Source organism: Streptomyces ziwulingensis (assembly GCF_039542605.1).
GTDB classification, from domain to species: Bacteria; Actinomycetota; Actinomycetes; order Streptomycetales; family Streptomycetaceae; genus Streptomyces; species Streptomyces ziwulingensis.
In genome coordinates, this window is record NZ_BAABIG010000033.1 from 113,545 (window position 1) to 228,887 (window position 115,343).

Here is a 115,343-nt window from a genome sequence, read left to right on the forward strand (position 1 = left end):
CAGCAGCGCCTCCATGCCGGCGGGCACTTCGAGTCCGCGGGAGGCCCGCATGGTGAGCAGCATGCGGCTGTCCACGGTGGTCCGTTCCTCCCGTACGGCGTCCAGCGCGGTACGGACGCCGCCGGCCGGCACCTCGGTCAGGAAGCCGACCCGGCCGAGGTCCACGCCCAGTACCAGCGCGTCGTCCACGGCGGCCAGCCGCGCCCCCCGCAGAAAGGTTCCGTCACCGCCGAGGGTGACGATCAGGTCCGGGCTGCCGGCCTCGGCGACCTCGTCGTGCGCGCCGCGGCGGCCGCCGTCGCGCCATACGTCGATGTCCGCGCACGGCAGCGCGTGCTCGGCGCACCACGCGCGCACCGTGTCCGCGGCGGCCAGGGCCTCCGCGCGCCCGCCGTGCACGACCAGACCGACACGATTCACCGCCACGTTCGCTCCCGCACGCTCATCTCGGGCTCGGCTCAGGAAACTCGGGGGACTCGGACTCCCCTCATCCTCGCCGCTCGCGGGCCGGTCCGCGAGCGGCGCGGCGGGAGCGTCAGAAGGTCAGGCTCCAGCGGTCGAGGTGACCTGGGTCGACGAGGAAGATGCCCGGGGTGTTGTCCTTGACGCGCAGCTTCCACGTTCCGTCGGCGGGGACCGCGGAGGCGTCCACCGTGAAGGTGGCGTGGAGTTCGTCGCCCTCGTCCCAGACGAAGCCCTTGACCGGGATCAGGGTGCCGTCCCCGGCCACCAGGTCGATGATCTGGCCGCCGATGAACGGGTGGGACAGGTCGACGGTGACCTTCAGGTCGGCGGGCGCGTTCCCGGTACGGCCGGTGACCCGCAGGGGTGACTCGACGGTCTGCCAGTTGGGGATGTCGTACCGGTCGGGGTTGACGAAGTGGTCGCCGCCGGAGGCCAGGACCGTCCAGGTGTAGGGCAGGGCGCGCTGCTCCGCCGCGGAGTTGGTGACGGTGACGGTGACCTCGAAGGTGCCGGCACGGGTGGGGGTGCCGGTGATGCGCCCGTCGGCCTGGTCCACCGTGAGGCCGTCGGGCAGTCCGGTCGCCTTGTAGGAGAGCGCGCCGGGCCGGGTGGAGGTGGCGGTGACCTGGCGGCTGACCGGCTGGCCGACGGCCGCGTCACGGGCGGAGGGAGTGTCGGCGGCGATGTGGTTGACGTAACCGGGTCCGACGTTGACGGCGGCCCAGGCGTTGCCGACCGTCTCGTAGGCGTCGCTGGTGGTGCCGAAGAGGTCGGCGGCGGCCCGGAGGGTGGCGGTGCGGGCGCCGGCGTAGTCGGTGGTGCTGGTCATGTAGCGGGTCAGCGCCCGGTACCAGACGTTGGTGGCGTTCGCGAGACCGAGGGCCGCGACGGGCCTGCCGTCGTAGGTGGGACTGTCGTAGGCGATCCCGTTGACGGTGGACCGGCCGCTGCCCTGGGCCAGCAGGTAGAAGAAGTGGTTGCCGACGCCTGAGCTGAAGTGCGGGTCGAGCTTCTTGGTGCCGGTGGTCCAGTAGTCCTGCGAGGTGCCCTTCGCGGAGGCGTCCTTGGACGGCTGGTCCAGGTAGCGCAGCGGCTTGCCGGTGCCGCGGACGTCCGCCAGTTCACCGAGGAGGAAATCGGGTGTGTCCTCGGCGTTGCCGGCGAAGAACTCCACCGCGGTGCCCATGATGTCGCTGGTGGCCTCGTTGAGTCCGCCGGACTCCCCGGTGTAGATCAGACCGGCGGTGGCGGAGGTGACGCCGTGGGTCATCTCGTGGGCGGCTATGTCCAGTTCGGTCAGCGGGTGCTCGCCGTCGGCGCCGTCGCCGTAGGTCATGCAGAAGCACAGGTCGTCCCAGAACGCGTTGGCGTATCCGGTGCCGTAGTGGACGTTGGAGACGGCGCCCACGCCGTCGTCGGCTATGCCGTTGCGGCCGAAGCGGTCGTGGTAGAAGTCCCAGGTCCGCTGTGCTCCGTAGGCGGCGTCGACCGCCGCCGTCTGCGGGGTGGCCGGGTCGCCGTCGCCCCACACGTCGTCGGCGTCGGTCAGCAGGGTGCGGACACCGCCGGTGACGTCGTAGGTCCGGTGGTTGCCGCGCTGGGGGTCGGCCAGCCGGAAGGCGTCGCCGTCGCGCACGGACGCCAGCGGCACCGTCCCGCTGTACTGGCTGTGGCCCTCGCCGGCCCGGATGTCGTCGTACGAGGTGAGCCGGGCTCCGGTGACGGCGTCGGTGACGAGGTGCAGGCGGCTCGGGGTGCCGTCCGTGCGCACGCCGACGACAACGTTGTCCCAGGCGAGTCGCGGGGTGCCGTCCGCCGCCCAGACCACCTGCCGGGAGGTGGCCCGGCGCCGGGAGGTGAGCGAACTGTCCTCACCGGCCGCCGCCAGCGCCGCCTTCTTCGCCTCGGTGGCGGTGACCTCGGCCTCGGTCGTGGGCAGGGTGAGTGCCCGTGCCGAGGTGCGGGTGACGCTCCGCGCACCGGCTCTCTCGTGCACCACCAGGTCGCCGCCGATGACGGGGAGTCCGTCGTAGGTGCGGGAGTAGCGGGTGTGCACGGTGCCGTCGGCGTCCTTCACGACGTCCTCGACGGCCAGTTCCTCCGCGCCGCCCAGCCGGAGGTCGCGGGCCGTGGCGTCGGCGGACTCGGCGGCGCGGTCGAGCAGTCGGTCCCGCTGCGTGTGGGTGAGGGGCACCTCGCGCGCCCCGGGTCTGGGCTGCACGTCGAGGTGCCGGGGCGCCGGTGACCCGGAGCCGGCCTGCGGGGCCGGTGCCGACCAGGCCGCCGGGGCGGTGAGCGCGAGCACCGCCAAGGCGGCGGCGAGCGCGGTGACCGCGCGGCCGCGGCGCGGTCCTCCGTGCGGAGCGGCGAGTGAACGCCCCTTGGGCATGGCTGAGTTGGGCATGAGGACAGCTCCTCTCGCCGGCTGTCGGCGGACAGCGGCGGGGACAGGGGGGACCGCCGGCCGACGGCCTGCGGTGGGGGTACCGGGGGGAAGCGGGGGGTGGGGGGTGCGGCGGGCGGCGTTCGAGCGTGGAGTGATCGTTTCAGCGCGCCCGGGCGTTGTCATCACTGCGGAGATCAATGTCCGAAAGCCGGTCGGCCGGACGACTCGACGCGGTGATCGTTCCGGGGGGCGTCACATGTGGCTTTACGCTGCGGAAATACGGCGACGACCAGCGAGGTTGGCCATATCCCACCGCCCCGCCGGCTCCGGCGCGGGCACTCGGCGAGGCGGAGCGCACGAACGCCGGGGAAGCCGCCCGGTCCTCCTCGGGTGGCTTCCCCGGCGGGTGCGGGGTCAGTCGGAGGCGGCCCTCTCGGGGTCGTCGGCCGGGGTGCCGACGCGCAGCCACCGGTACCCGTAGGCGGGCAGTTCGACGGTGAGCCGGCCGTCCTCGGGAACGGTGAGTCCGGCGTGTCCCTCGTCGAGCAGATCGGTCAGCCGTCCGCCGGGCCCCGCCTCGGAGAGCCGCAGCTTCGCGGTGGCCGGCCGGCCCGCGAAGTTGTGCAGGGCGAGGACCCTTCCGTCGGTGGTGCGTCCGACGTGGGCGAGCACCGAGCGCTCCCCGCTCTCGACCAGCCGGTACTCACCCCAGGCCAGTTCGGGGGCCTCCCGGTAGCGCTCGGTGAACAGCCGTATGCGGCTCAGCAGGGAGCCCGGATCGCGGCTCTGCTCGTACACGTTGACCTGCTGCGGTGCGAACGCGCCGGCCGCCAGCGGGTTGGGGAAGGTGTCGGGCGCGCCGGTGGAGAACCCGGCACCTTCCTCCGGGGTCCACTGCATGGGCGTGCGGACGGCCTGCCGGCCCTCGGCGGCCAGGTTCTCGCCCATGCCGATCTCCTCCCCGTAGAAGAGCACGGGGGTGCCCGGCAGGGTGAACAGCAGGCTGTAGGCGAGTTCGACGCGGCGGCGGTCGCCGCCCACCATGGGCGGCAGCCTGCGGCGCAGCCCCCGGTCGTAGAGCTGCATGTCCTTGTCCGGGCCGAAGGCCGCGAACACCTCGGCACGTTCGTCGTCGCTCAGCTTGTCGAGGGTCAGCTCGTCGTGGTTGCGTACGAACGTGGCCCAGTGGGCGTCCCTCGGGGCCGGGGGCCGCTCCCGCAGCGCGGCGGCGAGCGGGCCCGCGTCCTCGCGGGCCATCGACAGGTACATCTGCTGCATGCCGACGAAGTCGAAGCACATGGTCAGCTCGTCGCCCCGGGTGGAGTCGGGGTCCCCGAAGAACCGGGTGAGGCCGTCGTACGGCAGGTTGACCTCGCCGAGCAGCACCGACTCGCCGTTGCGGCGGCCCAGGAAGGCCCGCAGGTCGGCGAGGTACTCGTGCGGGTCGGGCAGTTCGCCGGCGTCGTCCTGCCCGTCCGTCTCCAGCAGGAAGGGCACGGCGTCGACCCGGAACCCGGAGAGTCCGAGCTGCGTCCAGAAGCCCATGACGCGGGCTATCTCGTCGCGCACCTCGGGGTTGGCGACGTTGAGGTCGGGCTGCTGCTTGTAGAAGCGGTGCAGGTAGTACTGGCCGCTGCCCTCGTCGTACTCCCACAGGCTGTCCTCCGCGTCGGGGAAGACCACGCCCTCGGGCCCGTCCTCGGGGGGCTCGTCCTGCCAGACGTACCAGTCGCGGTGGGCGGAGTCCCGGCCGGAGCGGGCGTCCTTGAACCACGGGTGGTCCTCGGAGGTGTGGTTGACGACGAGGTCGGCGATCACGCGGATGCCGCGGTCCCGGGCGGTGCGGACGAACTCGGTGAAGTCGCCGAGCGTTCCCAGGCGCGGGTCGACACCGTAGAAGTCCGTGATGTCGTAGCCGTCGTCGCGTTCCCGTGTCGGATAGAACGGCATCAGCCACACGCAGGTCACACCGAGGCGCACCAGGTGGTCGATGCGCTGGGTGAGGCCCGCGAAGTCGCCGATGCCGTCGCCGTCGCTGTCCTGGTACGTCTCGACGTCCAGGCAGTACACCACCGCGTTCTTCCACCACAGGTCGGAGGTGCGGGTCAGACGCATCGGAACTCCTTCGCCGTGGCGGGCAACGGGCGGGTGACGTCGAGGCGCGGCAGCACCTCGGCGCCGAACGCGTCGATGAACGCGCCCTGTTCCCGGCCGACGTGGTGCAGCATCACCGCGTCGAAGCCGAGGTCGGCGTACTCCTGGAGCCAGGCGGTGTGCCGGCCGAGGTCGGCGGAGATGTTCACCGTGCCCGCCACCTGCTCGGGCGTGACGTGCTCGCTGACGATGTCGAAGAGCTCCGGGGAGTCCAGGTCCCAACTGACCGGCGGCGTGTGTACGTTGGTGCGCCACTGGTCGTGCGCCAGCGCGCGTGCCTCGTCCTCGTCGGGCGCCCAGCTCAGGTGCACCTGGAGGTGCAGCGGCCCGCGCCCGCCCGCCTCGCGGTACGCGCCGACGATCTCGCGCAGCCGCTCCCGGGGGGCGTTGACCGTGATCAGACCGTCCGCCCACTGGGCGCACCAGGCCGCGGTGGCCGTGCTGCACGCGGCGCCGATCAGCGGTGGCACGGCGGGCGGCAGCGTCCAGAGCCTCGCCCGGTCCACGGTGACCAGCCCGTCGTGGCTGACCTCCTCGCCGCTCAGCAGCGCGCGGATGACGTCGACGCACTCGCGCAGCCGCGCGTTGCGGATGTCCTTGCGGGGCCAACCGGTGCCCGTGATGTGCTCGTTGGACGCCTCGCCGCTGCCGAGCGCCACCCAGAACCGGCCCGGGTACATGGCGGCGAGACTGGCGACCGCCTGCGCGACGATCGCCGGGTGGTAGCGCTGGCCGGGGGCGTTCACCACACCGAACGGCAGGTGCTCGGTGGCCTGGAGGGCGGCGCCGAGCCAGGACCAGGCGAAGCCGGACTCCCCTTGGCGGACGCTCCACGGCGAGAAGTGGTCCGAGCACATGGCGGCGGTGAATCCCGCCCGTTCCGCGTGGACCACGGCGTCGAGCAGGTCCGCGGGCGGGATCTGTTCATGCGAGGCGTGCAGCCCGTAGACAGTCATGCCGAGGGGGTACCCCGGGGATCCGTCCTCAGCGGAGCCGGGTCCGAAAACCCGGAAACCCGTTGCGCGAGGGCACAGTTGGGGCGAAAGCGGGGGGTGTGGCGGGTCGGCGGTCCCCTCGGTGGCTGTCCACGGCCCCGCGGTGGCTGTCTACGGCCCCGGGACGGTTGCCGACGGCCCCGGGACGGTTGCCGACGGGTCCGCGGTGGTCACGGGATCGGGAATTCCAGCTCGGGCCGGTCCCAGGCGACCGCGGGCGGGTTCGCGGCGGCGGTGCCGGTGGGCAGCGCGCCCACGCTGCGGTAGAAGCCCTCGGACGGAGGGTGTGACACCACGTGGACACGGTCCAGTCCCGCCGCGCGCGCCTCGGACTTCATGTGCGCGACGAGCAGCCGCCCGACGCCCCGGCCCTGCGTCCCGTCGGCGACGAAGAGGAGGTCCAGCTCCGGCGGCGTGAGGACCAGCGAGTAGAAACCGACCACCGGGTGCGCGGGGTCACCGGTGTCGACGGCCACGAAGACCCGGTGGGCCTCGATGTAGTCGGGGCCTACGCGGTAGCCCGCGACCATCGCCGCGTACTGGCCCTGGTAGGCGCGCGAGCCCCGGACGAGTCGCGTGAGCCGCTTGGCGTCCCGGGCGACGGCCCGCCGTACGGCGATCGCGCCGCGCGCGGGCGTAACACTCGGCTTCATGGGGAGAGTATTACGCATCCGGGAGGGCGTCCGCGCGACGGGTTCCCGCGCCGGTCCGGTACGAAAGCCGCCGGTCGGGTGCCGGGGCGCCGGTCCGGTACGAAGCCGCCGGTCCGGTACGGAGTCGTAGTCGCCGGCAGGTCTCGGTTTCGCCGGTCGCTTGTGGATTCGCCGGTCCGGTGATGATCAGGTGTGGCAGAGTCCTGCGGGTGGATGAGCTGCGACCGCAGGACCCCGCTCGGATAGGCGCGTGGCGCATTCTCGCCCGGCTCGGCGCCGGCGGCATGGGCCAGGTGTATCTGGGGCGGTCACCGGGCGGACGGCTGGTGGCGGTGAAGGTGATCCGCGACGAGATCAGCGATCACCCCGAGATCCTGGCCAGGTTCCGCCGGGAGGCCGCGACGGTCGAGGCGGTCCGCAGCGCCTACACCGCGCGGCTGATCGAGGCGTCGCTCGACGCGCCCCCGTTCTGGCTGGCCACGGAGTACGTGCCGGGGCCCACGTTGCGCGAGGCCGTACGGGAGAGCGGCCCGTTCCCGCCCGGGAGCGCGCTGCGGCTGTTCGCCGCGCTGGCCGAGGGACTGGCCGCGGTCCATGTGCACGGGGTCACGCACCGGGACCTGAAGCCGCAGAACGTCATCCTCGCGCCGCAGGGACCGCAGTTGATCGACTTCGGGATCGCCCGGGGCGTCGACCAGACGCTGCTCACGCGGGACGGCATGGCGCCGGGCACACCGGGCTACACGGCGCCGGAGGTACTGCTGCGCAACGAGGTCGGTCCGGCGGCGGACGTCTTCGCGCTGGGAGCGACGCTCGCCCACACGGCGACCGGCCGTCCTCCGTTCGGCGCGGGGGACGCGGCGGCGGTGAGCTACCGGACGGTGCACGAGGACATCGACCTGGCGGGCGTGGCGCCCGAACTGGCCCGCCTGATCCGCCGGTGCGTGGCCAAGGACCCCGCCGAGCGGCCGGAGCTGTCCGCCGTCATCGCCGCGTGCGCCGTGGACTCGGCGCTGGCCGCGGACCCCCACTACCGCTCGGTGGCCCGCGACGGCGAACCCGGACCCGGCGGCGCCCACCAGCGCCCGGTGCCCGGCGACAGCGCACCGGCGGGCGCGACGCCGCACGCGTCCGGCGCGCGGGTGGGGCCGGAGCCGGTGGCCGCGCCCGCGGCCGGCCGCACGACCCCGCTGCCGCCCGCGGCGGCGGCGCGGCGGGCCGTCGCGGAACCGGCCGCGACCGCACCGTACGACGCGGGGGCACGGCGGCGGTCCGCCCGCGCCGCCCGGCGCACGGGGTGGCTCGCGGGCGCGGTCGTCCTCGTCGTGCCGGCGGCGATATGGCTGAACTCACAGGACGGCGGGGAGGACGATCCCGGGGCGGCGCCCACGGCAGGGGTCACCGCGTCCCGGCCGGCCGCCTCGAAGAGCCCGGCCGGCGGACCGCCGGACCACATCGTCGGCGACCGGGTCTCGCAGGACCGTTGGGCGCTGTCGGACGATCCGACGCAGGCGGCCCAGGGCATCGGCGACTGCGACCTGGCCGATCCCGGCGATTCGTCGCCGCCGGCGGGCCTGCAGTCCTCGGTGTCCCACACCACCGGTTCGGACACCGCCCTGCTGTCACTGCGCCCCGAGGGCGCCGGGCAGGGCGAGCGGCCGGCGCCGTACTACGTGTCGGTGGGTGTGCGGCCTCCGCACGAGACCGACCGGACCACGGGCCGGCCGCTGCGGTCCGTCGCCAAGGGCATCGGCTTCACCAGCAAGCCGGTGGACCTCTACTCCCGGTGGTCCTCGGGCGGGACCGTGAAGCTCAACTATCCCGACGACTTCCGGGCCCATTTCGAGCACGGCGCCGTCGACGCGATCCCGATCGGTGACGACCGGGGTGACTGGACCGTGGTGCTGTACCACGTCGAGGGCGGACCCACGGAGTACACCTCCATCGTGTGCAACGGCTTCCACGCCTGAAGCCCGTCGCCGCAGGTCCGCGGGGTGTCCGACGGGTGCGTCCGGCCGCGTCCGGCGGCCGTTCGGCCGCTCTGCCGCGAGACGGACATCCGCCGCACGCCGGTTCTTCAGGGCGGCTTCACCCTGCCGTCCCTGAGTCCGGGCATCGTCCGGCAGGTGAGCGACGCGAGAGCGGCCCGGCGGGTGGGCGCCGGACCGCACGTGGGCGGCACCCCGGTCACCGGTCCGCGCGGGCCGGCCACGCCTGACGACGGCCGCCCGGTGCAGCCGACCGGCCGCGTGGCGTGCGCCGACACCGACCGTCGCCGTCCGGACAGCGCTGTCCGCCGCCGCCCGCCCGGCGCGTTCCCCACCCCGGCACGCAGCACCGGGCATGGGCCCGGCACGCACGCGCTCCGCGGACGCCCGCCCACCCCACTTCAGCACCGCCCGCCCCACTTCAGCACCGCACTCAGCACTCAGCACCAGAGGACGTCATGACCGAGCAGCAGTTGCCCGTCTGGGCCGACCCGTCCGTCTCCCCCGTCGGGCTCGACGCACAGGGCATCTCCCGTCGCCGGCTCCTGCGGCGCGCCGGTCTGTTCGGCGCCGCGTTCGCCCTCGCGCCCGCCGCGCCGGCCCTGGCCGTCGGCGGCGGACGGGACCGGCTCGGCGGTGAGGACCCGCGCCTAGCCTACCTGGTCGGCGACCACCACGTCCACTCCGTCTACAGCCACGACGCCAAGTACACGTTCTCCCAGTTGGCCGCGGCGGGCGCCCGGTACGGGCTGGACTGGACGGTGTTCACCGAGCACTCCAACGTCGGCCACGCCGAGTTCGGGGCGGCGCTGGAGCACCGCGAGATCGTCAGGGCGCGGGCCGAGAACCCGCGCCAGTTGATCTTCCAGGGGCTGGAGTGGTACATCCCGGCCGCCGAGCACGCCACCGTCTTCGCCGCCCCGGGCCGCCACGAGGTCGACCTGCTCACCCGGTTCGAGCAGGCCTACGACGGCAAGCTGCTCGGCTACGACAAGGGCGGCGCCGCCGACGCCGACACCGCCCGCAACGAGGCGCACGCCGTCGCGGCGCTGAAGTGGCTGGCCCGGCAGCGCCGCTCCGGCTACGTCGACGACGTGCTGGTGCTCGCCAACCACCCGCTGCGCCTGGGCATCGACTCCCCGCACGAGCTGCGCGCCTGGCGGGACGCCGCCTCGGAGATCATGATCGGTATGGAGGGGGCGCCCGGCGCCCAGGGCGCGGCGATACCGGGCTGGCGCGGGGCGGCCTCGGTGCGCGGCGAGTACGAGAACAAGCCGTCGGCGCAGTCCTGGCCCGGCTATCCGGCGAACGCCTATGTCACCTACGGCGGTTTCGACTGGGCGACGGCGACCGTCGGCGGCCTGTGGGACTCGATGCTGGCCGAGGGCCGGATGTTCTCGGTCACCAGCAACTCCGACGCCCACCGCGTCGTCCGGGACACGCTGCGCAACGGCGACTGGGCGCCCGGCCGGAACTTCGACAACACCGGGAAGCTGCCCGACCCGGTCGAGACGGGCACCCCGCAGGCGGGCAGCGACTTCTGGCCGGGCCAGTTCAGCCGCACCCATGTCGGGGTCACCCGGTACGGGTACCGGTCGGTGATGGCGGGGCTGCGAGCCGGGCGGGTCTGGGTCGATCACGGGCACCTGCTGGACGGGCTCGACGTGCGGCTGCGGCGCGCCGGCGACCACGGCCGGGGCGTGACGCTGGGCGGCCGGCTGCGGGTCCGGCGCGGTGAGCGCCTCACCCTCGACATCACCGTGACGAGCGCCTCGCGCCCCAACCCCAACGGGGTGCTGCCCGAGCTCGCGCACGTGGACGTCGTCCGGGGTGCGGTGCGCGGTCCGGTCGCCGACCGGGACGCCTGGCGGGCGCCCGACACCCGGGTGGTGCGCACCGAGGACGTCACCGGCCGCAAGGGCACGTACACCCTGCGTGTCCCGCTGACCGCCGGTACGGAGTCGTTCTACGTCCGGCTGCGCGGCAGCGACGGCAACCGGCACGGGGCCGGACCGCTCGGCGCCTCCGTCGACCCGCACGGCCCCGTCGCGCACGAGCCGGGCAACGGCGACCCGTGGGCCGACACCTGGTTCTACTCCAACCCGGTCTTCGTGGACGTGGTGCGTTCCTGACGCGGCGCCGCCGTACGGGGCCCGGGGGTCAGCGCGGGTCGAGGGCGAGGGCGGCGAAGGTGGCCAGCCAGTGGTCGGTGGTGAAGTCGCCGCGTGCCACCGCGGGCAGTCCGGCCGCGAGGTGGGCCTCGGCCGCCTCGCCCAGGCGGGTCCGGACGGGGCCGTCGGGCAGCGCGTCCGCGAGGGAGCGCAGCGCGGCGGCACGGCTGAGGGTCAGGCCGAGCAGGTGGCCGATCTGCGGGTCGGCGTGGTCGGAGACCACGGGGACGTCGAGCGGCGGGCAGGGGCCGCCGGAGCGCAACGCGGGCAGGAAGCGGTCGAGCCAGGGCGCGAACCGCTCCGCCGGGAGCACCCGGCGCATCGCGTCGGCCTCGCTCAGCGCCGGCGAGAGGAAGTCCTGTCCCGAGGGCTCCCAGTGCGCGGGCGCGTCGTGGTCGTCGCCGAACCAGGCCAGCAGGCGTTCCCGTACGGCCTGGTCGGTCTCGGCGGACAGGGTGCCCGAGTCGAGTACCAGTCCGAGCGCGAAGGCGCTGTTGGGGTGGTTTCCGTGGCGTACGGGATACGTGGCCTTGGGAAGCCAGGCGGTGAGCAGGTCCTCGACGGCGGCGACGGCGGGTGCCAGCGCGCCGGTCCAGCGGGCGCCGCGCTCGCCGCCGTGGGCCCGGCACTCGGCGGCGAGCGCGAGCAGCCACGCCCAGCCGTAGGGCCGCTCGAAGGAGGGGTGCTCGCGGAGGTAGGCGGCCTCGGCGGCGAGGTGGGCGGGGGTGAGATGCCGGTCGAGTACGTCGACGGCCGCCGCGGTGTCCGGCAGCGCGGGTGTGCCGCCGTGGCGGCGGAGCACCCGGACCAGCAGCCAGTGCATGTGGACCGAGGAGTGCCAGTCGTAGGCGCCGTAGAAGGCGGGGTGCAGGGCGCGGGGGGAGCCGGGCTCGTCGGGCGAGGTGATCAGGTGGGCGGGGAAGTTCGGGTACTCGCGGGTGAGGTTGGCGACGGCGAGCGCGGCGAACGGTGCGGCGTGGGTGCTCAGCGGCATCAGTGGGTGGCTCCTTCGGTGACCTTCAGGTCCTGCCGGGCCGGGGTGCGGGCGGCGGCGGTCAGCAGGGCGCGCAGGCCGTGGGCGACGGTGGCGGGCGGCAGCGACGGGGCCTGGCCGTCGGTGACCTGTTCCGGCGCCCAGGGCACGTGCACGAAACCGCCGCGGACCCGCGGGAACTCGGTGGCGATGAGGTGCCCGAGGCCGTAGGCCACGTGGTTGCAGACGAAGGTGCCGGCCGTGTTCGACAGGGCGGCCGGGACACCGGCCTCGCGCAGCGCGGCGACGCACGCCTTGACGGGGAGGGTGGAGAAGTAGGCGGCGGGACCGTCCGGGATCACCGGTTCGTCCAGGGGCCGGCGGCCCGCGTTGTCGGGGATGCGGGCGTCGTCGACGTTGATGCCGAGGCGTTCGACGGTGACGCCGGGTCGGCCGCCCGCCTGGCCCAGGCAGAGCACCAGGTCGGGGGCGGTCGCCCGGACGGCGTCGCGCAGGGTTTCGAGGGCCTCGCCGAAGACGCAGGGCAGCTCGGCGGCGACGACCTCGATTCCGGCGGGTGGTTCGGCGGCCACCAGGGAGGCCGCCTGCCAGGACGGGTTCACGCGCTCGCCGCCGAAGGGGGCGAAGCCGGTGATGAGGACGCGGGTCACAGCACTTCCTTACGGGGATCCGCCCGGCGTCCGGCCGGGGGGCGGGCTCAGAAGGCGAAGAACGCCATGATCAGGGTGCAGCAGCCGAGGAGTGCGACGCCCGTCGGGAGCTGGGCTTTGATCGGTCCGTACTGGTCCTTCAGTTCGAGCAGGGTGGCCGGGACGATGTTGAAGTTGGCGGCCATCGGGGTGCAGAGCGTGCCGGCGAATCCGGCCAGCATGCCGAGGGCGAGGACGGCCGGTTCGTTTCCGTGCATCTGCTGGATCAGCACCGGCCAGCCGATCGCCGCGGTCATCACCGGGAAGGCGGCGAAGGCGTTGCCCATGATGACGGTGAACAGGAACATGCCGACGCAGTACGCGATCACGGCGAGGTACTTGGAGCCGTCCGGCAGGACGTCGTTCACGATGCCGCCGACCTCGGTGCCGACGCCGGCGGCGGCGAAGATCGAGCCGAGCACGGCCAGGAGCTGGGGCAGCAGCAGGGCGGAGCCCATCGCCTCCAGCATGGAGCGGCCGGAGTGGACCGGGACGGAGAGCTTCTTCTCGCCGGTGACGAGCATGCCGACGACGAGCGCGACGACGCAGCCGAGGCCGAGCCCGAGGAGGGTGGCCTTGCCCGACTCGAACAGGCCGGACTCGTCCAGGACGGAGGCGCAGACGATGGCGACGACCGGGATCGTCAGGGCGGGGATGAAGATCTTGTTGCCCAGCCGGGCGGCGGACGCCTCGCGCTGCTCACCGGTGGTGGTGACCGGGACGCCCTTGCCGAGGAAGTTGAATCCGGCGAGCACGATCAGGGCGAGGACCGCGACGCCGAGCGGTTCGGCGGGCAGGGTCCAGCCGCCGTTCTTCGCGGTGGCGTCGGCGACGCCGGTGCCGTAGGGGAAGGTGAGTCCGAGCAGGCCCCAGAACGCGGCGGAGGTCCACCGTCTGGGGTTGCTGCGGTCGGCGGCCATCTGCGCGGCCATGACGACGAAGACGGCGCCTATCAGCCAGTAGAGCCATTCGACCTTGATCACTTGTCGGCCCCCTCGGGAAACGGCAGGTCGTGCTCGGCCGCGGCGAGTGCCATCTCGCGCTCCAGTCGCCGGTCCAGGAGCAGCAGCCTGGCGCCGTGGATGACGAAGGCGCAGACGGCGAGCGGGATCGCCCACAGGGCGAGCTGGGTGGGTTCGATGTCCTGCTGGTAGGTGGAGTTCACGAAGCCGGTGATCAGCAGGATGGAGCCGATCGCGATGAAGCAGTCCTCGCCGAAGAAGACGCCCACGGTGTCGGCCGACGCGGAGTAGGAGCGCACCTTCTCCCGCAGGTGGTCGGGGAGCCTGGCCCCCGCGGTGCGCTCGGCGGCGGCCTCGGCCATGGGTGCCACCAGCGGGCGTACGGTCTGCGCCGGGCCGCCGATGCTGTTCAGGCCGAAGGCCGCGGTGACCTGCCGGACCAGCAGGTAGACGGTGAGGAAGCGGCCGGCGCTGAGCCGGCCCAGCCGGCCGATGAGGTTGCGGGCCTGTTCGCGCAGGCCGTAGCGCTCCAGCAGGCCGATCACCGGGAGCACGATGGCGTAGACGGTGACCGAGCGGCTGTCGGCGAAGGACCGGCCGAAGGCCGCGAGGACCTCCAGCGGGTCCATCTTGCCGAGCAGGCCGGTGACGATACCGGCGACGCCCACCACGAGGACGGGGTTGCGGCGCGTGACGAATCCGAGGATCACCACGACCACACCGAGCAGAACGATCATGCGGGGGCCTTCTTCAGGCGGGAGGGGGCAGAGCACGTACCGGAGACCTCAGCAGTCCCAGAAATCCCGGAAGTCCCGAAAGCCTCAGAAGCTTGGGGGGAACTTCGGCGGTCCTGGGACCATAGCCCCGAATACGTGGCGGATGCACGGACCCTAAGCGATCGTTGAACGATCTAACAAGGGGTGAATTTCTCACCCCTCCCGCAGAGGGCTGCCCAGCCGCTCCTCCCGAACTCTTGTCGGATTGTTCAACGATCCGCTAGGTTCATGGCGTGATCGACCTCAACGCAGATCTCGGTGAGGGCTTCGGCCGCTGGACCCTCACCGACGACGACGCCCTGCTCTCCGTCGTCACCAGCGCCAACGTCGCCTGCGGCTTCCACGCGGGCGACCCTTCGGTGATGCGCCGCGTCTGCGACCTCGCCGCCGAGCGCGGGGTGCGGATCGGCGCCCAGGTGTCCTACCGCGACCTGGCCGGCTTCGGCCGGCGCGCCATGGACGTGCCCCCCGACGAACTCGCGGCGGAGGTGGCGTACCAGATCGGCGCCCTGCGGGTCTTCGCCGAGGCGGCCGGCGCCGAGGTGGCGTACGTCAAACCGCACGGCGCGCTCTACAACCGCACCGTGCACGACGACGGGCAGGCCCGTGCCGTGGTCGCGGGCGTCCGGCTCGCGGGCGGGGCGCTGCCCGTGCTCGGACTGCCCGGCTCGCGGCTGCTGGCCGCGGTCGCGGACGCGGGGCTCACCGGTGTGCCCGAGGCGTTCGCGGACCGCGCCTACACCCCCGAGGGCACCCTCGTCCCGCGCCGTGAGCCGGACTCCGTGGTGACGGACGGGGACACGGTGGTCCGGCGGGCGCTGGCGTTCGCGGTGGACGGCGGGGTCGAGGCCGTGGACGGGTCCCGGGTGGCGGTCGCCGCCCGTTCGCTGTGCCTGCACGGCGACACGCCGGGCGCCGCCCGGCTCGCGGTACGGGTGCGCGAGGCACTGGAGACGGCCGGGGTCGAGGTCGGGGCGTTCGCATGACGGCCGGACCGCTCCGCACGACGCGCCGGGCCGGCCGGCACGCGCTCCTGGTCGAACTGCCCGACGCCGAGCACACCGCCGCCTTCCACGCCGAACTGCTGCGGCGGCGCGCCGCGGGGACGCTGCCGCCGGTGGAGGAGATCGTGCCGGGCGCGCGGACCGTCCTGCTGGACGGGGTGCCGGACCCCGAGGCGCTGGCCCGCCGGGTCGCGCGCTGGGACGTGCCGCCGGAGGCCGCCGGCGTCGGCGACGTCGTGGAGATCCCGGTGCGCTACGACGGGCCGGACCTGGCCGAGGTGGCGGCCTTGTGGGGAGTCGCCCCCGAGAAGGCCGCCGCCCGCCACGCCGCTGCCGTGTACCGGGTGGCGTTCTGCGGTTTCGCCCCCGGCTTCGGCTACCTCACCGGACTGCCGCCCGAACTGCACGTGCCGCGACGCGCCACGCCCAGGACCCGGGTCCCGGCCGGAGCGGTCGCGCTCGCCGGGCCGTACAGCGCGGTCTACCCCCGGGCCACCCCGGGCGGCTGGCAACTGATCGGCACCATGCCGGACCCGACGCCCCTGTGGGACCCCGCACGGGAGCGGGCGGCGCTCCTCACCCCCGGCACGCGGGTGCGCTTCCGCGCGGTGGCCGGCGGCCCGGCGGAGGCCACGGCGTGACCATCAAGCTGACGGTGGTCCGGGCGGGCGCCCTCACCACGGTGCAGGACGCCGGCCGGCGCGGCCACGCCCACCTCGGGGTGCCCCGCTCCGGCGCGCTGGACGCGCCCGCGATGCGGCTGGCCAACCGACTGCTCGGCAACGACCCCGACACGGCCGTCCTGGAGACCACCCTGACCGGCTGCGCCCTGCGGACCGCCCACGCCGTCCGGGTCGTGGTGGGCGGCGCGCCCTGCCCGGTGACGGTGGACGGGCTGCCCGCGGCCTGGGGGGCTCCGGTGCGGGTCCCGGCGGGCGCGGTCCTGGAACTGGGCCCGGTGACCGCGGGCGTGCGCGCCTACCTGGCGGTCGCCGGCGGCATCGCCGCCGAGGCCGTCCTCGGCAGCCGTTCGACCGACCTCCTCTCCGGGCTCGGCCCGGCGCCGCTGCGCGACGGCGACACCGTCCCGGTGGGCACCCCCGCGCGGCAGGCGGCGGGACCGGCGGTCGCCCCCTGGCCGGGGCCGCCCGCCGAGCTGGTCCTGCCGGTACGTCCCGGTCCGCGGGCGGACTGGTTCACCCCGGCCGCGCTGCACACCTTCACCTCGGCGACGTACCGGGTCTCCGCGCACAGCAACCGCATCGGCCTGCGCACCGAGGGGCCGGCGCTGGAGCGGGCATCGACGGGCGAACTGCCCAGCGAGGGCATGGTCCTCGGCGCCGTCCAGGTCCCGCCGGACGGCCGTCCCGTGGTCTTCCTGCACGACCACCCGACGACCGGTGGCTACCCGGTGATCGCGGTCGTCGCCGAATTCGCCCTCGCGGCGGCGGCCCAGGCTGCGGCCGGAACACCGGTGCGTTTCACGCTCGGCTGACGAGGGGTTACGGATCCGATACCGGGGCGGCGTTTTCCCGATCGCAATTCCCTGCTTTCGCAGCCCCTTCGCCTTGTCCGCCATGCCCCTTGCTCCACCCGCAAAGGGCAGCTCTGCCGACGGTCTTCCCCACCGGCCGGTGCGGTGTGCGGTGAGGCCCGGAACCCCCCGCTGAGCTGGGCCGATCCGCACATGTGCCGGTGTCTGCCGACAGGTGGGGCAGTCCCGCATCTACGTGAGGGCACTACGGAAAGTCAAGTGTTGACAGGCGCTCGGGCCGTGACTGATCATCACCAATGCCTCACGAAGTTTCCCGGCGAGCCGCGAACCCACCGTCTTTTCTCCTAAGCGCGGATCGCCAGGCAGTATTTCTTTCGTCGTATCTCCCCGGACGCCCGCTCAACGACGAGCCGATGCGGTACCACCCCTCCCCCCCACCCCCTCCTCGCTCCCGCGCGCACCCGCCTCCCCCGATACCGGTCGCGCGCATCCTTTCGGCCTTCGGCCGTCCGGTGATCCCGGACCGCCGTGCCCCTCCCCTGCCCCAGTCCCCTCTGCCGGGAAGACCAGGTAAGCCGGTGCAGCACACCCCCGCCTCCGTCCCCGCGCCTCGCCCGGGCGCGGACCCCACCGAGAACCACGCCGAGGACACCCCCCGCCTCCGGCCGGCCTCCTTCGCCCAGCAACGCCTGTGGTTCCTGGCACAGTTGCCCGGGGCGAACACCGCGTACAACGAGACCGTGGCGCTCTCCCTCACCGGCCCGCTCGACCGTCCGGCCCTGGTCAGGGCCCTGGACGCGCTCAGCGACCGCCACGAGACACTGCGCACCCGGCTGGTCTCGAAGGACGGCGGCGTCCACCAGCTCATCGAGCCGCCCGGCACCGGTTTCCCGCTCGCCGCGGAGGACCTCGGCGAACTCGCCGACCCCGACGCCCAGGTCGTCGCGCTGCAACGCCGCGAGGCGGAGCGGGAGTTCGATCTGGCGGCCGGTCCGCTCGGGCGTGGCCGCCTGCTGACGCTGGCCCCCGAGCGCCACGCACTGCTGCTGACGCTCCACCACAGCATCTACGACGGCGCGTCGATGAACGTCATGATGCGGGAGATCGGTCTGCTGTACCGGGCCTTCCGCGCGCACGGCCCGGACGCCCTGCCGCCGGACGCCCTGGCGCCGGACTCTCCGCCACCGGCCCCCCTGCCTCCGCTCCCCAAGCAGTACGCCGACCACGCGCGGGAGCAGCGCGAAGCGGTCGAGGGCGGTGCTCTGGCGGACCAGGAACGCTACTGGAAGCAGGCGTTGCTGGACGCGCCGCCCGTTCTCGATCTGCCGACCGACCGGCCGCGTCCGGTGGAACAGCGGTACGAGGGAGGCCGGGTCGAGTTCGAGCTGGCCCCGGACGTCGTCTCGGCGCTGCGTACGCTGGCTCGGGCGCACCGGGCGACACCGTTCGTGGCCGTGCTGACCGGCTGGAGCATCCTGCTCTCCCGGCTGTCGGGCCAGGACGACATCGTTGTCGGAAGCCCGGTCGCGAACCGGCGCGGCCCCGGTGCGGCCGGCCTCATCGGCTTCCTGGTCAACTCGCTGCCGCTGCGCGTCGATCTCTCCGGTGCGCCGACCGCCGCCGAGGCGCTCGTCCGTACCCGTGCCGTCGTCCGGGAGGGACTGGCCCACCAGGACCTGCCCTTCGAACGCGTCGTCGAGCTGGTCAATCCGCCGCGCAGCGCTTCTCGCACCCCGCTGTTCCAGACCATGCTGGCCTGGGTGCCGGACCGGCGGAACCTGCTGGATCTGCCGGGCGTCGAGGCGCGGCCGCTGCCGATCGCCGATGCCCCGGCCAAGTTCGATCTCGCGCTGTCGCTGACCGAGTCCGAGGGGCGCCTCCTCGGTCATCTCGACTACGCGACCGCCCTGTTCGACGACGCCACGGCGCGGCGCTGGGCGGAGTATCTGCGGCGGCTGCTGACCGACATGGCCCGCCGTCCCGACCGCGACATCCGGGACCTGGAACTGATGGACCCGCAGGAGTCGCGGCGGCTGGTCCGCGAAGGCGACGCCACGGGGTCGGGAGACGCCCTGCCGCTGCCGGGGTACGCCGCGCCGCCGGGAGACGCCCAGGCATCGGACGCCTCCGAGGGAACGGGAGACGTCAAGGGTGCGGGAGGCTTCGAGGGTGCGGGAGACCTCAAGGGTGCGGGAGGCTTCGAGGGTGCGGGCGAAGGGGGTCCGGAGGGCGATCCGGTGGCTCTCGCGCTGCGGTCGGCCTCGGGGATCGCCGCGCTCTTCGAGGCCCGGGCGCGTGAGCACGGTGAGCGGACCGCGGTGGTCGACGGTGAGCGGGAGCTGGACTACGCGACCGTGGACCGCCGCGCCAACCGGCTGGCGCACGCCCTCGTCGCCCGGTCCGTGCGCCCCGGTGACGTGGTGGGCCTGCACGCCGGGCGCTCGTGCGATCTCGTCGTCGGCATCCTGGGCATCCTCAAGGCCGGCGCCGTCTACCTGCCGCTCGACCCCGGGCAGCCCCGCGACCGGCTGGCCGGCATGGTCGAGGACGCCGCCTGTCCCGTCGTACTGAGCGACCGTTACGACGACACCGGCCGCCCCGACGGATGGCTCGATCTCGCCGGTGTGGAGGCCGAGGGGACCGAGAGCGAGCGGCCGCCGTCCGGCACGGACCGCGGGCCGGACCGCCTGGCGTACGTGATCTTCACCTCCGGGTCCACGGGCCGTCCCAAGGGCGTCGCGGTGGAGCACCGCAGCGTCCTCAACCTCTTCGCCACCTGGCACGCCCGCATGGGCACGGCCCCCGGTGAGGCCGGTTCGGCCTGGTCCAGCATCGGCTTCGACGCCTCGATCCACGAACTGCTGCTGCCCCTGACCACCGGCGGTGTGCTGCACCTGGTCCCCGAGTCGCTGCGCGGCGACCCGGAGGCCCTGCTGGCGTGGCTGCGGGAGCGGCGGGTGACCCAGGCGTTCCTGCCGCCGGCCTACGTCAAGTGGATCGACGAGGACCCGGCCGTACGGCTGCGCGGGCTGGCGCTGCGCAAGCTGCTCACCGGCGTGGAGTCGCTCACCGAGGCCGCCCTGCACCGCATGACCCGGCACCTGCCCGGCCTGCGGATCTGCTTCGGCTACGGGCCCACCGAGGCGACCCTGTACAGCACCGCCTACTACGAGCCGCGGCCGCTGGAGCGCCCCTGCCCCATCGGCCGCCCGCTTCCCGGCACCCGCCTCTACCTGCTCGACGACCGTATGCGGCCGGTGCCGCCGGGCGTGGTCGGGGAGGTCTACCTCGGCGGGGCGTCCCTCGCCCGCGGCTACCTCAACCGTCCCGACCTCACCGAGGAGCGTTTCCTGCCCGACCCGTTCGTGCCCGGCGAGCGGATCTACCGCACCGGTGATCTGGCCCGGCGGCAGCCGGACGGCGAGGCGGCCTACGTGGGGCGCGCGGACGACCAGGTCAAGCTCCGCGGGTTCCGGATCGAACCCGCGGAGATAGAGGCGGCGTTCATGGCACTGCCCGGCGTCCGGGAGGCCGTGGTCCTCGCCGACCGCGACGCCGCGGGACAGCCGCGGCTGGTCGCCGGTGTCGGTCGCGGTACGGCGCCGGCGCGCACCTCCGGCGACTGGCGGGCCGCGCTCTCCCGCCGCCTGCCCGACTACATGGTCCCCGCCGTCGTGGTCGACCTCGACACCCTGCCGCTCAACCGCAGCGGCAAGGCCGACCGCGCCGCCCTGCTGGCGCTCGCCCGCGAGCGCACCTCCACCCAGGTCAACACCGCCAGCCCGCGCGACCACGTCGAGCACGCCCTGTACCGGATATGGCGGAGCGTGCTGCTCCACCCGGACATAGGCGTCGGCGACGACTTCTTCGAGATCGGCGGTACTTCCCTGTCCGCCATCAAGATGGCCCACGCCGTGACCGAGTCCTTCGGGCGGCACCTGCCGGTGGCCGAGGTCATGACGCGGCCCACGATAGAGGCGCTCGCCGCGCTGCTCCGCGAGGACGGCACGGACTCCGCCCCGGGCAGCCTGATCGAGTTCCGGCGCGGCGAAGGCCCCCGGGTGGTCTGCGTCCACCCCGCCGGCGGCACCGCGTTCTGCTACCTGCCGCTGGCCGAGCACCTGCCCGCCGATGCCGGGCTCTACGGCATCCAGTCCCCGGGGGTGAACCCCGGCGAGGACGTCCTGCCCACGGTGGAGGCCATGGCGGAGGAGTACCTGCGCCTGCTCGGCCCGATGGACGACGGCCCCGTGGTGCTGACCGGCCTGTCCTACGGCGGTCTCGTCGCCCACCGGATGGGGGAGATCCTCGGCCGCGCCGGGCGCCGTGACGTCAGTGTCGTCCTCCTCGACACGCAGGCCACCGACGACGCCGCGGCCCGCGCGGCGATCACCGCCGTCGACGAGGCGGAGTTCCGCGACAAGCTTGTGAGGTTCAACGGGATGTATCCCGGCATGGACGACGCGCAGATCGAGCGCTACTTCCGGCTGTACAACCACAACCGGTCGACGGCCCGGGAGTACCTGCCCGCCGCCTCCCCGACCCGCCTGGTCCTCGCCCAGGCCGTGCCGGACGGTGCCGACACGCCCTTCCACGCCGAGGTCCGTGCCTTCTGGCAGCGGCGGGCCCGGGGTGACTTCGAGGTCGAGACCCTCGCCTGCGACCACTGGGAGATCCTCGAAGGCGCCGAGGCGGTGCGGGTGGGCGCCCTGCTGACGGCGGAGCTGGCCCGCCACGGACACCGGTCCGCCCCGGCGGCCACCGCCGCCTCCTCGAAGGTGGGGGCACGATGAGCACCGACGTCACCTCCGTTTCCGGCTCCGCCGCGCGCCGGCCCGCCTCGGCTCTCGCCGACGCCGTGCTCGCCCGGTCGCGGCGCACGCCGTCCGCCGTCGTCGTCGAGGACGGCACGCACCTGCTCGACCACGCCGGGCTCGACCGCCTCAGTGGCCTGGTGGCCGCGCGGCTGCGCGACCTCGGGGTCGGCCCCGGGCAGGCCGTCGCCGTCTGCCTGCCGCGCTCCTGGCGGCTGGTGTGCGTGCTGCTCGGCGTGCGCCGCGCCGGTGCCACCGTCGTCCCCCTCGACCGGCTCAGTCCGCCCGACCGGCGGCGGCACATCCTCGACGACTCGGGCGCCGTCGCCGTCGTCCACGACGGTCTTCCCCCGGTCACCGGAGAGTTCCTCGCCCTCGACGCCGGCCTGCTCCTGCGCGACGGGACCGATCAGGACGACGGAGACGACCGGGACGGCCAGGCCGACCGAGACACCGGAAGAGGCGGAGGAGGCGGCGCCCGGCAGGAGGTACCGGCGGCGGTGCCGTCGCGGGCCACCGGCGACACCGGGACGGGGTTCGTCTTCTACACCTCCGGCAGCACGGGCCGTCCCAAGGGCGTCGAGGTCACCGACGCGGGAGTCCTGCGGCTGGCCGAGCCCGGCTACATCGGTCTGCGGCCCGGTGCCCGGTACGCCTGTCTGTCCAACCCCGCCTTCGACGCCCTCAGCTTCGAGGTCTGGGTACCGCTGTTGACCGGCGGCGTCTGCGTGATCCTCGACGACGAGCAGGTGCACAGCCCGCACCGGCTGGCCGCCGCGCTGACGGACCGGGGCATCGACACGCTCTTCATCACGGCCGCCCTGTTCAACGCGGTCGTCGAGAGGGTGCCCGACTGCTTCGGCACCGTCTCCCAGGTCCTCGTCGGCGGCGAGCAGCTCGACGCACGGCTGATCCGCCGGTGGTACGACGCCAACCCCGCCGCGCGGACGGTCCTGCACAACGCGTACGGGCCGACGGAGGCGACCACGTTCGCCCTGTGCCATCCGATCCCCCGGGACTTCGCGGGCGCCACCGTGCCCATCGGCACCCCGCTGCCCGGCACCCGCACACTGCTGCGCACCGAGGACGGACGCACCGCCGAGCCGGACGAGACGGCCGAACTGCTGCTCGCCGGGCCCGCGCTGGCCCGGGGCTACCGCAATCTGCCCGAGCAGACCGAGCGGAGCTTCATCGTGCTGCCGGGCACGGAGGGCGGCGAGGGCGGCGAGGGCGGCGAGGAGCGCTGGTACCGCACGGGCGATCTGGTACGCCGGGACACCGAGGGCCGGGTGACCTACGTGGGCCGGGCCGACCGCCAGGTGAAGGTGCGCGGATTCCGTATCGAGCCCGGCGAGGTGGAGCGACGCGTCCTCGCGCACCCGGCGGTGCGCCAGGCGTACGTGTGCACCCGCCGCGACGAGGCCGGCCGGAGCGAACTGCTCGCCTTCGTCGTCCTGGGCGGCGATCTCGCCTTCGACGCCTACGACCGGCACCTCACCACCGGGCTGCCGCCGTACATGCGGCCCCACCACACCCATCTCGTACCGGAACTGCCGCTCACCGCCAACGGCAAGGTCGACCGGGACGCGCTGCTGCGCGACGCCCCGGCCCCGTGGCGACGCCCGTACGAGGGCGACACGCCGGTCAGTGACGAGCAGCGGCCCGTGCTCGGCCTCGCCGAGGACATCCTCGGTGTGCCCGGGCTGCGCCCCGACGACCGGTGGATACCCCACGGCGGCGACTCCCTGAAGGCGTTGCGGTTCCGCTTCGAGGTCATGCGGCGTTTCGGCGTCGACCTGCCGCAGAGCCTGGTGCTCACGGCCGACCTCGCCGCGCTCGCCGCGGCCGTGCACGCCCCGGACGCGGCGGGGGGCGAACACCCGCCGGTGCCCGCCGCCTCCGGCGAGCCCACCGCGCCGGCCACCAGGGAGCAGGAACGCCTCTGGTTCCTGCACCAGCGGGACCCGGAGGACCGCGCCTACGACGTGCCGCTCGTCTTCCGTCTGCGGGGCGCCGTCGACCGCGCGGCCCTGCGCGCGGCCGTACTCGGGCTGGTGGAGCGGCACGCGGCGCTACGGACGCGGCTGGTCCCCACCCCGCAGGGGCTGCGCCAGCGCGCGGGCGACCCCTACGACCCCTGGGAGCGGCTCGACGCCGACGAGGGCACGCGGTGGCGGGACCTGGCCGACCGGTTCTTCGATCACCGCTTCGACCTCACGGACCCGCGCATGCTGCGCGCCGCCTGGGCGGGCGGCCCGGACACGGGGGTGCTCCTGCTGCACCTGCACCATGTCGCCGTGGACGGCTGGTCGCTCAGCCTCCTCTTCCGCGACCTCGCCGACGCCTACTCCGCCGCGCTGCGCGGCGAGTCCGGCGGTCCCGCCGCGCCGGCCGCGATCACGCCGCTGGACTACGCGCGCTGGCAGCGGCAGTGGCAGGAGAGCGCCGCGTACGGGCGCCGGCGGGCCCGGCTCGGCGAGCGCTACGGCCGCCACGGCGAGCTGTCACCCACCCTGCCCGGCTCCGGGACGGCGGCCGCCCGGCCCCGGGCGCGGCTGCTGCGGACCTCCCTCGACCTGGTCCGCCGGTCCGCCCTGGACCGGCTCGCCACCGAACGCGGCCTGACCCGCTTCCAGTTGCTGGTGTCCGCGTTCGCCGCGAGCGTGTACGGCGTCACCGGCCAGGACCGTCCCCTGGTCGCCACGCCGGTCGCGGGCCGGCCGCGGCCCGAGTTCGCGGACGCCGTCGGCATGTTCGCCAACACGGTCCTGCTGGAGCTTCCGCTCCGCCCCCACGAGGGCCTCGCCACCCATCTCGCCTCGCACGCCGACGCCGTCCGGGACGTCCTGGAGGACCAGGAGGTCGCCCTGGCCGATCTCCTGGCCGATCCGGCGCTGCGCGAGCGCACCCCTCTCTTCGACTATCTGTTCGTCCTGGAGAACACCGACTTCTCCGCGCTGCGCCTGGACCACTGCGAGGTGCGGCCCGCCTGGCCCGAGCCGCTCGGCGCCAAGTGCGCGCTCACCCTGTCCGTGGTCGAGCACGAGTCCGGCTTCGACTGCCTGTGGGAGTACCGCGACGACCTCGGCGCCGAGCGCGCCGAGGCGGCGGCGCGGCTGTTCCGCCGGTGCCTGGACCACCTGACCGGCGACGACGACGGCGTCACCCTGCACGAACTGATCGCCGACCACCGCCGCGGCCTGCCCGACACCGGCCGGGGCGAGACGCTCGCGCCCGACTTCGCGACCGTCGCCGACGGCTTCGCCCGGCAGGTGGCCGCCACCCCGCACGCCCCGGCCCTCACCGACGGCGAGACGACCCTGACGTACGCCGAACTGGACGCGCAGGCGAACGAGCTGGCGGCCGGTTTGCGCGCACGTCATCCGCTGCCGGCCGATCCCGCCGCGCCGGCCTGCGTCGCGCTCTACCTCCAGCCGTCCGCCGAACACCTCGTGGCGCTGCTGGCCGCCGCCCGGCTGGGGGTGACCGTCGTCCCCCTCGACCCCGCCTATCCGCCGTCCCTGCTGCGGCACGTACTCGACCAGGCGGACCCCCTGTGCGTGCTGGTGGCACAGCGGGACCTCGACGTCCTGGACACCCTCGCGCCGGCCTCGCTCCCCCGCCACCCGGTCGCTCTCGCCGACGCGCCCACCGCGGCGCCGGTGCCGTCCGCGCACCAGGGGCTGCGCCCGCTGTACACGCTGTTCACGTCCGGCTCGACCGGCGTCCCCAAGGGCGTCCAGGTGCCCGACCGGACCCTGTGCAACCTGCTGACCTGGCAGCGCGCCGCGGGCGGTCTGGGCCGGCCGGCCCGCACCCAGCAGTTCTCGATGCTCTCCTTCGACGTCTCCTTCCAGGAGATCTTCACCACGCTGTGCTCCGGGGGGCTGCTGCACCTGGTCGATCCCGCCTGGCGGCACGACGTCCCGGCCCTGCTGCGGCAGTTGGAGTCGGCGGCGGTGGAACGGATCTTCCTGCCGTACGTGGCACTGCAGTTGCTCGCCGAGCACGGGGTGCGCACCGGGCGGTATCCGTCGCGGCTGCGCGAGGTCGTCACGGCGGGCGAGCAGTTGGTGTGCACCGACGCGATCCGCCGCTGGTTCGCCGGTCTGCCGGGCGCCCGTCTCTTCAACCACTACGGTCCCACCGAGACCCATGTCGTCAGCGCCCTGTGCCTGGAGGGCGACCCGGCCGGCTGGCCGCTGCGGCCCGCCATCGGGCGGCCCGTGGCGGGCGCCGTCCTGCGGGTGGTGGACGGCAGCGGGCACCCGGTCGCGCCGCAGGCCACCGGGGAGCTGCTGATCGGCGGGGTGATGGCGCGCCGCTGCTACCTCGGTGACCAGGCCGCGCACCGGGAGCGCTTCACCGACGACCCCGAGCTGGGCGTGCTGTACCGGACCGGCGACCTCGCCCGCTTCGACGCACAGGGACTGCTCCACTACGCGGGGCGGGACGACGCGCAGATCAAGCTCGCCGGTCACCGGCTGGAGCTGGGGCAGGTCGAGGCGGCGCTCCTGCAGTACCCGGGCGTGGTCAACGCGGTCGCCGCCGTGGCGGACGGCCACCTGGTCGCCGCCCTGGAGTGCCGGGGCGGCGACCCTGATCCGGTCGCGCTCGCGGAGCACCTGTCGGCGCTGCTGCCCGCCCATGCGCGCATCGCCCGCTTCCGTCGCGTGAGCGCGCTGCCGCGCACACCGAGCGGCAAGCTGGACCGGCGCGCCACGCTCACCGCGTCCGGTCACGACCTGAGCCGGACGGACCCGGCCGCCACCGGCCTGTCACCGCTGGAGGAGCGCCTGACGGCAGTGTTCGAGGACGTGACGGGCAAGCGGATCGGCGTGCGTCAGCGGTACTTCGACGCCGGCGCCACCAGCCTGGACCTCATGCGTTTCCAGCTCGCCTGCGACGGCGAGGACGGGCTCTCCTTCTCCGTACCGGACCTGTTCGAGCACGTCACCCTCCGCGCCCTGGCCGGTCACCTGGCCGGGCGGCACGGTGCGGGGACCGACGGGGCGGGCCACGCGGTGCCACGGACGGGCCGGGCCGCGGGGGCCGGGCCGGACCGGGAGGCCGGCGACGAGCCCGTCGCCGTCATCGGCATGGCCGTACGGCTGCCCGGCGCGCCCGACCTGGCCGCCTTCTGGGACCTGGTGACCTCCGGCCGCCGGGGTATCGAACACTTCCCCGCCGCGGACGGCCGGGTCGGCGCCCGCAGCCAGATGGACGGGCTCCTCGCCTTCGACCCGGGGCGCTTCACCCTCAGCCCGGGCGAGGCCCGGCTCATGGACCCGCAACAGCGTCACCTGCTGATGAGCTGCGTCGAGGCGCTCGCCCACGCCGGTATCGGCGACCCGGCCGGCCGGGGGGTGGGGCTGATCGCCGCCTGCGGGGAGAACACCTACTTCCAGCACATGCTGCGCGAGGGCGACCCGGACGCGCTGCCCGACACCTTCCGGCTCGCCCTGCACCACGAGAAGGACTTCCTCGCCACCAAGGCGGCCTACCACCTGGGGCTGACCGGTCCCGCCTTCACCGTGCAGTCGGCGTGCTCCAGTTCGCTGGTCGGCGTGCACCTCGCGGCGGCGCTGCTGCGCCAGGGCGACGCCGACGTCATGCTCGTCGGTGGTGTCCTCGTCGACACCGGACTCACCGACGGCTACACCTACCGGCCGCAGCACATCTTCTCCCCCGACGGGCACTGCCGGCCGTTCAGCGCGGACGCCGCCGGCACCGTGGGAGGCAGCGGCACCGGTGTGGTCGTACTGAAACCCCTCGCCGCCGCCCGCCGCGACGGCGACACGGTGTACGCCGTCGTCACCGGCTCCGGCATCAACAACGACGGTGCGGACAAGCTCAGTTACAGCGCACCGGCCCGTTCCGGCCAGCGGGCGGCGATCCGTGCCGCCCTGCACCGCAGCGGCCGCGGCGGCACCGACCTCGGCTATGTGGAGGCGCACGGCACCGGCACCGCGCTGGGCGACCCGGTGGAGGCCGCGGCGCTGCGCGAGGCGTACGGCCTGGCGGACGACGCGGGCGTGGCCCTGTCCTCGGTCAAGAGCCAGATCGGGCACCTGGGCGCCGCCGCGGGCGTCGTCGGCATGGTCCGTGCCGTGCTCGCCGTCCACCACGGGGTGGTCCCGCCCACGGCGGACTTCGACCGGCTCAACCCGGAGATCGACGCGGGTCCGTTCCGGGTGCCGGTGACGGCCGAACCCTGGCCCCGGGACGTGCCCCGGGTCGCCGCCGTCAGCAGTTTCGGGATCGGCGGGACCAACGCCCACCTGCTGCTGGAGCACCCCTCCCACCGGCCGGCCGGGCCGGCGCCCGATGCCGGTGTGCCCGCCGGCCTGCCCGCCGCGGTGCCCTGTGTGGTGCTCTCCGCCGCCAGTGCGGCCGCCCTGCGCGCGGACGGCCGCCGCATAGCCGACTATCTGGACGCGCACCCCGGCTCCTATCCGCAGGTGCTGCGGCATCTCCAGGCCGGGCGTCCCGCGCTCGGTCACCGGGCGGCGGCGGTGTGCCCGGACGCCGCGTCGGCCGCGGCCTGGCTGCGCGCGCCCGCCCCGGTCGCCGTACCGGCCGTCCGGGAGGAGGCGCCGGCGCGGAGCGACGACCCGCGGTTCCTCGCCGAGGCCTGGACGGCCGGTCGCGGCGTCGCCTGGCCCGAGGGACCGGCCTGGGCGCCGTGGGACTTCCCGCCGCCCGCGTTCGACACGTCCGAGTACGACTTCCCGCGCGCCCCCGGGCGGGCCGCGTCCGCGCCCGCGCCTGTGCCCACGCCTGTGCCCGGGCCGGAGGAGGCCGCCCTGCCGCCACGGCGGCTGCCCGCCGGCCAGTGGCTGCACCAGCCGCAGTGGACACGGCTGCGCCGGGCCCGTTCCGGTGTTCCCTCGGGACCTGGCGCGGTTCCCGCCGCCCTGCCCGCAGGACGCGCCCCCGGGGCGCCGGTGGACGGCCCGGCGGAGGCCGGTCCGGTGCGGCGGACCGCCGTCGTCGTCACCCCGGACGCCGGCGGCGCCACCGGCGCGGACACCTGGCGGTTCCTGGAGGAGCACTACGCCCGGGTGGTGCGGGTGCGGCCCGCGACGGCCCTCGACCGGCTCGCCGACGACCGTTACGAGGCCGACCCCTGTGACGCGGGCCAGCTCGCGGCGCTGCTCGCCCTCGTCGACGACGGCGGCGGGTCCGGTGTCGACTGGCTGCACGCGCTGCCCCTGGCTCTGGACGGTCGCGTCGACGAGCGTGCGCTGGAGGACGCCCAGCGGGTCTGTCTCGACGCGGTGGCCGCGCTGAGCAAGGCCCTGGGCGGCCTGCCCGCCGCCCGGAGGCCCCGGGTCTGGCTGCTGTCGCACCAGGCGCAGCCCGTCACCGGCACCGTCGCCACGCCCCTGGCCGGGCTCCTCGCGGCGGGCGTCGAGACACCTCGCCAGGAACTGGGGGTGGTCCCCCGCTGGATCGACCTGCCCGGCCCCGACCCGGTGGACTGGGCACCGTACCTGCCGGCCCTGCTGTGCGACGCCGCGCCGGCCCCGCGCGTGGTCGCCCTGCGCGACGGCTACTGGTGGCACCGCCCCGTCCAGCCGGTCCCCGCACCCGAACTCCCCGCCGACGGCGTCCGGGTGGCCGAGCCGGGCACCCATCTGATCCTCGGCGGGACCGGCGGAATCGGCGTCACCTTGGCCACCCGGCTCCTGGCGGACCCCGCCAACCGCGTGGTCCTGCTGGCCCGCGGCACCGGGACACCGGCGGGGCTGCGGCCGTACAAGGACCGTGTGACGCTGGTCGGCGCCGACCTCGCCACGGAGGACCTGGACGCGCTCGCCGACCGGCTCGCCCCGCACCTCGACGGTCTCGCCGGCGTCGTGCACGCCGCGGGCACGGCCGCGGGCGGGCTCCTCGCCGGACGGGTGGCCACGACGGCCCGCCGCGCCACCGCGGCCAAACTGCGCGGTGCCCTGCTCGTCGAACGGCTGGCGGCCCGGCACACCCCCGCGTACGTGGCGTACTGCTCGTCGATGGCGGCCCAGCACGGCGGTGTCGGCCAGTTCGACTACGCGGCGGCCAACGCCTGCCTGGACGCCTTCGCCCACTACACGCCCCCGCCGAGCCGTCCTGCCTCCGGCGGTGGCGGCGCGGTGACCGACCGGCTGAGCATCGGCTGGGACATCTGGCGCGAGGTCGGCATGGCCCGGCAGGCGCTGAGCGGCGACCGCCGCCACCAGGAGCACCTGAGGGTCGCGCTCACGCCCGAGGACGGCGCGGCGGTCTTCGCGCACGCCCTGCGCCTGCGGCTGCCGCACCTGATGGTCAGCACGACCCCCCTGCCGGAAGCGCGGTTCTTCTACGAGGCGGCGCCCGCCGCCCGTCAGGAGCCGTCGGCCCAGGAGCCGTTCACTCGGGAGGACCGGCCGGGCGACCCGGCGGCCGAACTCACCGAGGTCCTGTGCGAACTGCTCGGCGTGGACACCGTCGCCCCCGACGCACCCCTGTACGACCTGGGGGCCGACTCGCTGACCCTGCTGGAACTGCTGGAGGAGGTGAAACGCCGCTACGGCACCGACATCGACCTCGCCGCCCTCGGCCACCGGGTGAGCCTCACGGAGATCCTGGGCAAGCTGGGCGGCGACCCCCGCCGGCCCGCCGTACCGGGTGCCGGAGCGCAGGTCTGGCAGGAAGGGCCGGCACAGGCCGAGGCGGAGGTCGAGGTCTGGCAGCGCGGCACCGGCGAGGACGTCCTGTGCCTGGTCCATCCGGTCGGCGGCGACATCCAGGCGTACCGGCCGCTGGTCTCGGCCCTGCCCGGCGAGCTGACGGTCTGTCTGATACCCGACCCGGCGCTGCGCGATCCGCGGTTGCCGGCCCGGTCGATCGCCGACCGCGCCGCCGACTACCTGCGGGCCGTGCGGGCCGCCTTCCCCGACGCGGGCCCCCGGCTACGGCTCGCGGGCTGGTCGTTCGGCGCCTGGACCGCCTTGTCGATGGCGGCCCTCGCCGAACGGGACGAGCGGCCGGTCGCGGGCCTGTACCTGCTCGACCCTCCGCCGCCCGGCGCCGGAACGGAGTTCGCCGCGTACGACAAGGCGCAGGTGGACGAGGTCTTCGCCCGGGAACTGGGCGGCAGCCGGGCGGGCGGCCTGACCGATCCGGGCCGCGCGTACGCCGAGCGCCTCGCCCGCTGCTGCCGGGCCAACCTGGCGGCCATGGCCGAGCACCGGCTGCCGCGGATCACCGCTACGGCCACCACGGTGTGGCTCGCCGAACGCCCGGTGGACGCCCCCTCGCTCGCCCCGCGGCCGACGCCGCCGGGCGCCTGGGACGCGCACCTGCCCCGGACCTCGCGGGTGCACCGGGTCGACGCCGACCACTACGGCCTCGTCGCCGCGCCCCACGCGCGGGACGTCGCCGCCGTACTCGCGGCGGACCCCGGCCGCTCCGTCCGGCAGCCCTGAGGAGGCACACCCCATGGCACCACACCCCTATACGAGCCTGCCGGCGCGCTCCTTCTGGCGCAGCGCGGTCGCCGAACGGGACCCGCTGGACGTGGCCGACCTGTGGACGCCGAAGTTCCCCATCGGCCAGGACGCGCCCGTCATCACCGCGGGGTCCTGCTTCGCCGGCCACATCGGACGGGCCCTGCTGGAGGAGGGCATGCACTGGTACGACGCCGAGCTGCCGCCGCCGGGGCTGACCGCCCAGCAGCGGGCGGACCGCGGCTACCGCCGGTTCTCCTTCCGCACGGGCAACATCTACACCGCCGCCGGGCTGCGCCAGTGGATCGCGTGGGCGCTCGGCGTCCGCACACCCCCGCGGGAGGTCTGGGAGGAGGACGGGCGCCGGCACGACCCGTACCGGCCCACGGTGGAGCCGGAGGGGTTCGCCTCGCCCGGTGAACTGCTGCGCTCCCGCGAGGTCACCCTCGGCGCGCTGCGCACCGCGCTGGCCGAGGCGGAGGTCTTCGTCTTCACCCTCGGTCTGACCGAGGCGTGGCACGACACGGAGCTGGACACCGTGCTGCCGATGTGCCCCGGGACCGTCCGCGGGACCTTCGACGCCGACCGGTACGTCCTGCGCAACCACACGGTGGCGCGGGTGCACGAGGACCTGGCGGAGGCGCTGGCCATGGCCCGGGGCGTCAACCCCGGTCTGCGGACGGTCCTCACGGTCTCCCCGGTGCCGTTGACGGCCACCGCCACCGGACGGCACGCCCTGGTCGCGACCACCTTCTCGAAGTCGGTGCTGCGCGCGGCGGCCGGGCAGCTCGCGGACGAGGACGACCACGTCGACTACTTCCCGTCGTACGAGATCGTCACGGGACTTCCGGCCCCGCCGGCGCTCCCGGGCGCGCCGGGTGCCCCGGGCCGGCCGGGCTTCTTCGAGGCCAACCTGCGTACCGTCCGTCCCGAGGGCGTGGCCTTCGTGATGAGCCACTTCTTCCGGGCCCTGCGGGGCGAACCGTCCCGCACCCCCGGCACTCCCCCGCAGCCCCTGCCCGTCGCCGGCGGAGAGGACCACTCCTGTGACGACGCCCTGCTCGACTACTACGGCCCCCGCCCGGTTCCTCCTGCTCGGTGACTCCCACGCGGCCTGCGTGGGACAGGCCGCGGCGGCCGCCGGACTTCCCTTCGCGGGCGGGCCGGTGGGTTCGGGCCGGGACTTCCTGGGCCCCTTCTTCGACACCGACGGCACCGAGGTGGTCTTCCGCGCGGCCGAAGGGCAGCGGCTGTACCGGGAGTTCCTCGACGCCCTCGGCGCCGAAGGACTCGCCGGACTGCCGGTGCCGCTGGTGTGCACCTTCGGGTTCAGCGCGCACACGGTGGCCACCCGGCAGAACTGGGACGTCCACCGCGACCGCCGGGGCGGCTTCCCGGATGCCTTCCTGCGCGGCGCGCTCTTCGCGGACCTGGTGAAGGCCATGGTCCGCGGCGCGCTCGCCTTCTACGACCACACGGCGGCGCTCGGTCTGCGGGTACTGGCGCCGATGCCGCCGCAGCGCGTCCCCGGCATGGCGGACGCGAGGGTGTTCCACGCCGCGCAGGACATCGTCCGGGACGAGGCCGCCGCGCGCGGCGTCGAGATCGTCGACCTGCGCGCCCGGGTGACCGACCGCTCGGGAGCGCAGCGCCCCGTCTTCAGCCGGCCGGACGACACGATCCACGGCAACCTCGCCTTCGGCCGCCTCGTGGTCGCCGAACTCCTCGACCGCGGACTGTGAACCGCCCGCACCCCCCGTCCCCACCCCGGCCCCAGCCCCGTACCACCCCGATCCAACCCCGGAGGACCCCCATGGAGCAGTACGCCCTTCAGGCCGTCGAACGGCTGACCACCCGGCCCGCAGAGCCGTACGAGACCCTCTCGGTCAGCCCCCTCACCCCGCTGCTGGGCGCGGAGGTCTCGGGCCTCGACCTGTCCCAGGAATTGACGCCGCGGCAGGAGAAGGAGATCAAGCACGCCTTCCGGACCCACCACGTCCTGGCCTTCCGCGACCAGGACCTCACCCCCGAGCAGCACAAGCGGTTCGCGGGCGTCTTCGGTGAACTGCACCCGGTCACCCTCCCCGTGGAGGGTTCCGACCCGTACATCCTGGAGATCAGCGCGGACAAGGACTCCCGGGCGGTGGCCGGCAACGGCTGGCACTCCGACGGCACGGCCGACCCGGCGCCCTCCCTCGGGTCGCTGCTGTACCTCACGACGGTTCCCGAGGGGGGCAGCGGCGGCGACACCCTGTTCGCGAACATGCACCTCGCCTACGAACTGCTCTCCCCCGCGATGAAGGAGTTCCTCGGCGGGCTGACCGCCCTGCACGACGGCGCCCTGCCGTGGACCGCCGCCGGACAGACCCCTCCGGCCGAGTACGACGTACCGCGCACCGAGCACCCCGTCGTCGTCCGGCACCCGGAGACCGGCCGCGAGCTGCTCTTCGTGAACGCCCCCTACACCTCGCACATCACCCAGCTCTCCCGTACCGAGAGCGACACCCTGCTGGGCATGCTGTACGCGCACATAGCGGGCACCCCGCTGCTGCACTGCCGGGTGCGGTGGCAGGCGGGCACCCTGGTGCTGTGGGACAACCGCAGCGTGCAGCACCACGCCGTGTGGGACTACTACCCCCTCACCCGGCTCGGCCGCCGGGTCGCCGTCGAGGGCACCCCCCTGCACCGCTGATCCGGCCGGCTCAGCTCGTCGATCCCCTCGGGAAAGGAGGGCGGTTGCGTATGACATCCACGGCCGACGGGGCGGTGGGGTTCCTCGCCGCGCTGAGGTCCCCGGACGCCGGGCCCCGGTCCGGTGCGGCCTTCCCCGCGTGGGTGTGGCCCCTCGCGGCCGCCCTGCACGACGAGTTGCCGCCCGGTGACCGCGACGACTGGGCTCTCCGGCTGCACGCGCTGCTCCTGGAGGGGTGCGGGGAGGCCCAGGAGAAGTGCGCGGAGAGCCGGGAGGGGTGCCAGGAGGGGTGCCGCGAAGGCCGGGAGCACGGGGTCGCCGGTCTGTCCGTGGTCCACGACTGGCACCGCCGTACGGTCCTGCCGCTCCTCGCCGGGACGGCGCCCGCCGCGCAGCGGGTGCCGTTCGCCCCCCTCGTCCGCCTGCACACCGAGGCGGCCGCGGGACGGCCGGCCGGCCCGGACGCCTGGCGGGCCGCGCTGCACCCGGTCCTGCTCCATGTGCACGCCGCCGCCTACGACCGGAGGACCGCCTACGCCGAGGGCCACGCGGGAGCCCGTGACTACGCCCTGTCCCTCGGCCGGTCCCCGGCCGAGGCCGACGCCTACGGCCACGAGTACGCCGAACTGAGCTGTACCGCCAACGCGCGCGCCTTCGCCGAGGCCCACGCACTGGCGCTGAGCGACGCGCTGGCGCACGCCTACGCCGGCGACGGGTGCGGGGCCTACGTGGACACGTTCCCCGGCTCGTACGTGCGGGCGGTGGTCCGTGCCTGTGCGCGGGCCGGGCCGCGCGCAGCGGCCGGGGACCCGTCCCCGCGCCTTGCCGAGGGGCTCCTCACGGCGCTGGCCGCGACGCGCCCGGCCAGGCGCGTCCGGTTGCCTCAGGGGTGATTCCGGCGTCCGTCGCAGGCGGGTCGACCGCACTGGCGGCCGTGGTCACTCCTCGCGGCGTCCGGGACGGCCGAGGGCCAGGGTGACGAGCCGGCGCCAGTCCAGCGGCGGCTTCGGCGGTACGGCACCCGGCCGGTCCCGGGGCACCAGGACGCGCAGGGCACCCGGCCGGACGGTGCAGACCACGGGGGTGGGCAGCAGCAGCGCCTCGCCGTCGACGGCCACCGGGATGCTCGCGGCGCCGGCGGTGACCTCGACCCGCCGGGACGTCAGGAGGGTCAGGGCCGACGAGAGCGAGCCGCGTACGGCGAGGTCGGCCGCCTGCACGGCACCGTCCACCCGGACGCCGAGCACGCCGAGCACGCCTCCGTCCAGCCGGGGCCTGCGCCCCACCTCGCGCGGATCGGTCGAGGTGTAGGGGTTGTTGCTGACGAGCAGGGCCTGCTGCCCGTCGAGCGGCCGGTCGTCGGCGCGGGCGTCGAGGCGCTCACCGGCGCCGCCCGCCAGCAGATCGGGCAGCGCGTCGAGCGCCGTACCGGTCTTGGCGTCGCGGTACTCGGGGCGCCGCACGATCTCCGCGTACACCCCGAAGGAGACCGTGTTGACGAACGCCCGGCCCGCCACCTCGCCCAGGTCCACCCTGAACTCCACCCCGTCGGTGAGGGCGTCCAGGCACCGGGTCGGATCGGCGCGGTCCAGGCCGAGGTCCATGGCGAGGTGGTTGCGGGTCCCGGCGGAGATCACCAGGAACGGCAGGTCGTGTTCGGCGGCGACCGCGGCGACCAGCGCCTGGGTGCCGTCCCCGCCCGCGACGCCGAGCAGGTCGGCGCCCTGGGCGACGGCATCGCGGGCCAGTCGGGCGACGTCGGTGTGGGTGCCCGGTTCGAGGAGGAGCACCCGGGCGCCGAGGGCCTCGGCCCGCTCGACGAGCCCGAACCGCCCCACCTTCCCGCCGCCCGACGCCGGGTTCATGATGAGGACCGCCTGCCGGTGCGGACCGGCCGGCCGGACGGCCTGCCGTGTCGCGCCGTCCGGGCGGTGCCCCACCCGCAGGGCGCTGCGGGCGCAGGCCAGGGCCACGGCCCAGAGCAGGATCGCGGCCAGCGCCGTGAACCACATGCCGCCGTTCAGGAACAGCACGAAGACGGTCACCGGAGCCGCCACGGCGAGCACCGCGCCGAGCACCCGCAGCACCCCGCGGTGGGCCAGGAACCACCAGGCGCCCACCGCGCACACCGCGAGGCCCGCTCCGAGCAGGAGGATCAGGGAACTGCCGTCGAGCGACAGCAGGGAGACGAGCATCGCCAGCACGGCCGCGAGCAGCGCGCAGCGCGCCGACGTCCGCTCCCGGTCCGACGGTTCGGCCTTGCTCACCCACGCGCTCCCCACTGCTCCGAGGCTCCGGACGACCGGGAGCCGCCGGGCAGCCTACGGCCTCCCGGCGGGCCGGCGGCGCCGTCCGGTCCGCGGCCGCCCGACGCTGCCCTTCGACGTGCCCGTCCGGACCACCACCGCTGCCCTCCCGCACGTTCGTTCCCCCACCGGCCCGGCCGGTCCCGGGTGGCCGACGGGCACCGCTCGCGGTCCGGTTCGCCGACACCGGGCAGGGAGAGGCTCGTGCGGGCGGCCCCGTCCGCACGGGGACCGACGGTGGTACGGTCCCCGCGGGCCGGGGGCTTCGGGGCGGGAAGGGGCAGGGCACATGGCGGTGTTCCTCGCGAGTGACGGCACGGAGATCGCGTACGAGGTCTGGGAACGGGACTCGGAGCTGCCGCTGGTGCTGCTGCACCACGGTTTCATCGCCTCGGGGCAGTCGAACTGGGAGGCGCCGGGCATCGTCGCGGCGCTGACCGGTGCCGGGCGGCGCGTCGCCACCCTCGACGCCCGCGGGCACGGCGCGTCGGGCAAGCCCCACGACCCCGCCGCCTACGGTGAGGCCCGGATGGCGCGGGACGTGTCGGCGCTGCTCGATCTGCTGGGCGAGGAACAGGTCGACCTGGTCGGCTACTCGATGGGGGCGATCGTCGCCCTGCTCACCGCGGTCCGGGACCGGCGGGTACGCCGCCTCGTCGTCGGCGGGGTCGGCGCCGGGGTGCCGGAATGCGGGGGCGTGGACTCCAGGGTGATCGGGGGCCCGGCGCTCCAGCACGCCCTGCGCACCGACGACCCCGGGTCGATCACCGACCCGACCGCGGCCGGTTTCCGGGCCTTCGTCGACGCCGTCGGCGGTGACCGCGCGGCGCTCGCCGCCCAGGCCGCGTCGGCGCACGCCGAACCGATCCCGCTGGACCGGATCGAGGCCCCCACCCTCGTCCTCGCCGGACGCGACGACCCGCTCGCCGCCCGCCCGGAGGTGCTCGCCGCGGCCGTCCCCGGCGCGACCCTGCGCACGGTCGCGGGCGACCATTTCGGGGCGCTGCGCGACCCGGACTTCGTCGGCCACCTCCTCGGCTTCCTCGACCACGCCCCGGCCCCGGCGTCCACGCCCGACCCCGCTTGAGCCGACCGGCAAGCCCGTACTCGGTCGCCGGCCCGCAGGCCAGGGCCGGTACACCGGCGGCACAGGTGACCGGCACAGCCATCCAGGCTGCCAAGATCATTGTGAGTGGCCCCAAAAAGGCTCGATATGGCCGGAGGGAACGATTCCTTACGGCTGTCCGACCTCGTACAGTTGTGGCCCCGGTACAGGAGATGGCACAGAAGAGGGGCAGTATGGACCCGATCGTGTCAACGGCCGGGACAGCGCTGGTCAGTGCGATGGAAGAGCACCTCGCTGCGGCGCTGCCCCCGGACGGGCAACACGGCATCCGGTCCATTGTCATGAAAGCCGGGGCCCAAGTTCACCCGCGGGCGTACCCGGCCGGTCACGACCGGCGTCTCACCGACGCATGACCACCCCGGCCGGGAGGGGCGAGGACGCGACGGCACGGTTGCGGGCCGATGTGAACGCCCACGGCGACGCGCAGGTGTACGTGGCCGGGGAGAACCAGTACATCAGCATCACCCAGGAGGCGCCCGCGCCCGCGCCGGTGACCGCATTGCGGACCCTGCCACGGGACGTGGCCTCGTTCACCGGTCGGCAGGTGGAGGTGGACCAGATACTGACTGGCGCCCGGCCTTCCCGGGTGGTGGCCATCCACACCATCGACGGTATGCCCGGGGCCGGCAAAACCGCCCTGGCTGTGCACGCCGCCCGTCAGCTCACCGATCAGTACCCGGACGGGCAGTTGTTCGTGCGGCTGAACGCCCACACTCCCGGTCACCGCCCCGTCGATCCGGCCGACGCCCTCGCCGCCCTTCTGCTCAGCCTCGGCATCGACCCCCGCAGCATCCCCGACGGCCTCGAAGCGCGTGCCGGCCTGTGGCGCGACCGGCTCACCGGCCGGCGGGTACTTCTGGTGCTGGACGACGCCGTTGACCACGCCCAGGTCGAGCCACTCCTACCGGGCTCGGAAGGCTGCCTCGTCCTGGTCACCAGCCGCCACCGCCTCACCGCCCTGGACGGGGCCGCCCCACTGCCCCTGGGCATCCTTCCCGCCCAGGACGCATCCCTGCTGTTCACCCGCCTCGCCCACCGCAAGCCCACCACCGTCTCCGAGAGCGAGGCCCTCCGCCGGATCGTAGAACTCTGCGGCTTCCTCCCCCTGGCCATCGCCCTGCTCGCAGGCCGCTTCGCTCACCACTCTCACTGGAACCTGACCGACTACGCCGAGGAACTTGCCGCTGCCCAGGACCGGCTCGGCGAACTTGCCGCCGGTGACCGCGCGGTGGAAGCCGCTTTCGACATGTCCTACCGTGCCCTCCCGCACGACCGACAGCGCCTCTTCCGCTGCCTGGGCCTGCACTTCGGCCCCGACACCGATGCCTACGCCACCGCCGCCCTCGGCGACATTCCCCTCACCAGTGCCCGCCGCGAACTCGAAGCGCTCTACCTCGACCACCTCATAGACTCTCCCGCAACCGGCCGTTATCGACTCCACGACCTGATCCGTACCTACGCCCGCACCCTCACCGACACACACGACCCGGCCGACGAGCGCGAGCAGGCCACCCAGCGGCTGATGGACTATTACCAGCACACCGCCGAGACGGCCGACCCGCACCTCACCGACACTCCCCGCCCCGCGCCCCGGCCCGTCGGCACCTCTCCCGCCGCCGTCCCCAGCCTGACCTCTCATCAGCAGGCTCTGACCTGGATGCGCGTCGAACGAGGCAACCTCACCGCCTGCATCCACCACGCCACCGCCATCGCCCAGCACTCTCGGGCCATTCGCCTCACCGCCGCCTTGGCCGCCTTCCTGCGCCTTCAGGGGCCGTGGGATGAAGCCATCGCCCTTCATCAGAGCGCCGCCACCAGCGCTCGGCTCACCGGCGACCGCCTCGCCCAGGCGGCGGCCCTGCGAGAGTTGGGCGAGGTGCGGTATATGACCGGGAACCTTCCCGTGACGGCCGACCTGCTCAATCAGGCACTGGGCCTCTCCCGCGCCCTCGGTGACCGGCTCGGCGAAGCAGGCGCCCGCTGGACACTCGGGCGCGTGCGGTACCTGACCGGTGATTATCCGGCGGCGACCGCCCTTCTTCAGCAGGCGCTGGACCTTTATCGCGCCCTCGGCGACCGGCTCGGCGAAGCAGGCGCCCTGCGAGGGCTCGGCCACGTCCGGTACGCGACCGGGGACTACCCCGCGGCGGCCGACCTGCTCAAGCGGGCGCTGGACCTTTACCGCATCCTCGGCGACCGCCACGGCGAAGCCAACGCCCTCTGGGAGCTGGGCCAAGTGCAGTACGCGACCGGGGACTATCCGGCAGCCTCACTGGCGCAACGGGCGCTGGACCTCTACCGGAGTCTCGGCAACCGCCTCGGCGAAGCGGGTGCCCTGTGGACGCTGGGCCGGGTGCGGTACCTGACCGGGGACCACCCGGCGGCGGCCGACCTGCTTCAGCAGGCGCTCGAACTCTCCCGCACGCTCGGTGACCGCCACTGCGAAGCCAACGCTCTGCAGGATCTCGGCCGGCTGCAGACCGCGACCGGGGACTATCCGGCGGCAGCGGACCGGCTGCGGCGGTCCCTGACTCTGTTCCGGGAACTGGGCGACGTCCAGGGTGAAGCCGAGGTGCTGAACAGCACAGGCGCTCTCCTGGCCGCATCCGCCACGCCCGACGAGGCCCTTGCCGTGTATCGGCAAGCCCTCCGTCTGGCACGACAGGTGCACAGTGCTCTGGACGAGGCACGCGCCCTCGAAGGCACCGCCCGCTGCTACGCGCGCATCGGCAGCCACAGCACCGCCCTTGCCACCCTGCGCCGGGCGGTGGCCGACTACCAGCGTCTCGGCGCCGCCGAGGCGTCCGCCGCCGCCGAGTACCTGGCGACATTGGAAGCCCACACGCCCACGGATCCCCAGGCGCAGAATTCCACCGGCTGACCAGCAGAAGCCGCACCCGGCGTCGCGTTTCCCGCCCGGTCGCCCCCCGCGTCGCTCGTGGTGCCGACCGCGCCACTCGACAGGCAAAATGGTATTCCATTTTTCGGTCGACCTCTTGACGCTGCTCCGAGGCGAAAACTACGTTCTGGCGGGCGGAAAACAGCTTCCGCTTCGTGGATCTCGAACGAGCCAGGAGTCCGCATGACCGCCCTGGAAGACCGCCGCTCGTCCGCACCGGGCGGCGACACCGGCACCAGTTCCGGCCTCTACACCTACGACTTGGCGCCGACGAAGAGGGAAGGCCGCCGCTGGGGTGCCTACAACGTCTTCACGTTGTGGGCCAACGACGTCCACAGCCTCGGCAACTACGCCTTCGCGCTGGGCCTGTTCGCGCTGGGGCTCAATGTGTGGGGCATCCTGGCCGCCTTCGCGCTGGCGTCCGTCCTGCTCTTCCTCCTGCTCACGCTCTCCGGCTTCATGGGCCACAAGACGGGCGTTCCGTTCCCCGTCATGAGCCGTATCGCGTTCGGCGTGAAAGGGGCTCAGATCCCGGCGGCGGTCCGCGGAGCCGTCGCTGTCGCGTGGTTCGGTATCCAGACCTATCTCGCCTCGACGGTGCTCGGCACCCTCCTGGTCGCCATGTGGCCGGAGCTGGGCCGGCTGGACACGAACTCGCTGCTGGGGCAGTCCACGCTGGGCTGGATCACCTTCCTGGTCCTGTGGGCCCTCCAGGTGCTCATCGTCAGTTACGGCATGCGGATGATCCGCCGGTACATGGCCTTCGCCGCGCCGACGACGCTGCTCACCATGTGCGCCCTCGCGGTCTGGATGTTCGTGCGCGCCGACGGGTCGGTCTCGCTCTCCGACGGCGCCCCGCTCACCGGCGGCGCGATGTGGCTCCAGGTCCTCCAGGCCGCCGCGCTGTGGGTGGTGATCTACGGGACGTTCGTGCTGAACTTCTGCGACTTCACCCGGTCCGCGAAGAGCCGCGGCTCCATCGTCCGGGGGAACGTCATCGGCATCCCGGTCAACATGCTCTTCTTCGCCTGCATCGTGGCGGTGCTCAGCGGGGCGCAGTTCACGCTCGACGGACAGGTCATCACCAGCCCGACGGACATCGTCCGGACCATCCCGAACATGTTCCTGCTGGCGGTGGCCTCGCTCGCGCTGATCGCCCTCACCGTCGCGGTGAACCTGCTGGCCAACTTCGTGGCGCCGATCTACGCCCTGGTCAACCTGTTCCCCCGGCGGCTCGACTTCCGCCGGGCCGGCCTGGTCAGCGCCGTGCTGGGCCTCGTGATCACCCCGTGGAACCTGTACGACAGCCCGGTCGTCGTGAACTACTTCCTCGGCGGGCTCGGCGCGCTGCTCGGCCCCCTGTTCGGCGTGATCATGGCGGACTACTGGCTGCTGCGGAAGTCCCGGGTCAACGTGCCCGCCCTCTACACCGAGGACGCGGGCGCCGAGTACCACTACCGGCGCGGCTACAACCCGCGCGCCGTCGCCGCCTTCCTGCCCAGCGCCGCGATCGCCGTCGTCGTCGCCCTGGTGCCCGCCTTCCACGCCGCGGCCGGATTCTCCTGGTTCGTCGGCGCCGCCCTCGCCTCCGTCCTCTACGCGGTCCTCGCCGACCGCACCACGCCGATCCGCGACGTCGACGGCGAGGCCATCGCCGTAGCCGCGGAATAGCTCCCCCCGCCCCAGTGGAAGGCCCCTTCCCCATGCGCATCCTCGTGGTCAACGTCAACACCACGCAGTCCATCACCGACGCCATCGGCGCGCAGGCCGCGTCGGCGGCGTCCCCGGGCACCGAGATCGTGCCCCTCACCCCGTTCTTCGGCGCGGAGTCCGTCGAAGGGAACTACGAGAGCCATCTCGCCGCGATCGCCGTCATGGAGCGGGTCCGGGCCTATCCGGAGCCCTTCGACGCGGTGATCCAGGCCGGGTACGGCGAACACGGCCGGGAAGGGCTGCAGGAACTGCTCGACGTGCCCGTCGTGGACATCACCGAGGCGGCGGCGAGCACCGCGCAGTTCCTGGGCCGCCGCTACTCCGTCGTCACCACCCTGGACCGCACGGTCCCGCTCATCGAGGAGCGGCTGGAGGTGGCCGGGCTGAGCGCCCGGTGCGCCTCGGTGCGCGCCAGCGGACTCGCCGTACTGGAGCTGGAGCGGGACGAGGGGGCCGCGGTGGACGCCATCGTCGAACAGGCGGCCCGCGCGGTCGAGGACGACCGGGCCGAGGTGATCTGCCTGGGCTGCGGCGGCATGGCCGGTCTCGCCGAGCAGGTGGTGGAGCGTACCGGTGTCCCCGTGGTCGACGGGGTGTCCGCCGCGGTGACGATCGCCGAGTCCCTGGTGCGGCTGGGACTGTCCACGTCGAAGGTGCGCACGTACGCCCGGCCGCGCCCGAAGCGGATCGTCAACTGGCCGCCGCCGGCCGCCTGACCGGGCGCGTCGTCCCTCGTCCCGGAAGGACGCGGCCGGTGGCCGGCCCGGGGCCGGCGATCCGCCGCGGGGTAAGCTGACGGGCCGCCCGACTGCCGCCCCGCACGCCGCGGCCGGTGTGCGCCGGGGACGAAAGAGAGGCGAAGGACGGCGATGACTGCGTCAGGGGACTTCACCCCCGAGTCCGAGCGGGTGACCCGGCGGCTGCGCGACGAGATCATCGACGGCGTACGGCAACCGGGCAGCCGGCTGGTCGAACGGGAACTGGCCGAGGCGCTCGGGGTGAGCCGGCTCCCCGTCCGCGAGGCGCTGCGGGTCCTGGTCGCCGAGGGACTGGTGACGCCGAGGCCGCGCACCTGGGCGGTGGTGCGCGAGTTCACCGCCAGCGACATCGCCGATCTGGACGAGGTCCGTTCGGGACTGGAGACGCTGTCCTTCCGGCTCGCCGCCCAGCGGCACACCCGTGCGGGACTCGCGCGGCTGCGGGCGGTCGTGGACGCCGAGTTCGAGGCGGCCCGCGCCGGTGACGCCGTACGCGCGCGGCGCGCGGCGGCCGACTTCCACGAGACGGTCATCTCGCTGGCCGCGAACGAGTTGCTGAACGAGCTGGAACGCGTCCTGCGCAGCCGGCTGCGGTGGCTCCTGGGCCAGCACGACGACCTGCCGGCCGTGGCCGAGCAGCACGAGGCCCTCTACCGGGCCATCGCGGCGCGCGACGTCGAACACGTGCAGCGACTCGTGCTGGACCACCTCGCGGCAAGCCGCGGCGCGGCTCTCGGCCACCGCTTCCCGCACCCGTCCTGAACGCCCCGGGGGCCTGCTGCGCGCATGTACGCGGAGCAGGCCCCCGGGCGGGCCGGGAGTGGCCGCCGTCAGTCGGTGCCCGACTCCATCGCGGCGCTGTCGAGCAGCGCGTCGCTGTCGGTGCTCTTGCCCGCGGAGGCGATGGCCTCGGCGCCGCCCTCGGTGAGCACGCCGATCAGGCTGGTCGTCCGGGAGGTGTCCAGCGCCGCCGCCTGCGGGGCGCCGACCATGCCGAGACCCGCGTACAGCTCCAGCTTGGTGCGGGAGTCGGCGATGTCCAGGTTGCGCATGGTGAGCTGGCCGATCCGGTCCACCGGTCCGAACGCGGAGTCCTCGGTGCGCTCCATGGAGAGCTTGTCCGGGTGGTAGCTGAACGCCGGGCCGGAGGTGTCGAGGACCGAGTAGTCCTCGCCGCGCCGCAGCCGCAGTGTCACCTCGCCGGTGACGGCGGTGCCGACCCAGCGCTGCAGCGCCTCGCGGATCATCAGCGCCTGCGGGTCCAGCCAGCGGCCCTCGTACATCAGCCGGCCCAGACGCCGTCCCTCGTTGTGGTACTGGGCGAGGGTGTCCTCGTTGTGGATGGCGTTGACCAGACGCTCGTAGGCCGCGTGCAGCAGGGCCATGCCGGGGGCCTCGTAGATGCCGCGGCTCTTCGCCTCGATGATGCGGTTCTCGATCTGGTCGGACATGCCGAGGCCGTGCCGGCCGCCGATGGCGTTGGCCTCCATGACGAGATCGACGGCGGAGGCGAACTCCTTGCCGTTGACCGTCACGGGCCGGCCCTGCTCGAAGCCGATCGTCACGTCCTCGGCGGCGATCTCGACCGCGGCGTCCCAGAACCGGACGCCCATGATCGGCTCGACCGTCTCCAGGCCGGTGTCCAGGTGCTCCAGGGTCTTGGCCTCGTGGGTGGCGCCCCAGATGTTGGCGTCGGTGGAGTACGCCTTCTCCGTGCTGTCGCGGTAGGGGAGGTCGTGGGCGACGAGCCACTCCGACATCTCCTTGCGGCCGCCCAGTTCGGTCACGAAGTCCGCGTCCAGCCAGGGCTTGTAGATCCGCAGGTGCGGGTTGGCGAGGAGACCGTAGCGGTAGAACCGCTCGATGTCGTTGCCCTTGTAGGTCGAGCCGTCGCCCCAGATCTGGACGTCGTCCTCAAGCATGGCCCGCACCAGCATGGTGCCGGTGACCGCGCGGCCGAGCGGGGTGGTGTTGAAGTAGGCCCGCCCGCCCGAGCGGATGTGGAACGCCCCGCAGGTGAGCGCGGCCAGACCCTCCTCGACCAGTGCGGCGCGGCAGTCGACCAGGCGCGCGATCTCGGCGCCGTAGGCCTGGGCACGGCCGGGCACCGACGCGATGTCGGGCTCGTCGTACTGGCCGATGTCAGCGGTGTAGGTGCACGGGACGGCACCCTTGTCCCGCATCCACGCGACCGCTACGGAGGTGTCGAGGCCGCCGGAGAAGGCGATCCCGACGCGAGCGCCGACGGGCAGGGAGGTGAGCACTTTGGACATGCGCACAAGTATGCACGACGGCGTATGAACATGCAAAGCGGTGCGCGGGTGGCGCGGTACGGCCGAACGGGTGACCCGCGCGGGGGCGCTGTCGTTGGTACGGCCATGACGCGGCCCACTCGCACACCCCCGCCGGACCGGGACCCTCCGCGCGGCGTGACCCGGCGGATACGGGTACAGGTGGGGATCGTCGGTGCCGGGCCGGCGGGGCTGGTGGCCGCGTCCGTGCTGCACGACGCCGGGGTGGCGGTGTGTGTGGTGGAGCGGGACACGCGGGAGCGGGTGGAGGCCCGGGCGCGGGCCGGGCTCGTGGAGCACCGGGTCGCCGACTACCTGCGCCGGCAGGGGCTGGACGGGGGGCTGAGCGCCGGCGGTGTACGGCACGGCTGGTGCGAGGTGGTGAGCCTCGGGCAGCGGTTGCGTGTGGACTACGCCCGGGGTTCGGGCGGCTTCGCCCACCGGGTCTACCCGCAGCAGTCGCTGGTCCGGGACCTGATCGGCCGTCTGGTGGACCGCGGCTGCCCCGTGCTCTTCGCAGTTGCGGCGCGGGCTCTCGCCGAGGTCGGCACCCGGCCGCGCGTCCTCTGCGACGGCCTGGAGGTGGTGTGCGACTACGTCCTGTGCTGCGACGGGCCGCAGACCCTGGCCGACACCGTCCTGCCCGCCCACCTCGCGGACGCCTTCCGCTACCCCTACGACTGGCTGACCGCGCTCGTGAGGGTCGACCGCGCGGTGGAGGCGGTGGTGTACGGCGTCCACGGCGACGGCTTCGCCGGCCTCATGCCCCGTACCGCGCACGTCGCGCGCCTGTACCTGCAGGTGCCGCCCGGCGAGGACACCGGGCGCGGGGAGGCCGGCGCGATCCGTGAGCGGTTCGCCCGGCGCACGGCTGCGGCGGCGAGCGGACTCCCGGCCCGCGGGGAGGTGCTGGAGACGGGGGTGCTGCGGATGCGTGGCATGGTGCGGCGGCGGATGCGCCGGGGCCGGGTGCTGGTGGCCGGTGACGCGGCCCATGTGCTCACGCCCAGCGGGGCCAAGGGGCTCAACCTCGCCGTGGCGGACGCCGCGGACGCGGCGCGCAGTCTGCTCGCCGGGTGCCGCGACCGCGACGACACCCTGCTGCGCGGTTACTCGCGGCGCCGCGTCACCGAGGCGTGGCAGGTGCAGGGCTTCTCCGACCAGCTCCTTAACCTCCTGCACCTGCCCGACTGCCACGAGACGGAGCGGCCCTTCCAGCTCCGGCTGCGGCACGACCGGCTGGCCCTCCTCACCGGAACCGGCCCGCAGGCGACCGCCTTCGCCCACTGGTACGCGGGTTCCGGCCGGCCCCCCGACCCCCGCGGACCGCTCGCCCCGGACGACGGCACACCGGGAGACACGGAGGAAGCCGGGGAGGCGGGGGAGGCGGGGGACCCGGCGAGTCCCTGACGGCACCAAGGCGACAGGAGCGCACGTACGCCGACGAAGGGCATGTACAGGACATACGAGGTGATCGAGGGGGTGCGGACATGGTGAACCTGTGCATCTTTGCGGTCGGCGGCATGGAAGCCGGACGAGGCCACCCATCTCGCTGACCAGCGGCTGCCGGCTCCGTGATAGCACGTAATGATCACGGAGCCGAAAGGGACTGAGACCTCATGGGTATCTTCAGCCGTCGCCAGACCGCCACCCTCGATGCGGCGCCCGTCGCCGACGTCCCCGCACCGGTCGTGGAGGACGCGGCCGCCGGTGTCGCGCTCGACCCCACGCTCCGCGCGCTGACCGGCCGGTGGACGATCGACCGCCCGCACAGCCGGATCGGGTTCTCCGTGCGGCACGCGATGGTGACCACGGTCCGGGGGGCGTTCGCCGACTACGACAGCACGCTGTACTTCGACGGGGCCCGGCCCGCCCGGTCCGAGGCCCATCTCGCCATCCGGGTCGCCAGCGTCGACACGGGGGTGGAGCAGCGCGACGCGCATCTCGTCGGCCGTGACTTCTTCGACGCGCGCCGCTACCCGGAGATGGTGTTCCGCTCGACCTCGACCGTCCACGAGGGCGGCGAGACCTTCCGGATGGCGGGCGAGCTGACCATCCGCGACCTCACCCGGCCCGTGGAGCTGCAACTCGACTACCTCGGCTCGGTCCTCGACCCGTTCGGCTTCGAACGGGCCGGTTTCGACGGCACCACCACCATCGACCGCACCGAATGGGGCCTGGTCTACAACCAGCGCCTCACGGCGGGCGGCACGATGGTGAGCGAGAAGGTCCGGCTGCAGTTCGACATCTCCGCGATCCGGGCCCCTTCGGCGTAGGCACCGCGGGGGCGCCGGGTGTCGCGCGCCCGCTGCCGGCCGGCCCCGCCGCCGTAGGAACCGGCGGTCCGGCGCCGGGCCGGCGAGCCGTCGCAGATGCGGACAGGCCGGGCGCGTGGAAGGCGGAGCCGAGGACGAGGGCGACGAGCAGTGTCCGGTTACTCCCCCGTCCGGCACCTACCGGACGCCGGCTCTTATTACGATTGCTTCGCAAGGCACCGGCGATTCATGGACCAAGTGAGGTAAGCGCGAACCATGCCGACCGAAACGTTTGAGTTCCAGGTAGAGGCCCGTCAGCTTCTCCGGCTGATGATCCACTCGGTCTACTCGAACAAAGACGTCTTCCTCCGGGAACTCGTCTCCAACGCGTCCGACGCGCTGGACAAGCTGCGCCTGGCCGCGCTGCGGGACGACTCCCTCGACGCGGACGTCTCCGACCTGCACATCGAGCTGGAGATCGACAGCGACGCCCGTACCCTCACCGTGCGGGACAACGGCATCGGGATGTCGTACGACGAGGTCGGACAGCTCATCGGCACGATCGCCAACTCGGGCACGGCCGAATTCCTCAAGGAGCTGCGGGAGTCGAAGGACGCGGCCGGCGAGGAGGGGCTGATCGGCCAGTTCGGCGTCGGCTTCTACTCCGGCTTCATGGTGGCGGACGAGGTCACCCTGCTGACGCGGCGCGCGGGCGAGGAGAAGGGCACCCGCTGGACGTCCCGCGGCGAGGGCACCTACACCCTGGAGGAGGCCGCCGACGCGCCTCAGGGCACCTCCGTCGTCCTGCACCTCAAGCCCGCCGACCCCGACAACCAGTTGCACGACTACACCTCGGTGTGGAAGATCAAGGAGATCGTCAAGCGCTACTCGGACTTCATCACCTGGCCGGTCAAGCTGGTCGGCGCCCCGGCGGCCGAGGGCGCCGGCGAGGGCACGGCCGAGGGCGAGGGCGACGGGCCCGCCGAGCCCGAGACGCTCAACTCGATGAAGGCGCTGTGGGCGCGGTCCCGCGACGAGGTCTCCGAGGACGAGTACCACGAGCTGTACAAGCACATCAGCCACGACTGGCGGGAGCCGCTGGAGACCATCCAGATGCAGGCCGAGGGGACTTTCGAGTACCAGGCCCTGCTCTTCGTACCCTCCCACGCCCCGCAGGACCTGTTCACGCAGAACTACAAGCGCGGGGTGCAGCTCTACGTCAAGCGCGTCTTCATCATGGACGACTGCGAGGAGCTGCTGCCGCCGTACCTGCGCTTCGTCAAGGGTGTCGTGGACGCGGCCGACCTCTCGCTGAACGTGTCCCGCGAGATCCTCCAGCAGGACCGGCACATCCGGATGATGCAGCGCCGGCTGACGAAGAAGGTGCTGTCGTCGGTCAAGACCATGATGACCAAGGACGCCGAGCGGTACGCCACGTTCTGGCGGGAGTTCGGGCCGGTGGTGAAGGAGGGGCTGGTCACCGACTCCGACAACCGTGACGCGGTGCTCGCGGTGTCCTCGTTCGCGTCCACGCACGGTGAGGAGGAGACGGTCACGCTGCGGCAGTACGTGGACCGGATGGCCGAGGGGCAGGAGAGCATCTACTTCCTCACCGGTGAGTCGAGGCAGAGCATCGACAACTCCCCGCACATGGAGGCGTTCCGGGAGCGCGGCATCGAGGTGCTGCTGCTCACGGACCCGGTCGACGAGGTCTGGGTCGACGCGGTGGGCGAGTTCGACGGCAAGCGGCTGCAGTCGATCGCCAAGGGGGAGATCGACCTCGGCGTCCAGGGCGACGAGAAGCCCGCCGAGGAGCGGGAGAAGGAGGCCGAGGAGTACGCCGGCCTGCTGGAGTGGATGCGGGAGCGGCTGGACGAGGACGTCAAGGAGGTCCGGCTGTCGTCGCGGCTGACGGTGTCGCCGGCCTGTGTCGTCGCGGACTCCCAGGATCTGACGCCGGCCCTGGAGAACATGTACCGGGCCATGGGACAGGAGGTGCCGCGCACCAAGCGCATCCTCGAACTCAACCCGGGGCACCAGTTGGTGAAGAGCCTGAACCAGGCCCACCGGGCGGACAAGGACGCGGCCGGCCTCGCCGACACCGCGGAACTTCTCTACTCCCTCGCCGTCCTGGCCGAGGGCGGCCGCCCGGCCGACCCCGCGCGCTTCGTGAAGGTGGTCGCCGACCGCCTGGAGCGCACGTTGTGATCCTCGGCGGTGCCGCGGCAGGGGAATGACACCCGGCGGGGCGGGGCGGTGCAGGGCGGGGGGCTGAACGAGGCGGCGGTCACGGACCGCCGACGGCCCGCCCGCGCTCGCTCCGCCCCGTCCCGACTTCGTCGCCGCTCGCGGGGGTGTCAGCGGCGGGTACAAGAAGGCCGCGCATGGCCGAGCGGACAGGCGCCCATGACCGGTCGCCCGGAGCCGGGCCCAGCGCGAGAGCCGGACCCGGACCACACCCGCACCCGCCGTGCCCGCCGCACCCCTGCCCGTCACACCCGCTCCGTCGCACTCGCTCGGCCGGTGGCGCCTCGGCCGGTTTCGGCCGGAACCGGTGCCCTGACCGGGGCCGGAAATCCAAACCACACGTCCGGGGGAAAACAGTGCGCAACCATCCGGGCACCCCGCATGTCACATCAGGCAGGAGCAACCAACTCCTAAGGACACAAGGGGGAAATATGCGATTCACACGTTCCGTTCTGGCCGCCTCCGCGGTGGCGGCTCTGACGGTGGGCACGACCACCGCTCTCGCGGCGCCCGCCTCGGCGGCACCCAACACCACCCCGCAGAAGGTGTGCGGCAGCGGCTACAAGACCGTGAACTCCGCGGCGGTCGCCTCGCGCGGCACGGTCTACCTCACGTACAACGCGGCCAACGGCAAGAACTGCGTCACGACCATCCGCAACTCCCCGGGCACCGCGCTCGACATGTCCGCCTACATCTACGTCCCCGCCACCGACCTGAGCGACGAGGACTACGGCAGCTACACGTCCTACGCGGGCCCGACCTACGTCTACGCCAAGGCCACCTGCGTCGACTGGGGCGGCAGCATCGGCAACGTGTACGTCCAGATCACCGGCACCAACTGCGGGGCGAAGAAGGAGCAGCGGGTCACGACCGTCCGCTGACCCCGGCCCCCGGGCCCGTCCGGCCTCCGTACCCGGCACACGCGCGTGCGCCGGGTACGGAGGCCGCGCTCGTGCCCGCCGTCGCCGTTCGAGCCCCCTCCGCCCGGCGGGCGGTACCGGCCTACGACAGGGACAGGACCGCAGCCAGGACGGCGGAGAGCATCGCTGCCTCCTCCGACCGCACATACCTCGTCGCGAGTCCGGCCTCTCCTCAGCATCCGAAGCAGAACTGCGCATGTCGATACCGCAGCCTCGCCTCCTCCCCCGGCTCACGCGCGCGAACCCTGGACAGCCGCCGGAGAGCGTGTTGTCATTCCGCAGTCACGTCGTTTCCAACGTTGGAATCGGCGTCGGCGTCCGGTCCGGCCCAGGCACCCGCGTGCGAGGAAAGGTTCGATGACCCGACAACACCCCCGTCCACACGCCAGAATGTGGGCCCTGCTCACCACGGCAGCCCTGGTACTGCCCGTCACCGCCCTGGCCCCCGCCGCGTCGGCCGAGGAACGGGCCGGGGCGCTCTCCGCCGCTTCCCCTTCCGTACTCTCCGCCGAGAACGCCGCCGTCGAGGTCCACGGCCTCAAGGGCGAGTACTTCAGCATGTCGGCGCCGGGCGCCCGGGACTTCGCCGATCTCGGCGGCACCCTGCTCGATCCACAGATCAACTTCTCCGGTCTGGCCGGTACGTTCGAGGAGCTGACCGGGAGGACGGAGCACACCACCGCCCGCTGGACGGGCCGGATCGAGGCTCCGGCCACCGGCGATTACACCTTCTACGCCAGCGGGGACAACGGTTTCCGGCTCTTCATCGACGGCGAACCGGTCATCGACCACTGGGAGCCGGACTGGGACAACGAGCAGACCAGTGCGGCGGTCAAGCTGACGGCGGGCGAGAAGCACGACTTCCGTCTGGAGATGTTCCAGGACACCGGCGGGTCCAACATGTTCCTGCGCTGGTCGGCCCCCGGGCTGCCCAGACAGGCCGTGCCGCAGTCGGCGTTCACTCCCCCGGACGGCTTCGAGGTCTATCCCGTGGAGCCGTCCGTCGCCGAGGACGGGCGCACGGTCCGGGCCCGGTTCGAGGGCCGGGTCGCTGGCAACCTCGCGTCGCTCGCCGCGCACCTGGAGGTCGAGGCCGACACCACCGCGATGCCGGTCGAGTCGGCCGGGGCCGACCCGCGAAACCGCGACTCCCTGCTCGTCACCCTCGCCGAGCCGGTGCAGAAGGGCCAGCAGGTCAAGTTCACCTACGACGGCGAGGGTGGCCTGACGGCCGGCGGCGCGAGCGTGCCGGGGATCGTCCGCTGGGCGCGGAACGACTCCGCCCACCGGCTGACCACCGAGTGGGGCGACAAGGTCGATCCGAAGAACCCGCTGCCCGAGTACCCGCGTCCGCAGCAGGTGCGGTCGCAGTGGAAGAACCTCAACGGGCCCTGGCAGTTCGGGGCCGCCGAGGCGGGCGAGGAACCGGCCTTCGGCAAGGACCTGGACGAGAAGATCATCGTGCCGTTCCCGGTCGAGTCCCAGCTCTCCGGGCTGGAACGGCACGAGGACCACATGTTCTACCGCAAGCTCGTCCAGGTGCCGAGGGACTGGAAGGTCGGCAAGGCGGGCGACGGCAAGCGGCTGCGGCTCAACTTCGGCGCCGTCGACTACCGCGCACGCGTCTACGTCAACGGCCGGAAGGTCGCCGAACACACCGGCGGCTACAACGCCTTCAGCGCCGACATCACCGAGGCGCTCAAGGGCACCGGCGCGCAGGAGGTCGTGGTCGCGGTCACGGACACCGGCGGCGCGAACCAGCCCACCGGCAAGCAGTCCACCGCCCCGGGCGGCATCTTCTACACCCAGTCCTCGGGCATCTGGCAGACGGTGTGGATGGAGCCCGTCGCCCCCGCCGCCGTCGACGACGTCGTCACCACACCCGACATCGACAGCGGCACGCTGGCGGTGACCGTCGAATCGGCCGGCGCCTCCGCGAAGGCGCGCGTCGAGGCGGTCGCCCGGGACCGGCGCGGCAGGGTCGTCGGCCGGGTGAGCGGGCCGGCCGGCCAGGAACTGCGGCTGCCCGTCGCCGGTCAGCATCTGTGGAGCCCGGACGACCCGTACCTCTACGACCTCGACGTCAAGCTCACCGACGGCCGCTCGACCGACAGGGTGAAGAGCTACTTCGGCATGCGCGAGATAGCCGTCGAGAAGGTCGGCGGTTTCCCGAAGCTGGTGCTCAACGGCAAGCCGGTCTTCTCCCTCGCCACCCTCGACCAGGGCTTCTGGCCCGACGGTCTCTACACCGCCCCCAGCGACGAGGCCCTGGCCTTCGACCTGGAGGCGCACAAGAAGCTCGGCTTCAACGCCGTCCGCAAGCACATCAAGGTGGAGCCGGCGCGCTGGTTCTACCACGCGGACAAGCTGGGCCTGCTGGTCTGGCAGGACTTCGTCTCCGGCAACCTCACCGACGCCGCCGGACAGGACGCCTTCGTCGAGCAGGGACTGGAGACGGTACGCCAGCACCACGACTCTCCGTCCGTGATCGGCTGGATCGTCTTCAACGAGGGCTGGGGCGAATGGGACCGCGAGGCCAGCGGCCGGATCGCCGAGTCCGTCGGGGCGGCCGACCCGTCCCGGGTGGTCAACGCCCACAGCGGGGTCAACTGCTGCAACTCCAAGGGGGATTCCGGCAAGGGCGACATCATCGACCACCACGACTACAACAACACCGATCCCGCCTTCCCCGACGAGCGGCGGGCCGCGATGGACGGTGAGCACGGCGGTTTCACCCTCCGCGCCCCCGGCCACATGTGGCCGGGCACCCCGACGGTGATCTACAGCGGCGTCGCCGACAAGGAGGCGCTGACCCGCCGTTACGTCGAGAACACCGAGAAGTACTACCTCGACCAGGCGGGTGCCGAGCTGTCCGGGTCGGTGTACACGCAGATCACCGACCTGGAGAACGAGCTCAACGGCCTCTACACCTACGACCGCCGCCGGCTCAAGGTCGATCCGGTCCGGGTCCGTGAGATCAACCGCGCGGTCATCGCGGCGGGCGCGGCGGCCGGTGCCCGCGGAGCGCTGAAGGGCGGCGGCCGGTGGGCCCTCGACGAGGGCACCGGCTCCACCGCGAAGGACGACGGCCCGAACGGCCGGCCCCTCACCCTCACCGGGGGCGCCACCTGGACGCCCGGTGTCAGCGGCAGCGCGCTGAAGTTCGACGGCCAGGGGCAGTACGCCGAGACCGACGCCCCGGTCCTGGACACCACCGGCAGTTACTCCGTCTCCGCCTGGGTGCGCCTGGACCAGCTCCCCGGCAACTACGCCACCGCCGTCAGCCAGGACACCCGGCGCCAGGCCAGCCCGTTCTACCTCCAGTACGGCCAGGGCGCCTTCGCCTTCAGCACTCCGGGGGAGAAACGGGCGCGGCTGGTGACGACGCCGGAGACGGGCCGCTGGTACCACCTGACCGGCGTGCGGGACGCCACGGCCGGCGAGATCACGCTGTACGTCGACGGCGAGCCGGCCGCGACCGTCGCGGGCGGTGCCGCCTACCCGAGCACCGGGCCGCTCACCGTCGGCCGCGCCCAGTGGGGCGGGTCGGCCACCGACTTCCTGAACGGAGCGGTGGACCAGGTGCAGGTCTACGACCACGCCCTCACCGCCGCGGAGGTGAGCGCGCTGCACACCGCGCAGAAGCCGTAGCCAGCGTCCTACCGGGGGCCCGCGACGGCGGGCCCCCGGTTGCGTCAGCCGCCGTGCGCCGCGCTCCGGCCCACCGTGCTCTCCCGCTCGACCAGGCGGTGCGCCGCCCGGATGCGCCGGGGTTCCAGGGCGCCGCCCGCGAGCCGGGCGAGCACCGACTCCACCGCGAGCCGGCCGATCGCCGTCTTGTCCGGTGACACGGAGGTGAGCGTGACCGCGCCGAAGCGGCCCTCGACCACGTCGTCGAAGCCGACCACCGCGAGGTCCTCGGGCACCCGCAGGCCGCGTTCGTGGAGCGTCCGCATCGCGCCGATGGCCATGACGTCGTTGTAGGCGAACACGGCGTCCGGGCGCCGGCCCGTCTCCAGGATGCGGGCCATGGCGGCGGCGCCGTCCGCGTGGCCCCAGCCGTCGGTGGCGGCCACCAGGCCGTCGTCGGCGGGGAGTCCGGCGGCGACCAGCTCCGCGCGCCAGCCGCGCACCCGCAACTGGGCCGGCTCGCTGCGCCCGCCCCGCGCCCCGATGAACGCCACCTCCCGGCGCCCGAGGTCCACCAGGTGCCGGACCGCCGTGCGCGCGGCGGCCACGTTGTCGATGGCGATGTGGTCGTAGGGCAGGTCGTACTCCCGCTCCCCCAGCAGCACCAGCGGGACGTGCTCGGCGCGGTCGCGCAGGTCCTCGGTCCCCAGTTCCAGGGGGCTGAGGATCAGACCGTCGATGACCCGGGCCCGGAAGCCCCGGCTGACCAGGAGTTCCTGTTCGCGACGGCCGCCGGTGTGGTCGAGGAGCACGATGTGGTCGTGGTCGGCGGCCGCGTCGATGACGGCGGCGGCCAGCTCGGCGAAGTAGGGGTTGCCGAGTTCGGGCAGGGCAAGGGCGATGATGCCGGTGCGGCCGTTGCGCAGGTGCCGGGCGGTCAGGTTGGGCCGGTAGCCGAGCGTGTCGAGGGAGCGCTGGACCCGCTCGCGCATGGCGGGGGTGACGTGCTGGTAGTTGTTGACCACGTTGGAGACGGTCTTGATGGAGACCCCCGCGTGGGCGGCGACGTCCTTGAGGCTGACCCGCACCTCGGCCCCTTTCCGGTCGGCCCGGCCCGGCTGGTCGACGGGGGTCCGGCCCGTCACCGTAAGCCCTCAGGCGGCCCCGGCGCCGCGCTTTCACCTCGTCGGACAGGTCCCTTCGCGCCGCGCCGGCCCTCGGTGCTCTCGCGCAGCATCAGGCGGTGCGAGACCACGAGATCCTGTGGTGAGCGGGCGGCGGCCGGCGAGGCGCCCGCCGGGACCCGCGCCGGGGACCCGCCCGCGGCCTCGTCCATGCGGTGCCGCAGCAGTTCGACGGCGACCCGGGCCACGGCGGCCTTGTCGGGGGCGACGGTGCTCAGCGTCGGCACGCTGAACCGTCCGCCCTCCACGTCGTCGAAGCCGACCACGGCGACGTCCTCGGGCACCCGCAGCCCGTGCTCGTGCAGGGTGCGCAGCGCGCCGAGGGCCAGTTGGTCGTTGAGGCAGAGCAGGGCGTCGGGGAGCGCGCCGGTGCGCAGGGCCCGGTCGACGGCCGCGGCGCCGTCGGGCATCCGGAAGGAGGCCACCGGCAGGAGTGCGGCCGGGTCGAGGGCGAGGCCCGCCTCGGCGAGGGCGGCGCGGTAGCCGCGGGTGCGTGCCTCGGCGGTGCCGAGGCCGCTGTCGTCCCGGCCGCCGACGGCCCAGATCCTGCGGCGCCCGAGGCCCAGGAGGTGTTCGGTGGCTTCCCGCGCGGCCTTCTCGTTGTCGATGGCGACGTGGTCCGCGCCCTCTTCCAGCAGTTCGCCGAGGAGCACCGTGGGCGGCGCCCCGGCGCGGTCCTTCAGATCGTCGGCGGTCAGGGCGAGCGGGCTGAGAATCACCCCGTCCACGAAGGTGGAGCCGAAACCGGCCAGCGCGGCCAGTTCGTGTGCGCGGTCGGCGCCGGTCTGGTGGATCAGCACGGTCAGGGAGCGCCGCTCGGCCTCGCGGATGACGTGCCGGGCGAGTTCGGCGAAGTAGGGGACGTCGAGTTCGGGGACGACCAGGGCGATGATGCCGGTGCGCCCCTTGCGCAGGTGGCGGCCGGCCAGGTTCACCCGGTAGCCCAGGTGCGCGATGGCCTCCTGGACCGTGCGGCGGGTCCGGTCGGAGACGTGGACGTAGTCGTTGATCACATTGGAGACGGTCTTCTCCGACACACCCGCATGCCGTGCGACGTCCTTGATGCTGGGCCGTGCCACCCGTGACCTCCCTGCCCCGGTCCGGCCCCGAGTGTAAGTCCCGGCGGGCGGCCGCCGGCGGCCGGTCCGGCGAGGACCGCACCGGGTCCCGGGGCCGGCCCGCGGGTCCGCGGCGAGGAGGGCTTCCCCGCGCGCCTCGCCGGCTTCGCCGGGTGCCGCGCTGGGGTGCCGCGCGCGGGTGCCGCGCGGAACGGAACGCAATAGTCCACGCACGGCACGTCATAGTCCACAACCGTCCCCCTACTCTCACAGTGAGCCTCGGAAAGAGCCGACCGCGAGGCCCGGGTGGTGCACCCCCGCAGCAGAACACCTCTCCAGAAACCCCACGGACGGAGATCTCATGCGCAGGACGAGCGCACGGTTCACCCTGGCCGGAGTCACGGCGACCGCCGTCGCGCTGGCCGTGACCGGGGCCGCCACGGCCACCGGCTCCACCCCCGCCGAGCCGACGGCGGTGGCCGCCGCCGGCCCCATCGGATTCGGCGCCGCCACCACCGGCGGCGCCGGCGGCGGCACGGTCACCGTCTCCACCGCCTCCGCCTTCACGGCGGCCGTGCAGAGCAGTACCACCCAGACCGTACGGGTCAGCGGCACGATCGCGCTGTCGTCGATGACGAAGGTCGCCGCGAACAAGACCATCGTCGGCGTCGGCACCGCCGGGAGGATCACCGGGAGCGGGCTCAACGTCTCCAAGGTGAACAACGTCATCATCCAGAACCTGACGTTCACCGGCTCCAACGACGACGCGATCAACGTCGAGTACTCCACCAACGTCTGGCTCGACCACAACGACATCTCGGACGCCAACGACGGCGCGGTCGACATCAAGCGCGCCTCGAACAACATCACCGTGTCCTGGAACCGCACCCACGACCAGGACAAGAACATGCTGCTCGGCCACTCCGACAGCAACTCGTCGGAGGACACCGGCAAGTTGAAGGTGACCTACGTCAACAACTGGTTCGACGGCACCAACCAGCGCAACCCGCGGGTCCGCTTCGGCAACCCGGTGCACGTGCTGAACAACTACTTCAGCGACGTCGGCTCCTACGGCGTCGCCTCCACCGAGAACGCGGGCGTCCTCGTCGAGGCGAACTACTTCGAGAACACCGACGACCCCTACCACCTCGGTGAGGGCGACTCGGACGAGGGCTCGCTGGTCGCGCGGAACAACTACTTCGTCGGCTCCGGGTCCGGACAGACCGGCGGCAGCGTCGCGGCCGTCCCGTACAGCTACAGCGCGCAGTCGGCGTCCTCCGTGAAGGCGACGGTGACCGCCGGAGCGGGCGTCGGCAAGATCTGACGCACCGCCGACGACGCGTGTCGCCCGTGCGCGGACCGGGGCCGTCCGGCCGCGCACGGCAGGCAGGACCGGTGGCCCCACGTCACCGGTCCTGCCGCACGTCCGGCCCCGGTTCCCGCCCGGCTTCCGTCCCGGCCCTTGCCGCGGCCAGCCGCCTCGTCTACGTTCTGCCACCTGCCTCGCCGGCGGCCGCGCGGGCGAGGGACGACGGTCCGGGCCGACCGAGGGAGCGCCGATGGCCGTGGAGCCGCACGGCCCCGCCGAGGGCCGGTCCCGACGGCCGCTGACGGTCGGACTGCTCACCGCCAACATCCATCTCGGGGTCGGCGCGACGCTGTGGTCCGGCGTCCGCGCCGCCGCCGAACGCAACGACGTCAACCTCGTCTGCTTCCCCGGCGGCGACCTGCGCGGCGGTGAGACGCACCGCAGCGCGCTCTACGAACTGGTCGGCCCGGCCCGGCTGGACGGTGTCGTCTGCTGGAGTTCGACCATCGGCCTGCCCTCGTCGGGGGCGCGGGCCCGCCGGCTGATGCGGCGGCTGGCGCACATGCCGGTGGTCAGCCTCAACCAGCCGCTGAGCGAACAGGCCGACGTCCTGTCCATCGACTCGCACGCGGGCATGCGCACCCTCGTCGGGCATCTCGTCGCCCGGCACGGCTGCCGGCGGCCGGCCTGTATCCGCGGCCCGGTCGCCAACCCCGTCTCGGAGGAGCGCTACCGGGCCTACACCGACGCGCTGCGCCACCACGGCATCGAGCCGCACAGCGCGCGCGTGTGCACCGCGGTGGACTTCGGCGCGGCGGGCGGCGCCTCGGCGATGCGGGTGCTGCTGGACGCGCGGGGGCTGCGCCCGGGGGTGGACTTCGACGCGGTGCTGGCCTGCAGCGACGTACTGGCCGCGGACGCGCTGCGCCTGCTGGCGGAGCGGGGCGTGAGGGTGCCGGAGGACGTGGCGGTCGTCGGCTTCAACGACTCCCCGGAGGCCCGGCTCGGCGACCCTCCGCTCACCTCCGTCGCCCTGCCCTTCGCGGAACTCGGCGCGCTGGCCGTGGACACGCTGGTGGCCCGGCTGCGGGGCACCCGGCCGCCGGACCGCACCACCATTCCCGCGACGCTCGTGCCCCGCCGCTCCTGCGGCTGCCGCTATCCGACCGCGCAGTACGCCGTCACGGCGCGGGCGGAGTCCGGCGCGGCCGGCGGTCCGCGGGGCTGGGCGGCGCTGGACGCCGTGCTGCCCGCCGCGGGCGAGCGGCTGGCGGAGGCCCTCCACACGGACCTCGTCCCGGTCACCGCCACCACCGCGCCCGCTTCCCCCATGACTCCCGGGGCCGCGTCCCTCGGCGGGGTCCCGCCCGGGGCGTCCGCGGTGGCCGGCCGGGAGGACGGCACCGGCGACTTCCTGCCGCTGGTCGAGGGACTGCTGCGGGCCCGCGCCCGCACGCAGGGCGAGGTCGAGCGGTGGCAGCAGGCCCTGGAGCGGGCCCGTCGCGGTGTCGTCGGCCGGCTGCCGGTGGAACTGCGCGGCGACGCCGAGGCGCTGTTCGGACGGGCCCGGCTGCTCGCGGCGGAGCGGTCGCGCGCGCTGCTGGAGTACGGGCGCTGGACCCAGGCGCAGCAGGCCCGCCGGCTGCGGGAGTTCGGCACCGCGCTGACGACCGTGGTCGACCTCGGCGGCCTCTCGGACGTCCTGGAGCGGCACCTCGCGCAACCGGGCGTCCCCGGCTGCCGGATCGTCCTGCGCGAGCAGGCCGCGCCGGGTGCGCCACCGCCGGTACGCGGCATGGCGCGGCCGCTCCTCACCCGTGCGGAGGGGCGGCGGCTCGGGCACCCGGGGGTGCTCGACAGTGCGCCGTTCTCGGCCGCGCTGCTGCTGCCCGACGCCCTGCTGCCGGGCGACGGGCGGCGTTTCCGGCTGGTGCTGGAGCCGCTGCACATCGGCGGGGAGCAGTTGGGGCTGGCCGTGTTCGACACCACCGCCACCGAGGCCGGGGCCGACCACGACGGCGCCGTCCACCGGGAGCTGGGGGATCAGATCAGCGCCGCGCTGAAGGGCATCGGCCTCTTCGACGAGGTGCGCCGGGCGCGGGACGCGGCCGAGCAGGCCAACCGCTTCCAGAGCACGCTGCTGACCCATGTCATCGCCGAACTGCGGGACCCGGTGGCGGCGATGCTGGCGCGCGGCGGGGGCGACCCGGGTACGGTCCTCGCGCGCACCCGCCAGGACGCCGCGCGGCTGCTGCACCTCACCGAGAACCTCCTCGACCTGGCCCGGTCGGAGGCCGGCGACCTGGTGCTGGCCCGCCGGCTGATCGATCCGCTGCCGGTGCTGCGGCGCGCCTGCGCCGAGGCCGCCGCCCGCCGTCCCCGCGCGCGTCCGGGCTGGTCGGTCGATCTGCCCGCCCGGCTGCCGTCGGTCCAGGCCGACGCCGTGCGGCTGCGGCAGATCCTCGGCAACGTGCTGACGGCTGCGGCGGACCGGGCGGGGGACGCCGCGGTGGAGGTCTCGGCGCGCTGGTCGCCGGCCGGTCTGCGGATCGTCGTCGCCGCCTCGGGCGGGACCCCGGCGGCGGCCGCCCCGGCCGACGATCCGCACCGGTTCGACGTCGGCCTGACCACGGCCCGCCGGCTGGCGATGATGCACGCGGGCTCGCTGCGGGCCGCCGACCGGGCCGGCCGCCGGGAGTACGTCCTGGAACTGCCCCTGCCGTCCCCCGACGGCCACGCCCACCGGGCTCCGCCGGACGCCGGTCCGCTGCTCGTCCTCACCCCGGGTGAACACACCGGGGACCCGCGAAGGCTCGGCGAGGACCTCGGGCAGCCCGGTGCGGACGCGGTCCACCGCGCCCCGGAAGGGGACGGTGACGGTGGCGTCGCCGTCGGCCGGTACCGGTTGCGGCCGTATCCGGCCGACGCCGGGCAGGACGCCGAACCGCTCGACGAGGAACGCCCGCCCGGTGCCGTCGTGTGGGAGGCGCTGCCCGACCGCCCGCGGGAGTGGCGCGCGGTGCAGCGGCTGCACGACCATCCCGCGCTGCGGCACACCCCGTTCGTGCTCTTCGGCGCCCGCGGCACCGATCTGCGGGACGCGCTGCGGGCGCTGCGGCCCGGCGGTCTGGCCGAGCCGGTGGTGGTGGCGGGCCGGACCCAGGGGTCCCGGGAGGCGCTGCGGCGGATCGCCGAGGCCGCGCTGCCCGACCGTCCGGCCCGGGTGGTCGCCGACGCGGCGACCGTCCTCGCGCTGGTCGCGGAGGAGACGCCCCGGCTCGTCGTACTGGAGCCGTCCCTGCCCGACATGCGCGCCCTTGACGTCGTGGAGCGGCTGCTCGACGGGTCGGGCCGGGCACTGTGTGCCACGGTCGTCGCCGGCCACGAGGGGATCACCGCGGCCGACGCGCGGCGGGCCCGTCCCCATCCGGCGCTGCTCCTCCTCGACCTGGAGGTGTTCGACCCGGGCGAGGCGGCGGTCCTCGTCCGGCGGCTGGCGGGCCGGGGCGGCGGCCCGCCCGCCCGGGTCGGCGCCGTCCTGGACGAGGCCGTGGTCTATCTGTACGAGCACTACCGCCGGCCCATCTCGCGCTGGCAGGTGGCGCAGGCCGCCGGGGTCAGCCCCGACCACCTGGGCCGGCTCTTCCAGCAGCGGTACGGCCTGACGGTGTGGGAGTACCTCACCCGGCTGCGGGTGCGGCGGGCGGCGGAGCGCCTGCGGACCAGCGAGGACAGCGTCCAGAGCGTGGCCCGCGCCGTGGGCTTCCGCGACCGGTCCTACTTCAGCCGCGTCTTCCGCCGGGTGACGGGCGTGGCCCCGCACTTCTACCGCGAGGAGTGCGCCGCCGCCGACCCGACCGCCACGGGCCGCTGACCGGCCCTGCCGCCACTCGCCCCGGTGTGCCCCTCCGCCCACCGCACCGGGTCAGCCGGTGTGCACCCGCAGAGCGGTCCGGACGGCGGACTCGAACGCGCCCTCGATCCAGGCATGTTTGACGGAGGTGTGGTCCCCCGCGAAGTGCAGCGGCCCCTCGGAGGTGGGGATGTCGGGGAACAGCTCCGTGTGCTGGCCGGGGAAGAGCACGGACGCCTCACCGTAGGCGTAGGGGTCGCGCATCCACGACTGCGTCCGGCACCGGCCGGTGAAGAAGACCTCGCACCGCCGGCCGAAGACGGCCTGGATGCCGGCGAGCGCCCGCAGGTACCGCTCCTCGTCCTCGAACGCGTCCCACTTGAGGGCGTCGTCGGACCAACTGTAGGAGGCCAGCATGATGCCGCCGGCGCTGCCCTCCATGGGGTGCGCGTGCTCGAAATACATGAACCGGTTGGCGTTGTCGCTCACGCTGCCGCCGCCGCGGACGTGGGCGGCCTCGGGGTCGTCGCCGGTGGCGGGCCGGAACACGGCGAAACAGCTCTTGAGTTCGGCCGGGATGCGCGCCCCGAGGTCCGCGACCGACCGGTGGGCGCCGAGGTGGCGCGCGTCGTGGACCCGGCCGGAGCGGTACTTCTCGTACAGCCCCTCCTCGACGGAGTCCAGCGCCTCCTTCCACTGCTCCTCGGTGTACTCCCACCAGCGGCGGGAGAACTCCACCAGCACCTTGGTCGCGGCGTCGTAGTGCAGTTCGGTGACGGCGCGGCGCTTGCCGTAGGAGAGCGGGGGGTCGAAGGTCACGTGGCGCAGCCCGGAGAAGGGGACGGTGATGACCGCCTCGTCGCCCTCGAAGACCTCGGTGACGCCGCACTTGCCGCTCTGGCAGTCCTCCGAGACGGTGTGCACCCTGACCCGGCCGCCGGAGCGTTCGATGCGCACCGCGCGCCGGTCCAGCCGGACCAGCCGCTTCACGGGCCGGTACAGGGCGTCGGTGAACAGTGCCGTGCCGCCCTTGATCTCCCAGAACCTGGTCTCCGGGGCGATGAGCGCGGCGGACAGGAAGCTGTGCACGAAGGAGAGGTGGAGCCGTGAGGTCAGGTTCTGGACGGTGCCGACCAGGTCGACGGTCCGGGTGTCCAGTCCGGCGAACTCGGTGAGGTAGCGGTACATGGACCAGTCGCCGTACTTCTCCAGGACGGCGGCCCAGCCGTCGACGAGGGCGCTGCCCTCCTTGCCCCGGATCAGCAGGTGCGCGGGTTCGAGGGCGGCGGCGAGGATCGCGGCGGCGGTCTTCGTCCGGTGCGGGTCCTTCACCCCGAACGTCTCGTTGATCGTCTCGGGGTGCTTCTCGTAGTCGGCGCGGCGCATCCGCACGCCGTTGACATGGATCCAGGTGCGGTTGGTCCGCTGTCCGGGGTTCTCCGGATCGACGTCCACCAGGTAGAACTCCTGGCGCGGCAGGTCGTACTTCTTCAGCAGCGCCATGAGCAGCGGGTGGCTCTCGGGCAGGCGCATCGCACCGGCCTCGGCGTACTGCCGGGGATCGGCGAACGGCTGCTCACCGTTCTCCTGGCCGCCCTTGCGGAAGGTCTTGACGCGGCCGCCGACGCGGTTGGCGTTGGCCTCGATCACGACGACCTCGTGGCCGGCCCGGTCGAGGAGGTCCGCGGCGAGCAGCCCGGCCGCTCCGGCGCCGACCACCAGGACCCGCTTGGTGGGCCTGGCCCGGCGCGCCGGCAGGCCGTTCTCGATGATCTTGAGGTAGCCGGGGACCAGCGGCCGGTCGTGTTCGTCGTGGACGACGACGGCGCGGGCGACCGTCCGGTACGCCTGGCGGTCGATGCCGGGCGGCACCCCCGCGGGCGCGGCCGGGGGGACGGCGCCGGGACTCAGGGCGGTGGCCGGCGCGGCGGAGGCGGCGGCCAGACCGGCGGCGAGGGCGGAGGCCCCGGTCGCGGTCACCACCGCGCGTCGCGACGGCGGTGCGGGCCGGGCCGGTTCCGCTGCTTGTGCGACCGGTCGCCCCTCGCCGGAAGGGGAGGCGGCCGGCGGGTGCGGGAGGGGAGCGCTCTGCTGGGGAGGGCTCGCGTTCTGTGTGCTCATCGGGTCTCACTCTTGGCATAAGAGCGGTCCGCGGGAAGCGCGTTCCTACGGACGGGAACCGCAAACCACTCGATCCGGGCGACCGCGGTCACGCGGGTTTACGCAACGGTGACGGGTCCCCGTCATCCCGCGGCGCGCCGGCTCCGGTGGGAGTGGTGGGCGTGTGGGCGTGGTGGGTGCGAACCTCATCCGGGCCGGCTTCGTTCACCCCTGCGACAGTGTTCAACGCACCTCACTGACCGAGGAGTTACGGTGACGGATCTCGCGGACTCGATCGAATCGATGGAACAGCTCGCCGTCGTCTGGCGGGCCATGGTCCTCGACCGGGACCCCGGGGCGGACGTACGCGACCTGCCGGGCCTCGCCGTGCGCTGGGCGGACAGCCGCTTCGCGTTCTGGAACTGCGTCACGCTGACGGACGTGGCGGCCGACGCCGCGCTCGTGCGGGAGCGGCTGCGCGCGGCGGCGGACCTCATGCGGGCCAAGCGCCGGCCGGGGTTCCTCTGGGTCTTCGAGGACCTCCTGACGGACGAGACGCGTGCGGGACTGCCGGAAGCGGCCGAGCGCGCGGGGCTGGGGTTCGCCTTCCCCGGCACCGGCATGGCGGGCGATCTGCTCCCCCTTCCCGACCCGGTCCACCCCGAGCTGACCTTCGTCCGGGTGCGCACCGAGGACGATCTGCGGGCCTACGCGGACCTCAACTCGCGTGCCTACGGCTTCCCTCTGGCGGAGGGCCGGGACGGGCTGGCCGGCTCCGCCCTGTGGAAGGACGGCGTGCACGCCTATCTGGGCCTGCGCGACGGCACGCCGGTGACCTGCGCGGGCACGGTCGAGGCCGAGGGCCGTCTCTTCGTCGCGCTGGTCGCCACGGCCCCCGAGTGGCAGCGCAGGGGCTACGGCGAGGCGGTGACGAGGAAGGCGCTGCACGAGGGCGCCCGGTCCACCGACCTCACCCGGGCCACCCTGCACGCGACGGTCGCCGGTGCGCCCGTCTATCCCCGGATCGGCTTCCGGCCGAACTCGCCGATCGGTTTCTACGCGCTGCGGGACTGAGCCGCCGCCGGGCGCGGTTCGGGCGCGCCCGAACCGTTCCTCACAGGGCGAAAACTCCTGGGTACTGTGACCGGATGAGTACAGCGCACACCGGAACGGGAGCAGACGTGAGCGAGCCGACCTCCTTCGACCAGCGGCAGGACATCGCCCGAGACCTCCAGGTCACCGAGGACTTCGCGGTCGGGCCGGAGATCGAACGCCGGGTGGCCTTCCTGGCCGGCCGGCTGGTCTCCGCCGGTCTGCGCGCCCTGGTGCTCGGCATCAGCGGCGGCGTCGACTCCACCACCGCGGGCCGGCTGTGCCAGCTCGCCGTCGAACGGGCCCGCGCCGCCGGGCACGAGGCCCGGTTCCACGCGATGCGGCTGCCCTACGGGACGCAGGCCGACGAGCACGACGCCCGGCTCGCGCTCGACTTCATCCGGCCCGACCAGGTGCTGACCGTGGACATCAAACCGGCGAGCGACGCCTCGCTGGAGGCGTCGCTGGCCGCGGGGGTGGTCTTCCGCGACGCCCGTCAGCAGGACTTCGTCCTCGGGAACATCAAGGCGAGGCAGCGCATGATCGCCCAGTACACGGTGGCCGGCGCGCACGGCGGCCTGGTCGTCGGCACCGATCAGGCCGCCGAGGCGCTCACCGGGTTCTTCACCAAGTTCGGGGACGGCGCCGCCGACCTCGTACCGCTCACCGGCCTGACCAAGCGCCGGGTACGCGCCGTCGCCGAGGCGCTGGGGGCGCCCGCCGCGCTGGTCGGCAAGGTGCCGACCGCCGACCTGGAGACGCTCGACCCGGGCAAGGCGGACGAGACCGCCCTCGGTGTCACCTACGAGGAGATCGACGACTTCCTGGAGGGCAGGCCGGTCACCGAGGAGACCTTCGGCCTGCTCGTCGCCCGCTACCGCCTCACCGACCACAAGCGCCGGCTGCCCATTGCGCCCTGACGGGGGACCCGCACCGGTGTACCGTCCGACTCCGACCGGGGCCGGGCGGCTGCGGGCGGGTCACGGACGGCGGCCGCGCGGGACGGTACGGACGGGGCAGGGGCGGTACGGGCGGTCGGTACGGGCGGTCCTCAACCGCTGACGCGCCCGGCCCGGGTCGCCGGGCGGGAGGCCTCCCAGAGGCACCAGGTCGACCAGAGCAGCAGGACGAGGAAGACCGCGAGCAGACCGAGCAGCAGCACCGTCTGCCGTGTCGACCCGTCGCCCTGGACCATGCTCAGCAACAGACAGAGCGCCCAGGCGGCCACACCGGCCGCGTACACGGCCCTGAGCCGTCGCAACTGCATCACAGAACCCATCGTCACCCTCTCGCACCGTCCGGACACGCCTTGCCCTGCCGATACCCCCGTCGAGCGGCTTCAGCACCCGGGACCGGGGGCGATTTCCGGACGCGTCGATCGTGGCCGGCCGTCCGGGATGCCGCCATCGAACGGGGGCAGTCGGGACGGCGACAGAAGCCGTGCGACAGTCCTCGTACAGGAACTGCCGCGAGGAGGGGATCGACGCCGTGGGCACCGTCGTACACGTTCCGCAGACCAGGGACATGCTGGGGGACGAACTGTCGGGGGACGAGGCGTTCACCGCGCTGCGTCACTACGGTGGCCTGCGGCTGCTGGCCGACTCCTTCGCCCGGTTCCGGTACGCGGACGGCTTCACCAACGCGCGGGCCCTCGCCTACCAGGTGGTGCTCGGTCTGGTGCCGTTCACCGTGGCGCTGGTCGGCCTGGCCACCAGCGTGCACACCGAGAGCGTGGGACGCGTCATCGAACTGACCCTGGGCAGCATCGTGCCCGGTGCGAGCGACCAGGTGGTGGCGGACGCCTTCGAGGGGACCCGGACCAGCGCCCACGACGACGTCTGGAGCACTCTGGCCCTCTGGCTCGGCCTGGGCTTCGCGCTGCTCAACCTCGCCTCCGCCATGGGCCAGATCGAACGCGGCGCCAACCGCATCTACGGCATCGAACGCGATCGCCCGCTCCCCCGCAAGTACCCCCGGGCGCTCGCCCTGGCGGTCGCCGCGGGCATGCCCATGGTGCTCGGCTTCGTGATCCTGGTGGCCGGCGAGGCGGTGGGGGACGCGGTGGTGAAGTCGACCGGGCTCGCGGACGGCGTCCCCGGCTGGTGGAGCGCGCTGGAGATACCGGCCGGTCTGGCCCTGGCCTGGATCGCCTCGGCGGTGATCTTCCGCTGGGCGCCGCGCCGGGTCCAGCCCGGTTACACCTGGCTGGCCTTCGGTTCCGGGCTGCATCTGCTGCTCTGGGTGGTGGCGACCTGGGCGCTCGCCCTGTACGTCGAGGGAAGCGGGGCGTTCGGTTCCCTGTACGGGCCGCTGACCGCGTTCGTCGCGCTGCTGCTGTGGGCCAACCTCACCGCCGTGGCCCTGTTCTTCGGTATCGCCTTCGCCGCCCAGCTCGAAGCGGCCCGCGCCGGCCTCGTCGCGCCGGTCCGGCCGGATCCGGGCTCGGGCGACTGACCCGCCCGCCGCGCCGTCGCCCGCACCCCGCCGGCGACAGAGACCCACCCGTCCCTGAGCACGCGCAGCACGGTCCGTACCGCGGGGACCTCGCGTACCTCGGGGTCCAGGGTGGCGGGAACGCCGAACGCCCGCCCGTCGCCGGGGTGCGGCAGGGCGGCGGCCGCGGTCACCCCCTGCTCGTACCGCTCGATCACCCGCGGCTCGACGCAGGACGCGCGGCGGACCGCCGGGTGCCCCAGGCAGCCGGCCTCCTCCCGCGTCGCCCGGGTGGAGGTGCCCGTTCGGCTCGGCGCAGCTCCGGACGTCGCGTCAGGCCGGTGGAGCGACCAGGTCCTTGATCCGCTATGCGGCGAGCGCCTGTGCCACCGCGCGCGGGGGCTGCGCCGGGAGGTGTACGGGCGCGGCCTGGGTGCGGGTGGGTGTGGCCGGGGTCCGGGCGAGCCGCACACGGTAGGTGGTCTTGCCCGGGTCCACGAGGGGTTCGCCGAGGGTGAGCCGGCCCGCCGCGTACAGCTTGTCGCACACCGCGGTGGGCAGGGCGACGTAACAGCCCGGCCGGTTGGTGCCCGGATCGCAGGGCCGCCAGTAGCCGTACCGGCGGCGTCCGCTGGCCTGCACGGTGACGAAGACCGGGGTGCGGACGTCGGAGACGACGCGCAGCACCTCGGCGTCGGCGGCGTCGAACGGGGCGGGGGCGGGGCGGGTGGCGAAGCGCGAGTACATGATCAGGCCCCCGGGTCCGCGGCGGGCGGCGCGGCGAGGTGGTTCACGGCCGGAAGGCGTGACGGCGACGGTTCACCCAGAGGGCCGCGTATGTCCCACGGAACGGCGGTCGGGGCTCGGTGGGTGACGGATGACATCAGTGGTCGCCTTTCCGGGGACAGGTACGCGAGATCACGCAGCCAATCGAACCAGATGTTGATCTTCCTCACCTGCCTTTTGCTCGAAAAAGTGCCGGCGACACCTCATGATCGGGGCGGGGTTCCGGCAGGGGCCGCGTCCGGTTCCGGTACGACCGGTCCGGCGGAGGCGTCGAAGGCGTGGGTCACCTCCACGACCGTCCCCTCCGCGAGGAGCTGCCGGGCCTGTTCCTCGCGTTCCCGGTCGGTGGCCGTGGTCCGGCTGTGGTGCTGGGCGAGGTGCTCGGACCAGGAGGCGACCAGGTAGGTCTCGACGAACCGGTCCGGATCGCCGCCGTCCTGGTAGAGGCCCCAGGAGAGGGCTCCGCCGCGCCGGCGCGAACGGGCGACGGGACGCATCCGGCGGGTGAAGGCCGTGCGGTTGCCGGGCGCGACCCGGTAGACGACGGAGACCTGCACGGGGCCGTCGACGGGACCGGGCTCGAAGACCAGCGGCGGTTCGGGCCAGTGGTCGGACGGGGAGGGGTCGATGCCGTCCGTGGCGTGCAGCGGCAGCCGGCGTACGCTCGCCGCGCCGGCCAGCAGCAGGACGGCGCCGATGAGCAGCGTCCGGGTCAGCCCGAGCCGGTCGGCCAGCAGCCCCCACAGCGGTGCCGTCAGTGCCTGTCCGCCCTGGAAGACCAGCAGGTAGAAGGCGAGACCCCGGGCCCGGACCCAGCCGGGCAGCCGGGCCTGGACGGCGGCGTTGAGGGTGGAGAGCACGGCGATCCAGGCCAGGCCGGCGGGGAGCAGCGCCACGGTGGCGATCCAGGGGACGTGGACCGTGGCGAGCACCGCCAGGACGGCGGCGAAGACGGTACTGCCGGCGGCGATCACCCCGTTGGCGCCCCAGCCGCGGCGCAGCGCGGGCAGGACGAAGGCCCCGCCGACGGCGCCGGCCCCGACCATGCCGAGCAGCAGCCCGTAGCCGCTCGATCCGAGGCCCAGCGAGCGGCTCGCGACCAGGGGCAGCAGCGACCACAGGGCGGCCCCGCCGGGGATGAAGAGCACGGTCCGCAGCAGGACGCGGCGGACGCCGGGCGCGTTGAGCACATAGCGGCGGCCGGCGTACACCGCGGCCAGGAGCCCTTCGCCCCGGAGCGCCGGCTCGCGCGTCGCGGGCCGCCGCCACCGCAGGAGGACGGCGGCGATCCCGAGGTAGGAGGCGGCGTTGAAGGCGAAGACCCAGCCCGATCCCGCCGCCGCGACGACCGCGCCGCCCAGCGCGGGGCCGACCGCGCGGGCCAGGTTCATGTTCACCGCGCCCAGCGCCGCGGCCTGTCCGAGCTGGCGGCGTTCCACCAGCTCGGGCTGGATCGCCTGCCAGGCCGGTCCCATCAGGGCGGTGCCGCAGCCCAGCAGGAAGGTCAGCGAGAGCAGTACCACCGGCGTGAGGGCGTCGGCGAACGCGAGCACGGCCAGCGCGGCGGAGGCGGCGAGCATCGCGAACTGGGCGGCGAGCAGCACCGTGCGGCGGTCGTAGCGGTCGGCCAGCACTCCGGAGGGCAGGGCGAGCAGGACGACGGGCAGGCTGGAGGCGGTCTGCACCAGCGTCACCAGCGTGGCGTCGTGGCCGATCAGGAGCCACTGGGCGCCGACCGTCTGCATCCAGCTACCGACGTTGGAGACGAGCTGGGCGATCCACAGGGCGCGGAAGACCCGCGCGGCGAGCGGCGCCCAGGCGGACTCCTCCGCCCCGGGGCCTTGGGAGATCGAGGCAGTACTCATGGGGGTCCATACCGGTGTGGGATGCGTACGACGTGGGTGGGCGCGCCGTCCCGTGGCGTGCGGCTGCAGGCCGGGCCACCCTGACGCTAGGCGGGCGCCGCGGACCCCCTTGACCAGGAGCGCACCGCTTGTCGACTTCCAGCGCAGTCTCCGTCGCCTTTCGGCCGTCGCGGGCCGCGCACGTCGTAGCGTGCCGTCGGTCCGGCACTTCGTCCGAGACGCCGGTTCGGGGAGCGAGGAAGCGAGGAGTGGACGACATGGGTGGCTTTTCTCCCGGTTTCCATGGGCGGGCGCACCGGTTCGAGGGCCGGCTGCCTCCGGGGCAGTACCCGGCGGAGGACTTCCCGGTGCTGTCCGCGGGCCCCACTCCCCAGGTGCCGACCGAGACGTGGTCGTTCACCGTGACCGCCGAGGACGGGCGCAGCCGTGCCTGGAGCTGGGCGGAGATGATGGACCTCCCGCAGGAGGAGCCGGCCGTCGACATCCACTGCGTCACCCGGTGGTCGAAGTTCGACACGAACTGGCGGGGCGTCTCCCTGGACGTGCTGCTCGACGAGGTGGAGACGGCCGCGGACTTCGTGGTCGCGGAGTCCTACGACGGCTACACCACGAACCTGCCGCTGGAGGAACTCACCGACGGCAAGGCGTGGCTCGCGCACACCTTCGACGGTCTCCCGCTCTCCCCGGAGCACGGCGGGCCCGCGCGCCTGCTCGTCCCGCACCTGTACTTCTGGAAGTCGGCCAAGTGGGTGAAGGGCCTGCGGCTGACCCCGCAGGACGAACCGGGGTTCTGGGAGACGGCCGGGTACCACAACCACGGCGACCCCTGGCGCGAGCAGCGTCACTGGGACGATCAGTGAGCGGCTGGCGGCCGGCCCGGCTCGTGGGCCGCAGGGAGCTGACGCCGACGGGCCGCTCGCTCACCTTCGCCGTCCCGCACTGGCCCGGGCACCTGCCGGGCCAGCACGTCGACGTCCGGCTCACCGCCGACGACGGCTACCAGGCCGTACGCAGCTACTCGCTCGCGGGCCCCGCGGCCGACGGTGCCGTCGAGCTGGGCGTCCAGACCGTTCCCGGCGGCGAGGTCTCCTCCTATCTCGCCGACGACCTTCCGGTCGGGGCGCGGGTCGAGGTGTCGGGGCCGCTGGGCGGCTGGTTCGTCTGGCGTCCGCAGGAGCGGGAGCCCGTCCTGCTGATCGCCGGCGGGTCCGGTGTCGTCCCGCTCGTGGCGATGCTCAGGGAGCGCCGCGCCACCGGAGCGGACACGCCGTTCGCCCTGGTCTACTCGGTACGCGACCCCGAGCAGATCTGGTACGGGGCGGAACTCGACGGGGACGCCGGTGTCCGCACGCGGTACGTGTTCACCCGGCGGGCCCCGGCGGACGAGCCCCGTCCGCCCGGCCGGGTCACGGCGGACGACCTGGCAGGGCTGCTCTCCCCCGGCCGCACCCGCGCCTACGTCTGCGGTCCGACCGGATTCGTGGAACATGTCGCCGGCCTGCTCATCGCCGCCGGGCAGCCGGCCGACCGGATCCGCACCGAACGCTTCGGCTGACCTCCGCCGGGCGGCCGGGGCCGCGTTCAGCCGGACAGGGCCTCCAGTGAACGGCCCTTGGTGGAGGTGGACAGGGTCAGGGTCACCACGCAGCCGGCCGCCAGCACGGCGCAGATGAGGGTGAAGACCCCGGCGAAGTGCAGCGTGGCGTACATCGATCCGATGATCATGGGTGCGGTGATGCCTCCGACGCGGCTGAACGCGTCGGAGGTGGCCGCCGCCATGGAGCGGAGCCTGGTCGGGTACACCTCGGGGAGGTAGGTGTACAGCGGGGCGTACAGGCCGTTGAGGAAGAAGCCCAGCAGGACGCTGAGGGCCAGGACGGTCGTGTTGCTCCCCGCCTGCGAGAGCAGGAAGGCGCAGCCGGTGGAGGCGGCGAGGCAGGTGACGATGGACCACTTGCGGTCCGTGCGGTCCGCCAGCCAGGCGGCCGGGTAGTAGCCGGCGACCTGGGCGATCTCCACCAGCAGCGTGTACCCGAAGCTGTCGGTGATGCTCATGCCGCGGTCGAGCAGCATGCTCGGCAGGAACGTCAGGAAGCCGTAGTAGGCGAAGCTGGCGATGAAGAACATGGTCCAGGTCACCACCGTCTGCCGCAGGTGGGGGCCGCGCCACAGCTCGGCGAACTGCCGGGCCGCGCTCAGGTCGGTGTCGCGTTCCGCCGCCGGGGCCGGTTCCGGGTCGGGCAGCGGCCGGCCGGTCCGCCGCCGTACGTCGTCCTCCAGCGCCGCGACGACGCTCTCCGCCTCCGCGTCCCGCCCCTTGAGCAGGAGGTAGCGGGGCGACTCCGGCAGGCTGCGCCGCCACCACAGGGCGACGACCACCGGCAGACCGACCAGGATCAGGCCCCAGCGCCAGCCGTGGTCGACCCGGGCGACGACGAAGGTGCCGATCAGCGCGGCCAGGACGTACCCGAGTCCGAAGAAGCCGGCCAGCGAGCCGACGTAGGCGGCGCGGGCCTTCTTCGGCGCGAACTCCGCGAGGTAGGGGATCACGATGTTGACGTTGACGCCGACTCCGACGCCGGCCAGGAAGCGCAGTGCCAGCAGCAGCGGATAGTCGGGGGCGAACGCGGAGAGCAGGGTGCAGCCGCTGTAGAGGACGAGGGACCACAGCAGCAGCGGTTTGCGCCCGAGCCGGTTGCCGGACAGGGCGAGGGCGAGGTCGCCGACGAGGGCGCCGGCCAGGGTGGCACTGGCGACGAGTCCCTGCTGCGAACCGCTGAGGGCGAAGGCGGTGGTGATCAGCGGCAGCAGGAACGACATGATCCCGAGGTCGAGACCGTCCAGCGTGGTGCTCAGTCCGCCCTGGGCGAGGATGCGTCCCTGCAGCCGGGTCATGGGGAGGCGGTCGATGCGCGCGGTGAGGCGTGCGGCGGCGTCGGCGGCCGGGCCGCCCGCTCGTGGCGCGGGGCCGTCGGTGAGGGTCGTGGTGCCCGGGACCGCTGTGCGCGGTCCCTTTCTGCTCTGCTCGGATGTCATGGCCCGTCGGCCTTTCGTGGGAGGCGGCCCCGATTTTTCCGTGCGGTGGCGGGCGGGGCGCCGTCGGTGGGCGGATGGCCGGGCCGGGCGGCCCGTTGCAGCGGGCCGCCCGGCCCGGTGTCACGAAACGCTTCGGGGCCGGAACGCGGTCGAGTAGAGCCGGAGCCAGTTGCCGCCGACGACGGCCGCCGCCTCCGCCGCGGTGAAGCCGAACCGCTCGGTGAGCCGGGCCGCGACCCGGGCCAGGCCGGAGGCGTCCGCCAGCCACTCGGTGGTGTCGTCGGCGGTCGGGGCGGTGGCGGTGGCGGTGCGGGTGCCGTTCTCGGTGGACGTGGTGGTGGTCGCGGCGGCGGTCGCGGCCTCGGCTCCCGGGCCGTCGGCCGGCGGGTGCGGTGGGGTCAGGTCGGCGCCGCGCTGTTCGCCGCGGGTCCACCGTCCCTTGCGCATCCAGGCGAACTCGGCGGCCCCGGCCTTCGGACTCAGGTCGGTGCCGATCGCGACGTGCCGCACACCCATCAGCTCGACGGTGCGGGCCACCATCGCGCACCACTCGTCCAGGCTCCCCGCGTAACGGCCCGAGATGGCCCGGTACGTGGCCAGCCCCAGGATGCCGTCGCGGGCCGCCAGCGCCTTGAGGGTGGCGTCCTCGACGTTGCGCGGATGGTCGTACAGGGAGCGCGGGTTGGCGTGGGTGACGGCCACGGGAACCGCCGAGTGCTCGATCGCGTCACGCCGGGTGCGCTCACCGGAGTGCGAGAGGTCCACCAGCAGGCCGGCCGCGTTCATCTCGGCCACCACTTCCCGCCCGAACCGGGTCAGGCCCGGGTCGCGCGTCTCGTAGCAGGAGCCGCCCAGCTCGTTGTTGTTGTTGTACGTGAGCTGCATGACGCGCAGCCCCATGGCGTGGAAGTGGCGGACGAATCCCAGCCGTCCCTGCAACGGGGTGGCGTTCTGCGCGCCCAGCACGATCGCGGTACGGCCCTCGGCGCGGGCCCGCTCGATGTCGGCGCCGTCCCGCGCGAGGAGGACCAGGTCGGCATTGTCCTCGGCCAGGTCGTGCCAGGCGGCGAGCGCGTCCATGGTCTCCACCGCGTCCTCCCAGAACGCCACGGTGGCGGTGGCACAGACCACCCCGCCCGCGCGCAGTTGCCGGAAGACCTCGCGGTCGTACGGGCCGCACTGCAGGCCGTCGACGACCGGAGTCGTCCCCGCGTTCATACCGCCGCCCCGGCCGGCTCGTCCTCGCCCGCCTCGGCGAGGATCTCGCCGCCGGGTCCGAAGACGGAGTCCCCGGCGTGGGTGCGGGAGAGCGGGCTGTCCGGGGTCAGGGCCCGTTCGGCCTCGGCGACCATCCGCTGCCAGCGCGCGGCCGGTACGCGGACGCCGTGGGCGAGGGCCCTGAGGTCGGCGGCGTCCGGCGCGGGGTCGGGGCCGCCGGGGGCCGGCCGGGCGACGACGGCGTCGGGTGCGACGGTGAGCAGCACGCCGTGGCGCGCGGCCAGGGGGGCGAGGGCCCGCACCGCCCAGTCGGTGCCGGGCACCGGCAGCCGGACCGGGCCCCCGGTCAGTGCCCGGGCGACCACGAGGTCGAGCAGGTCGGCGGCGGTGGCGAGCGGCGGCTGCGCGTCGGGCGACGGGAAGCGGACGGTCCGCTCCCGGTGTTCGGGACGCAGGTGCGCGGCGCGCAGGGCGGGGAGGGCGGCGAGCAGGCCGGCCAGCCCGTCCAGGCCGTGGGTCTCCGCGGTGACCACGACGTCCCGTGCCGCGGCCACCGAGCCGAACGGCACGGCGGTGGTCAGCAGTACCCGCCCGGTCATCAGCCGCAGTTCACGGACCGAGACGGACAGGGTGGCTGGTGCGGCTGATGCGGCAGGTGCGGCAGGTGCGGCAGGTGCGGCAGGTGCGGCGGGGGCCTCGGAAGCGGTGGAGGCGGTGGAGATGGTGGAGGCGGTGGTGGCGGTGGAGGCGGTGGTGGAGGCGGTGGTCATGCGGGCTGGTGCTCCTCGTCGGGTGCGGCGGTGTCCGGGCGGGCGGGCAGGGCCCAGTCGGCGTCCTGCTCCTCGTGCAGGGTGTGGCGGGTCGGGGCACCGTGGAACAGCAGTCCGAGGACGTTGCGGCCGGCCGAGTCGGCGGTCTTGTCCAGGCCGTGCACGGCGGAGTTGAGGAACCGCACGACGTGCACCGGCAGGAAGGTGTCCCCGGCGATGTTCATGTGCGGGCTGTGCAGCGCCGCGTCCCCGAGTCCCTGGACACGGGCGACCGTGTCCCGGTGACCGGGGTGCCGCAGACAGAACTCCCCCACGCTCTCGTGCGGTTCCGCGCTCCGCAGGTCCGCCGCCAGCGCCTGTACGGACCGGGGGACGTTCAGTTGCCAGTCCAGGCCCTCGCTCACCTCCTCGCGGGGTCCGCGCCGCGGCTCCTCGGCGGCGCGGGACTTGTACCAGACGTACCGCAGCGCCCCCGGCTCGCTCAGATCGACGCCGAGCGCCCACGCGTACGCGTCCTCCAGGTGCCGCAGCAGGGTGGCCACGGACTCCTGCGGGCGTGCGGTGAGGGTCTCGTCGACCCGCTGCCGCTCGACCAGCGGATCGGTGAGGTCGGGGACGCTGTCGATGAGCACCCCGGCCAGCGCCTCGACCGCCGCCTCGTCCAGCTCCGCGTTCCAGCGGGTCCACAGGCGGGGCAGCGCGTCGTCCGCCTCCGGGTCGGGTACGGCGTCCAGCGCTTCCCGCGCCGCGCGCAGGGACGCGGCGAGGCCGAGGGGCGAGCCGAAGATCCCGTAGCGGGTGGGGTCCTCCTCGTGGAAGCGGACGGTCCGCTCGATCCGCCGCCGCACCTCGGCCAGGTGGGCCGCGCCCCGGTGGGCGTACAGGGCCTGGACGAGTGCCTCCTCGCGCAGGCCGAGCCAGCGGTCGACCAGCTTCGGGTGGTTGTTGGCGAAGAAGACCAGGCCGAGTGCGGAGGCGTTGCCCAGACCGAGGCCGCGGCGCAGCTCCGGGTCGATGCGTACGGCTCCCGCGGCACGGTGTCGCGCGAGGTGCTCGGCGAGGTCGGCGGCGAACTCCCGCATCAGGTAGGCGGCGAGCATCTGCGCGTGCAGCGGTGCGGCGAGGGGGTGGTTGCCGGGCAGCGCGGCGAAGGAACGGGTGCCGAAGGTGCCGTTGCCGTCCAGGCCGGTGTTGCGCATCAGGTAGCCGATGTCCCAGAGGCGGCGCGCGGAGGGCTGGCGGCCCGCCGCGAGGGCGTCCACGACGTGCTCGAACAGCCGCAGACTGCGGTTGGAGCGGCACCAGACCAGGGTGTGCGGGGTGGCCCGGCCCCCGTACAGCTTGGGCAGCTCCCGGCCGGTGTGCTCCAGGTCGGCCTCGTCGGCGGTGCCGTCGAAGAGGGCGCCGGTCATGTCCCAGTCGGTGCCGACGATGCGGCTGGTGCGGCCCTCCAGCTTGGGGGCGAAGGAGAACGCCACGAAGTCGAACGGCCCGGAGGGGGTGTGCACGCGGTATCGCACCCGTCCCCGGGAGGTGGCGTCGACGTCGAACTCCAGGCATTCGACGCGCCACCCCTGCCGGGTCATGCGGTGCACCAGCGCCCGGCCGGCGCTGAGCCGGGTGGGCGGCAGCAGCGCCAGCCGCTCGGGGCTCAGCAGCCGCTCCGGGGGCCGGGATGCGGTGGGGGTGGGTGGGGCGAAGGGGGCGGCGGGGAGCGCCATGGGCACCTTCCGGTGGGTGAGGGGGTGGTTCGCGAAGATTCGCGGGGGGATTCACGAGGATTCGCGGGGATTCGCGGGGATTCGCGGGGAGGTGGAGGCTTGCGGGGGCGCGTGCCGGTCGGCGCACGAACGCGGAAAGGCGCCGGGGTGTGGAAGCGGCAGGGGCGCGCTCGTGGGTACTGGCCGCGCGTGTGTCGGAGGCACGCGCCGGGCCGGGAACCGGATGCGCTCTTGTACGCCGTTATGCCGTGCCGTGTGCCGGAGTGTCCGGTGTCTGGAGTCCGGTCTCTGGTGTCTGGAGTCCGGTCTCTGGTGTGTCAGGCGCGCAGGCCGAACGCCGTGCCGTCCAGCCGCAGCAGGGGTTCGATGTTCCGGGTCAGGGGCCGCAGCACGGCCAGTGCCCCGGTCGAGGTGATGCGTTCGCGCGGCCCGTGCACGCTGAGCGCGGCCACGGTCCGGCCGTCCTCGCGGCACAGCGGCACCGCCACGGCCGCGATCCCGTCCTCCGCGTCGTCGGTCGACGTCGCCCACCCGGTCGACCGGATGAGCGCGACGTCGTCCTCGGGGGGCAGCGGCACGCCCAGCCGGGCCAGCGCCCCGGCGGTCTCCGCGTCGGCCAGCGCGTACAGCAGCCGGCCGGTCGCGCTGCTGCGCAGGCCGAGCCGGTCGCCCAGCAGCAGGGTGGCGTGCAGGGCCCGGCCGGGCTCGGCCCGCTGGACGACCCGGGCGGTGTCGGCGTCCAGTACGGCGATGCTCACCACCTCGCCGCAGGCGCGGGCCGCCTCGGCGAGCAGCGGGGCGGTGCGTTCGCCCACCCCGGCCTGGCGCAGCGCCGTGTGCCCGAGGTGGGCGGGGCGCAGTGTGAGGCGGTACGAGCCGTCCGGCAGTTGTTCCATCCAGCCGGCCGCCTCAAGCGTGACCAGGTGCCGGTGCACCTCGCCCCGGGAGGCGCCCACCGTGCGTGCCAGTGCGGAGACACGGACCGGTTCGTCGAGGTCGGCGAGGAAGTCGAGCAGCGCGAGCGCCTTGAGCACGGTGCTCAGCGGGCGGGTGGTACGGGGCGAGGAGGCGTCCCCCTCGCCGGTTGTCACTATATGCATGACACCGTCCTTCTCTGAGAGACGCCGGAACTGTAGGGGCTCGCCGGAGGCAGGACAAGACGCCTGTTGTTAATTTCCGGTCTCACCCGGAGACAGAAGAGGGACCGGCGACCGGCCGCGCCGGTCTCGGCCGCCCGGCTGCGCGCAGCCCTCGCGCATGAAGCGGGAAGGCACGGCAATGCGTGCCATGGGTGCCGGCGTAACGTCGCCGGCCTGCTTTCTTAGGGGAGATCATGACCTGCACCGAAGAGTCCGCCTCGCTCGCCCTGTCCCCGGCCGGCCCGGCCGTGCCGACGTCGGACGACGGCACGGACACCGCGTGGCGCATACGACGACGGCTGGAGCGGCTGATCGGCATCGCCGCGACCGAGGGCAACGCGCTGAAGGTGCTGCGCAACGGTGACGAGATCTTTCCCGCGATGCTCGCGGCCATCCGCGGCGCCGAGCACACCATCGACATGATGACGTTCGTGTACTGGAAGGGCGACATCGCCGGCGAGTTCGCCGCCGCGCTCGCCGAACGGGCGCGATCCGGGCTACGGGTGAGACTGCTGCTGGACGGTTTCGGCAGCCGCCTGATCGACAGCGGGCTGCTGCGCGAGATGGACGAGGCCGGGGTGCAGATCGCCTGGTTCCGCAAGCCGCTGCTGCTCTCCCCGCTCAAGCAGAACCACCGCTGCCACCGCAAGGCGCTGATCGTGGACGAGGAGGCGGCCTTCACGGGCGGGGTCGGCATCGCGAAGGAGTGGTGCGGTGACGCGCGTCATCCCGGCGAGTGGCGGGACACCCACGTGGAGCTGCGCGGGCCCGCGGTCGACGGGGTCGCCGCCGCCTTCGCGCAGAACTGGGCGGAATGCCACGACGAGCTGTTCGACGACCGGGACCGTTTCGTACGGCACGAGTCCCGCGGTGACTCGGTCGTGCAGGTGGTCCGCGGTTCGGCGAGCCTGGGCTGGCAGGACATGCAGACCATGATGCGGGTGGTGATCGAGTCGGCCGAACGGCGGCTGCGGCTGGCCACCGCCTACTTCTGCCCGGACGACCTCTTCGTCGGCATGCTGTGCGACGCCGCCCGCCGGGGCGTGCGGGTGGAGATCCTGCTGCCGGGTCCGCACACCGACAAGCGGGTCTGCCTGCTGGCCGGACAGCACCACTACGACGAGTTGCTCGCCTGCGGGGTGCGGATCTTCGAGTACCAGCCGACCATGATGCACGCCAAGGTCATGACGCTGGACGGCGCGGCCGCCCTGGTGGGCTCGACCAACTTCAACCGCCGCTCGCTCAGCCACGACGAGGAGGTCATGCTCGCGGTGCTCGACAAGGAGTTCACCGCGACGCTCGACGGCCACTTCGACGAGGACCTCGCCCGCAGCGAGGCGATCCAGCCGGGCCGCTGGAAGCGCCGGCCGGTGTCGCGGCGGGTGGCCGAGGCGTCCGTGCTGCCGATCAGGCGGTTCCTGTGACCCACGGGTGAACGAGCGGGCCGGGCGCTCGGCGCCCGGCATGCCCGCACCCGTGCCGGTCGACCCGCCGGGTTCCGTCCGCGCACCGGTCCGCTACGGCGTGCTCGGAGCGTCAGGTCCGCCACGGCGTGCCCGAAGCGCCGGGGTCCGGCTCCGTGTGGGCGAGCAGGACGGTGCTCTCCTCGCCGCCCGACGGCGACGGCAGCGCTTCGGTGGCCGTCCCCGTGATCACCGCGGGGACCGCCCGGGGTACGGGAGCGGGGTGCACCGGCGCGGTGTCCGCGGGTACTTCGGCCGGCGCGTCGATCCGCACGGCGACCGGCACCTCGGTCCCGGCGGGCCGGGCGTCCAGGCTGTCGGACGCCTTCTCCGCGGCCTCCTCGAGCGTCCGCGCGGCACGACGGGCGTATCCGGCGACGGAGATGCCACGCCGGCGGGAGCGGCGCCACCACACGGTGGCGAGTGCCGTCACCGCGAGCACACCGGCCCACACCGGGCGCTGTTCGACCATCCCCGCCGCCGTGCGCGCCAGGAACACCACGGCGCACAGGATGATGGCGAGCAGCAGGAAGTACAGGGCGGTGGTGCGCAGATCGAAGCCCCGTTCGCGGTATGTACGGCGAACCGGGCGCACGGGCACGGTCATGCGGTCCCTCCCCATGGGCGGCAGTCCAGATCACTTCCCTACGCGTGCCCAAGATCGATCCTCGTAACTGCGGTGGACCCGGCCACTTGAGCGGCCGCCGGCCCTCAGGCGTCCTCGGCCGTCGTGGTGACCGTCGTCGCGACCGGGGTGCCGGCCTCGACCGTGCGGCTGACCGTGCAGAGGCGGTCGTGGGACGCCTTCACGGCGCGGGGCAGGATGGCTCTGGCGCGGTCGGCGCCCGCGCCGTCCGGGAAGGTGACGTGGAAGGCGACCTGGAGGCCGGTGAGCCGGTTGCCGAGGTCGTCGTCGGTCTTGTGACCGGTCACGGCGACGGTGAACCGGTCGGGCTCCGCGTGCCGTCCGGTGGCGAGGTCGACGTCCACCGCCGAGCACCCGCCGAGCGCGGCCAGCAGCAGTTCGACCGGGGTGAAGGCGGTGCCGTCCTGCGGATCGCCGGCACTGCCGAAGGCGATGCGGCCGCCACGGGCGTTGGTCGCGACGAAGTGGCCGGTGCTGATGCGTTCCACGGTCACGGAGCGCAGGGAGTCGTCTGTCATGGAGACGACATTAGCGCTGATCAGACGAGGTCCGGGCGAGGCCGTGGCCCGGCCCTGTCGGGGCCGTCGCCGGACGCCGGGACCGATTGTCAGTGATCGCCGCTAACGTTCCTCATGTCGTCGCACCGGCGCCGGGATCACCCCGGCTGGACTGTGCTTGCCTCCTGGTGCGCGCGGGGCTGTCCCGGTGCTTTTTCCTGGTGCCTTTCTTGGTGCTTTCTTCTTGCTGTCCGGATGTGGAAGGTGGGGGCTCGTGGGTTGGCTGTCGGCGGGTGACGGGTACGAAGTCGCCCTGGTGGAGGGGAAGGTGGCGGCGCGTGCCACCTCGGGGCGGGCGGCCGGACGGCAGTTGAAATCGCTGCCGCGCGGGCTCAGGGACCACCCGGAGGTGGACCGGTTGCGGCGGTTCGCCGAATGGCTGGACCGGCACGCGGCGGCGTGCGTCGCGCAGGTCGACTCCTGGATGGTGTCGTCCCTGCCGGTGCCCACCGGCCTGCTGGCCCGGGTGTGGCCGGACGAGGCCTGGCAGTCGGCGCTGCGTGACCTGGCGGTGGTGGGCGACGACCCGGACGAGGTGGGTTTCCTGCGGGGTGCCACCGACTCCGGTGAGCTGCGGGTGGTGAACCTGGACGGGGAGACGGTCCGGCTCTCGCCGCGCACCGTGACCCTGCCGCACCCGGTGCTCCTGCCCGACCTGGAGGAGCTGCGGGAGTTCGCGGCGGAACTGGGCATCGTCCAGGGCGTCGAGCAGATCCACCGGGCGACCTGGCGCCGGCCCGGGGACCTGGAGGCCAAGGCCACCGAGGTGCGGGAGTTCGCCGGGGGAACGTTCCGGTCCCGGTTCGCGCTCGCCGCGCGTGCCTCCTCGCTCGGCCACCGCGTCTCCGGCGGTTGTGCCACCACCCGGGTGCGCGACGGCGGCACCCTGGTCGAGGCGTCGGTGTGGATCGGCGAACCCTACTGGGACGGCGAGGTGACCACCGGCGGCCTCACCTGGCAGGACCGCGAGGGCCGCGCCCTGCCGCTGCGCGAGGTGGGCGCGGTGGCCTGGTCGGAGGGGATGCGGATGGCCGCGGCGCTGTACGCCGGGCGCGAGATCGAGGAGGGCAAGGACGCGTGAGCGGGGGGACGAAGGGCGTGGGCGTGGGGACTGAGGCCGTGGGCGGGGGGACGCAGGTGTCGTACGAGGAGCTGCTGACGGCCGGTGCGGTGCTGCCGCCGGGCACGGAGGGCGCCGGTGAGCGGGCGGTGCCGCTGACGGCCCGGACGTACCGTCACCCGGGCCTGGACGAACGGGTGGTGGTGCGGCTGGTGGCGGGCGAACTGGGCGCGGCGGAGGATCTGGCCGCCGGGTTCCTCGGCCTGGAACAGGACGCGGAACCGGCCGTGGTGGGGCTGGGGATGCGCCAGTCGCTGGGCTTCCCCGAGTGGGTGCTGGTGCACCACCCGCGCGACGGACGGCACGCGCTGGGCGTGGTGCCGGACCTGGAACGGGCGGCCCGCCAGGTCAAGTCCCGGCCCAAGGCGGCGATGGACGCCTACCTGGAGCTGGGCCGGCGGCTGGCGGCCTCGGTGCCGCACTTCCTGCCGACCTTCTACGAACAGGCCGGGCGGGTCTTCCTCGCCGAGGAGAACGCGACGTACGCCGCCCAGTTGTTCACGCGCGCCCGCAAGGCCGAGGCGGAGCACGGGCTGACGGTCGACGAGGAGCGGCTGGACGCCGTGTTCCTGGAGTTCGCGCTGGCCGGCGCGCTCCCGGTGAAGGTGCTGTCGGCGTACGGCCGGGAGCTGGCCGCGCGGGTGCCGGCCGCGGAGGCGCTGCGGCGGTTCACCCGGCTCTGTCTGCGCCGGACCGCAGGCGGGCTGCCGCCGTCCGCGCAGATGGCGGGCGACCTGCGCAAGCTGGCCCGCGCCGCGGGCCGGGACGCCGATCTCGCCGAACAGGAGTACCTGGCCGAGCTGCTCGGTCTGCCGGCGACGCTGCGCGCGGCGGCCGGCTGGTGGAAGGGGCACCGCACGGCCCTGCGGGCGATGGCCTCGCGTGAGCCGCGGCTGCGCGGCACCCTGCTGGACATCCTGCCCGCGGGCCAGGACGGCGAACTGCCCGCGCTGTGGCTGGAGGTGCTGGAGGAGTCGGGCGCCACGGCGGCGCTGTGGGACGCGTCGCTCCCCGAGGAGCAGCGGCCCCGGGACGGTACGGCGGGCTGGGTCGAGCGCTTCCTCGCCTTCCGTGAGCGGGCGCAGAACTGGGGCGGCTCCACCCGACTGCCCGGGCTGTATCCGCTGCTGGAGCGGGCGGCGGACCATCTGCGCACCGAACTCCGTTCGCGGGGGGCGGAGTTGCCGTTCGTCCAGGACCTCGATCTGGTCGACCTGCTGCTCTCCCTGGACGTGCCGGTGGCCGGCCCGAAGAAGGGGCAGGTCCTGCAGTTCACGCGGTGGGCCGCGGGCGAGGATCAGCGCGGTCTGTCGGCGCTGGCCGCCGACCCCCGGTTCCACGAGGCGTTCGCGCGGGGCGCCGACCGCCTCGGCGGCAACGCCGAGGGGCTGCGGGCGATCCGGACCCTGGCCGCGTCGCCCGGTGGCCGTCCGCTGCTGGCCCGGTGGGTGCGCGAGGTCGTGGAGCGGTTCACCGCGGTCGGCCTGCCGCAGCTCCCCGACGCGCTGGCCCGGCTGACCTGGCTGCCGGCCGAGGCGCTGGCGCTGGCCGAGGAGGAGGTGCGCGAGGCCGCCGCCACCGACCTCGCGCCGGTACTGGCGCGCACGCTGCGGGCCGGTCTCTTCGACGAACTGGGCTGGCCCGCCTGGGAGGAGGCGACCGCCGCCCTGGTCCCCGCCGCGCACGTCGAGGACCTGCTCGTCGCCGACGCCTGGCCGCACCTGGTGGTCGCCGGTGGCGCCCAGGCCCGCGTGATCGGCCCCGACTCCACCCTGCTCACGCACGACCTGCGCATTCCGGCGCGGGAGAGCTGGGGCGACCCGGGTTTCCACCACGTCGACGGCGAACTGCTCGTCTACTGGCGCACCCACCGGCACGGACTGCGCGGCTACTGGCACCCCCGCGCCGACCGCGTCCACGATCTCCAGGGCGCCCGCACCATCCGCAGCACGGAGATGGACTGGTACCGGGGCTCCCTGCCGATCAGCGTGCCGCTGCCCGGTGGCGGCCGGACCACCGGCGGCGGGGTGCTGCACGCCGGGGACACCACGGTGCCCGCGGAGCGGCCCGTACTCTTCGACGGCACCTCCTGCTGGGTGTGGCACACCGAGCCCGCGGACCGGACGAAGGACGCCTGGTACGAGTACGACCCGGCGACGGGCGAGCGCGGCCGGACGAGTGTCCCCGCCTTCCTCGCCGACGCGCTGCGCGACACGCCCCAGGGGAGCGTCCTCGGTGCCGGCCGGCTGCTGCCCGCGCCCGCGGACGGCGCCGGACCGGCCTGCGCACCCGTGAACGGGCTGGTGGGTCTGCGTGTCGTGGAGCTGCCCGACGGCTCCGTACGCGCCGAGGACCTCGCCGGGCACAGTGTCACGCTGCCACCCCGGACGGGTACGCCGTCCACGCTCGTAATCTTCCCCGGCGACGACCGGGCCCGGGCCGTGGTCCTCGGCAACTGGCAGGTGCGGCTGGTCGACCCCGACGGCGTCGTCACCTCGGTGGCCAGGACCGACCGCGGGCCGGGTGCCTTCGCCGAGGGCACGCCGCTGCTGCCGCCGGTGCAGTACTGGGGGTGCCTGACGCCCCGGGACCCGGCGGGCTCCGAGGCGCTGCGCCGGGTCGGCCGGGACACCGCGGCGGCCCTGCTGGCGGCCGCCGCCCAGGAGGACCAGGAGGCGCTGGCCGGCACGATCCGCACGCTGCTGCCCGTCACCTCCCCGGCGCTCGTCGCGGGCATCGCCGGTGTCGTGCGCCACGCCGCCGGTCAGCAGAGCGTCCTCGACGCCGTCGCCGCCCGGCTGACCGGAGCCCTCGAAGGCGGCCTGGAGGACGAGGGGCCGGCCGGGCCGCCCGACGTCGAACTCCGCGAGGCGATGAACGGCCTCGGCGTGCGGACGACTTACCGGTGGAGCCGCGACGACCGGACCGACACCGCCTTCCGGGCGCTGCGCGCGCTGAAGCGGGCCGCCGGAACACCGGGTTCGGCCGTCCCGGCGGAGCGGACCGTCCGCCTCCACCTGGACGGTCCCGCGCTGCCGGCCGGGGAGCCCGACCTGCTGACGCTTCTGGGGCGCACCACCGCCCTGGCCTACCGGGCGGCGGCCGGCACCACCGCCGAGGAGCACCGCGAGGTGCTGCGCGCCCTGCTCACCGAGTGCGACACGCTCGGCCTGGGGGCGGCGGCCGGGTCCGGGCGCTGGCGCGAGGTCGTGCTGCGTGTGCCGGCCGGCCCGCTGCGCACCCCGTCGGGCGGGTGGCGCGAGGGCGCCTGGAGCGGGCTGCTGCCGCTGGGCGGCGGCGCCTTCCTCGCCATGCCGGGCAACCGCTCGCTCGGCGACGACGCCTGCACGTTCACCGGGCTGTTCCACGACCCCGCCGGGCGGTTCGAGACCCCGGAGCCCTACACGCTCGTCTCGTCGGCCCCCGTCGCCGAGGACGAGGAGACCGGCCGGCTCGGCGCGTTCCTGACGGAACTGGCCGCGCGCGGGCCCGCGCCCTTCGTCCCGGCGGCCGCCGAGGAGTTCGCCCGGCTCACCGGCGTCTCCGAGACGACGGCCCGGCTGATCGTCGCCGGACTGCCCCGGGTGGACACGTACGAGCGCGCGTTCCTGACCGCCGAGGCCCGCGGCCACATCGGCGTGAAGGCCGCGCCCGCGGCCGACGCCAGGGACGAACTGCGCGATGTCGACGCCGGCGTCCGGGCCGCGGTGGTGGGCGCGCTGCTGCCCGCCGAGCTCGCCCGGCTGTGGAGCGACGGCCCCGACGCGGCCGCCGCCGCCGAGGTCTGGAACAGCCGGGTCGGCCGGCGGACGGCCGTACCCGAGCAGCTCCTGCGCGACGCCGTCCGCGCGTTCCCGCACGCCCCGTGGAACGTGCGCGAGGCGCTGCCCGCCCTGCTGGACCCGGCCGGCGACCCCCGGCTCACCCGGGATCTCGAATGGGCGGTCCACGGTGACCGGGTCCGGCCGGTGGGCGAGAACCCGGCCGGGTTCACGGTCCAGACACTGGTCGGCGCGGTCGGCCTCGCCGCCTGGCTCGCGCACCGGCTGCCCGCCGGGGACCCGGTCCGGGCCGCGCTGCCGCCCGCGCTCAGCGCGGTCCGGGAACGCGTGGCCCACCCGGGGCTGGTGCTCGACCTCGGGCAGTACATCAGCCTCCCCGAGTTCCGGAAGACGGCGGGCACCCCGACCGAGACCGGCGAGGGCTTCGAGCGGTACGGCGCCGTCGTCCTGCCCACCCACGACGACCAGCCGGCCCCGGGTCTGCGCGTCGCCCTGCTCGACGAGGCCGGCCAGGACCCCTACCTGCTCGCCGTACGGGTCGACGCGGGGCGGCCGCACGCCGCCGAGGTGGCGCTGCGGCTCGCCCGCGATCCCCGGTACGCGGCTCTCCTCGCCGACCCCGGGGAGCCGATGGCGGGCGGGCGCGGCAAGGACGGCACCTGGTGGCCGCAGGACCCGAGCCGTTCGGTGCCGGACCTGGTGACCGGGGCGGCCGAGGAGTACGCCCTCGGGGAGGACGCCGCGACGCTCTATCTGATGCTGCTGGCCATGCCCGACCCGACGGACCGTGCGACGGCCCGGTGGACGGGCTGGAAACCGGCCCGGCTCAAGGCCGCCCGTGCCGAACTGGCCGCGACCGACCTGGTGGTCGAGGCGGCCCGCACCAGGGCCGGGCGCTCGCTGTTCCTGCCCGGCGGCTGGGCCGAGCAGTCGGCGCCGCGCGTTCCGCTGGAGCGGTGGAAGCTGCCGCTGTTCGGCCTGAGCGACGACGAGGACACGCCGTTCGGCGTGATCGTGCCGGTCGAACCGGCGGCGGAGCTGTACCGGGCGGCCTGGCGCCGGGTCCGGGAAGGCGACGCGCCCCGGTTCGAGGAACTGAAGGTACGGCGGGGGCGGCGCCGCTGATCCGCTCCCCGGCTCCCCGGCCCCCGGCCCCCGGCAAGCCCACCCCATGACGAACGACAGCCCTCACCCTCAAGGACGCCCATGTCTCTGACCGACACGGCGACGGCCGTTCCGGCCCGGCAGACCCTGCCCGCCGAAGAACGCCACGCCACCGAACTCGCCTTCCTCGCCGCCCACGACACCGGCCCCCGCCCACCCGGCTGGCGGCTGACGCCCCGCTCCGTGATCACCTTCGTCTGCGGCAGCGCCGGGGCGGCCCTCGCCCTCCCCGGGCCGCACGGCACACTGCCCGGCAAACTGGTGATCACCCCCAAGTTCGTCGGTGAACGCGCTCTGGTGGAGCGGTGTGTGGTCACCCTCGCCGGGGAGCGCGGGCTGCTCCTCGTCGGCGAGCCGGGCACCGCCAAGTCGATGCTCTCCGAGCTGTTGTCGGCCGCCGTCAGCGGCACCAGCGCGCTGACCGTGCAGGGCACCGCGGGCACCACCGAGGACGCCCTGCGCTACGGCTGGAACTACGCCCTGCTGCTCGCCCAGGGCCCGACCCCGCGGGCACTGGTCGACTCGCCGGTGCTGGCCGCCATGCGGTCCGGCCGGGTGGCGCGGGTGGAGGAGATCACCCGCTGTCTGCCCGAGGTGCAGGACGCCCTGGTGTCGATCCTGTCCGACCGGCGGATGAGTGTGCCGGAACTGTCCGGCACGGACGACGCCCAGGTGCCGGCCGCTCCCGGGTTCACCGTCGTCGCCACCGCCAACCTGCGCGACCGCGGTGTCTCGGAGATGTCCGCCGCGCTCAAGCGCCGGTTCAACTTCGAGACCGTGCACCCCATCGCGGACGTCGGCGCCGAGACCGCCCTGGTCCGCCGGCAGGCCGTCGCCGCCGTCGAGCGGGCGGGCGCGGTCTTCGGCGTCGACGACGCGGTCCTCGACGTCCTGGTCACCGTCTTCCGCGACCTGCGGGCCGGGCGCTCCGCCGAGGGCTGGGACGTGGAGCGGCCCGGCACGGTGATGTCCACCGCCGAGGCCGTGCAGGTCGCCGCCTCTCTCGGGGTGGCCGCCGCGTACCTGCCCGGGGGCGACCTGCTCGACCTCGTTCCCGGGCACCTCCTCGGTGTGGTCCGCAAGGACGACCCGGCCGACCACGCGCGGCTGCTGGGCTACTGGGACGGGCCGGTGCGCCGCCGCGCCGAGGACGGCTCCGCGATGTGGCGCCGCCTGTGGGAGCTGCGGGAGAACCTTCGGTGACACACACTCAGGACCCCAGGACGGCCGTCCTCGACCTCGCCGACTCGGTGCTGCCGTACCTGCTGGGCGTACGGCACCACAGTCCGGCGCTGGCCGCCGCCGTGCCCGCGCTGCTGGACGCCTCCGGCGCGGAGGTGGTGTGTGTGGAGCTGCCCGCCGACTTCCAGCCCTGGCTCACCCATCTGGCCGCGCCGGGCACGGTGGCGCCCGTGGCGCTGGCCGGCACCGGTGCGGGCGGACGGCTCGGCTTCTACCCGTTCGCCGACTTCTCCCCCGAACTCGCCGCGGTCCGCTGGGCCCGGGAGCGGGGCGCCGAGGTGGTCTGCTGCGACCTGCCGATGTCCGACTCCCGGTGGCACCCCGCCGCTCCCCGGGACCGGGCCGACGCCGGGCCACCGGTGGGCCCGGCAGACGCCGGGCCGCTCGCGGGCCGCACGGACCCCGGGCCGCTGACGGGCCGGACCGACCCCGGGCCGCTGACTGGGCCGGACGGACCGCGGGAGCCGGACCCCGGGAGCGTGCCCGACGCCCCCGGCCACGCCCCCGCCGCACCCGCCGCCACCGTCCCCGCACCCGCCCCCACCGCCTTCGCGGCCGCGCTCGCCGCCGCGGGGACCGGCCGGGACGGCGACGACCTGTGGGACCGGTGCGTGGAGGTCCTCGCGCCCGGCTGCCCGCCGGAGGCGGTCCGGCGGGCCGCGCTCGGTGTGGGCTGGGCGCTGCGCCGCGACGCCGAGTCGGCGGGCGGCGTACCGGCGGTGGACCTCGCCCGCGAGGCGCACATGCGGGAGGTGATCGCCCGGGCCGGGGCGGCCGGCCGGGCCGTCGCGGCCGTCGTCGGCGCCTTCCACGCCCCGGCGCTGGCGGATGTGCCGACCGCGCCGGCGGGCGGTACGTCCCTGGACACGGCCGAGGGCCGTCCCGTATCCGCCGCGTCCGGCGCGGGCGACGGGCCGTCGGACGGGCGCACGCTCGGCCGGGTGCCGGACCAGGCGGGTCCCGGCCGTTCCGCGGCGGGCGAGCCGCCGACCGTGGTCACCTCGCTCGTGCCGTACGCCTTCGATCTGCTGGACTCCCGGTCCGGCTATCCGGCCGGCATCCGGGACCCGCGCTGGCAGCAGGCGGTGTTCACGGCCGCCGGGGACCCCGGCCGGCTGCGCGACGCCGCCGCGCGGGCGATCACCGACGTGTGCCGGGAACTGCGCGCGGCCGGACACACCGCGGGCACCGGCGAGGCCGCCGAGACCCTGCGGGTCGCCTGCGACCTGGCCCGGCTGCGGGGGCTCGCGGCGCCGGGGCGGGGCGAGGTGCTGGAGGCGCTGACGACCGTGATGGGCCAGGGCGAGCCGCTGGGCCGCGGCCGGGCCCTGGCGCGGGCGCTGGAAGTGGTGCTGGTCGGCACCGTACGGGGCCGGACCGCGCCGGGCACCCCGCGGTCCGGACTCGGGCCCCGCGTGGAGGCCGAACTCGCCGCGCTGCGGCTGCCCTGCCCGGACGACCCGGCCGCGCGCGAGGTGCGGCTCGACCCGCTGCGCTCCGCCCTGGACGGCCGCCGCGAGATCCTGCTGCGGCGGCTCGCGGTGTGCGGCGCGGGCTACGGCGAGGACCTGCGGGTGGCGGGCACCGGCGACGGCAGCGCGCTGACCACCCGCTGGCGGCTGTCGTGGACGCCGGCCGTACCGGTCCGGCTCGACCTGGCCGGTATCAGGGGCGTGACCGCGGCCCTGGCCGCCGAGGGCTCCCTGCGGGAGGAGTTCCGCAGGGGGTCGGCGGCCGGCGGACCCACCGCCGCCCTGGTCCTCACCGCACTGGAGAAGGCCGCCCGGTGCGACCTGCCCGCGCTGGTCGCCGAACGCCTGGCGGACGCCGCCGAGGTGCTCCCCGCCACCGCCGCCCTCCCCGAACTCCTCACCGCGCTCGATCTGCTGGAGGCGCTGCGCCGGGGCCACCTGCCCGGCACCTCGCCGAAGGAACGCCGGGCGGCCGCCGCCCTCGCCGCCGAACTGCTGGAGGCGGCGGTACGGGCGTTGCCGGGGCTCGCGGGCAGCGACCGGCGGGAGGACGCGGCCGCACTCGTCGCGCTGGCCGCACGGGCCGGCGAACACCGCCTCGGACTGCGGATGGACGAGGCGCTGGGCGCGCTCGCGCGGACCGGCTCCCCGCTCGTCCAGGGCGCCGCCCTGGCCTCCCGGGTGCTGCTCGACCTCGACGACACCGCCACGCTCGGCGCGCGTGCCGCCGGCTGGATCGACACGGCCACCGGCCCGGACGCGCGGTTGGCGCTGGCCCGCCGCCTCGCCGGACTGCTGGGCGCCGCCGCTCCGCTGCTGCGGTCGGCGCCGGCCGCGCTCGACCCGCTCCTCGACCGGGTCGACACGCTGACCGACCAGGGGTTCCTGGACCGGCTGCCCGCCCTGCGCGGCGGCTTCGACACCCTCAGCCCGGCCGGCCGCGACCGGCTGCTGCACACCGTGACCGAACGTCTCGGCGACCGTATCGACCTCTCGTTGAGCGCCTCGCCGGGGATGCTCGCGCTGTGGACGGCCGCCGACACGGCGGGACTCGCGGCGGTCACCTCCCTCGGTCTGCCGGTGCCGGCCGTACCACTCCCGGCACCGGTGCCGGCCCAGCCGCTCCCGGCGGCACCGCGCCCACCGGCGGCACCCCCGGCGCGGGCGCACCCGCCGAAGACGCCGGGACACGGGCCCGCCCCCACCGGCCGGAGCGCGGGCACCGTGCCGTCCGGCACCCGCACCTCTGCGCCCTCCGGCGCCCGCGCCCCCGCCCTCACCCCCACCGACCGCTGGCGGCTGCTCCTGGGCCGGGAGCACGACCGACTCCCCCGGCATGCCCGCCGTTACGCCCACGCGCTCGACGAGTTGTACGGCTCCGGCCGGGGAGAGGGCTCCTCGGACCTGGGCCGGGAAAGCGGCCGGGGACAGGGCGGCGGCCAGGAGGCGTCCTTCCCCACGGCCCGCGAGTGGGCCGGGGAACTGGACGCGCTGTTCGGCGCGGAACTCCGTGAGGAGGTCCTCGCCCGCGCCGCCGACCAGGGCCGCACCGACGTCCTGACGGAGATCGACCCCGGGGCGGTCCGGCCCTCGGTCGACCTGCTGACCTCCGTGCTCTCCCTCGCCGGAGCAATGCCCGAGCAGCGGTTGGCAAGGCTGCGCCCCCTCGTGCGGCGCCTCGTGGACGAGCTGGCCAAGGAGCTGGCCACCCGGCTGCGCCCGGCGCTGACCGGGCTGGCCACGCCCCGGCCGACCCGCCGTCCCGGCGGCCGGATCGATCTGCCGCGCACCCTGCGGGCCAATCTGGCGCACGCCCGCCGGACGGCCGACGGCCGCACCCTGGTCGTCCCGGAGCGGCCGGTCTTCAGCACCCGTTCCCGTACCGAGGCCGACTGGCGGCTGATCCTGGTGGTCGACGTGTCCGGGTCGATGGAGGCGTCCGTCGTCTGGTCGGCGCTGACCGCGGCCGTGCTGGGCGGGGTGCCCACCCTGTCCACCCACTTCCTCGCGTTCTCGACGGACGTGATCGACCTGACCGACCGGGTCGACGACCCGCTGTCGCTGCTGCTGGAGGTCCGGGTCGGCGGCGGCACGCACATCGCGGCCGGTCTCGCGCACGCCCGTTCCCTGGTGACCGTGCCCAGCCGGACCCTTGTGGTGGTGGTGAGCGACTTCGAGGAGGGCTACCCGGTGGGCGGACTCCTCGGCGAGGTGCGGGCGCTCGCGGCCTCCGGAGTCCATCTCATGGGCTGCGCCGCCCTGGACGACACCGGCACCCCCCGCTACTCGGTGCCCGTCGCCGGGCAACTGGTAGCGGCCGGTATGCCCGTCGCCGCCCTCAGCCCCCTCGCTCTCGCCCGCTGGGTGGGCGACCGTCTGCGCGGAGAGACCCGATGAACGCCGAACTGCCCCCGGTCGCTCCCGACGTGGCCGCCGCCGCCGTGGAGGCCCTGACCTCGCGGCTGCGCAAGAAGCTGGACGCCGCTATCGCGGCGTACGCTGCCGTGCCGGTCGTCACCGACGGCGCCGTCCGGCGGGTGCGCTGCGGCGAGGACACCGAGGTCACCCTGACGCCGGGCCCCTCCGGAACGGTCACCGAGGCGGGGCAGGCGCAGTGCGGTTGCCTGCTCGCGCCCCGCTGCCTGCACCGCGCGGCCGTACTCGCCGCCTGCCCGGTGGCGGACCCGGAACCGCTGCCCGAGCCACCGCCGACGGCCACGGCCGCCGACGGCACTCCCCCGGCCCACCTCCCCGGCCACGCCGGCCTCCCGGAGCAGCCCGCACACCCCGGACCCGCTGCCGCGCCCGCCCCGCAGCCCGACCGCCTCACCGAGGCGCAGGTGGCGGCCGCGGCCGTACTGTGGGGCGCCGCCGCGGCCGTGCTCGCCGGCGGTGTCCCGGCCGCGGGCGCGGTGCCGCAGGCGGAACTGCTGCGGGCCGCGCACACGGCCCGGCTCGCCGGGCTGCACCGCGCCGAGGCGGCCGCCCTGCGGGTGGTCCGCCGACTGCGCGGCGCCCGCGCCCAGCACGACGGACACCGCCTGGCCGACCTGGTCGCGGCGCTGAGCGAACTCCTGCTCACCACCGGCCGGCTGGCCGCGGGCGACCCGGACCCCGCTCTCGTCGGCACCGCCCGCCGTACCTACCGGCCGGGCGGCGCACTGCGTCTCCAGGGCGTCTGCCGGGAGCCGGTGATCACGGCCACCGGTTACGGCGGTGTGGTCACCCACCTCGTCTCCGACGAGGGCCACTGGTTCACCGTCTCCGACGTCAGACCCGGCGGGCCGGCTCGGGCGCGAGGCGCCGCCACGGCCACCGTCGCTCTCGGCTCCGGCGGCCTCGACCACGCGGGGCTGGCCCGCGGCGGGCTGCTGGTCTCCGGTGCGACGTTCTCCGCGGAGGGCCGGCTGGGCGCCGGCAAGGAGGTACGGGCCACTGCGCTCACCGGGCTGTCCTGGACCTCCGGCCCGCTCGCCGCCCTCTTCGCGCGGCCCCTGGCGGAGGCCGTGGCCGCCCGGCTCGCGGCGGACGCGGGAGCGGACACGGAGCGGTCCGGGGCAGCGGCCCGGGGCCTGATCGGCTGCGATCTGGTCCTGACCGGCGCGGTCGGGGACCACCTGCTCGCCCGTGAGCTGCTTCCCGGCCTCCCGGACGGTGCCGGTCTTCCGGACGGTGCCGGTCTTCCGCTCCGCCTGGCGCCGGCGAGCAGCCACCCCGGGCTGGCCCACACGGCCAACTTCCAGCGGCTCGCGTCGCGGCCCGGGCTGCGCCTGCGGGTCGTCGGCCGCCCCGACCCCGACCGCGCGGCGACCCTGCGGCCACTCGCAATCGCCCCCGTGCCCGGCACGCCGGCCGAGGCGACGCTACGGCTGCCCGCGCCGTGGGCGGGCCACGCCGACCTGGGCTACGACCGGCTCGAAGGCGCGCACTTCCCGGCGCCCGAAGCCCTGGCCTCCTCGGACGAGGCGACCGGTCCCGCGCCGGACCCGCTGGCCGAGGCCCCGCTGTGGCAACTGCGCCGCCTGGTCGAGGTCGCCGTCTCCGGCGGCCGCAGGGCCGTCGCCGAACCCGCGCGCGACGGTGACCGCGGCGGCGCCGGGGCGGCACTGCGGCGCGGCGGGTTCCGTACGGCGGCGGCTCTCGCGGCGGGTCTGACCGCCGAGGCCGACCGCCGCACGCGGGACGTCTTCGGACGCGTCGAGGAGGCCGACCCGGACGGCCACGCACGGGCGTGGCTCGCCGCGGCCGTCTATCTGGCCCACACCGAACGCGATCTGGTACGGGCCACCTGGCGGTCGCCCGCGGTCACCGGCTGACCGGGGAGCCGCACGTGCCGAGGGACGCGCTGAGGCGTCCGCCGGCCGCCGGTGCCCCGTCGGACGTGCCGCTGCCTACTTGCTGCGGACGCCCGCGGGCAGAAGGGACTGCGCCGAGGAGGCCGGGTGCCCGATCTCGAGCGCTCCGAGGAGACCTTCGAGGAACCGGCCTCCGGGGATGCCGGCGGACGGCTCGGGGAGCGGTGCGGCGTGCGCCGCCGGGGTGACCGTCAAGAAGGCGACGGCGAGGGCTGAGGCGGTGGCGGTGGCGGTGGCGAGCTTCTTGATCATGTCGGCCCTAACGACCGGCACCGGCAAGGGATGCGCCGGGAACGGCCGGACGGGTGCGTCACTCCCCGCGCCGGGCCGTTGCCGCGGCGGGAAGCGGTCGTGACGTACGGTCGCGGTGGGCGTACGACAACATGCGGGAGGCGGGCGCTCCCGCGATCCTGGTGCCGGGGCTCACCTCGGACCGGACGGGAGCGGCACTGCTCATGGGACGCGGATCACTGGCGTACGGCGGCCGGCCATGGCGGAACTGACTCTGCGGGCGGCCGGCGCGGCCCGCCCCGACACCGTGTGGTGCCGGTACGTGTACTTCCGGCGCTGGTCCGAGTGGTCGCCGCAGATCGTCGGCGTGGACACCGGGGCGGAGCGGATCGCGCCCGGGGTGCGCGGCACCGTCCGCTCCTTCCTCGGGCTCCGCGTCGCCTTCGCCGTCGAGTCCGTCGACGACGGTCACCGCACCTGGAGCTGGCGGGTCCGGCTCGGTCCGGTGCGGGTGCGGCTGACGCACGACGTCGTGCCGCAGGGGGACGGGACGCGGACCCGGCTGCGGATGCGGGGTCCGGCGCCGGCGCTGGCCGCCTACGCCCCGCTGGCCCACCTGGCGCTGCGTCGTCTCGTCACGCCGTGAACCGGAGCGGCACGCGCCGCCGGCGGTCCGGCCGGTCCGGCCCCGCCCGCACGAACGACGTGCCCGATGTCCGGGGTCCGAGCCCCCGCCTTCGGACCTCGGGTTCACGCCACGGTGATCACGGCCTTGCCCCGGGCGTGGCCCGACTCCACATGGCGTACGCCTTCCGCCGTGTCGGCCAGCGGGTAGGTCCGGTCGATCACGGGGGTGACGCGGCCGGTGTCGATGAGCGCGGTGACGGCGAGCAGGTCCTCGCGGGTCGGCCCGGCCGGGACCGCCGGGACGAGGACGCGGAGCCTGGGGCGGGCGAACACCCCGGCCGCGACCAGTCGCAGGGTGGCCCCCACCGCCCCGAAGACATGGCCGGGTGCGCCGCCGCCGTTGGCCACCAGGGTGCCCGTCGGGGCCAGTACCCGGCGCAGCCGGTTCAGCGGGTGGTTGCCCACGTTGTCCAGGATCACGTCGTAGCGCACGCCCGCCTCGGTGAAGTCCTCACGGGTGTGGTCCAGGACGTGCGCGGCACCCAGCGAGCGCACCAGCTCGACGTTGCGCGTACCGCACACTCCGGTGACCTCGGCGTCCAGGGCCGCGGCGATCTGCACGGCGAAGGTGCCCACGCCGCCGGCGGCGCCGTTGACCAGCACCCGCTGTCCGGCTCGCGTCCGGCCCACGGTACGGATGCCGCGCAGGGCGGTGACCGCCCCCAGCGGCACGGCGGCGGCCTGCTCGAAGGTCAGGCTCGCGGGCTTGGGCACCAGCAGGTCGGGGGTGGTGCGCGCGTATTCGGCGAAGGACCCCGGGCAGAACCCGAGCACCTCGTCGCCGGGCACCGGCCCGTGCACACCGGCGCCGACCGCCGCCACCTGCCCGGCCGCGTCGAGTCCCGCCACCGGAGACTTCGGCCGCCTCAGTCCCATGCCCCCCATCAGCCGGGCCACGTAGGGGTCACCGCGCATCATGTGCCAGTCGTACGGGTTGAGCGCGGCGGCCCGCACGCGCACCAGCACCTGGCCCGGCCCGGCCTCGGGACGGTCGATGTCCGCCAGCCGCAGGATGTCCGGCGGGCCGAACCGGTCCTGAACGATCGCCTTCATCCGTTTCCCCCCATCAACCCTCATCCGTCTCCCCCCCATCAGCCCTCATCCGTCTCCCCCATCAACTCGTCGGCCCGGGCTCCGTCGACGTCTCCTCGCAGCATGCGGCAGCCCCCCGCCCCCGCCGCAAGCCCGCGCGCACGGCGATTCGTTGCCGCGGCTCGGCGCGCGGGGGAGTGAGTCCGCGCGGCGCCTGGCGGGACCGGGTCCGCGCGGTGCCGGAGGGTCAGTGCCCGGGGCTGCTCGCCGTCCGTGCCGCGCCGGGCCGGCGGGCCCGGCTGATGCCCCATCCGACCAGCGCCGCGGCCAGGACGGTGAGCGTGAGGCCGGCCCGGGTGACCGCCTCGTGGAACCGCGCGGTCTGCTGAGTGCTCCAGGTCGCCGTGGCGATGTCGCCGGTGAGGAGCTTGGCGAGGACGGTCCCGCTGACCGCGATGCCGATCCCGGTGGTGACCTCACCGACGGTGTCCACCAGTGCCGCTCCGACGGTGGTGCGGTCGGCCGGGAGGCCACGCATCACGTTGGTCCCGGCGACGACACCCACGACCCGCATACCGGCGGCGACCAGCGCGAGCGCGAGGGCGACCCACCCGTACCCGAAGCGGCCCAGCAGCCCGTAGACGGCGAGTCCGCACACGACGGCCGCGGCGCCGAGCCGGGCGGCCCCGTCGAGACCGACGCGGGTGATCAGCGGACCGATGAGGGCGCCCCCGGCGATGAGCACGACGACCTGCGGCAGCATTCCCAGGGCCGCGTGCGCGGGCGTCCAGCCCCAGTCGAGCTGGAGTTGCAGGGTCACGAGGTAGCCGAGGCCGGCGGTGGCGAGGCTCGCGGCGGCCTTGAACGCCAGGCCGCTCGACACGAGGGGGCGGGCGAGGAGTGCGAGATCGAGCAGCGGATGGCGGGCAGTGCGCTCGCGGGCGACGAACAGTACCGCCGCCACGACGGCCGTCGCCGCGGCCAGCCACGGCAGCGGTGACGCGGCGCCCGCGTCGACGAACAGCGTCGGTGCGAGCAGCGCGAGCACGATCGCGGCCGTGCCGAGCAGGGCACCCGCGCGGTCGGTCGGGGCCCGGTGCGGACCGCTCGCCTGGTCGGCGGGGATGCCGCGGCGGATGCCGATGAACGCGAGTGCGGCGACCGGCACGTTCACCAGCAGCAGCACCTGCCACGGAGCGAACGCCAGCACCAGGCCGCCTGCCGTGGGCCCGATCGCGAGTCCGGCCAGTCCCACGGTCGAGATCAGCGTCGTCGCACGGACGCGCAGCCCGTCCTCGTCGAACAGGCGGAACGCCAGGGCGAGGGAGCCCGGCGTGGTCATCGCGGCGGCGACGCCCATCGCCGCGCGGACCGCGATGAGCTGCTCCGCCGTGGTGACGAACGCGGTCGCCAGGCTCGCCGCCCCCAGCAGCACCAGCCCGACCAGCATGACCTTGCGGCGACCGACCCGGTCGGCCAGCGCGCCGAGGGCGAGCATCAGCCCGCCGAACACCACGGCGTACACCCCGGTGACCCACTGCAGCACCGTCGCCGACGCCGACAGCTCACGGCCGATGGTCGGCAGGGCGACGTTGAGGATCGAGTTGTCGAGCATCTCGAACAGGAACACCGCCGACAGCCCCGCGAGGGCCGCGCCCGCTTCGCGCAGGGAGGCCGGCGGACCGGAGGTCTTGGTCGGGGCGGCGGCCTTCGCGGCCGTTCCCTCGCGACGGACATTCACTGCGCACTCCTTCGAGGTGAAGAAGTGGCGGCTCGTCCGATACCGCGTACGCGCGCGTGGCCCCGGCTCCGTCACCCGGCCGTCGACCGGCGTCGATGCCCAGCGGTGACCACACGTTTCTACTTCCAGTGCCGCGACCCTACACCAGCTCCTGCGGACCACCGGCTCATCGCCCTCGGGGGCGGTCCAAGACCATCGACTCGGCGTTCACACGGCGGTCGTTCCTTTTCCCTAACGTCATGGCCATGACTGAACTCCCGCAGAGATCCGTCGTCCTGAGCCGCCGTGGCCTGTTCTCCGGCGCGGTGGCCGCCGCCCTCACCGCGACCGCGTCCGGCCCCGTCGCCGCGGCCGTCCCCACCGGCAGGCCGGCACCCGGCCTCGACACCGGCGCGCGGCACGGTGGCGACGGCGGGCTCCGCCACCCCGTCCGCCACCCCGTCCCCTCGTACCGGACCACGGTTCCGGGTGAGTCCGTGCAGGTGGACCGGACGGACCGGCCGGTCGCCCCCGGCATCGTCCTCACCTCCTTCGCGACCTTCGGCCGCACCGGCTGGACGCGCGTGCACGTCCTCAACGCCGATCTGCGCGACCGTGCCGTCGGCGTGGACCTGCTCGCGGGGAAGGTGAGCGAGACACGTACGCCGTCGGCGCTGGCCGGGGCCGAGGCGGCGGTCGCCGCGGTCAACGGCGACTTCTTCGACCTCACCCGGACCGGCGCCGCGATCGGCCCGGAGATCCGGGACGGCCGGCCGCGCAAGGGCGCGAGTACGGCCAGGACCGTCGTGACGGTGGGCGCGGACCGGGTCGCGCGCCTGGCCGACCTGCTGATCCGGGGCACGGTCACGGTGGCCGGCACCGTTCGCCCGCTGGCCGCCCTCAACTCCCCCGCCCCGCCGGCGGACGGGCTGACCGTCTACACGCCGCTGTGGGGTCCGGGGCCGCGTACCAGCATCGACGGAGCGGGACCGTACGCCGAGGCCGTCGTCGCGGACGGCGAGGTCACGGCGGTGCACGACGGCCTGACCGACACCGCCGTGCCCGGGGGCGGACTGATCGTCGTCGGCCGGGGCCCGGCCGCCTCCCGGCTCGCCGCCGCCCGCCCCGGTGACATCGTCACGGTCTCCTTCGAGCACCGGTCCGACTCCCCCGCCGAGGTGCGCACGGCCCTGGGCAGCAACGCCGTACTCGTCAGGGGCGGCGAGGCGGTCGGCTTCCCGCCGAGCGAGGGCAACGACGCCGACAAACCGCGCACCGCCGTCGGCTGGCCGGCCGACGGGCGCCGGCTCCTCCTCGTCGCCGTCGACGGCTCGGCCAACTTCTCCCCCGGGCTCACCTACGACGCCACCGCCGAACTGATGGTCCGCCTGGGCGCCGCGGAGGCGTTCATGCTGGACGGCGGGGGCTCGACCGGCATGGTCGCCCGCCGGCCCGGCGACACCGCCGTCAGCGTGGTCAACACGCCCTCGGACGGCGCCGAGAGACCGGTGCCCAACGCCCTCGGCCTGTTCGGGCCGACGGGGTCGGGCACCCTGCGCGGCCTGGACGTCCGCGCCTGCGCCCACCGCGTGGTCCCTGGCCTCACCCTGGCCGTCACCGCCGCGGGCCACGACGAGACCTGGTCGCCCGTCGACGCGAGCAGCCACCGCATCAGGTGGACCGCGCGGCCCGGCTCCCTGGGCCGGGTGGAGGACGGCGTCCTGCGCGCCGGACGCCCCGGCACGGGGGTGCTGGAGGCGCGCTCGGGCCGAGCCCGGGGCGAGCACCCGCTGCGCGTGGTCGGAGCGCTGCACCGGCTCGCGTTCACCGCCGAGTCGCTCACCGTCGAGCCCGGCGGCAGCGGCCGGCTCGGCCTGACCGGTCACGACGCCGACGGCTTCGACGCCCCGGTGTCCGCCCGTGACGCCCGCCTCGACCACGACGAGGCGGTCCTCGACGTGACCGTGGGGCCCGACGGGCGCCTCACCGTCACCGGCGCCGCCGAGGCCGGCGGCAAGGCGACCACGCTCACCGCGACCGTGGCCGGGGTCACGGCCAGGATCACCGTGACGGTCGGACTGGCCGACGTACCGCTGGCCGGGTTCGAACCGGGCGAGACATGGACCGCCGCGGCCGCCCGGGGCACCGCCTCGGTCGCCACCGCGGCGGCCGCCGACCGCCCCGGCGCCGGCCCGGACGACCACGCCCTGCGTCTGACGTACGACTTCACCGGGCAGACCAGCACCTCGGCGGCGTACGCGGTGGCCGGCGCCCCGATCACCCTGCCCTCCGGCACCCGGCGGATCGCCCTGTGGGTCAGGGGCGACGGACGCGGCCACTGGCTGCGCGCCATGATCCGCTCCCAGGGCACCGCCAACGTGCCGTTCACCTTCACCACCGCCGTGGACTGGACCGGCTGGCGCCGAGTCGTCGGCGAACTTCCCGACGGGTTCTCCGCACCCCTCACCCTGCTGCGGCTCTACCTCGCGGAGACCTCGCAGACCGCCAAGAACGCGGGCGCGGTGGAGTTCGACGCGCTCACCGCCCAGGTGGGCCAGGCACCGGGGGCCGCCGAGGCGCCGCCGCCCGACCCGTACGTGGTCGGGCAGAGCGGGCTGCCCCGGGGCCGGTGGACCTTCGCCGTCCTGTCCGACCTGCACGTCGGCGCGGCGGCCGGGCCGGACTCCTTCTCGGGCCGGCAGGCGGCACGGGCCCTGGACCAGGCGGTCGCCGCCGGTCCCGACTTCCTCCTGATCAACGGCGACTTCGTCGACGACAACAGCCCCGCCGACTTCGCCCTGGCGGGCGCGCTGCTCCGCGACCACGTGCCGGCCGGTCTGCCGGTGTACTGGACGCCCGGCAACCACGAGGCGGGTCTGTCGGCCACCGGCGGCCTGGACGCCTTCCACGCCGCCACCGGGCGCCCCAACCGCCAGGTCTTCGACCACAAGAGCACCCGGTTCATCCTGCTGGACTCGCACACCGGTGACATGCGCACCTCGGACTGGGAGCAGGTCCCGCTGCTGGCGGCCGAACTGGCGAAGGCCGCGAAGGACACCCGGGTCACCGGGGTGGTGGTCGCCTTCCACCATCCGTTGCGCGACCCGTCCGGCGCCGGGTCCTCCCAGCTCTCCGACCGGCTCGCCGCCGACCTCTTCAAGCGCTGGCTGGCCGAGTTCCGGGAGGCGTCCGGCAAACCCGTCGCACTGTTCACCGGTCACGCCCACACCGCGTCCGTCTCCCGCGCCGACGGGGTCCTGGAGGTGACCACCCCGGCCGTCGGCAAGACCCCGTACAGCTCCCCCGACCAGGGCGGCTTCTTCGGCTGGATGCGTGTGGCCGTCGATCCGCGGCCGGCCCGCATCCGGCGGGGGCTGCCGAGTCCGAGGACCCGGCAGTGGCTGCGGGCCGAGAGCACCCCGCTGATCGACGCCGTCGAACTGACCGCCCCGGGCGAGCTGGCCACCGGCGGCTCCTTCGCCGTCGCCGCCACCGGGATCACCAGCGAGTACGGGCTGCGCTTCCCGCTGCGCCACCCCGCCACCGTCGTCTGGTCCGGCTCCGGCGGCCTGGTGATCGCCGAGTCCGCCGCCGAGGCGGAGCGGGCAGCGCGCATCCGCCGGACCCTGGCCGTCCTCGATCTGACCACCCACACCCTCACGGCGGTACGTCCGGGCACGGTCACCCTGACGGTCGCCTCCGGCGGCCGGTCCGCCACGGCGACCGTCGAACTGACCGGCTGAGCACCGGACCTGCGCCCGCGCCGCGCCGGCCCGCGGGTCCGGGTCGTCCGGCCCCGCGTCAGGGCAGGCTCGGGGCCCGCTCCGCCGTCTTGCGGGGCGTGTCCCGGTGACGGGGCAGCAGCAGCGGTGTGGCCAGGAGAAGGAGGCCGTCGGCGGCGATCGCGAGGCGCGGACCGGTGAACGCGGCGAGCACACCCCATACGGCGGTCAGCACGGCGATGACGACGCTGCTGCTGACGGACCACGCCGCCAGGGTGCGGGCGACCCGGTCGGAGGCGGTGAGGTCGAGCCGGTAGGTGGCGAGCACCGGGTTGTACAGGCCGCAGCAGGTCACCAGGCCGAACTGGAGGACGATGACGAGCACCATGCCGGGGACCCCGGGCCGGACGAAGGCCAGCCCGACCGGCCAGCACGCCCGCAGCGTCCCCGCGACGAGCAGCACCCGGCGCCGCCCGGACCGCGCGACCAGCCGGTGCGCCAGCCGCGCGCCGAGCAGGCCCCCGACGCAGGGCGCCGCGAACACCAGCCCGTACTGCCAGGGCGCGAACCCGAGGCCGTCCAGCAGGAGCACGGCGAGCAGCGGTTCGGAGGCCATGATCAGGCCGTTGACCGCGAGGGCGTTGAAGAACAGCGGGCGCAGCGTGGGATGGCCGAGGATGCGGCGCCACCCTTCGAGCAGTTCGCCGGCGCGCGGGCGGGACGCCCCGGCGGGCGCGGGGCGGGGTTCCGTCCCGCCGACGGCGCGGATGCCCAGCGCCGAGAGCAGGTGACTGACCGCGTCGGCGAGCAGGGTCACCACCGGCCCGAACAGTCCGATCGCGGCCCCGCCGAGCGGTGGTCCCAGCACGGTCGAGGTCCACATCGTCGACTCGAACCGGCTGTTCGCCACGAGGAGGTCCGCCGGTGGCACCAGCGCCTTCAGATACGCGCCGCTCGCCGCCCGGAACGCGATGTTGGCCGCGGCGACGAGGACGGCGACGAGGAGGAGCTGGGCGAAGCCGAGCCGGCCCAGCGCGTACGCGGCCGGAACGCTCAGCAGTGCCACGAACCGGATCAGGTCCATCGCCACCATGACCGGCCGTTTGCGGTGGAACTCCACCCAGGGCCCGAGGGGCACCGCCACCAGGGCGCCCACCACCAGCCCCGCGGCGGACAGCGCCGCCACCTGGGTCGGCCCGGAGTGCAGCACCACAACGGCGATCAGCGGGAACGCGCCGAACGACAGCCCCGTGCCGTAGGAGCTGACCGCGTACGAGGCCCACAACCAGTTGAACCGCCGCCCCAGCGCCCGCCTGCCCGGCATGCCCGTACCCCCGCTTCCCGCCCACCGCTCACCACCGGCCTGCTGACCACCGGCATCTAAGCGAGCGGCACGGACCCGAGGCAAACAACCGGACAGCCAGGGCACACAACCACCGGTTGTACCGCCGTAGCCGGTGCTGCCACGAGCGGCGGGCCGCACACGCGAAAGCGTCGCCTGCCCTCGGGCAGGCGACGCTTTCCTCACCCTAGCTCTGTGGACGTTTGCCGTGGTTCGCGCCGTTCTTGCGGCGGGCCCTCTTCTTACGACGTCGCTTCGAGGACATCGAGCCTCCTCTTTCGGTGCTTGTCCGTGCCTCCACCGGATACCGGATGGTGGCATCCGGTGGTCACAGAGCCCCTTTCCCGCCGGCACCGCGGCAAACACCCGTCTCCGGTGCACACGGGTGACGCGCGCCGCCCGTCTCCATGGACAGTCGCGGATCGCCTGTGATGTGATCCGTGCGGTCCGGCCGCTCGATCACCCGTGCCCGGGCCGCCGCGCGCCGTCGCGGCGCCTGCCCGGGTCCGTCCCCCACAGGCTCGAAGGGCCCCTCACATGCACAAGACCAAAGCCGCACTCTGGGAGTTCCTCCAGGGGCTCGGCAGAACGTTCATGCTCCCGGTGGCCCTGCTCGCCTTCTGCGGCATCGTCCTGGGCATCGGGTCCTCGCTCTCCAGCGAGGCCGTCACCGACAACCTCCCCCTCCTCAAGGCCGAGGGCTTCCACCTGGTCTTCACCTGGATGGCCCACACGGGCCTGGTCGCCTTCACCTTCCTGCCCGTCCTCTTCGCCATGGCGATCCCGCTCGGGCTCGCCCGCGAGGACAAGGGCGTGGCCGCCTTCTCGGGGTTCGTCGGCTTCGCCGCGATGAACCTCGCGGTGAACTTCTTCCTCACCGCCAAGGGCGTCGACCTCAAGGACGGCAAGGCGATCGAGCACTACGGCATCGCCGACGTCCTCGGCGTGCGGTCCATCGACACGGGGCTGCTCGGCGCGGTAGCCGTTGGCATCGTTGTCAGCCTTCTCCACCAGCGCTTCCGCACCCAGCGGATGCCCGACGCGCTGGCCTTCTTCGGCGGACTGCGCTTCGTCCCGATCGTCTCGGCCCTCGTCATGAGCGTGCTCGGGCTGCTCATCCCCCTGCTCTGGCCGGCCTTCAACGGCTGGATCACCGCGGTGGGCCGCGGCATCGGGCACACGGGCGTCTTCGGACCGTTCTTCTTCGGCATGGGAGAGGTGCTGCTGCGGCCGGTCGGGCTGCACCACATCCTCGTGGCCATGTTCCGCTTCACGGACGTCGGCGGCTCGGGAACCGTGTGCGGGGACCACGTCTCCGGCGCGCTGAACCTGTTCTACGCCCACCTGGACTGCCCGGCCGCGCCGGACTCCGCCGTCACGGACGCGACGCACTTCCTCTCCCAGGGCAAGATGGCCGCCTATCTCGGCGGCCTCCCCGGCGCCGCGCTCGCCATGTACCACTGCGCGCGCGAGACGATGCGCCCGCAGATCAAGGCGCTGCTCGTCTCCGGCGTGGTGGCCTGCGTGGTCGGCGGCATCACGGAGCCGCTGGAGTTCCTGTTCCTGTTCGTCGCGCCCTGGCTGTACGGCATCCACGCGGTCCTGGTCGGACTCGGCTTCCTCACCGCGGCCGTGCTGGGTGTCTTCATCGGGAACACCGACGGCAATGTCATCGACTGGCTCGTCTTCGGCGTGCTGCAGGGCTCGACGACCAAGTGGTACCTGGTACCGGTGATCGCGGCGGTGTGGTTCGCCGGGTACTACTTCCTCTTCCGCTGGGCGATCAGGCGCTTCGACCTGAAGACGCCCGGACGTGACGCCGAGCCGGAGCCGGAACGCGCCGGGGACGACGCGAAGGAAGCAGAGACCGGGCGGCCACCGGCCGGGCTGATCGCCGGCAAGTACGACGCCGTCGCCCTCCTCGACGCCCTCGGCGGCGCCGGCAACATCCGGTCCCTGGACAACTGCGTCACGCGCCTGCGCATGACGGTCGAGGACGCCGGCCGGGTCGACGAGCCGCGGCTGAAGCGGCTGGGTGCCGTCGGGGTCGTCAAGCTCGACGCCCACAGTGTGCAGGTCGTCATAGGGCCGCAGGTCCAGTCGGTGAAGGACGCCCTCGCCGCCATGATCCCGGTGGGCTGACCATGACGTACGACTTCGGCGTCCCGGTGGACCGGCACGGCACCTGGTGCACGCAGTGGGACTACGTCGAGGACCGCTTCGGCGTGCCGGACCTGCTGCCGTTCACGATCTCGGACATGGACTTCGAGACCGCCCCGGAGATCGTGGCGGCGCTCCGGACCCGCCTGGACCACGGCGTGTTCGGCTACTCGCGGTGGCGTCAGGACGACTTCCTCTCCGCGGTCGTCCACTGGTACGCCACCCGGCACGCGACGCCCGTGGCGCCCGGGACGATCGTGTACGCCCCGTCCGTGGTGTACCAGGTGTCGCGGCTCCTGCGGCTGTGGTCCCGCCCGGGTGAGGGCGTGGTCGCCCACACACCGATGTACGACGCCTTCCCGAAGACGGTGGCGGCGCTCGGACGCGAGCTGCGGCCGTGCCCGCTCGACGACTGGGCCGGGCTGGAGCGGCTGCTGGCGCTGCCGGACACCACTGTCCTGCTGCTGTGCTCCCCGCACAATCCGACGGGCCGGGTCTGGACCGCGGACGAACTGGACCGCACGGCGCGGCTGTGCGCCCGGTACGGCGTGGCCGTGATCAGTGACGAGATCCACTCCGATCTGGCCCACCCCCCGCACATCCACCGCCCGTGGGCGCTGCACGGCGGCGAGGGCCGCTGGGCGGTGGTCACCTCGGCCTCCAAGTCGTTCAACATCCCGGCGCTGACGGGCAGTTACGGGATCATCGGTGACGCCGCCTCGCGGGACGCGTATCTGCGGGCGCTGAAGGAGGCCGACGGTCTCTCCTCCCCCGCGGTGCTCTCCCTGGTCGCGCACATCGCGGCCTACCGGGAGGGGGCGCCCTGGCTGGACGCCCTGCGCGGCTATCTGGCGGGGAATCTCGCGATGGTCGCCGGCCGGCTGCGGGCGGAGTTCCCGCAACTCGGCTGGGAGCCGCCGCAGGCGGGGTATCTGGCCTGGATCGATGTGCGCCCGCTCGGCGTGGCCGACGACGCGCTGCAGCGGGAGCTGATCGAGGGGGAGCAGGTCGCCGTGATTCCGGGGTCCGCCTACGGCTCCCCGGGGTGGCTGCGGCTCAACGTCGGCTGCCCCCGGTCCAAGGCGGAGCGGGGCGTCGAGGCCCTCGTGCGCGCGCTGCGGCGGCTCACCCGCTCCGGCGGCCGGTGAGCCCGGCGCCGCGCGCGGCGCGCATTTTGCCCGCCCATGGTCGCGTTCCCGCCACCCCCGTCCATATGATTGCTATATGCATCTACTCTCGTGACCCGGGGACCGCCGTCCCGCGGAGTCGCGATGAGCGCGGGCCCGGCGCCGGCGCCCGGCACTCGGAGCGCCCCGCGGATGCTGCCCACCCCGCCGCACCCGAGGGAACCGGAGACCACTTGATCAGCCCAGGCACCGCGGCGCCGGACGCCCGCACGGCACCGGAGTCCGCACCGCTCCCGCCTTCCCCCGGCACTCCCCCGCACCCGGCCGGTGCCGCACGGGGCGGCGCGCCGCGCCGGGTGGGCGGGCCCAGAAAGCGGTGGGACCGGGTGCTCGCGGCCGACCCCGGCCTCGGACAGCTCCAGGCGGGCTGGCGCACCCTGGTCGCCATGGTGACCGCGCTGGCGGTCGGCTACGGAGCGGCCCGGGCCTTCGACGTCCCCGTCGTGATCGGCATGATGGTCGGCGGCATGATGGGCCTGATGAGCGCGTTCGCCGTCGCCGAGAACACCTGGCAACGGCTCGCCCGGGCCATCGGATGGATGCCGTTCCCGTACGCCCTCTCCCTCTGGTCGGCCGCCGTGCTGCACGACGACCGGGCCCTGGAGATCGCGCTGATGGTCTGCGCGCTGGCGCTGACCTTCTTCCTCGCCCGGTTCGGGCAGCTCGCCCTGCTCACCGGCATGATGCTCTTCAACGGCCTGCTGGTCGGCATGATGGCCGACATCCCGACCGCCCTGACGGGCAAGGCGTCCGCCGTCGCCCTGGTCTCCGCCCTCGCGGTGCTCGTGACCCGGCTGCTGCTCTGCTACCCGATGCCGCGCGAGGACCTGCTGCGCACCCAGCGCGCCTTCGTCGTGGAGGCCCGCCGGGTGGCGGACGCCGCGGTCGACGCGCTCGACCCCGACGCCGACCGGGAGCGGGCGGTGCGCCGGATGGCGCGCTCGCTGCGCCGCCTCAACGTCACCACCGTCACCATCGACGGGCGGCTCGCCCAGCCCGAGGTGGCCGCCGACCCCGGCATGGCGGAGCTGCTGCACCGGCACCTGTTCGACGCGGAGCTGGCCCTGCGCGGCATCGGCCGCGCCGTGCAGGACCTGGCCGACCGCGACGTACCGGCCCCGCTGCGCGAGGCGCTGGCCGTCGGACTCGTCCTCGCCCGGGACACCCCGCTCGACGACGCCCAGGGGCTGCGTCCCGCCGCCGCGCTGATCCGCCGGCAGGCCGACCTCGTGCGCGACGACGGCGACGCCGGGGACGGACGGGCCCGGACCGCCGAACTGGGCCACCGCGTGGCCCACCTCCTCGACTCCCTGGCCGGATCGCTCTCCCACTGGCTGGCGCTCGGCTGGAACACTCCGCAGGCCCCGGCGAAGGTCCCGTTCCAGCCGACCGTGGCCCTGGAGCGGAACCTGCCGCCCGGATCGGCCGCCGCGACCCGCCGCGCGCTCGCGGCGGGGACCGGGACGAGCTGGCGCCGGGCCGTGCCCTTCGTCCGCGTACCACTGCACGCGGGGGTCGCCGCGGCGGTCGTCTGCCCGATCACCGACGCCATCGACCCGCACCGGTTCTACTGGGGGCTGATCGGCGTGATGATCACCCTCTTCGGCACGAACACCACGCACGAGCGGCTGCGCAAGTTCGGCCACCGCATGGCCGGCACCGTGGCCGGCGCGGTGCTCGGCATCGCCCTGCTCCACCTGGTGGGCCACGGCCACGTCTACGGCACGCTCACCGTCATCGTGGCGGGCCTCACCCTCGGTTCCTGGGGCATGCAGCGCGCGTACGCCCTCTGGGTGGTGGGCCTCGTCGTCGCGCTGGTGCAGGTGTACGGGCTGACCTCGCCCTGGGGCGGCATGAACCACCTGCTCGGCGAACGGCTCCTGGACAACGGCCTCGGCGTGCTCGTCGCGACCGCCTGCGCCGCGCTGATCTTCCCGCTCTCCAGCCGCCGGATCACCCGGGAGGCGGAACGCGGCTACATCGCGGCCGTGCGCGACCTGGTCACGGAGCTGGCCGCGCGCTGGGCCGACCCCGAGGCCCCGGTCCGGCTGCGCGGCGTCGCCCGCGGGGTGGACGCCGCCCTGTTCCAGGTGGCGAGCCTGGCCCGGCCGCTGGTCCGGATGCCGCTCGGCGGGCGCGAGCGCGCCACCGACAACCGGACCGCGCTGCTCACCGCGGCCACCGGTCACGCCCGCACGCTCGCCGCGGCGGCCGACATCGACGTGGACCTCGCGCCCCGGCTCGCCGGACGGTTCGCGCACCTCACCGCGGAGCTGACCCGTTCCCTGGACTCGCTGGAGCGCTCGCTGAGCACCGGCGCCCCCGAGGACGGCTGGCGGCGGGTGGGCCCGCTGGCGCGGGAGCTGGCGGCGGAGCTGGAACCGGCTCCTTCCGGCCCGCGCGCGGACCGGGTGCGCACGACGCTGCGGGAGCTGGAGGCGCTCGACGAGACGCTGGCCGGCTACGCGGAGCAGTGCGGGCTCCCGGTGGCCGACGCCGCGGCGAGCCCGGTGCCCGGCGCCCCGATGGAACGCCGTACGCAGGCGCTCGTCGCCCAGTGGGGCAAGCGGCAGGTGGCGGCGGACACCGGCGCCTGCCCGCGGGCCGGCACGGCCGGCGCCGGGGTGGCGGACGACGCCGCCCCGGGACGCGGCGTGACCGTCACCGGCGGCGTCCGCTGCGCCGCCCACCCCACCGGCTGCGCCGGCTGGGTCACGGTCATCGACGCGCGGGGCAAGCGGGTCGCGGCCGGACCCGTGCACGCGGGCCGGTACCGGGTCGACGGGCTGCGGCCGGGCCACCACACGCTCATCGTGTCGGCGGCCGACCACGCGCCGCACGCGGAGTTCCTGTACGTGCCGCGAACGCGGGAGGCCGGGACGCTCACCTACGACATCCGGTCACACCGGGAAGCATGAGGTGCGGGGTCGCGGGTATACGCGCTGACGTGAATGGGGGAACGACAGTGCACTCAGTGGATCCGGGCCCGCTCGGCGGGGCCCGCACGTTCGACGGTGGCCCGATACAGGCCACTGTGGTCCTGGACGGCGACAGCTCCTGCATCGCCCGGGCGCGACACCACGCGGTGGACTTCCTGACCCGCGTCCAGTCGGAGCACGGGCTGCCGGTCTCGGCCCGCGCGATGGAGGTGACCCAGCTCGTCGTCAGCGAGCTGGTCACCAACTCCCAGAAGTACGCCCCCGGCCCGGTGCTGATGGAGTCACGCATCGTGGGGGACCTGGTCGAGGTGACCGTGTGGGACAGCGACCCCACCCTTCCGGTGGCCCGGGCCGCGGCTCCCGGCCGGGTCGGCCAGCACGGCCTGGAGATCGTCATGGCCCTCGCCCAGGGCTTCGAGGTGCGGCGCGAGCCGGTCGGCAAGCGGGTCACCGCCCGCATCGCCCTGCCCGACGACCCCGACGGCGGGATCAGCGGCCGCCGCCCGAGCTGAGCGCGGTCCGCTCGGCCGGCGTCAGGCGTTGCGCCGGGGCAGCCGCACCACCTGGACGAAGAAGTCGTCGATCTGCCGGACGGCGGCGATGAACTGGTCCAGGTCGACCGGCTTGGTGACGTAGGCGTTCGCGTGCAGCTTGTAGCTGCGCAGGATGTCCTCCTCCGCCGACGAGGTGGTGAGCACCACCACCGGGATGTCGCTGAGGTCCGCGTCGGACTTGATCTGCTCCAGCACCTGCCGCCCGTCGTACTTGGGCAGGTTGAGGTCGAGCAGGATCAGGTCGGGGCGCGGGGCGCCCTCGTGGGAGCCGCGCCGGTAGAGGAAGTCCAGGGCCTCCTCGCCGTCCCGTACCACGTGCAGGTTGTTGCCGATCTTGTTGTCCTCGAACGCCTCGCGCGTCATCAGCTCGTCGCCCGGGTCGTCCTCGACGAGGAGCACGTCGATCGGGGTGGCATCGGGGGTCGTCATGACAGGGCCTTTTCCTCGGTGCGGGAGTCGGTGGCGCCGGCGGTGTCGCCGCCTGCGGGCAGGGTGAAGCAGATACGGGTGCCGTCGGTGTGCGCGGTGTCTATCCAGATCCGGCCGCCGTGGTGTTCGACGATCTTCTTGCAGAGCGCGAGGCCGATACCGGTGCCGCCGTAGGCGTCCCGGCCGTGCAGCCGCTGGAAGATGACGAAGACCTTCTCCGCGAACTCCTCGGGGATGCCGATGCCGTTGTCGGCGACGCTCATCAGCCAGGCGCCGGGAGTGTCCGGGTCCTGCTCGCAGGTGATCCGGATGCGCGGGGGGCGCTCGGGGTGGCGGAACTTCACGGCGTTGCCGATCAGGTTCTGCCAGAGCATGCCGAGCAGGGTCGGGTCGCCGACGACCCGGGGCAGTTCCCCGGGGCGTTCGATCTCCGCGCCGGCCTCGGTGGCGGCGGTGTCCAGGTTGGTCAGGGCCTTGGTGAGGGCCTGGTCCAGGTCGACGTCGACGCGGGCGTCGTTGAGGCGGCCGACGCGGGAGAAGGTGAGCAGGTCGTTGATGAGGACCTGCATGCGCTTGGCGCCGTCGACGGCGAAGTCGATGTACTGCAGACCGCGGTCGTCGAGCTTGTCGCCGTAGCGCTTCTCCAGGAGCTGGCAGAAGGAGGCGACCTTGCGCAGGGGTTCCTGGAGGTCGTGCGAGGCGACGTAGGCGAACTGCTCCAGTTCGGCGTTGGAGCGGCGCAGTTCCACGGCCTGCGCGTCCAGGTCGGCGGCCTGCCGGGCGAGGACGTCCTGATGCCGGTGGGAGGCGCCCAGTTCGGCGACGATGCGCTGCCGCATGTCCTCGACGTCGTCCGCCACCGCCGTCAGGTCGGCCGGTCCCCCGCCGGTGATGACGTGGTCGAACTCACCGCGGGCCACCCGGCGCGAGGAGTCGCGCAGGGCCCGCAGCGGGCGGGCCACCAGCAGCCGGACCAGGAAGGCGAGGGCCACCCCGGTCAGCAGGAAGACGGCGACCATTCCGGTGAGGACGGCGGTGCGGACCGTGCGGACGTGGTCCAGTTTCTCCTTGCCGTCCGCGACGGCCCCGGCCAGGTCCTCGTTCTGGTCGCCCCAGACGCCGCGGATGTCGTCGAAGACCTTCTTGCCGCGCTCGGCGGTCGACCGGTCGACGGTCCTGGGCTCACCGGGGGTGACGCCGGCCACGAGGGGTTCGGCGTACGTACGCCGCCAGGCCGCCGCCTCCCGCTGGACCGCCTCCAGGTCGGCGAGGAGCCCGGGCTGGTCCCCGATGAGGTCGCGCAGCCGGGCCGCGGCCCGCTCCTCGCTCTTCCTGCCCTCGGTGTAGGGGGCGAGGAACTGCCGGTCGGCGGCGATGGCGTAGCCGCGCACACCGGTCTCCTGGTTGACCAGAGCCGCCTGGAGCCGGTACGCCTCCGTCTGGGCCGGCATCACCCGCCCGGTCAGCCGGTCGGTGACGTCCGCGGTCTCCCCGAGCAGCCGGGCACCGACCACGGTGCCGATCACCACCATGAGCGCCATCAGCGCCAGGACCACCTGGAACCAGCCCTGTACGGTCAGCCGGCGGCCGACCCACTGTCCGCCTGTGTTCTCGCCCACTGTGCTCTTCTCCGACACCGTTCTCGTTCGCCTGTCTCAGTTCCAGCGCAAGTGCAGTACGGCCACGTCGTCGTCGAGGCCGCCCTGGCTCTCGGCGAGTTCCTCGGCCTGTTCGATCAGCCCGTCGACGAAGCCCTCCGGAGGCAGCGCGGCCACCTCGCGCGCGAGGCGCAGCAGCCCTTCCTCGCCCAGACGCTCCCGGCCGCGGCCGATGTACCCCTCGAAGAGGCCGTCGGTGAACAGGACCAGCGCCGCGCCGGCGGGCAGGGCCAGGTCCCGTACCGGCCAGTCGGCTCCGCCGGGCACCACGCCCAGCGCCGGGCCGCCCTCGACCTCCACCCACTCCACGCCGCCGTCCTCGGTGCGCAGCAGCAGCCCCGGGTGGCCGGCCCGGGTCATCCGCACGTGCGGCGCCCCGGGCTCGGCGGTGAGGCTCGTCAGGGTGGCGAAGACGTGCGATCCGGCCCGCTCGGCCACCAGGATCTCCTCCAGCCGGCGCACCTGCTCGGCGCCGGTGACACCGCTGAGCACGAGCGTGCGCCAGGCGATGCGCAGCGCGACACCGAGCGCCGCCTCGTCGGGGCCGTGCCCGGAGACGTCCCCTATCAGGGCGTGCACGGTGCCGTCGGTGCCCTGCACGATGTCGTAGAAGTCGCCGCCGAGCAGCGCCTGGGCGCGGCCGGGCCGGTAGCGGGTCACGACGTCGACCGTGGCGTCGGTCAGCAGGGGCCGGGGCAGCAGGCCGCGTTCCAGCCGGGCGTTCTCCTGGGCCTGCATCAAGCTGGCCTGGAGGGCCACCGCCGCCTGTTCGGCCTGCTTGCGCTGGATCGCGTAGCGCACGGCCCGCCCGAACAGTTCCGGCTCGACGCGGCCCTTGACGAGGTAGTCCTGGGCGCCGGCCGCCACCGCCGCGAGGCCGGTCTCCTCTTCCGCGAGGCCGGTCAGGACGACGATGGCCACCTGGTCGGCGCGGGCCTTGATGCCCGAGACGGCCTCCAGCCCGTGGGTGTCCGGCAGGTTCAGGTCCAGCAGGACGCAGTCCGGTGTCTCCGCGGCGAGCACCTCGCGCGCCTCGGCCATCGACCGGACCCAGCGCAGGCGCATCTTCAGCGCGCTGTCGTCGACCATCTCCTCGACCAGCAGGGCGTCGCCGGGATCGTCCTCGACCAGCAGCACCGAGGGTTCCCACACCTGCCAGGCCGGGTCGCCCGTCTCAGCCGGTGAGGGCAGGCCGACAGCCCATGGCTGTGATGCCGTCACCATGCTCCCGCCTTCCCGCCCCTGTGTCGCGATGCCCGCCCGGCCGCCGGAGAGCGGCCACCGGAAGTTTACCCGGCTCCGTCGATCACCTGTTCGCCGGATACACACAGAATGCTCACACCGTGCGGGGTCCGGGATCCGGGCCGGTGCGGCGCGGGCGGGAGCGGCGGGCGGCTACGGAGTGGCGCCGTCCGGCGAGGGGCATTCGGCGCCGGGCGGGCAGAACCAGGCGCGGGCGGTGTCGAGGAGTTCGCGTTCGTCCTCGGTGCCGTCCGCGGTCGGACCGTAGGCGATCAGCGCGTACCGCTCGCCGTCGGTGGCCTCGAAGCGGCGGTCGACGACGTGGTACCCGGAGCCGGTGGCGGCTTCACCGGTCAGTTCGGCCGCCGTGTACTCGTGCTCGGCGGCCTCGCCGCCCGAGGGGTCCGCGACGTACTCGAGGTGGATCTCCTGGTACCCGTCGAGTTCGCGGCCGGCCCGGGCGGCGTCCGCGACCGACGCGTACGGGGAGTCCTCCATGAGCTGGAAGACCTGGAGCCGGTGGGTGCCGTCGGCGGAGCGGAAGTCGACGACGTCGATGCCGTACTGCGAGGACTGGCTCTCGCGCCGCCAGCCGGCGGGCAGGGCGGTGCGGAAGCCCTCCTGGTCGTCGTGGACCTCGAAGTCGGCGGGCAGGCCCGATGTCCCCTCGCCCGCGTCCGGTGCGGTCTCCTCGCCCGGCGCGCCGTCGCCCGCGGACGCCTGCGGGCCGGCGGGTGCCTGCCGGGCGGGCGGGCGGTAGGGCTCGGGCTCGTCCTTCCAGCCGAGTGCCCAGACGCCGAAGCAGACCCCGCCGACGGCGAGGGCGATCGCCGTGCGGGTCAGGACGGCGCGCTGGCGGCGCAGGTCGAGGTACTGCTCGGTGTCGAAGAGGCGCTCGCGGCGTGATCCGGCCCACTCCTGCCGTTCGGTCTCGAAACCTCTCATCGCGGCCGTCCTCCGTGCCGCGTCGCCGTGCTCGTCATCGCGGGGTCCCGTCCCTTCAGGTCATGAGCTGGGCGATGCCCTGGACGACGGCGGTGGCCGAGGCGACCGCGCCCACGGCGGCGCCCTGGCCGCCCAGCCAGCCGCGGACGCCGCCCAGCAGCCTGCTGAGGCGGCCGGCGGCGGCGGAGCCGGTCTGGGTGATCTCCGCCTCGGCCTCGGCGAGTTCGAGGTCGAGTGCGCTGTCCTCGGCGCTGCGGCCGGGCGGGTCCGGCAGCGCTCGGCGCAGGCTCCGGACGGCGTCGAGGAGTTCCGCGTGGCGCGGGTCGGGAGCGGCGCCGGTGACGTTGTACGACGTCGCCGAGGACCGGTCGCCGGTGGCGACGGACCCTCCGCTCATGGAGCCGATGCTGACGCTTCCCGAGGTACCCGTCACCGGGCTCACCTGGCCGGGAGCTGCCGGCCGGTTGTCGTCCGTCATGAGGTCTGCCCTTCTGTTCCTTGTTCCGTGATGTCCCGCTGTCCCGCTGTCCCGCTGTGCCGCGGCGTGGCGCCTACGCGCCGCCCTGAGGCGCGGCGGCGTTGCCCGGGGCCGTGCCCTGGTGGGTGTGGGTCGCCCGGCCGTTGCTGCCCGTGGCGACCGCGCCGCCGGACATGGCGCCGATGAAGACGCTGCCGCCGCTGAGCTGGTAGACGTGCTGCTCGAACTCCTCGGTGCGGTAGCCGTGCGCCTTGAGGGCTTCGCGGACGCCGCCCACGATGCGTTCCTGGACGGTCTTCACATAGCGGGTGGCGTCCATCCGCTGGAAGACCGTGAGCTGCCTGGTGGCGGCCAGTGCGCGCAGCGAGGCACGGGGCACGTCGGGTATCGGTTCGCGGTCGGACCAGCCGGTGAAGCGGGTGCCGCGCAGGGTGCCGAGGGCCGCGATCCCGGTGCCGACGCCGACCGCCGGCGCGTGCCGCAGGGCCCGCAGCGCGGCGCGCGGCCAGGTCTCGGGCAGCCGGTCCACGAAGGTGTCGACGGCGCGGAAGTCCTTGCGGACGGGCCCGAGGACGTACGGCTCCACCTCCAGGACCAGCATGCGGCCCTGGGTGTGCACGCGGACCAGGACGGTGACGACGATCTGCTCGTGCCAGGCGCCGACGCGCACGCGCAGGAAGACGCGGCGGCCCTCGCCGCCCTCGTCCACCGCCTCGCGGAGGTGCGCGGCGACCTGCGCGGGGTCGTGGACGGGCAGGCCGCCGCGGTGGCCGGTGGACCGGGTGACGGGGGCGGCGGCGCCGCCGATCTCCAGTTCCTCGTCGCGCGCGACCCCGCCGGGAAGGTAGACGATCCGGTCGATCTCCAGGTCGCGCAGGCGGTCCTTGCCGGTGCGCGCGGCGGACTCGCGCAACCCGGTGAGCTGGGGTTCGATCATGGCGAGCGCGGCGTGTGCGGTGAGCGGGCCGGTGTTCTGGTGCGGCAGGGCGCCGTCCGGCCGCGGCCGTTCCCGCAGTTCCATCGCGAACGACCAGGGGGTGCCGCGGTCCCCGAGTCCGACGAACGGGCTGTCGTCGTCGTACAGGGTGAGGAAGGCCTCCTGCTCGCGGCGGATGTCGTCGCGCAGGTCCTCGAAGAGCGGGCCGCCGGGCAGGTCGGGCTGGCGGGCGTCGGCGAAGGTCCACCGGGACAGCCAGCGGCACAGCGACCGGCGCTGCGCGCTCTGGTGCGCCCAGGCGACCAGGGTGAGGGCCAGCGGGAAGAGTGCCGGGTAGGGCGTCTGGGCCTCGCCGGCGAGCAGGCAGGAGAGGTACCAGTACCAGTAGAAGAGCGCGAAGCCGGTGGCCGCCCAGGTCAGCAGGGAACCGGCGCCGTCGGCGGCCTTGGCCACCGGGTCGGGCAGTCCCGCGGCCCGCGCGACGGCGCCCTTGCCGCCGGCCCGGTGGGCCAGCCAGAGTCCGAGCGCGACGAGGGCGTACAGCAGGGACCAGGGCAGCGGCATCCCGCCGGTGAGGCGGTCGTCGCCCTGGAGGAGGGCGGTGAGGACGTCCGCGGAGCCCACGTCGGCGTCCACGCCCCAGCGGTCGGAGAGGCTGTCCCAGCACATGAGCACGTCGGAGAGGAGGAAGCCGGCCCAGACGGCGAGCAGCAGCCGGGCGGTGCGGACCTCCTGGCCGACGGCGCGCAGGGCGTGCGAGAGGACCGGCAGGACGTCGACGCCGTTGGGCGGGGCGACGGGGCGTTCGCGGTGGTCGACGAGTTCCTCGATGACCCGCCGCCGGAATCCGGCGTCCAGGTAG

75 protein-coding genes (2 of these 75 only partly in view) are annotated in these 115,343 nt (G+C 74.3%); 40 read left to right on the plus strand and 35 right to left on the minus strand.

Going from position 1 to position 115,343, the window contains the following annotated elements; genetic code table 11:
• The 5 genes from ABEB00_RS17955 to ABEB00_RS17975 form a co-directional block, all read right to left on the minus strand.
• Positions 1 to 426 carry the 5' end (the start) of an NAD(+)/NADH kinase gene (locus tag ABEB00_RS17955; RefSeq protein WP_345620772.1) on the minus strand. It extends 654 nt beyond the left edge of the window, so 426 of the gene's 1,080 nt are visible here — the first part of the coding sequence; it begins with the start codon at positions 424 to 426; the stop codon falls past the left edge of the window.
• A gap of 109 nt (positions 427 to 535) precedes the next feature.
• Positions 536 to 2,869, minus strand: a complete 2,334-nt coding sequence (locus ABEB00_RS17960) for a M4 family metallopeptidase (protein WP_345620773.1) — start codon at positions 2,867 to 2,869, stop codon at positions 536 to 538.
• Positions 2,870 to 3,265: 396 nt separating this feature from the next.
• Complete coding sequence (locus ABEB00_RS17965) at positions 3,266 to 4,966, minus strand: alpha-amylase family protein (RefSeq protein WP_345620774.1); 1,701 nt, start codon at positions 4,964 to 4,966, stop codon at positions 3,266 to 3,268.
• Positions 4,957 to 5,961, minus strand: a complete 1,005-nt coding sequence (locus tag ABEB00_RS17970; protein WP_345620776.1) for a TIGR03885 family FMN-dependent LLM class oxidoreductase — start codon at positions 5,959 to 5,961, stop codon at positions 4,957 to 4,959. Before ABEB00_RS17970 ends, ABEB00_RS17965 begins: the two co-directional genes overlap by 10 nt.
• 209 nt (positions 5,962 to 6,170) lie before the next feature.
• Complete coding sequence (locus ABEB00_RS17975; RefSeq protein ID WP_425586516.1) at positions 6,171 to 6,671, minus strand: GNAT family N-acetyltransferase; 501 nt, start codon at positions 6,669 to 6,671, stop codon at positions 6,171 to 6,173.
• A gap of 191 nt (positions 6,672 to 6,862) precedes the next feature.
• Between ABEB00_RS17975 and ABEB00_RS17980 the strand changes: the two genes are divergently transcribed.
• Positions 6,863 to 8,623 (plus strand): serine/threonine-protein kinase, encoded by a 1,761-nt coding sequence (locus tag ABEB00_RS17980; RefSeq protein ID WP_345620779.1) that lies wholly within the window; start codon positions 6,863 to 6,865, stop codon positions 8,621 to 8,623.
• 476 nt (positions 8,624 to 9,099) lie between these two features.
• Positions 9,100 to 10,773, plus strand: coding sequence for a PHP domain-containing protein (locus tag ABEB00_RS17985; RefSeq protein WP_345620780.1), 1,674 nt, complete (start codon positions 9,100 to 9,102; stop codon positions 10,771 to 10,773).
• A gap of 28 nt (positions 10,774 to 10,801) precedes the next feature.
• Here the strand turns inward: ABEB00_RS17985 and ABEB00_RS17990 are convergent, their stop codons facing one another.
• The 4 genes from ABEB00_RS17990 to ABEB00_RS18005 are packed head-to-tail and all read right to left on the minus strand — an operon-like array spanning position 10,802 to position 14,194.
• A complete protein-coding gene (locus ABEB00_RS17990) occupies positions 10,802 to 11,806 on the minus strand; it encodes a DUF2891 domain-containing protein (protein WP_345620781.1) in 1,005 nt (334 codons plus the stop codon).
• Positions 11,806 to 12,456, minus strand: coding sequence for a pyroglutamyl-peptidase I (pcp, locus tag ABEB00_RS17995; protein WP_345620782.1), 651 nt, complete (start codon positions 12,454 to 12,456; stop codon positions 11,806 to 11,808). The genes ABEB00_RS17990 and pcp overlap by 1 nt, the downstream gene beginning before the upstream one ends.
• A gap of 47 nt (positions 12,457 to 12,503) precedes the next feature.
• Positions 12,504 to 13,478 carry a DUF979 domain-containing protein gene (locus ABEB00_RS18000; protein WP_345620783.1) on the minus strand — a complete coding sequence of 325 codons (975 nt, stop codon included), beginning with the start codon at positions 13,476 to 13,478 and terminating at the stop codon, positions 12,504 to 12,506.
• On the minus strand, positions 13,475 to 14,194 hold the full coding sequence (locus ABEB00_RS18005) for a DUF969 domain-containing protein (RefSeq protein ID WP_345620784.1): 720 nt from the start codon (positions 14,192 to 14,194) through the stop codon (positions 13,475 to 13,477). Before ABEB00_RS18005 ends, ABEB00_RS18000 begins: the two co-directional genes overlap by 4 nt.
• Before the next feature lie 272 nt (positions 14,195 to 14,466).
• On the opposite strand from ABEB00_RS18005, the gene ABEB00_RS18010 reads away from it, so the two are divergent.
• The 9 genes from ABEB00_RS18010 to ABEB00_RS18050 all read left to right on the plus strand — a co-directional run bounded on the left by ABEB00_RS18010 (position 14,467) and on the right by ABEB00_RS18050 (position 34,601).
• Entirely contained in the window at positions 14,467 to 15,219 is a 753-nt protein-coding gene (locus ABEB00_RS18010; RefSeq protein WP_345620785.1) for a LamB/YcsF family protein, read from the plus strand.
• On the plus strand, positions 15,216 to 15,878 hold the full coding sequence (locus ABEB00_RS18015; protein WP_345620786.1) for a 5-oxoprolinase subunit B family protein: 663 nt from the start codon (positions 15,216 to 15,218) through the stop codon (positions 15,876 to 15,878). Before ABEB00_RS18010 ends, ABEB00_RS18015 begins: the two co-directional genes overlap by 4 nt.
• Positions 15,875 to 16,732 carry a 5-oxoprolinase subunit C family protein gene (locus tag ABEB00_RS18020; protein WP_345620787.1) on the plus strand — a complete coding sequence of 286 codons (858 nt, stop codon included), beginning with the start codon at positions 15,875 to 15,877 and terminating at the stop codon, positions 16,730 to 16,732. The genes ABEB00_RS18015 and ABEB00_RS18020 overlap by 4 nt, the downstream gene beginning before the upstream one ends.
• 578 nt (positions 16,733 to 17,310) lie before the next feature.
• Positions 17,311 to 21,525, plus strand: a complete 4,215-nt coding sequence (locus tag ABEB00_RS18025; protein WP_345620789.1) for a non-ribosomal peptide synthetase — start codon at positions 17,311 to 17,313, stop codon at positions 21,523 to 21,525.
• On the plus strand, positions 21,522 to 30,995 hold the full coding sequence (locus ABEB00_RS18030; RefSeq protein WP_345620791.1) for an amino acid adenylation domain-containing protein: 9,474 nt from the start codon (positions 21,522 to 21,524) through the stop codon (positions 30,993 to 30,995). Before ABEB00_RS18025 ends, ABEB00_RS18030 begins: the two co-directional genes overlap by 4 nt.
• Positions 30,996 to 31,008: 13 nt before the next feature.
• Positions 31,009 to 32,118 (plus strand): GSCFA domain-containing protein, encoded by a 1,110-nt coding sequence (locus ABEB00_RS18035; RefSeq protein ID WP_345620792.1) that lies wholly within the window; start codon positions 31,009 to 31,011, stop codon positions 32,116 to 32,118.
• 16 nt (positions 32,119 to 32,134) lie between these two features.
• Positions 32,135 to 32,758 carry a hypothetical protein gene (locus tag ABEB00_RS18040; RefSeq protein WP_345620794.1) on the plus strand — a complete coding sequence of 208 codons (624 nt, stop codon included), beginning with the start codon at positions 32,135 to 32,137 and terminating at the stop codon, positions 32,756 to 32,758.
• A 71-nt stretch (positions 32,759 to 32,829) separates the two neighbouring features.
• Positions 32,830 to 33,708: a TauD/TfdA dioxygenase family protein gene (locus ABEB00_RS18045; RefSeq protein ID WP_345620795.1), complete on the plus strand. Its 879-nt coding sequence runs from the start codon at positions 32,830 to 32,832 to the stop codon at positions 33,706 to 33,708.
• A 50-nt stretch (positions 33,709 to 33,758) separates the two neighbouring features.
• Entirely contained in the window at positions 33,759 to 34,601 is an 843-nt protein-coding gene (locus tag ABEB00_RS18050) for a hypothetical protein (protein WP_345620796.1), read from the plus strand.
• A gap of 45 nt (positions 34,602 to 34,646) precedes the next feature.
• On the opposite strand, the gene ABEB00_RS18055 is transcribed toward ABEB00_RS18050, so the two are convergent.
• A complete protein-coding gene (locus ABEB00_RS18055) occupies positions 34,647 to 35,975 on the minus strand; it encodes a diacylglycerol/lipid kinase family protein (protein WP_425586517.1) in 1,329 nt (442 codons plus the stop codon).
• Positions 35,976 to 36,303: 328 nt separating this feature from the next.
• Between ABEB00_RS18055 and ABEB00_RS18060 the strand changes: the two genes are divergently transcribed.
• The 5 genes from ABEB00_RS18060 to ABEB00_RS18080 all read left to right on the plus strand — a co-directional run bounded on the left by ABEB00_RS18060 (position 36,304) and on the right by ABEB00_RS18080 (position 43,272).
• Positions 36,304 to 37,101 carry an alpha/beta fold hydrolase gene (locus ABEB00_RS18060; protein WP_345620797.1) on the plus strand — a complete coding sequence of 266 codons (798 nt, stop codon included), beginning with the start codon at positions 36,304 to 36,306 and terminating at the stop codon, positions 37,099 to 37,101.
• A gap of 388 nt (positions 37,102 to 37,489) precedes the next feature.
• A complete protein-coding gene (locus tag ABEB00_RS18065) occupies positions 37,490 to 40,021 on the plus strand; it encodes an ATP-binding protein (RefSeq protein ID WP_345620798.1) in 2,532 nt (843 codons plus the stop codon).
• A 201-nt stretch (positions 40,022 to 40,222) separates the two neighbouring features.
• The gene (locus ABEB00_RS18070; protein ID WP_345620799.1) at positions 40,223 to 41,710 is read left to right on the plus strand and encodes an NCS1 family nucleobase:cation symporter-1; all 1,488 of its coding nucleotides are present in this window, start codon (positions 40,223 to 40,225) and stop codon (positions 41,708 to 41,710) included.
• Between the two features lie 32 nt (positions 41,711 to 41,742).
• The gene (locus ABEB00_RS18075) at positions 41,743 to 42,468 is read left to right on the plus strand and encodes an aspartate/glutamate racemase family protein (protein ID WP_345620801.1); all 726 of its coding nucleotides are present in this window, start codon (positions 41,743 to 41,745) and stop codon (positions 42,466 to 42,468) included.
• A gap of 153 nt (positions 42,469 to 42,621) precedes the next feature.
• Positions 42,622 to 43,272 (plus strand): GntR family transcriptional regulator, encoded by a 651-nt coding sequence (locus ABEB00_RS18080; protein ID WP_345620802.1) that lies wholly within the window; start codon positions 42,622 to 42,624, stop codon positions 43,270 to 43,272.
• 68 nt (positions 43,273 to 43,340) lie between these two features.
• Here ABEB00_RS18080 and argG read toward each other — a convergent pair whose 3' ends face one another.
• Entirely contained in the window at positions 43,341 to 44,783 is a 1,443-nt protein-coding gene (argG, locus tag ABEB00_RS18085; RefSeq protein WP_345620803.1) for an argininosuccinate synthase, read from the minus strand.
• 156 nt (positions 44,784 to 44,939) lie between these two features.
• Here argG and ABEB00_RS18090 point away from each other — a divergent pair, with 156 nt between their 5' ends.
• The 5 genes from ABEB00_RS18090 (at position 44,940) to ABEB00_RS18110 (ending at position 53,874) form a co-directional block, all read left to right on the plus strand.
• The gene (locus ABEB00_RS18090; protein WP_345620804.1) at positions 44,940 to 46,211 is read left to right on the plus strand and encodes an FAD-dependent monooxygenase; all 1,272 of its coding nucleotides are present in this window, start codon (positions 44,940 to 44,942) and stop codon (positions 46,209 to 46,211) included.
• 209 nt (positions 46,212 to 46,420) lie between these two features.
• Positions 46,421 to 47,077 (plus strand): YceI family protein, encoded by a 657-nt coding sequence (locus ABEB00_RS18095; RefSeq protein WP_345620805.1) that lies wholly within the window; start codon positions 46,421 to 46,423, stop codon positions 47,075 to 47,077.
• A gap of 255 nt (positions 47,078 to 47,332) precedes the next feature.
• Positions 47,333 to 49,264: a molecular chaperone HtpG gene (htpG, locus tag ABEB00_RS18100; protein WP_345620806.1), complete on the plus strand. Its 1,932-nt coding sequence runs from the start codon at positions 47,333 to 47,335 to the stop codon at positions 49,262 to 49,264.
• Between the two features lie 470 nt (positions 49,265 to 49,734).
• Positions 49,735 to 50,184, plus strand: a complete 450-nt coding sequence (locus ABEB00_RS18105; RefSeq protein WP_345620807.1) for a spore-associated protein — start codon at positions 49,735 to 49,737, stop codon at positions 50,182 to 50,184.
• A gap of 396 nt (positions 50,185 to 50,580) precedes the next feature.
• A complete protein-coding gene (locus tag ABEB00_RS18110) occupies positions 50,581 to 53,874 on the plus strand; it encodes a LamG-like jellyroll fold domain-containing protein (protein ID WP_345620808.1) in 3,294 nt (1,097 codons plus the stop codon).
• 44 nt (positions 53,875 to 53,918) lie between these two features.
• Here the strand turns inward: ABEB00_RS18110 and ABEB00_RS18115 are convergent, their stop codons facing one another.
• Positions 53,919 to 54,941, minus strand: coding sequence for a LacI family DNA-binding transcriptional regulator (locus ABEB00_RS18115; RefSeq protein WP_345620915.1), 1,023 nt, complete (start codon positions 54,939 to 54,941; stop codon positions 53,919 to 53,921).
• Between the two features lie 53 nt (positions 54,942 to 54,994).
• Positions 54,995 to 56,116 (minus strand): LacI family DNA-binding transcriptional regulator, encoded by a 1,122-nt coding sequence (locus ABEB00_RS18120; RefSeq protein ID WP_345620810.1) that lies wholly within the window; start codon positions 56,114 to 56,116, stop codon positions 54,995 to 54,997.
• 340 nt (positions 56,117 to 56,456) lie between these two features.
• Here ABEB00_RS18120 and ABEB00_RS18125 point away from each other — a divergent pair, with 340 nt between their 5' ends.
• Complete coding sequence (locus ABEB00_RS18125; protein ID WP_345620811.1) at positions 56,457 to 57,419, plus strand: pectate lyase family protein; 963 nt, start codon at positions 56,457 to 56,459, stop codon at positions 57,417 to 57,419.
• A 235-nt stretch (positions 57,420 to 57,654) separates the two neighbouring features.
• Positions 57,655 to 61,278, plus strand: a complete 3,624-nt coding sequence (locus ABEB00_RS18130) for a substrate-binding domain-containing protein (protein ID WP_345620812.1) — start codon at positions 57,655 to 57,657, stop codon at positions 61,276 to 61,278.
• A 51-nt stretch (positions 61,279 to 61,329) separates the two neighbouring features.
• Here ABEB00_RS18130 and ABEB00_RS18135 read toward each other — a convergent pair whose 3' ends face one another.
• Positions 61,330 to 63,378 carry a flavin monoamine oxidase family protein gene (locus tag ABEB00_RS18135; RefSeq protein ID WP_345620814.1) on the minus strand — a complete coding sequence of 683 codons (2,049 nt, stop codon included), beginning with the start codon at positions 63,376 to 63,378 and terminating at the stop codon, positions 61,330 to 61,332.
• A 252-nt stretch (positions 63,379 to 63,630) separates the two neighbouring features.
• On the opposite strand from ABEB00_RS18135, the gene ABEB00_RS18140 reads away from it, so the two are divergent.
• Positions 63,631 to 64,431 carry a GNAT family N-acetyltransferase gene (locus tag ABEB00_RS18140; RefSeq protein ID WP_345620815.1) on the plus strand — a complete coding sequence of 267 codons (801 nt, stop codon included), beginning with the start codon at positions 63,631 to 63,633 and terminating at the stop codon, positions 64,429 to 64,431.
• Positions 64,432 to 64,538: 107 nt separating this feature from the next.
• Positions 64,539 to 65,369, plus strand: a complete 831-nt coding sequence (gene nadE / locus ABEB00_RS18145; RefSeq protein ID WP_345620816.1) for an ammonia-dependent NAD(+) synthetase — start codon at positions 64,539 to 64,541, stop codon at positions 65,367 to 65,369.
• A gap of 131 nt (positions 65,370 to 65,500) precedes the next feature.
• Here the strand turns inward: nadE and ABEB00_RS18150 are convergent, their stop codons facing one another.
• Positions 65,501 to 65,728, minus strand: coding sequence for a hypothetical protein (locus ABEB00_RS18150; RefSeq protein WP_345620817.1), 228 nt, complete (start codon positions 65,726 to 65,728; stop codon positions 65,501 to 65,503).
• A 209-nt stretch (positions 65,729 to 65,937) separates the two neighbouring features.
• Between ABEB00_RS18150 and ABEB00_RS18155 the strand changes: the two genes are divergently transcribed.
• Positions 65,938 to 66,903, plus strand: coding sequence for a YihY/virulence factor BrkB family protein (locus ABEB00_RS18155; protein WP_345620818.1), 966 nt, complete (start codon positions 65,938 to 65,940; stop codon positions 66,901 to 66,903).
• 345 nt (positions 66,904 to 67,248) lie between these two features.
• Here the strand turns inward: ABEB00_RS18155 and ABEB00_RS18160 are convergent, their stop codons facing one another.
• A complete protein-coding gene (locus tag ABEB00_RS18160; RefSeq protein WP_345620819.1) occupies positions 67,249 to 67,629 on the minus strand; it encodes a hypothetical protein in 381 nt (126 codons plus the stop codon).
• A 242-nt stretch (positions 67,630 to 67,871) separates the two neighbouring features.
• Positions 67,872 to 69,533 (minus strand): MFS transporter, encoded by a 1,662-nt coding sequence (locus ABEB00_RS18165; protein WP_345620820.1) that lies wholly within the window; start codon positions 69,531 to 69,533, stop codon positions 67,872 to 67,874.
• Between the two features lie 257 nt (positions 69,534 to 69,790).
• On the opposite strand from ABEB00_RS18165, the gene ABEB00_RS18170 reads away from it, so the two are divergent.
• Together ABEB00_RS18170 and ABEB00_RS18175 are read left to right on the plus strand one after the other, a co-directional pair.
• Complete coding sequence (locus ABEB00_RS18170; RefSeq protein WP_345620821.1) at positions 69,791 to 70,393, plus strand: sulfite oxidase-like oxidoreductase; 603 nt, start codon at positions 69,791 to 69,793, stop codon at positions 70,391 to 70,393.
• Entirely contained in the window at positions 70,360 to 71,088 is a 729-nt protein-coding gene (locus ABEB00_RS18175) for a ferredoxin reductase (protein ID WP_425586521.1), read from the plus strand. The genes ABEB00_RS18170 and ABEB00_RS18175 overlap by 34 nt, the downstream gene beginning before the upstream one ends.
• 26 nt (positions 71,089 to 71,114) lie before the next feature.
• Here the strand turns inward: ABEB00_RS18175 and ABEB00_RS18180 are convergent, their stop codons facing one another.
• The 5 genes from ABEB00_RS18180 to ABEB00_RS18200 all read right to left on the minus strand — a co-directional run bounded on the left by ABEB00_RS18180 (position 71,115) and on the right by ABEB00_RS18200 (position 77,378).
• The gene (locus ABEB00_RS18180; protein ID WP_345620823.1) at positions 71,115 to 72,569 is read right to left on the minus strand and encodes an MFS transporter; all 1,455 of its coding nucleotides are present in this window, start codon (positions 72,567 to 72,569) and stop codon (positions 71,115 to 71,117) included.
• 120 nt (positions 72,570 to 72,689) lie between these two features.
• Positions 72,690 to 73,787, minus strand: coding sequence for a dipeptidase (locus ABEB00_RS18185; protein WP_345620824.1), 1,098 nt, complete (start codon positions 73,785 to 73,787; stop codon positions 72,690 to 72,692).
• Positions 73,784 to 74,557, minus strand: a complete 774-nt coding sequence (locus tag ABEB00_RS18190; RefSeq protein ID WP_345620826.1) for a hypothetical protein — start codon at positions 74,555 to 74,557, stop codon at positions 73,784 to 73,786. The genes ABEB00_RS18185 and ABEB00_RS18190 overlap by 4 nt, the downstream gene beginning before the upstream one ends.
• The gene (locus tag ABEB00_RS18195) at positions 74,554 to 76,278 is read right to left on the minus strand and encodes a hypothetical protein (RefSeq protein ID WP_345620827.1); all 1,725 of its coding nucleotides are present in this window, start codon (positions 76,276 to 76,278) and stop codon (positions 74,554 to 74,556) included. The genes ABEB00_RS18190 and ABEB00_RS18195 overlap by 4 nt, the downstream gene beginning before the upstream one ends.
• A 317-nt stretch (positions 76,279 to 76,595) precedes the next feature.
• Positions 76,596 to 77,378 carry an IclR family transcriptional regulator gene (locus tag ABEB00_RS18200; protein WP_345620828.1) on the minus strand — a complete coding sequence of 261 codons (783 nt, stop codon included), beginning with the start codon at positions 77,376 to 77,378 and terminating at the stop codon, positions 76,596 to 76,598.
• A 233-nt stretch (positions 77,379 to 77,611) separates the two neighbouring features.
• Between ABEB00_RS18200 and ABEB00_RS18205 the strand changes: the two genes are divergently transcribed.
• Complete coding sequence (locus ABEB00_RS18205) at positions 77,612 to 78,841, plus strand: phospholipase D-like domain-containing protein (protein ID WP_345620830.1); 1,230 nt, start codon at positions 77,612 to 77,614, stop codon at positions 78,839 to 78,841.
• Between the two features lie 112 nt (positions 78,842 to 78,953).
• On the opposite strand, the gene ABEB00_RS18210 is transcribed toward ABEB00_RS18205, so the two are convergent.
• Both ABEB00_RS18210 and ABEB00_RS18215 read right to left on the minus strand, forming a co-directional pair.
• Positions 78,954 to 79,487, minus strand: coding sequence for a hypothetical protein (locus tag ABEB00_RS18210; protein ID WP_345620832.1), 534 nt, complete (start codon positions 79,485 to 79,487; stop codon positions 78,954 to 78,956).
• Between the two features lie 104 nt (positions 79,488 to 79,591).
• Entirely contained in the window at positions 79,592 to 80,044 is a 453-nt protein-coding gene (locus ABEB00_RS18215) for an OsmC family protein (protein ID WP_345620833.1), read from the minus strand.
• A 253-nt stretch (positions 80,045 to 80,297) separates the two neighbouring features.
• Between ABEB00_RS18215 and ABEB00_RS18220 the strand changes: the two genes are divergently transcribed.
• The 5 genes from ABEB00_RS18220 to ABEB00_RS18240 all read left to right on the plus strand — a co-directional run bounded on the left by ABEB00_RS18220 (position 80,298) and on the right by ABEB00_RS18240 (position 93,179).
• On the plus strand, positions 80,298 to 81,164 hold the full coding sequence (locus ABEB00_RS18220) for a DUF4132 domain-containing protein (protein WP_345620835.1): 867 nt from the start codon (positions 80,298 to 80,300) through the stop codon (positions 81,162 to 81,164).
• Between the two features lie 38 nt (positions 81,165 to 81,202).
• The gene (locus ABEB00_RS18225) at positions 81,203 to 86,110 is read left to right on the plus strand and encodes a DNA-binding protein (protein ID WP_345620916.1); all 4,908 of its coding nucleotides are present in this window, start codon (positions 81,203 to 81,205) and stop codon (positions 86,108 to 86,110) included.
• Positions 86,111 to 86,191: 81 nt separating this feature from the next.
• Positions 86,192 to 87,352 carry an ATP-binding protein gene (locus ABEB00_RS18230; RefSeq protein WP_345620836.1) on the plus strand — a complete coding sequence of 387 codons (1,161 nt, stop codon included), beginning with the start codon at positions 86,192 to 86,194 and terminating at the stop codon, positions 87,350 to 87,352.
• Positions 87,349 to 91,260 carry a vWA domain-containing protein gene (locus ABEB00_RS18235; RefSeq protein WP_345620837.1) on the plus strand — a complete coding sequence of 1,304 codons (3,912 nt, stop codon included), beginning with the start codon at positions 87,349 to 87,351 and terminating at the stop codon, positions 91,258 to 91,260. Before ABEB00_RS18230 ends, ABEB00_RS18235 begins: the two co-directional genes overlap by 4 nt.
• Positions 91,257 to 93,179 (plus strand): hypothetical protein, encoded by a 1,923-nt coding sequence (locus ABEB00_RS18240; protein WP_345620838.1) that lies wholly within the window; start codon positions 91,257 to 91,259, stop codon positions 93,177 to 93,179. The genes ABEB00_RS18235 and ABEB00_RS18240 overlap by 4 nt, the downstream gene beginning before the upstream one ends.
• 75 nt (positions 93,180 to 93,254) lie before the next feature.
• Here the strand turns inward: ABEB00_RS18240 and ABEB00_RS18245 are convergent, their stop codons facing one another.
• On the minus strand, positions 93,255 to 93,470 hold the full coding sequence (locus ABEB00_RS18245; protein ID WP_345620839.1) for a hypothetical protein: 216 nt from the start codon (positions 93,468 to 93,470) through the stop codon (positions 93,255 to 93,257).
• A gap of 238 nt (positions 93,471 to 93,708) precedes the next feature.
• Between ABEB00_RS18245 and ABEB00_RS18250 the strand changes: the two genes are divergently transcribed.
• The gene (locus ABEB00_RS18250) at positions 93,709 to 94,095 is read left to right on the plus strand and encodes an SRPBCC family protein (protein WP_345620840.1); all 387 of its coding nucleotides are present in this window, start codon (positions 93,709 to 93,711) and stop codon (positions 94,093 to 94,095) included.
• 104 nt (positions 94,096 to 94,199) lie between these two features.
• Here the strand turns inward: ABEB00_RS18250 and ABEB00_RS18255 are convergent, their stop codons facing one another.
• Both ABEB00_RS18255 and ABEB00_RS18260 read right to left on the minus strand, forming a co-directional pair.
• Positions 94,200 to 95,189 (minus strand): NAD(P)-dependent alcohol dehydrogenase, encoded by a 990-nt coding sequence (locus ABEB00_RS18255; RefSeq protein ID WP_345620841.1) that lies wholly within the window; start codon positions 95,187 to 95,189, stop codon positions 94,200 to 94,202.
• A 226-nt stretch (positions 95,190 to 95,415) separates the two neighbouring features.
• Entirely contained in the window at positions 95,416 to 96,909 is a 1,494-nt protein-coding gene (locus ABEB00_RS18260) for an MFS transporter (RefSeq protein WP_345620842.1), read from the minus strand.
• Between the two features lie 245 nt (positions 96,910 to 97,154).
• Between ABEB00_RS18260 and ABEB00_RS18265 the strand changes: the two genes are divergently transcribed.
• Positions 97,155 to 100,631, plus strand: a complete 3,477-nt coding sequence (locus ABEB00_RS18265; RefSeq protein ID WP_345620844.1) for a phosphodiester glycosidase family protein — start codon at positions 97,155 to 97,157, stop codon at positions 100,629 to 100,631.
• Positions 100,632 to 100,689: 58 nt separating this feature from the next.
• On the opposite strand, the gene ABEB00_RS18270 is transcribed toward ABEB00_RS18265, so the two are convergent.
• On the minus strand, positions 100,690 to 101,934 hold the full coding sequence (locus tag ABEB00_RS18270) for an MFS transporter (protein ID WP_345620846.1): 1,245 nt from the start codon (positions 101,932 to 101,934) through the stop codon (positions 100,690 to 100,692).
• Positions 101,935 to 102,139: 205 nt separating this feature from the next.
• A complete protein-coding gene (locus tag ABEB00_RS36080) occupies positions 102,140 to 102,217 on the minus strand; it encodes a 50S ribosomal protein bL37 (protein WP_373301916.1) in 78 nt (25 codons plus the stop codon).
• A gap of 272 nt (positions 102,218 to 102,489) precedes the next feature.
• Here ABEB00_RS36080 and malX point away from each other — a divergent pair, with 272 nt between their 5' ends.
• The 4 genes from malX to ABEB00_RS18290 all read left to right on the plus strand — a co-directional run bounded on the left by malX (position 102,490) and on the right by ABEB00_RS18290 (position 108,750).
• Positions 102,490 to 104,094 (plus strand): maltose/glucose-specific PTS transporter subunit IIBC, encoded by a 1,605-nt coding sequence (gene malX, locus ABEB00_RS18275; RefSeq protein WP_345620847.1) that lies wholly within the window; start codon positions 102,490 to 102,492, stop codon positions 104,092 to 104,094.
• A 2-nt stretch (positions 104,095 to 104,096) separates the two neighbouring features.
• Positions 104,097 to 105,260, plus strand: coding sequence for a MalY/PatB family protein (locus tag ABEB00_RS18280; RefSeq protein ID WP_345620848.1), 1,164 nt, complete (start codon positions 104,097 to 104,099; stop codon positions 105,258 to 105,260).
• 212 nt (positions 105,261 to 105,472) lie between these two features.
• Positions 105,473 to 108,217, plus strand: coding sequence for an FUSC family protein (locus ABEB00_RS18285; protein ID WP_345620849.1), 2,745 nt, complete (start codon positions 105,473 to 105,475; stop codon positions 108,215 to 108,217).
• Positions 108,218 to 108,273: 56 nt separating this feature from the next.
• On the plus strand, positions 108,274 to 108,750 hold the full coding sequence (locus tag ABEB00_RS18290) for an ATP-binding protein (RefSeq protein ID WP_345620850.1): 477 nt from the start codon (positions 108,274 to 108,276) through the stop codon (positions 108,748 to 108,750).
• A gap of 21 nt (positions 108,751 to 108,771) precedes the next feature.
• On the opposite strand, the gene ABEB00_RS18295 is transcribed toward ABEB00_RS18290, so the two are convergent.
• The 6 genes from ABEB00_RS18295 to ABEB00_RS18320 form a co-directional block, all read right to left on the minus strand.
• On the minus strand, positions 108,772 to 109,221 hold the full coding sequence (locus ABEB00_RS18295) for a response regulator (RefSeq protein ID WP_345620851.1): 450 nt from the start codon (positions 109,219 to 109,221) through the stop codon (positions 108,772 to 108,774).
• Positions 109,218 to 110,762, minus strand: coding sequence for a sensor histidine kinase (locus tag ABEB00_RS18300; RefSeq protein WP_345620917.1), 1,545 nt, complete (start codon positions 110,760 to 110,762; stop codon positions 109,218 to 109,220). Before ABEB00_RS18300 ends, ABEB00_RS18295 begins: the two co-directional genes overlap by 4 nt.
• Before the next feature lie 114 nt (positions 110,763 to 110,876).
• Positions 110,877 to 112,103, minus strand: coding sequence for a PP2C family protein-serine/threonine phosphatase (locus ABEB00_RS18305; RefSeq protein WP_345620852.1), 1,227 nt, complete (start codon positions 112,101 to 112,103; stop codon positions 110,877 to 110,879).
• Between the two features lie 171 nt (positions 112,104 to 112,274).
• On the minus strand, positions 112,275 to 113,066 hold the full coding sequence (locus ABEB00_RS18310) for a hypothetical protein (RefSeq protein WP_345620853.1): 792 nt from the start codon (positions 113,064 to 113,066) through the stop codon (positions 112,275 to 112,277).
• 55 nt (positions 113,067 to 113,121) lie between these two features.
• On the minus strand, positions 113,122 to 113,463 hold the full coding sequence (locus ABEB00_RS18315) for a hypothetical protein (protein WP_345620854.1): 342 nt from the start codon (positions 113,461 to 113,463) through the stop codon (positions 113,122 to 113,124).
• 154 nt (positions 113,464 to 113,617) lie between these two features.
• On the minus strand, positions 113,618 to 115,343 hold the 3' portion of the coding sequence (locus ABEB00_RS18320) for a hypothetical protein (RefSeq protein ID WP_345620855.1). It continues 71 nt past the right edge of the window; only the last 1,726 of its 1,797 coding nucleotides appear in the window; its start codon lies beyond the right edge, outside the window; its stop codon occupies positions 113,618 to 113,620.

What these genes read in the sequence shown, in the direction of transcription:
- ABEB00_RS17960 (WP_345620773.1), bottom strand. Translation starts at nt 2,869, where the DNA reads ATGCCCAACTCAGCCATGCCCAAGGGGCGTTCACTCGCCGCTCCGCAC.
- ABEB00_RS17965 (WP_345620774.1), bottom strand. Translation starts at nt 4,966, where the DNA reads ATGCGTCTGACCCGCACCTCCGACCTGTGGTGGAAGAACGCGGTGGTG.
- ABEB00_RS17970 (WP_345620776.1), bottom strand. Translation starts at nt 5,961, where the DNA reads ATGACTGTCTACGGGCTGCACGCCTCGCATGAACAGATCCCGCCCGCG.
- ABEB00_RS17975 (WP_425586516.1), bottom strand. Translation starts at nt 6,671, where the DNA reads ATGCGTAATACTCTCCCCATGAAGCCGAGTGTTACGCCCGCGCGCGGC.
- ABEB00_RS17985 (WP_345620780.1), top strand. Translation starts at nt 9,100, where the DNA reads ATGACCGAGCAGCAGTTGCCCGTCTGGGCCGACCCGTCCGTCTCCCCC.
- ABEB00_RS17990 (WP_345620781.1), bottom strand. Translation starts at nt 11,806, where the DNA reads ATGCCGCTGAGCACCCACGCCGCACCGTTCGCCGCGCTCGCCGTCGCC.
- ABEB00_RS18005 (WP_345620784.1), bottom strand. Translation starts at nt 14,194, where the DNA reads ATGATCGTTCTGCTCGGTGTGGTCGTGGTGATCCTCGGATTCGTCACG.
- ABEB00_RS18015 (WP_345620786.1), top strand. Translation starts at nt 15,216, where the DNA reads ATGACGGCCGGACCGCTCCGCACGACGCGCCGGGCCGGCCGGCACGCG.
- ABEB00_RS18030 (WP_345620791.1), top strand. Translation starts at nt 21,522, where the DNA reads ATGAGCACCGACGTCACCTCCGTTTCCGGCTCCGCCGCGCGCCGGCCC.
- ABEB00_RS18035 (WP_345620792.1), top strand. Translation starts at nt 31,009, where the DNA reads ATGGCACCACACCCCTATACGAGCCTGCCGGCGCGCTCCTTCTGGCGC.
- ABEB00_RS18045 (WP_345620795.1), top strand. Translation starts at nt 32,830, where the DNA reads ATGGAGCAGTACGCCCTTCAGGCCGTCGAACGGCTGACCACCCGGCCC.
- ABEB00_RS18050 (WP_345620796.1), top strand. Translation starts at nt 33,759, where the DNA reads ATGACATCCACGGCCGACGGGGCGGTGGGGTTCCTCGCCGCGCTGAGG.
- ABEB00_RS18060 (WP_345620797.1), top strand. Translation starts at nt 36,304, where the DNA reads ATGGCGGTGTTCCTCGCGAGTGACGGCACGGAGATCGCGTACGAGGTC.
- ABEB00_RS18065 (WP_345620798.1), top strand. Translation starts at nt 37,490, where the DNA reads ATGACCACCCCGGCCGGGAGGGGCGAGGACGCGACGGCACGGTTGCGG.
- ABEB00_RS18070 (WP_345620799.1), top strand. Translation starts at nt 40,223, where the DNA reads ATGACCGCCCTGGAAGACCGCCGCTCGTCCGCACCGGGCGGCGACACC.
- ABEB00_RS18075 (WP_345620801.1), top strand. Translation starts at nt 41,743, where the DNA reads ATGCGCATCCTCGTGGTCAACGTCAACACCACGCAGTCCATCACCGAC.
- ABEB00_RS18080 (WP_345620802.1), top strand. Translation starts at nt 42,622, where the DNA reads ATGACTGCGTCAGGGGACTTCACCCCCGAGTCCGAGCGGGTGACCCGG.
- argG (WP_345620803.1), bottom strand. Translation starts at nt 44,783, where the DNA reads ATGTCCAAAGTGCTCACCTCCCTGCCCGTCGGCGCTCGCGTCGGGATC.
- ABEB00_RS18095 (WP_345620805.1), top strand. Translation starts at nt 46,421, where the DNA reads ATGGGTATCTTCAGCCGTCGCCAGACCGCCACCCTCGATGCGGCGCCC.
- htpG (WP_345620806.1), top strand. Translation starts at nt 47,333, where the DNA reads ATGCCGACCGAAACGTTTGAGTTCCAGGTAGAGGCCCGTCAGCTTCTC.
- ABEB00_RS18105 (WP_345620807.1), top strand. Translation starts at nt 49,735, where the DNA reads ATGCGATTCACACGTTCCGTTCTGGCCGCCTCCGCGGTGGCGGCTCTG.
- ABEB00_RS18110 (WP_345620808.1), top strand. Translation starts at nt 50,581, where the DNA reads ATGACCCGACAACACCCCCGTCCACACGCCAGAATGTGGGCCCTGCTC.
- ABEB00_RS18125 (WP_345620811.1), top strand. Translation starts at nt 56,457, where the DNA reads ATGCGCAGGACGAGCGCACGGTTCACCCTGGCCGGAGTCACGGCGACC.
- ABEB00_RS18130 (WP_345620812.1), top strand. Translation starts at nt 57,655, where the DNA reads ATGGCCGTGGAGCCGCACGGCCCCGCCGAGGGCCGGTCCCGACGGCCG.
- ABEB00_RS18135 (WP_345620814.1), bottom strand. Translation starts at nt 63,378, where the DNA reads ATGAGCACACAGAACGCGAGCCCTCCCCAGCAGAGCGCTCCCCTCCCG.
- ABEB00_RS18150 (WP_345620817.1), bottom strand. Translation starts at nt 65,728, where the DNA reads ATGGGTTCTGTGATGCAGTTGCGACGGCTCAGGGCCGTGTACGCGGCC.
- ABEB00_RS18160 (WP_345620819.1), bottom strand. Translation starts at nt 67,629, where the DNA reads ATGTACTCGCGCTTCGCCACCCGCCCCGCCCCCGCCCCGTTCGACGCC.
- ABEB00_RS18165 (WP_345620820.1), bottom strand. Translation starts at nt 69,533, where the DNA reads ATGAGTACTGCCTCGATCTCCCAAGGCCCCGGGGCGGAGGAGTCCGCC.
- ABEB00_RS18170 (WP_345620821.1), top strand. Translation starts at nt 69,791, where the DNA reads ATGGGTGGCTTTTCTCCCGGTTTCCATGGGCGGGCGCACCGGTTCGAG.
- ABEB00_RS18180 (WP_345620823.1), bottom strand. Translation starts at nt 72,569, where the DNA reads ATGACATCCGAGCAGAGCAGAAAGGGACCGCGCACAGCGGTCCCGGGC.
- ABEB00_RS18185 (WP_345620824.1), bottom strand. Translation starts at nt 73,787, where the DNA reads ATGAACGCGGGGACGACTCCGGTCGTCGACGGCCTGCAGTGCGGCCCG.
- ABEB00_RS18190 (WP_345620826.1), bottom strand. Translation starts at nt 74,557, where the DNA reads ATGACCACCGCCTCCACCACCGCCTCCACCGCCACCACCGCCTCCACC.
- ABEB00_RS18195 (WP_345620827.1), bottom strand. Translation starts at nt 76,278, where the DNA reads ATGGCGCTCCCCGCCGCCCCCTTCGCCCCACCCACCCCCACCGCATCC.
- ABEB00_RS18200 (WP_345620828.1), bottom strand. Translation starts at nt 77,378, where the DNA reads ATGCATATAGTGACAACCGGCGAGGGGGACGCCTCCTCGCCCCGTACC.
- ABEB00_RS18205 (WP_345620830.1), top strand. Translation starts at nt 77,612, where the DNA reads ATGACCTGCACCGAAGAGTCCGCCTCGCTCGCCCTGTCCCCGGCCGGC.
- ABEB00_RS18210 (WP_345620832.1), bottom strand. Translation starts at nt 79,487, where the DNA reads ATGACCGTGCCCGTGCGCCCGGTTCGCCGTACATACCGCGAACGGGGC.
- ABEB00_RS18215 (WP_345620833.1), bottom strand. Translation starts at nt 80,044, where the DNA reads ATGACAGACGACTCCCTGCGCTCCGTGACCGTGGAACGCATCAGCACC.
- ABEB00_RS18230 (WP_345620836.1), top strand. Translation starts at nt 86,192, where the DNA reads ATGTCTCTGACCGACACGGCGACGGCCGTTCCGGCCCGGCAGACCCTG.
- ABEB00_RS18240 (WP_345620838.1), top strand. Translation starts at nt 91,257, where the DNA reads ATGAACGCCGAACTGCCCCCGGTCGCTCCCGACGTGGCCGCCGCCGCC.
- ABEB00_RS18245 (WP_345620839.1), bottom strand. Translation starts at nt 93,470, where the DNA reads ATGATCAAGAAGCTCGCCACCGCCACCGCCACCGCCTCAGCCCTCGCC.
- ABEB00_RS18250 (WP_345620840.1), top strand. Translation starts at nt 93,709, where the DNA reads ATGGCGGAACTGACTCTGCGGGCGGCCGGCGCGGCCCGCCCCGACACC.
- ABEB00_RS18255 (WP_345620841.1), bottom strand. Translation starts at nt 95,189, where the DNA reads ATGAAGGCGATCGTTCAGGACCGGTTCGGCCCGCCGGACATCCTGCGG.
- ABEB00_RS18265 (WP_345620844.1), top strand. Translation starts at nt 97,155, where the DNA reads ATGACTGAACTCCCGCAGAGATCCGTCGTCCTGAGCCGCCGTGGCCTG.
- ABEB00_RS18270 (WP_345620846.1), bottom strand. Translation starts at nt 101,934, where the DNA reads ATGCCGGGCAGGCGGGCGCTGGGGCGGCGGTTCAACTGGTTGTGGGCC.
- ABEB00_RS36080 (WP_373301916.1), bottom strand. Translation starts at nt 102,217, where the DNA reads ATGTCCTCGAAGCGACGTCGTAAGAAGAGGGCCCGCCGCAAGAACGGC.
- malX (WP_345620847.1), top strand. Translation starts at nt 102,490, where the DNA reads ATGCACAAGACCAAAGCCGCACTCTGGGAGTTCCTCCAGGGGCTCGGC.
- ABEB00_RS18280 (WP_345620848.1), top strand. Translation starts at nt 104,097, where the DNA reads ATGACGTACGACTTCGGCGTCCCGGTGGACCGGCACGGCACCTGGTGC.
- ABEB00_RS18295 (WP_345620851.1), bottom strand. Translation starts at nt 109,221, where the DNA reads ATGACGACCCCCGATGCCACCCCGATCGACGTGCTCCTCGTCGAGGAC.
- ABEB00_RS18300 (WP_345620917.1), bottom strand. Translation starts at nt 110,762, where the DNA reads ATGGCGCTCATGGTGGTGATCGGCACCGTGGTCGGTGCCCGGCTGCTC.
- ABEB00_RS18305 (WP_345620852.1), bottom strand. Translation starts at nt 112,103, where the DNA reads ATGGTGACGGCATCACAGCCATGGGCTGTCGGCCTGCCCTCACCGGCT.
- ABEB00_RS18310 (WP_345620853.1), bottom strand. Translation starts at nt 113,066, where the DNA reads ATGAGAGGTTTCGAGACCGAACGGCAGGAGTGGGCCGGATCACGCCGC.
- ABEB00_RS18315 (WP_345620854.1), bottom strand. Translation starts at nt 113,463, where the DNA reads ATGAGCGGAGGGTCCGTCGCCACCGGCGACCGGTCCTCGGCGACGTCG.